This window comes from Sphingomonas sp. GC_Shp_5 (assembly GCF_026540855.1).
GTDB lineage: Bacteria > Pseudomonadota > Alphaproteobacteria > Sphingomonadales > Sphingomonadaceae > Sphingomonas.
In genome coordinates this window covers 1-108779 of sequence record NZ_JALNUP010000011.1, presented here as the reverse complement: position 1 = coordinate 108779, position 108779 = coordinate 1, and the positions used below count along the sequence as shown (strand labels likewise).

Here is a 108779-nt window from a genome sequence, read left to right as displayed (position 1 = left end):
CAAGCGATGGGTTCCCCCACCTTGGCGGGCTTGCCGGAGGGCATCTTCCACCAGCGACGCAGCGCCACGACGAACCAGATCAGCTCGACCGCACCGAACGGCCAGGCCCCCTGCAGGAAGCCGTAAGCCGACCCAAGCAGGCAGCCAAAGGCGAACAGCAGCGTCCAGAACCGCGCCCGCTCCTCGAGCACATAGCAGATCAGCATGAAGGTAACGGCGAACAGGCCGAACAGGGTAAGCGCGTCCATCGGATTTGGTCCGGTAAAGAGGGTGTTACGGCTCGATTAACCGAATCTTAGCCGGGCAACGGCAGATAATGGCCCATGCAGGAGATCGGACACCTCGCCGCCAAGGACCAGGCTTATAGCCGGATCGGCAAGAAAGTGCAGATGCCGATCATGGGCAGTGCGCCCTGGTCACCGCCATCGCTACCTGAACTGGTGGCGCGGATCGACGCGGCACTGGACGCCCGCCGCGCCGCCTGAGCTGCTGACGGCAGGGACCCGCTCGCTGAAATGCCAGGTCGACCGCTGCCTCGCGTTCGGCCCGAGCTTGTTGACGGGGATAAGTCTCACCGTGCTTCGACAGGCTCAGCACGAACGGATTTGCGGAGTTCCTCGCCGCCGGCTTGTCGAACGGCATGAGCTTCACCGTGCGCCGACAGACTCGGCACCAACGCTTAGTTCACCCTCATTCACGCAGGCAGCACGATGCGCGCGATCAGACCGGGATGGTTGTCGTCGAGCTCGAAGCGCCCGCCGTGCAGCCGGGCGACGGCTTCGATCAGCGCCATGCCGAGGCCCGCGCCGGGCGTGCTGCGCGCGGCATCGAGGCGGCCGAAGCGCTTGATCGCCTGGGCGCGATCCTCCTCGGCGATTCCCTGCCCGCGGTCCTCGACCTGGATGATGATCCCCTCGACAACATGCGCCAGCCGAAGCGTAACGCTGCCGCCGCTGGCGCCATGCTTCAACGCATTGTCGATGAGGTTGGTGATCGCCTGGCTCAACAGCTCGCGGTGCAGCGGCATCGCCGGGGGCCGATCGTCGATCGCGACAATGAAGGCGAGGCCGGCATCCTCGGCAACGGGCTCGTAAAGCTCGGCAATTTCCTCCACCAGGCGGGCCGGGCTGACCGCGCTGAAGCGATCGCGCGAGATTGCCTCAGAGCGGCTGATCTCGATCACCATGGTGAGCATGCGCATCACCAGATCGGTCTCCACCAGCAAACCGCCAAGCGCCGTCTCGCGCGCGGCAGGATCCGCGATCAGCACCGCCTGCTCGGTCTTGGTGCGCAACCGCGCAAGCGGCGAGCGCAGATCATGGGCGAGGCTGTCGGTGACCACGCGCAGCTCGACCATCAGCCGCTCGAGTTTTTCGAGCATGGCGTTGAGCCGCGCTGCCAGCCGGTCGAACGCGTCGCCCGCCGCCACCCCGAGCGGCACCCGGCGCGACAGATCGCCCTCCCCTGCGGCCTCCACCACCGCGGCGATGCGATCGAGCCGCAGCGCCACGTATCGCGCGAGCACCAGTCCGGCACCGATACCGAGGATCAGCGAGAACATCACGGCGAGCGCCAGCGCGCGTTCGATCGCCTGCTGCTCGGCGCTGACCAGATCGAGGCTGCGCCCGGCCAGCAGCCAATACCGACCGATCGGATGCAGCGCATAACCGACGTCGCTGGTCGCCGAGCTGTTGTCGAGATCGTCGACCCGGAAGGTGGTCGGGACCAGCCGCACGCCCAGGCGCATCGGGCCGTAGCCGAGGATACGGCGGCCGCTGCCGTCGACCACCGCGAGCAGCAGCGAGGTGTCGCCCGGCGCACGCGCCCCGCCGATCGCGTCCGCCACCGCGCGCAGGCCGCCGGTGCGGAACACCGCACGCATCGCATCGGAGGTCTCGATCGTCTCGCGGCGAACGGTGCCGAGCGCGGCGACATGGGTCTGCTGCCAGACAAAGCCGACGAGGACGAGGTTGGAGAGCAGCGCCAGCGCGATCGAGAGCAAGGCGATGCGGGCGGTGACGGACAAGCGCATGCGCCGCTGTAGCGCACCTGCCGCCCTTCCCGCCAACCCGACGTCGTGACCGGTCACGGTCTAGAGCGCGTCGGCAGCCAGGCGGTAACCGGCGCCGCGCACCGTGTGGAGGATGGGCGAGGCGAAGCCGTCCTCGAGCTTGCGCCGGAGCCGGCCGATATGGACGTCGACGACATTGGAGCCCGGATCGAAATGATAGTTCCAGATCTTCTCCAGCATCATCGTGCGGGTGACGACCTGGCCGGCGTGGCGGGCGAGGAATTCGAGCAGGTTGAACTCGCGCGCGCCGAGCGGGATGGTGCGGCCGGCCCGCGTCACCTGGCGCGCGAGCAGATCGATCTCGAGATCGCCGACCGCGAGCCTGGTCTTCTGCGGCTCGCTGGCGGCGCGATCCGAGCGGCGGACCAGCGCGTCGATCCGCGCGGAGAGTTCGGCAAAGGAGAAGGGCTTGCACAGATAATCGTCGGCGCCGGCGCGCAGGCCATCGACGCGATCGTCGACCGCGGCGAGCGCGGAGAGGATCAGCACCGGCGTGTCGATCCCCGCGGCGCGGATCGCGCTCACCATCGACAGGCCGTCGAGCCCCGGGAGCATGCGATCGGCGATGATCAGATCGAAGATGCCTTCGCTCGCCAGGAACAGGCCGTCGCGCCCGTCCTTGGCGGCCTCAACGGCATAGCCCGCCTCGCCCAGTCCCTTGGCCAGATAGGCGGAGGTGGAGGCATCATCCTCGACGATCAGGATCTTCCGGCTCACGCATCCCTCCTAACGGAAAGGCCGGCGAAAAGCACGCTTTCCGCCGGCCCCCAACGATACCCCCGGGAGTGTCGGGTACCGATCTCGTTGAACTGCTGGCCGATGTGATCGGCCGTGTCATCGAGATAGGGGAGAGCGGGGAACGAGACGGTGACCCAAAGATGACAGATTCGTCATGTTGGGCGCCAGCGCGGTGCAGGCTGCCGGCCTTGCACAGACACTTCCGTCATCCCGATCATGTTTCAGGATGACGGGTGGGGACGCAAGTGGATGGTCACTGCCGATCCACCTGACGATCCGCTCAGCCGCGCCCGTCCAGGATTGCCGCGATCGCCTCGGCGACATGCTCCATCGAGCGCATGCCGTCGACCCGGCTGACCAGGCCACGCACCTCGTAGATCGGCAGGATCGGTGCGGTCTTGGCGCGATATTCGGTCATGCGGGTGCGTACCGTCTCGGCATTGTCGTCGGGCCGGCGCTTGAACTCGGTCGAGCCGCAGACGTCGCAGACGCCCGGCACCTTGGGCAGCTTGAAGCGATCGTGATAGCCCTCGCCGCAGTGCGCGCAGGTGAAGCGCCCCTCGATGCGCTCGATCAGCGCAGCCTCGTCGACCTCGAGCTCGATGACGTGATCGAGCTGGTTGCCGCGGTCCGACAGCAAGGTGTCGAGCGCGTCGGCCTGTGCGGCGGTGCGGGGATAGCCATCGAAGATCACGCCCTTGCCGGTGTCGCCGGCATCGAGCCGCTCGCCGATCAGCGCCGAGACGATCGCGTCGGACACGAGCTCGCCCGCTTCCATCACCGCCTTCGCCTGAAGGCCGACCGGCGACCCCGACGCGACGGCGGCACGCAGCATGTCGCCGGTCGAGAGCTGGACGAGCCCGCGCTCGGCCGTCAGTCGCTGGGCCTGGGTGCCCTTGCCCGCACCCGGCGGCCCTAGAAGGATGATGTTCACAGCTACTCCCGAATTCCCTGCCGTCCCGATCCCCGCTTAGCGCAGGCGACCGCCCTTCAGCTTCGCCTTCTTGATCAGATCGCCATATTGATGCGCCAACAGGTGCGACTGGATCTGCGTCACCGTGTCCATGGTCACGTTGACGACGATCAGCAGGCTGGTGCCGCCCAGGTAGAAGGGGATCGACAGCGCCGAGACCAGATACTCGGGCAGCAGGCAGATGATCGTCAGATACGCCGCGCCGATCACGGTGATGCGGGTGAGGACGTAGTCGAAATAGGTCTCGGTGTTCTTGCCGGGGCGGATGCCGGGGATGAACCCGCCATAGCGCTTCAGATTGTCGGCGGTCTCTTCCGGATTGAACACCACGGCGGTGTAGAAGAACGAGAAGAAGATGATGCCGGCGGCATAGAGCGCCATGTACACCGGCGAGCCGTGCTGGAGATACTGGTTGAGGGTGATGATGAAATCACCCCAGCGCGATTCGCCCGCAACGCGCTGGCCGGCGAACTGCGAGATGGTCAGCGGCATCAGCAGCAGCGACGAGGCGAAGATCGGCGGGATCACGCCCGCGGTGTTGATCTTGAGCGGCAGGTGGCTGCGATCGGCCTGCATCCCGCGCTGGGTCTGGCGCTTGGGATATTGGATCAGGATGCGGCGCTGGGCGCGCTCCATGAAGCAGATGAACAGGATCAGCGCGACCACCGCGATGATGGTGCCGATCAGCCGGACCGCGTCGATCGAGCCGGTGCGGCCGCCTTCCATCAGGTTGACCAGCGTGGTCGGCAGGTTGGCGACGATGCCGGCCATGATGATCAGCGACACGCCGTTGCCGATCCCGCGCGCGGTGATCTGCTCGCCGATCCACATCAGGAACATGGTGCCGCCGATCAGCGAGATCACCGCGCCGACGATGAAGATCATCCCCGGCTCGACCACCACGCCCTGGCTCTGGAAGCCGATGGCGATGAAATAGCCCTGGATCGCGGTCAGCGCGACGGTGCCGTAGCGGGTGTATTGGTTGAGCTTCTTGCGGCCCGACTCGCCTTCCTTCTTGATCGACGCGAGCTGCGGCGACAGCGAGGTGGCGAGCTGTACGACGATCGAGGCGGTGATGTAGGGCATCACGCCCAAGGCGATCAGGCTGGCGCGCTTGAGCGAGCCGCCCGAGAAGGCGTTGAAGAAATCGAGCACGCCGCCGTTGGTGCGCTGCGCGAGATCGGTCAGCGCGGTGGGATCGATGCCGGGCAGCGGCACGTAGCTGAGCAGGCGGAAGACGATCAGCGCACCGATCGTGAACCACAGCCGCTTCTTGAGGTCGGTCGCCTGCGCGAATTTCGACAGGCTGATGCTTTGCGCCATCTGGTCGGCTGCGGATGCCATGCGTGTGCGTGTCCTGGAAACAAAAACGGCGGGATGCGTTTTTACCCGCCCCGCCGCTCATATAGTCATGCTCGAAGGCTTGTCTAACCTCCACGAGCTATTGTTCCCCGGCCAGGCCGGGGAACAGGCGTTACGCCTTGAACGAGGCCTTCTTTTCCTGGCGCGCCCGGTACTGCACGCCCTTCTTGGCGGCGGCCTTCTCGGCGGCCGGCACGAGGACCGGGATGTCGAGCGAGCCACCGGTCTTCTCGACCATCGCCTTGGCGCCGGCCGAGGCACCAGCGACGTGGAACGCCAGCTTGGTGGTCAGCTCGCCCTTGGCGAGGAGGCGGACGCCGTCCTTGCCGCCACGCACCAGGCCAGCGGCCTTGAGCACGGCCTGGTCGATCGTGCCCTCGGCCGAGAGCTTGCCCGAGTCGAGCGCCTTCTGGATCGCGCCGGTGTTCACCTCGGCATAATCCTTGGCGAAGATGTTGTTGAAGCCGCGCTTCGGCAGCCGCATGTGGAGCGGCATCTGGCCGCCCTCGAAGCCGGCGATGGACACGCCCTCGCGGCTCTTCTGGCCCTTCTGGCCGCGCCCGCCGGTCTTGCCCTTGCCGGAACCGATACCGCGGCCGACGCGGATCTTGGACTTGCGGGCACCCTGGTTGTCGCGGAGTTCGTTGAGCTTCATGATATGCACTCGCTTTCGCTTTTGTCGCGCTGATGGAAAAAGGAAGGGGGCCGCTTAGCCCCCTTCCCCATATTTGTCACTAGGTGGAGGTAAGGGCTCAGCCCTGGACCTCGACCATGTGCTGCACCTTGCGGATCATCCCGCGGACCTCGGGGCTGTCCTCCAGCTCCGAGACCTTGTGCATCTTGTTGAGGCCGAGCCCGATCAGCGTTGCGCGCTGATCCTTGGTGCGGCGGATCGGCGAACCGGTCTGCTTGATCTTGATCGTTGCCATGTCCGGTTACTCCGCGATCGCTTCGGCCTGCGCCTCGGCAACGTCCTTGTCGGCGCCACCGCGGCCGAGCAGGTCGGCGATCTTCTTGCCGCGACGCTGCGCGACGGCCTTGGGCGAGGTCTGCTCGCCAAGGGCCTCGAACGTGGCGCGGATCATGTTGTACGGGTTGGACGTGCCGACCGACTTGGTCACCACATCGGCAACGCCGAGCGATTCGAAGATGGCGCGCATCGGGCCACCCGCGATGATGCCGGTGCCCTGCGGCGCCGCGCGAAGCGTCACGCGGCCGGCACCGAAGTGGCCGTTACCGTCATGATGCAGCGTACGCCCCTCGCGGAGCGGGATGCGGATCATCGCCTTCTTGGCAGCTGCCGTCGCCTTGGAGATGGCTTCCGGCACTTCGCGTGCCTTGCCATGACCAAAGCCGACCCGGCCCTTGCCGTCGCCCACGACGACCAGCGCCGCGAAGCCAAAGCGCTTGCCGCCCTTCACCGTCTTCGAGACGCGGTTGATGTGAACCAGCTTCTCGATCAGCTCTTCGCCGCCATCGTCGCTGCCGGGACGGCCGCCACGATTGTCGCGACCGCGGTTACCGTCACGGCCACCGCCACGGTTGCCACCGGGACCGCCGCCCGGGCCGCCACGGCCACGACCACCGCGGGGACCGCGGTTGCCGCCACCAGGACCGCCACCGAAGCCGCCCTGCTGCTGACCCTGTGCCGGAGCGTCCGCCTGCGGCGCACCCTCGGCCTGGGCCGGCTGAATGTTGTTCTCGTCAGCCATTCTTAGAACTCCAATCCGGCTTCACGGGCGGCCTCGGCCAGCGCCTTGACACGGCCGTGGAACAGGAAGCCACCGCGGTCGAACACGACCTGGGTGACGCCGGCTGCCTTGGCAGCCTCGGCGACGCGCTTGCCGACATCGGTCGCTGCCGAGATGTTGGCGCCCGACTGGCCACGCACGTCCTTCTCCAGGGTGGAGGCCGACGCGACGGTGGTGCCCGCCACGTCGTCGATCACCTGGGCGTAGATGTGCTTGCCCGAGCGGTGCACCGACAACCGCGGACGGGTGCCGGCACGAGCCTTCAGCGCGGTACGATTGCGGCGGCGCCGCTTTGCGAAAAGAGAGAGACCCTTGGTCATTACTTCTTCTTCCCTTCCTTACGGAAGATGAACTCGCCGTCGTACTTGATGCCCTTACCCTTGTACGGCTCGGGCTTGCGCCACTGGCGAATCTCGGCAGCGAGCTGACCGACCTTCTGCTTGTCCGCGCCGCTGATCTCGACGGTGGTGTTGTCGGGCGTCTTCACCTCGAGGCCTTCCGGCACGTCGATGTTGACGTCGTGGCTGTAGCCGAGCTGCAGCTTCAGGGTCTTGCCCTGGGCCGCGGCGCGATAGCCGACGCCGGTGATGAGCAGCTTCTTGGAGAAGCCGTCAGTGACGCCGGTCACCAGGTTGGCGACCATCGTGCGCTGCATGCCCCAGAACGCGCGAGCCCGCTTGGTGTCATTGGCCGGCTGCACCGAGATGCCGCCGTCCTCGAGCGTGTAGCTGATCTCTTCGCGCAGCGGCATCGTCAGGGTGCCCTTGGGCCCCTTCACGCTGATCTGCTTGTCCTGGATCGTCGGGGTCACGCCGGCCGGAACCGGGATGACCTTCTTGCCAATGCGGCTCATCAGAACACCTCTGCGAGAACTTCGCCGCCAACATTCTGCTCACGCGCTTCCGCGTCGGACAGAACGCCACGTGGCGTCGAGACGATGGTGATGCCGAGGCCGTTGCGGACGCGGGGAAGTTCCTGCGAACCGGAATAGACGCGGCGGCCGGGCTTCGAGACGCGGGCGACGTGCTTGATCGCCGGCTGGCCCTCGAAATACTTCAGCTCGATGCGGACGCCGGCGGCCGGGCCCATCTGTTCGTCGCTGTAGCCACGGATATAGCCTTCGCGCTGCAGAACGTCGAGCACGCGGATGCGCAGCTTCGACGCCGGCGAGAGGACGGAGTCCTTCTTCGCGCGCTGGCCGTTGCGGATGCGGGTGAGCAAATCACCCAGGGGATCGGTCACTGCCATGATCTAATCCTTACCAGCTCGACTTGGTGACGCCGGGGATCAGGCCCTTGTTGGCCAGATCACGCAGCATGACGCGAGCAAGACGGAACTTGCGGTAGTAGGCGCGCGGGCGGCCCGTCAGCTCGCACCGGTTGCGGATGCGGGTGGGGTTCGCGTTGCGCGGCAGCTCTGCCATCTTGAGGCGCGCGATCAGGCGCTCGCCTTCGTCCAGGCTCTCGTCGTTAGCCTGGGCCTTGAGCTTCGCAAACTTGCCGGCGTATTGCTTCACCAGCTTCTTGCGCTTCTCGTTCTTGTTGATCGAACTCAGTTTCGCCATGGACTTAAGCTCTCTTCCTTATGTCCCGTCGCCCCGGCTTGCACCGGGACGACGATGAGGGGCACGCTGTTAAGCGGCCTGCTTCTGCTCTTCAGCCTCAGGCTGAGGGAACGGGAAACCGAACAGACGGAGCAGCTCGCGCGCCTCGTCGTCGGTCTTTGCGGTGGTGGTCACGATCACATCCATGCCGCGAACCTTGTCGATGCGGTCATAGTTGATTTCCGGGAACACGATCTGCTCCTTGATGCCGCAGGCATAGTTGCCGCGACCATCGAAGGACTTCGGGTTCAGACCACGAAAATCGCGCACGCGCGGGAGCGCGATGGTGATGAAGCGGTCGAGGAACTCGTACATGCGCTCGCGGCGCAGGGTGACCTTCACGCCGATCGGCATGCCCTCACGCAGCTTGAACTGCGCGATCGACTTCTTGGCCTTGGTGATCACCGGCTTCTGGCCTGCGATCAGCTCCATCTCGGAAGCGGCCTGGTCGACACGCTTCTTGTCCTGGGTGGCTTCGCCGACGCCCATGTTCAGCACGATCTTGTCGAGCCGGGGAATCTCGTTGACGTTCTTGTAGCCGAACTTCTCGGTCATCGCCTTGATGATCGAGTCCTCGTACATCGTCTTCATGCGGGGCTTGATATCAGCCATCGATCTTGTCCCCCGTCTTCACGGCCACGCGGACCTTCTTGCCGTCCTGCGTCTCGAAACGAACGCGGGTGGGCTTGCCGTCGGCGGTCACGTGAGCAACCTTCGAGATGTGCAGCGGGGCTTCGATCTTCTCGAGACCGCCCTGCGGGTTCGCCTGGGTCGGCTTCTTGTGACGAGTGGCGATGTTGACGCCCTCGACCACGACCTTGCCGTCCTTGGGCATGGCGAACGAGACCGTGCCGGTCTTGCCCTTGTCCTTGCCCGACAAGACGACGACGCGGTCGCCCTTCTTGATCCGTGCGGCAGCCATTACAGCACCTCAGGGGCGAGAGAGATGATCTTCATGTGCTTCTTGCCACGCAGCTCGCGCACGACCGGGCCGAAGATACGGGTGCCGATCGGCTCCTCGTTCTTGTTGACCAGGACGGCAGCGTTGCTGTCGAAGCGGATGGTCGAGCCATCGGCACGGTGAATGTCCTTGGCGGTGCGGACGATGACGGCGCGGTGAACGTCGCCCTTCTTCACGCGGCCGCGCGGCTGCGCTTCCTTGATGGAGACGACGATGATGTCGCCGACACCTGCAACACGACGCTTGGAACCGCCAAGCACCTTGATGCACTGAACCCGCTTCGCGCCGCTGTTGTCAGCGACGTCGAGATTGGACTGCATCTGGATCATGGATCCTGCTTCCTTCTCTACATGGGGTGGATACCGACCCAACCCCGCCTAAAAATAACGACCCCCGGCGCAGGCGAACCTGCACCAGGGGGAGCGGCCCCATAGCCACTCCACGGAAAGGACGCAAGGCCCCTTCCCTTTCATACCCGTCGTCCCGGCCTCAGCCAGGATGACGATTATGCGTCGACGTCGACCCGCTCGGGCGTCGCATGGGTGTTAACCCGGTCGAGCACCTTCCACGTCTTCAGCTTGGACATCGGTGCGATCTCTTCGATCCGCACGGTCTCGCCCTGCTTGAACTCGTTGCTCTCGTCATGAGCATGATACTTCTTCGAGCGACGGATGATCTTGCCGTAGAGCGGGTGCTTCACCTTACGCTCGACGTTGACCACTACCGTCTTGTCGCCCTTGTCGGAGACGATCAGCCCGGTCAGCACGCGCTTAGGCATGTGCTACTTCCTTACTTGGCAGCCGCAGCGCGGGTGCGCTGAGCCTGCAGGGTCTTGATGCGGGCGATGTCGCGACGGACTTCGCGGACGCGGCTCGGCTTCTCGAGCTGGTTCGTCGCCGCCTGGAAGCGGAGGTTGAACTGCTCACGCTTGAGCTGGCCGAGATTCTCGCTCAGCTGATCGTCGCTCTGGCCGGTGAAATCGGTGGTGGCCATGTTACTCGCCTCCGAGGTGCGAGGTGTCGCCCAGGCGGGCAACGACCTTGGTCTTGATCGGGAGCTTCATCGCAGCGCGCTCAAAGGCCTCGGCGGCAGTCTTGCCGTCGACACCGTCGAGTTCGAACAGGATGCGGCCCGGCTTGACGCGGGCTGCCCAGAACTCCGGCGAACCCTTGCCCGAGCCCATGCGGACTTCGGCGGGCTTGGACGAGACCGGCACGTCCGGGAAGATGCGGATCCACAAGCGGCCCTGACGGCGCATGTGGCGGGTGATCGCGCGGCGAGCCGCCTCGATCTGGCGCGCGGTGAGCCGATCCGGCTCCATGGCCTTGAGGCCATAGGAACCGAAGTTCAGCGTCGTGCCACCCTTGGCGTCGCCATGGATCCGGCCCTTGAACGCCTTGCGGAACTTGGTGCGTTTTGGTTGCAGCATGTTCTAGTCCTTATCGGCGATCGTCGCGCGCAGGGCGCACGCCGGAGGTCTGGGCCTCCATCATCAGCCGGTCCTGCGCCATCGGGTCGTGGCCAAGGATCTCGCCCTTGAACACCCAGACCTTGACGCCGCACACGCCATAGGACGTGTGCGCGGTGGCTTCGGCATAGTCGATGTTCGCCCGGAGCGTGTGCAGCGGCACCCGACCCTCACGATAGCTCTCGGCGCGCGCGATTTCGGCGCCGCCGAGGCGGCCGCCGCAGGCGACGCGGATGCCGTCGGCACCCAGACGCATCGCCGACTGCACCGCACGCTTCATGGCGCGGCGGAAGGCGATACGACGCTCGAGCTGATCGGCAATGCCCTGCGCGACGAGCTTGGCATCGATCTCGGGCTTGCGGATCTCGACGATGTTCAGCGACACGTCGGACTTGGTCATCGCGCCGATCGTCTTGCGCAGCTTCTCGATGTCCGAGCCCTTCTTGCCGATGATCACACCGGGACGGGCAGCGAAGATCGAGATGCGGCACAGCTTGGCCGGACGCTCGATGACGACCTTGGAGATCGCCGCCTGGGGCAGCGCCTTCATGATGAACTGGCGGATCTTGAGATCCTCCAGCAGCAGCTGGCCGTATTCGGCGCCTTCGGCGAACCAGCGGCTGTCCCAGGTCCGATTGATCTGGAGCCGCATGCCGATGGGGTTGCTCTTGTGACCCATTATGCTTCTTCCTGCTCGCGCACGACGATGCGCAGACGGCTGAACGGCTTCAGGATGCGGGTGGACTTGCCACGGCCGCGGGTCGCGAAGCGCTTCATGGTGATCGACTTGCCGACCGAGGCCTCGGCGACGACGAGCGCGTCGACGTCGAGGTTGTGGTTGTTCTCGGCATTGGCGATCGCCGAGGCGAGCACCTTGCGGGCGTCAACCGCCATCGCCTTCGTCGAGAAGGAGAGGATGTTGAGCGCGTCGCCGACCTTCTTGCCGCGGATCAGCGCGGCGACGAGGCCGAGCTTCTGCGCGGAGCCGCGGATCTGCGTGCCGACCGACAGCGCTTCCTTGTCACCGACCTTGCGGGGGGATGCTGGCTTGCTCATCAGCGCTTGCCCTTCTTATCGGCGGCGTGACCCGGGAAGTAGCGCGTCGGCGCAAACTCACCCAGCTTCATGCCGACCATGTCTTCGTTGACCGACACCGGCACGAACTTGCGACCGTTGTAGACGTTGAAGGTAAGGCCCACGAACGACGGCAGGATCGTCGAGCGCCGCGACCAGGTCTTGATCGGCGAGCGTGCGTTGGTGTCCTGAGCCGTCTCGGCCTTCTTCAGAAGGCTCAGTTCGACGAACGGGCCCTTCCAGACTGAACGAGCCATGTTAGCCCTTCCTCTTGGTCGAATGACGCGACCGGATGATCATCTTGTCGGTCGACTTATTGTGACGGGTGCGCGCACCCTTGGTCGGCTTGCCCCATGGCGTGACCGGATGACGGCCACCCGAGGTCCGGCCTTCACCACCGCCGTGCGGATGGTCGACCGGGTTCTTGGCGACGCCGCGGGTCAGCGGACGGATGCCCATCCAGCGCGAGCGGCCAGCCTTGCCGAGGTTCTGGTTCTGGTTGTCGGGGTTCGAGACCGCGCCCACCGTCGCCATGCACTCGCCGTGGATGTAGCGCTGCTCGCCCGAATTGAGGCGAACGATCACCATGCCGCGATCACGACCGACGACCTGCACATAGGTGCCGGCCGAACGGGCGATCTGGCCACCCTTCATCGGCTTCATCTCCACGTTGTGGACGATGGTGCCGACCGGCATCTGGCCGAGCTCCATGGCGTTGCCCGGCTTCACGTCGGTGCGCTTGGCCGCGATCACCTTGTCGCCGACGCCGAGGCGCTGGGGAGCGATGATATAGGCCTGCTCGCCGTCGGCGTAGCTGATCAGCGCGATGAACGCGGTACGATTGGGATCGTACTCGAGCCGCTCGACCGTGCCTTCGGCATCCCACTTGCGACGCTTGAAGTCGATGTAACGATACTTCTGCTTGTGGCCGCCCGCGATGCCGCGGCTGGTCACATGGCCCTTGTTGTTGCGGCCACCGGTCTTGTGCTTGCCCTCGGTGAGCGCCTTGACGGGCTTGCCCTTCCAGAGCGATGACTTGTCGACGAGGACCAGGCCGCGGCGGGCCGGGCTCGTCGGGTTATATTGCTTGAGTGCCATTAGCCCTGGACTCCCGTCGTCACGTCGATGGACTCGCCGTCCTTCAGGGTGACAATCGCCTTCTTCACGTCAGACTTGGTGTAGGGCACGCCCTTCCACTTCTTCGTCTTGCCCTTCTGGACGATCGTGTTGACGCCCGTCACGGAGACGTTGAACAAAGCCTCGACCGCCGCCTTGATCTGCGGCTTCGTGGCGTCGTTGGCGACGCGGAACACGACGGCGTTCTGCTCGGAGAGCAGGGTCGCCTTCTCGGTGATGTGCGGCGCGAGCACCACGTCATAATGACGGATGTCGATCGCCTTCTGCTGCTTAGCCATTGAAGCGAGCCTCCAGCTTTTCGACCGCCGCGCGGGTCAGCACCAGCGTGTCATGCTTCAGGATGTCGTAGACATTGGCACCGGCAGCCGGGAGGATGTTGACCTCGCGGAGGTTGCCGGCGGCCAGGGCGAACGAGTTCTCGACGGCGTCGCCATCGATCACCAGCGCGGTCTTGCCGAAGCCGAGCTTGGCGAGGTCGCCCTTGAGCGTCTGGGTCTTGCCACCCTCGACGGTCAGGCTGTCCATGATGATCAGCGAGCCGGCCTTGGCATGGCTCGACAGAGCCATCTTGAGACCGAGTGCGCGGATCTTCTTGTTCAGACCCGGATTGAAATCGCGGACGCGGGCGCCGTGAGCCTTACCACCGCCGATGAAGACGGGAGCGCGGCGATCGCCGTGACGGGCGGTACCGCCGCCCTTCTGGCGACCGAACTTCTTGCCGGTGCGGGCGACGTCGGCGCGCTCACGCGTGCCGCGAGCCGTCTCGCGACGCTTCTCGAGCTGCCAGGTCACCACACGGTGCAGGATGTCAGCGCGCGGATCGAGGCCGAAGACCTCGTCGTTGAGCTCGACTTCCGCGCCGGCGGTGCCGGAGAAGGACTTGGGAACGATCTTCATGTCTTAGCCCTCCTGGCCGGAAGCGGGGCCGTCGGCCGCGGGCGGAACGCTGCCCGGATCGACTTCACCAGCGCCAGCGGCGTTGGCGGCTTCGACGCCGGCCTGAACCTCTTCGGCGCTCGGCAGCGGCGGAATGTCGTGCACTGCGCCCTCTTCGACCGCAGCGATGTGGATTTCCTCGTCATGCGCGGCAGCGCGCAGACCGGCAGGGTAGGGCGCATCGGCGTGCGGACCGACCTTGACGGCGTCCTTGACGAACAGCCAACCGCCCTTCGAGCCGGGCACCGAGCCCTTGACGAAGATCAGGCCGCGAGCCGCGTCGGTGGAGACCACCTCGAGGTTCTGCTGCGTGCGATACTTGTCACCCATGTGACCGGCCATCTTCTTGTTCTTGAAGACGCGGCCCGGATCCTGACGCTGACCGGTCGAACCGAGCGAGCGGTGCGAGACGGAGACGCCGTGGGTGGCGCGCAGACCGCCGAAGTTCCAGCGCTTCATGCCGCCGGCAAAGCCCTTACCCTGGGTACGACCCTGGATATCGACCAGCTGGCCGGCAACATAGTGATCGGCCGAGAGCTCGGCGCCGACGTCGAGGAGATTGTCCTCGGTCACGCGGAACTCATGGACAACCGCCTTGGGCTCGACTTCGGCCTTGCCGAAGTGGCCGCGCTGCGGCTTGGCGACGTTCTTCGCCTTGGCAACGCCAGCACCGAGCTGAACGGCCGTGTAACCATCGATATTCTGTTCGCGGCGGGAAACGACCTGCAACGCCTCGAGCTGCAGAACGGTGACCGGCACGTGCCGACCGTCGTCCTGGAACAGGCGGGTCATCCCCATCTTCTTCGCGATCACGCCGGTACGCATGACCTACACTCCTCACAGAGGCACCGCAGGACCATTCCTACGGTGCGTGTCAGCCCGGAAATGCGAAGCGTGCCCCCGTCCCGGGCTGGTGTCCTTACTGGTATAAGAACAGACGGGAGACGCTGCCCTGGCCGCAAGCGACCAGCGGTATCTCTTGCCTTAGCGCGCCGCGGGATCGTGCGATCGACCGCGGCGAGCCGGCGCCTTAGGCGAGTTTGATCTCGACGTCAACGCCAGCAGCGAGGTCGAGCTTCATCAGCGCGTCCACCGTCTGCGGGGTCGGCTGAACGATGTCGAGCAGGCGCTTGTAGGTGCGGGTCTCGAACTGCTCGCGCGACTTCTTATCGATATGCGGACCGCGGTTGACGGTGAACTTGTCGATGTGGGTCGGGAGCGGGATCGGGCCACGGATGAGGGCACCGGTCCGACGGGCGGTATCGGCGATGTCGCCGGCAGCCTGATCGAGAACGCGATGATCGAACGCCTTCAGGCGAATACGGATGTTGTTGTCCATGGTCCCTACCGATGCGAAAGAGCGGGCCCCTTCCCCCTGCCGGCGCGAAGCTGGCATCCCCGTTGCCGGGGCACCCCAGGCGATCCGCCGGGGGCAAGGGCCGAAGCCGAGAAAACTCTGATTACTGTACGACGGCGCCGCGAACGACGCTGCCTTCATTAAAAGCGAATGGCCGACCCTGGTTTCCCAGGGCCGGCCACTCAGGACCCGAACCGAAGTAGACTCCGGTCAGGCCCTTTGCAGGCTCGCGCCTATATTACTTGTCGATGCCGCTGACAACCCCTGCGCCGACGGTCCGGCCACCTTCACGGATGGTGAAGCGCTGGCCAACGTCCATGGCGATCGGTGCGATCAGCTTGATGCCGAGGGCGATGTTGTCGCCCGGCATCACCATCTCGGTGCCCTCAGGCAGCTCGACGGTGCCGGTCACGTCCGTGGTGCGGAAGTAGAACTGCGGACGATAGTTGGCGAAGAACGGCGTGTGACGGCCACCTTCGTCCTTCGACAGCACGTACACTTCCGACTGAAAGTCGGTGTGCGGCTTGATCGAGCCCGGCTTGCAGAGCACCTGGCCACGCTCGACTTCGTCGCGAGCGACGCCGCGGATCAGCGCGCCGACGTTGTCGCCAGCCTGGCCCTGGTCGAGCAGCTTGCGGAACATCTCGACGCCGGTGACGGTGGTCTTGCGGACGGTCGGGTGGATGCCGACGATCTCGACTTCCTCACCAACCTTGACGATGCCGGTCTCGACGCGGCCGGTGACGACGGTGCCGCGACCCGAGATCGAGAACACGTCCTCGATCGGCATCATGAACGGCTTGTCGAGCGGACGCTCGGGCTGCGGGATGTACTCGTCGACCTGCTTCATCAGCTCGAGCACGGCTTCCTTGCCGAACGTGTCGTTCGAGCCCGAGAGCGCGCAGGTGGCCGAACCCTTGATGATCGGGATATCGTCGCCCGGGAACTCGTACGAGCTGAGCAGCTCGCGGATTTCCAGCTCGACGAGCTCGAGGATTTCCTCGTCGTCGACGAGATCGACCTTGTTCATGAACACCACCATGGCCGGCACGCCGACCTGGCGGGCGAGCAGGATGTGCTCGCGGGTCTGCGGCATCGGACCGTCGGTGGCCGACACGACCAGGATCGCGCCGTCCATCTGGGCTGCGCCGGTGATCATGTTCTTCACATAGTCGGCGTGGCCGGGGCAATCGACGTGCGCATAGTGGCGGTTGGTCGTCTCATACTCGACGTGCGCGGTCGAGATGGTGATGCCGCGCTCGCGCTCCTCAGGAGCCTTGTCGATGTTCGCGAAGTCAACGGCGGTGCCGCCGGTGGTCTCTGCGAGAACCTTGGTGATCGCGGCGGTCAGCGACGTCTTGCCGTGGTCGACGTGACCGATGGTGCCGATGTTGAGGTGCGGCTTGTTCCGCTCGAATTTTGCCTTAGCCATTTTCCTACCTTCTGATTCGATTTCGGTGCCGCCGGGGCCACGCGAACGCGGCCCAATAGCGACTGTTGAAAGGTAATGCCAGCCCCTCCCCGCGCGTCGCCCCGGACATGGTCCGGGGCGATCGGCGGGAAGACCGCCCTTACCGTCACCGGGCCAGGCGAACCTGGCCCCGTGCGCCTCAGGCGAGCTTTGCCTTCACCTCGTCGGCAACGTTTGCAGGCACTTCGTCGTAATGCGAGAACTGCATGCTGTACTGTGCACGGCCCTGGGTGAACGAGCGCAGCGCGTTCACATAGCCGAACATGTTGGCCAGCGGCACCATCGCATCGACCGTCTGGGCATTGCCACGGCTGTCGGTGCCCTGGATCTGGCCACGGCGGCTGTTCATGTCGCCGATGACGTCGCCGAGATAATCCTCGGGGGTGACGACCTCGACCTTCATGATCGGCTCGAGCAGCTTGATGCCCGACTTCTGGGCCGCTTCGCGCATTGCGCCACGGGCACAGATTTCGAACGCAAGCGCCGACGAGTCGACGTCATGGTAGGCACCGTCATACAGCAGGATCTCGAAGTCGATGATCGGGAAGCCGACCAGCGAGCCCGTGGCTGCCGTCTCGCGGAAGCCCTTCTCGATCGCGGGGATGAATTCCTTCGGAATGTTACCGCCCTTGATCTCGTCCTTGAAGATGATGCCCGAACCACGCTCGCCCGGGGTCAGCTTGACCTTCACGCGACCGAACTGACCGGTACCACCCGACTGCTTCTTGTGGGTGTAGTCGATGTCGACCGGCTTGCCGAGATATTCGCGATAGGCGACCTGCGGCGCGCCGACATTGGCCTCGACCTTGAACTCGCGCTTCATGCGATCGACCAGGATCTCGAGATGGAGTTCGCCCATGCCCTTGATGATGGTCTGGCCGCTCTCCGGATCCGAGTTCACGCGGAACGACGGGTCCTCGCGCGCCAGGCGATTGAGCGCGACGCCCATCTTCTCCTGGTCGGCCTTGGTCTTCGGCTCCACCGACAGCTCGATCACCGGCTCGGGGAATTCCATCCGCTCGAGGATGATCGGTGCGTTCATCGCGCACAGCGTGTCGCCGGTGGTGGTGTCCTTGAGGCCGGCGAGAGCAACGATGTCGCCCGCGTACGCCACCTGGATGTCCTCGCGCTCGTTCGCATGCATCAGCAGCATGCGGCCGACCTTTTCCTTCTTGTCCTTGACCGAGTTCGTGACCTGCGACGCGGTCTCGAGCTTGCCCGAATAGATGCGGGCGAAGGTCAGGGTGCCGACGAACGGATCGTTCATGATCTTGAACGCCAGCGCCGAGAAGGGAACCTCGTCCGACGACGGACGCTCGTCCGGCGTCACGCCGTCGAGCTTGAGGCCCTGGATGGCGGGAACGTCGAGCGGGCTCGGCAGATAGTCGACCACGGCGTCGAGCAGGGGCTGGACGCCCTTGTTCTTGAACGCCGAGCCGCACACCACCGGCACAAACGCCATGGCGAGCGTGCCCTTGCGGATCAGCTTCTTGAGGTCGGCGGTCGAAGGCTCGTTGCCTTCGAGATACGCCTCCATCAGGTCGTCGTCCTGCTCGACGGCCATCTCGATCAGCTCGCTGCGATACTTGGCGGCCTTCTCGGCCATGTCGGCCGGAATTTCCTGATATTCGAACTTCGCGCCCAGGCTCTCTTCGAGCCAGATGATCGCGCGATTCTCGACCAGGTCGACGAGGCCCTTGAAGCCACCCTCGATGCCGATCGGGAGATACAGCACCGCCGGACGGGCGCCGAGGCGCTCGATGATCGAATCGACGCAGAAGTAGAAGTCGGCGCCGGTGCGATCGAGCTTGTTGACGAAGCACATCCGCGGCACGCCATACTTGTCGGCCTGGCGCCACACGGTCTCGGACTGCGGCTCAACGCCGGCAACGCCATCGAAGCAGGCGACCGCGCCATCGAGCACGCGCAGCGACCGCTCGACTTCGATGGTGAAGTCGACGTGCCCGGGGGTGTCGATGATGTTGATCAGATGCTCGGGGCCCTTGCCCTCTTCGGCGCGCCACTTGCAGGTCGTCGCGGCCGACGTGATCGTGATGCCGCGCTCCTGCTCCTGCTCCATCCAGTCCATGGTCGCGGTGCCTTCATGGACCTCGCCGATCTTGTAGGACTTGCCGGTGTAATAAAGAATGCGCTCGGTGGTGGTCGTCTTGCCGGCATCGATGTGCGCCATGATGCCGATGTTGCGATACTTCTCGAGCGGATGGCTGCGGGCCATGATCGATCTTCCTCAAGCAATGTGGGGAGCCGGTTTGGCCCGGCTCCCCATCATATAGGTCGTAAAGGTTTCCAGCGGAAGACCGCCGGCGCCGCTGTTACCAGCGGTAGTGCGAGAAGGCGCGGTTGGCTTCCGCCATGCGATGCGTGTCTTCGCGCTTCTTGACCGCGTTGCCGCGGTTGTTCGAAGCGTCCAGCAGCTCGCCCGACAGGCGCGCTGCCATGGTGTTCTCGCTGCGGGCGCGGGCTGCGGTGATCAGCCAGCGGATCGCGAGGGCCTGGGCGCGCTCGGGACGCACCTCGACGGGGACCTGGTAGGTCGCACCGCCGACGCGGCGCGAACGGACCTCGATGCCCGGCTTGATGTTGTTCAGCGCGTCATGGAACACGCCGATCGGCTCGCGCTTAGCGCGGGTCTCGACGGTCTCGAGCGCACCATAGACGATGAGCTCCGCGACGGACTTCTTGCCGTCGAGCATCACCGAATTCATGAACTTCGACAGAACCTCATCACCGTACTTCGGGTCGGGGAGGATGATACGCTTTTCTGGGCGGCGACGACGTGCCATTTCAAATTCCTTCTAAACTTCAGCCATGCGAGGGTCGGCCATGATGGCCGACCGGCTTACTTCGGACGCTTGGCGCCGTACTTGGAACGCGACTGACGCCGGTCCTTCACACCCTGCGTATCGAGCACGCCGCGCAGGACGTGGTAGCGAACGCCGGGAAGATCGCGCACACGACCGCCACGGATCAGGACCACCGAGTGCTCCTGGAGGTTGTGGCCTTCGCCCGGGATGTAGCTGATGACTTCGCGCTGGTTGGTCAGGCGGACCTTGGCCACCTTGCGCAGCGCCGAGTTCGGCTTCTTCGGGGTCGTGGTGTAGACGCGGGTGCAGACGCCGCGCTTCTGCGGGTTCTGTTCCATCGCAGGGACCTTGGACTTGGCCTTCTGCGGATCGCGGCCCTTGCGGACCAGCTGGTTAATCGTGGGCATGAAGCCTTCACCTCTCAAAGGGTTACTTTGCTGGAGCCATCACAGCACTATGGAATACAAAAAGGGACGTGGAGGCGATCCCGCCACCCCGGCCCGTCAATGCATCCAGCAATGTTCAAGCGTGTCCGCCGCACCAATTAGTCCGACGAACGGGCGGGCCTATACGGCGGGAGTCGTCTCGGGTCAACGGCCCCGCGCCACGCTCGCGACCGCGGCAGACTGACATTCGCCCCGCGCTACCCGCTTGCCCTTCCGGAATCATGGCGGTAGAGGGCGCGGCACTGCAGGGGCGTAGCTCAGTTGGTTAGAGCGTCGGTCTCCAAAACCGAAGGCCCTCGGTTCGAATCCGAGCGCCCCTGCCAGCATCCTCATCGTCGACGCACCTATCAGCAGGCTGCAGCTCTGGCGGCGCGGCAGGCCGATTGTTTCTGTGCGCGGGGCTTGCGACATGGTTACTGTAACATTTGCCAATCTTCGTAAAAATTTGGGTGACGGCGCAACCTGCGTTGTTTTAGAGCAATGGGCATGGACGAGTTCACGCGATATTCCATCGTTTATGCCATTGTCGGCATTGTCGTGGTGGTAGGCCTGCCGATGTCATTGATCTTCCTTCGCAAGCGCAAGCGCGAGAAGCTCCGTCGGCGCGGCATCAAAACTTACGGGCACTGATTGCACGGCGCTGCCGCCAGTTGCGGCTACGTGGCGGCTGCTGCGCTGCTTCATCACCCAGCCATGGCGTAATTTCTTCCCTGTGGCCTGGGCGACGGCGCCGTGACGCCCCGCCCACTCGCCCCGCCCTTGCCTTTCCCCTCGGCCAAGGCTATTTGCGCGGACCATCCGATAGCGAGGATTGGCGCACCGGTTTCCTCCAACGGGAAAGCGGTGGGCGGATCATGCCTCGCTGACGGGCATTTCAGTCATTATAGCGGGTTTAAACGACACGTGGCGAAGACGACCCCCATCGAGTTCATCCGGCAGGTTCAGACCGAGACCAAGAAGGTCATCTGGCCCACCCGCCGCGAGACGATCATGACGGGCGTCATGGTGGTGATCATGACCACCATCCTCGCGTTGTTCTTCCTGGGCGTCGATTCGTTCTTCCACGCGATCGTCCAGCAACTCCTCAAGCTCGCAGTATAAGAAGGGCCATCATGGCGCGCTGGTACATCATTCACGCCTATTCGGGCTTCGAGGGCAAGGTTCGCGACCAGATCATGGCCGACGCCACCCGGCTCGGCCTTGACCAGCTGGTCGAGCAGATCGAGGTTCCGACCGAGACCGTCACCGAGGCCCGACGCGGCAAGAAGATCGCGGTCGAGCGCAAGTTCATGCCGGGCTATGTGCTCGCCAAGCTCAACATGAACGACGACGTCTACCACCTCGTCAAGAACACCCCCAAGGTGACCGGCTTCCTCGGCTCGATGGGCAAGCCCCAAGCGATCAGCGAGGCCGAGGCCGCGCGGATGCTCAATTCGAAGGAAGAGGCCGCCGCGGCGCCCAAGCAGAAGATCAAGGTCGATTACGAGATCGGCGATGCGGTCAAGGTGCTCGAGGGGCCGTTCGCGAGCTTCAACGGCATCGTCGAGGAGCTCGATTTCGACAAGTCCAAGGTCAAGGTGTCGGTGTCGATCTTCGGTCGTGCCACGCCGGTCGAGCTGGAGTTCGAGCAGGTCGAGCGCAGCAAGTAAGCGCGCTTCTGCTGTCGCCACGAAAAAGGCCGGGACTGAAAGGTCCCGGCCTTTTCATTTTACCCGCTGATCGCGCTGGTCAGGCGGCGATCGCCTTCAAAGGCTTGTCCGAGCCGTGGCGCGCTGGCGATGCACCATCCTCGATACTCCTATTGAGCGCGCCGATGGCAGCCGCCAGGTGAAGCGCGACCAGAGGGTCCGACGCATCCGCTTCGATCATCGCCTCCGTTAAGGTAAGTCGCAGGTCAGTCATTCGCGTCGCCGTGTTTTTCTGCATCGAATCATCAACATGCCGTTGATGCACAGGTTCCGCCGATGCTTAACGTTAACCTTCTTTGCTCGATAGGCGGTTGGCAGAACGCGACAAGCGCCGTGGCCTTGCGCACGGGCCGACAAGTCGGCCAGCCGCCATCACGATACATCGTCAACATGAGCTGCCGGTGCGATGGCCGGCGACGATCGGCGTCAGTGGCGCTTGCGATCATGGAGCGGGTGAAGGGAATCGAACCCTCGTCGTAAGCTTGGGAAGCTTCTGCTCTACCATTGAGCTACACCCGCATGGCCCCGGTTGCCCGGGGCTATCGCACCAACCGTTGTGTCGTTCTGGCCGCTTCGTTGGCTGTCCAACGTTCTCAGCGCAGCTGGTGCGCCGTCGCCTCTAGCGTGGCGCTGGAGGCTGCGCAAGAGACCGCCCGGCCTTCACGGACGCACGATAATCGTCGCCTGCCGCGCGGTGAGTTTCCATCGTCCATCCGCAAGGGCCCACAGGTCGGTAAAGCGCCGATGCACCACCTGGGCGGAAGTCGCGGTCGGCTCCTTAGGCAGCACGATCTCCTCGCCCATCAGCAGCACCATGTCACCGCGTAGCGCAGCATAGTCGATCACCCGATCGTAGCGGGTGTAGCTGATCCGACCGGCGGCATTGCGTTGACCGGTCGCGCCCTTGACGGACACGCCATTCTGCGGGTTGTTGACTGCTAGGTCGTCGGCCAACAGCGCGGCGAACGCGGCATGATCGTCGTTGACGGCAGCCCGGTCGATCGCATCAACTGCTGCCAGCGCGCCGGCGATGCGATCGTCCCGGATGGCCGCGGCGACGTCCGGGTTGCCCGGCTTCCACGCGGCACGGGCTGGGGCTGGCAACATCAGCCCTGCAAGGAGCAGGCATCCAATCGGCGGCCGAATATCCATGGCGGCAACTCCCAAGGTCCCGTTCCCAAGCTGCCACGGACCAGCACTGGCGTATAGGCATGGCCGTTGACGAGGCCGCCGGACGGCCGGCCCCCGCCATTGCTATTCGCGATAGCGCAGTGCCTCGAGCAGCAGGCTGAACACCGGCGATGGCTGGCGGCGGCTGGGGTAATAGAGATGGTGACCGTCGAACGGCTCGCACCAATCGTCCAGCACCCGCACGAGCGTGCCCGCTGCGATCTGGGGCATGGCGTGATCCTCGATCATGAAGGCGATGCCATGGCCGGCGATCGCCGCCTCGACCGTGAGGTCGACATCGTTGAGTACCAATTGCCCTTCCACCTTCACGTTCAGCGCGCGGCCGCCCTTCTCGAACTCCCACACGTAGAGCGAGCCCGTACTGACGAAGCGCAGGTTGATGCAGCGATGGCGGGCGAGATCCCCCGGCGTCGACGGCACGCCGTGCGCGGCGAAATAGGCCGGCGACCCGACCGCCGCCATCCGCAGCTTCGGGCCGATCCGCATCGCGATCATGTCCTTCTCCAGCCGTTCGCCGAGCCGCACGCCGGCGTCGAACCGCTCGGCGACGATATCGGTGAGACCGCTGTCGATGTTCAGCTCGACCTCGATGTCCGGATTGGCGGCGGTGAGCCGATCGATCACCGGCCACAGGATCGTCCGTGCAGCGTGCTTGGACGTGGTGATGCGGATGGTGCCGGCGGGCCGCTCGCGTAGCTCGGTAAGCGAGGAGAGCTTGTCGTCGATCTCTTCGAGCGCCGGGCGCAGCGTCTCCAGCAACCGCTCGCCTGCCAATGTGGGGGCGACGCTGCGGGTGGTGCGGGTCAGCAGGCGCAGACCGAGCCTCGCTTCGAGGCGGCGCATCGCATGGCTAAGCGCCGACTGCGACACGCCGAGCCGCGCCGCCGCGCGCGTGAAATTGCGCTCGTCCGCCACTGCGAGGAACATGGCGAGGCTGCCGAGATCCTCACGCCGCATGTTGCGTTCCTGTCTGCCCTGGTTTCATGACGCGGGATCATAGGCTCGATCCATGTGGCCCGTCTAATCGGATCAATGCTGCGCGCCTATATAGGCCGTGACACGCGATGCCGACCGTGCGTCGCGCCACCGCATGGAGGAACAGGCTTATGGAACAGCGCACATTGGGGCAGGACGGCCTCGAGGTATCGGCCCTCGGACTCGGCTGCATGGGGCTGAGCTTCGGCTATGGGCCCGCCACTGATCGCGGCGAGGCGGTCGCCCTGATCCGCGCGGCGCATGAGCGGGGTGTTACCTTCTTCGATACGGCGGAGGCCTATGGCCCCGGGATCAACGAGGAGGTCGTCGGCGAGGCGCTGGCGCCAATCCGCGACCAGGTGGTGATCGCGACCAAGTTCGGCTTCAGGAACGGCGTTCCGACAGAGGGGGTCGACAGCCGCCCGGAGCGGATCCGCCAGGTCGCCGATGAGGCGCTCATGCGCCTCGGCACCGATCGCATCGACCTGTTCTACCAGCATCGCGTCGACCCCGCGGTACCGATGGAGGATGTCGCCGGCACCGTGAAGGAGCTGATTCAGGCCGGCAAGGTGAAGCATTTCGGCCTGTCCGAGGCAGGCCCGGCATCGATCCGCAGCGCCCACGCCGTACAGCCCGTGGCGGCGTTGCAGAGCGAATATTCGATGTTCTGGCGCGAGCCCGAGGCCGAGATCCTGCCACTGCTTCAAGAACTGGGCATCGGCTTCGTGCCGTTTTCGCCGCTCGGCAAGGGATTCCTGACCGGGCGGTTCGACCAGAACACCGTCTTTGCCGCCGACGACTTCCGCAGTACCGTGCCGCGCTTCCAGGCCGACGCGCTGAAGGCGAACCAGGCGCTGGTCACGCTCGTCGGCTCGATCGCTGCCGAGAAGGGCGCGACCCCAGCCCAGGTCGCCCTGGCGTGGCTGCTGGCGCAGCAACCGTGGATCGTGCCCATCCCCGGCACGACCAAGCTGCACCGGCTGGAGGAAAACCTTGGCGGCGCCGATGTGGTGCTGACGGCCGAGGACCTCACCCGCATCGCCGGGGCGCTCGACGGCATCGAGCTGCAGGGCGAGCGCTATGGCGCCTCTCACCAGCGGCTGATCAACCGCTGAACCGGGGATCGGCCGGCGGCGTCAGATGCCGCCGGCGATCACCTCGCGGCCGCTATCCTCGAGCGATCGAGTAAGATCGGCCAAGCAGGCGTCTACCTGCTCCTCGCTGGGGCTGCGGACCACGAAATTGGCGCCGACGCGCCCGTCGCGGAAGAAGGGATAGCTGCCGATCGAGACGCCCAGGTGGCTGCGTTCCGCGTCGCGGAGCAAATCGGCGACTTCGCTCTCGGCGATCCAGCCGCCGATCGACTTCGACACCACTGGTCGGCCGCCCTCCAGCGTACCGGTCAGCGAATCGAGCATGCCGGCGGTGATGTGCGGCACCCCGGCCATGATGAAGACATTGGCGAGGCGGATGCCCGGCGCGCCCGATACCCTGTTCTCGATCAGCCCGGCGCCCTCGGGCACCCGCGCCATGCGCGCGCGCGCCTCCGTGAGGCCGCCGCGGGTGGCATAATACTGCTCCAGCCCTGCCAAGGCATCCGGATGATGGACAACGGCGACGTCGAACGCCGCGGCGATCGCATCCACGGTAATGTCGTCATGGGTGGGGCCGATGCCGCCGGTAGTGAACAGATAGTCGTTGCGCGCGCGCAGCGTGTTGACCGCCTCGACGATCGCTGCGGTACGATCCGCCACTACCCGGACCTCGGTGAGGCGAATGCCCTGGACGTTAAGCCAACTCGCGAGCTGCGCGACATTCTTGTCCTGGGTGCGACCGGACAGGATCTCGTCGCCGATCACCACCAGCGCCGCCGTCCAGATCCGCTCCTCGCTGATGCCTGTCTCCATGGCCATCCGCATAGCCTCGCAAAATCCGATCCGTCACGCTATATCGCGTGGATCATGACCGAATATGTGACCGTCACCTCCGATGCGCTCGATGGCCGCACTGGCGCCATCAAGCTCCATGGCCCCGCCGCCTTTGGCGGCATGCACAAGGCCGGCAAGCTTGCCGCCGAGACGCTCGACATGCTGGTGCCGCACATGGTGCCGGGCGTCAGCACCGCCGAGATCGACCGGCTGATCTACGAGTTCATCGTCGCCGGCGGCGGCGTGCCCGCGACGCTCGGCTATCGCGGCTATAGCCATTCCACCTGTATATCGATCAATCACGTCGTCTGCCACGGCATTCCCAGCGAAAAGACCCTGAAATCGGGCGACATCGTCAATGTCGACGTCACCCCGATCGTCGATGGCTGGCACGGCGACACCAGCCGCATGTATCTGATCGGTGACGTGCCGCTAAAGGCGAGGCGGCTGGTCGAGGTGACCTATGAATGCCTGATGATCGGCATCAAGCATGCCATCCCCGGCAACCACATGGGCGATGTCGCCAACGCCATCCAGCGCCATGCCGAAAAGCACCGCTATGGCGTGGTCCGCGATTTCTGCGGCCATGGTGTCGGCCGCCTGTTCCATGACGCGCCCGAGGTGGTGCATGTCGGCCGGCCCGGCACCGGCCCCGAATTGAAGCCCGGGATGATCTTCACCATCGAGCCGATGATCAACATCGGCCGCCCCGACGTGAAGCTGCTCGACGATGGCTGGACGGCGGTGACGCGCGATCGCTCGCTCTCCGCGCAGTTTGAGCATTCAATCGGCATCACCGACACCGGCTGCGAGATCTTCACCGCCAGCCCCAAGGGTTTCCACCAGCCGCCCTACGCCTAAAAGCTATCGCTTGGCGCGTGCCGCCAAGGATTGGCGAGGCGAGCCGAAGTGGAGAAAACCTCAATCGTGCCGATACAGTGACTTAGTACACTGGCACACCTCCTGCAAAGGATCGGCTGCAGGTCATGAACCTGCGGACGAATTCCCAGGAGACTGCCATGATCACCATCACCACCCTGCTCGCCGCCGCCGCCCTTGCCGCCGGTGCCCCCGCACCCGATGCCGCGCTGCCGGTCACCAAAGCGCAGGCGGAGCCTTCGCGCTATGCGGTCCGCTACGATGCCAAGCACGATCATTACTGCCTTCGCGACCGCCAGGCGCAGCCGGTGACGGGCACCCGCCTGGTGCCGCAGCAATGCAAGACCAGCAGCGAATGGGCGGCGCAGGGCCTGACCATCGCGCGCAAGGACTGACTGGCCGTCGCCGCGCCCCGGTTGTCCTGCCGAGGCGCGGCGGCGCGGCACTACTGGCCTCAACGGCAATGCGCCGCTAAAGGCGCGGGATGACCGAGATCACCCCCCAGATCGTTGCCGAGCACGGCCTCTCCCCCGAGGAATATGACCGCGTCCTCCACGCGCTGGGCCGCGAGCCCAATCTGGTCGAGCTCGGCATCTTTTCGGTGATGTGGTCCGAGCATTGCTCGTACAAATCGTCGCGCCGCCATCTCAAGAAGCTGCCCACCACCGGCCCCCAGGTGATCTGCGGCCCCGGCGAGAATGCCGGCGTGGTCGACATCGGGGACGGCCAGGCGGCAATCTTCAAGATGGAGAGCCACAACCACCCCTCGTATATCGAGCCGTACCAGGGCGCGGCGACGGGTGTCGGCGGCATCCTGCGCGACGTGTTCACCATGGGTGCGCGGCCGGTCGCCAACCTCAATGCGTTGCGCTTCGGCCGGCCCGATCATCCCAAGATGCGCCACCTGATCGCCGGCGTGGTCCACGGCATCGGCGGCTATGGCAATTGCGTTGGCGTGCCCACCGTCGGTGGTGAGGTCAATTTCCACGCCGCCTACGATGGCAACATCCTCGTCAACGCGATGACCGTCGGCATCGCCGATACCGACAAGATCTTCTATTCGGCCGCCAGCGGCATCGGCAATCCGATCGTCTATGTCGGTTCGAAGACCGGCCGCGACGGCATCCATGGCGCGACCATGGCGTCGGCCGATTTCGGCGAGGACTCGGACGAGAAGCGCCCCACCGTCCAGGTCGGCGATCCCTTCACCGAAAAGCTGCTGATCGAGGCCTGCCTCGAGCTGATGGCGACCGACGTGATCGTCGCGATCCAGGACATGGGTGCGGCCGGCCTCACCTCGTCGAGCGTCGAGATGGCGTCCAAAGGTGGTGTCGGCATCGAGCTGGTGATGGACGACGTGCCCCAGCGCGAAACCGGGATGACGCCCTATGAGATGATGCTCTCGGAAAGCCAGGAGCGAATGCTGATGGTGCTCAAGCCCGGCCGCGAGGCCGAGGCCGAGGCGATCTTCCGCAAGTGGGAGCTCGATTTCGCGGTGATCGGCCATGTCACCGATACGGGCCGCATGGTGCTCAAGTTCAAGGGCGAGACGGTGTGCGACATCCCGCTCGATCCGCTCGCCGACGAGGCGCCGAACTACGATCGCCCCTGGGTGCGCACCGAGGCCCCTGCCCCGCTCGAGAAGCTGCCCGAGAGCAGCGACATCGCGGCCGATCTCGTCACGCTGATGGGCTCGCCCGATCTCGCCAGCCGGCGGTGGATCTGGGAGCAATATGATTCGATGGTCGGCGGCGACACGGTGCAGCGCTCGGGCGGCGACGCCGCGGTGGTCCGCGTCCACGGCACCGACAAGGGCCTCGCGATCAGCACCGATTGCACCCCGCGCTATTGCTATGTCGATCCGTTCGAGGGCGGCAAGCAGGCGATCGCCGAATGCTGGCGCAACCTCACCGCAGTCGGCGCGACGCCGCTCGCCACCACCGACTGCATGAATTTCGGCAACCCGCAGCGGCCCGAAATCATGGGCCAGTTCGTCGGCTGCATCGAGGGCATGGCCGAGGCGTGCACCGCGCTCGACTTCCCGATCGTGTCGGGCAACGTCAGCCTCTACAATGAAAGCCGCGCCGATGATGGCACCGGCACCGCGATCCTGCCCACCCCGGCGATTGGCGGCATCGGCCTGCTCGCCGACTGGAGCCGCAGCGCTACCATCGCCTTCAAGGGCACCGGCGACATCATCCTCGCGGTCGGCGCGCGTGGCGGCCATCTCGGCCAGTCGCTGTGGCTGCGCGAGGTCCACGGGCTCGACGGCCGCGATGCCGGCCCGCCGCCGCCGGTCGACCTTGCCGCCGAGAAGACGACGGGTGAGCTGATCCGCAACGGCATCGTCACCGGCCAGCTGACCGCGGTCCACGACGTCTCCGACGGTGGCCTGGCGATCGCGATCGCCGAGATGGCGCTGGCAGGCAACATCGGCGCGATGATCGATCGCAAGCAGCCCTATGGCTGTGCCCGTTCGTTCTTCGCCGAGGACCAGGGCGTCTATGTCGTCACGATCAACGATCATGCCATGCTCGATTTCCTCGGCAAGGCGCATGCCGCCGGCGTTGAGGTCGAGCCGCTGGGGCGCACCGGCGGCAAGCGGCTGATCTTCGAGCGCCCCGATCGCGACGACGTGGTCGCGCTGGACACACTGCGCACCGCGCACGAGGGCTTCTTTCCGGCGTTGATGGGCGAAGACGCCGCGCTGGCCTGAGGGGGCCTGACGCGGCCCTTGGAGGGCGCCTCCGCTCCACCGTCACCCCAGCGCACGCAGGTGTTTCCCCTCGACTCTGTCCCGCGCCGTCGCCAGAGATCCCAGCATTGGCTGGGATGACCGGGGGAGCGGCAATGCCACGCACCCGCCTGGTTCACCTCGCGGGGCAAACCTGCCACACGGCTGCCGGGCAAGGCGGGGTACGGGGCGACACCATGACGACAACGACACCCGCGCGGATCGCGGCGCTGGACGTGATCCGCGGCATGGCGGTGATGGGCATCCTCGTCGCCAATCTGCCGGCGTTCGCGCTGCCCGAAGCCGCCTATTTCTCGCCGGCAGCCTGGGGTGGATCCACCGGCGCCAACCAGTTGGTGTGGCTCGCCACCTTCGTGCTGGTCGAGGGCAAGATGCGCGGGCTGTTCACCTTGCTGTTCGGCGCCTCGATGCTGCTGGTGATCGACCGCGCCGAGGCCAAGGGCGAGAACGCGGCAGCCGTCCACTACCGGCGCATGGCGGTGCTGCTGCTGATCGGCTGCCTGCATCTCTATCTGTTCTGGTGGGGTGACATCCTCAGCCATTATGCGCTGGTCGGCGGCATCGCCTTCCTGTTCCATCGCCTGCCGGCGCGCTCGTTGGTCATCGCCGGGCTGCTGCTGCTCGCGCTCGACTGGATCACCGGGATCATGGGCACGCTGGCGATCTTCGCCAGCGGCGCGCGCAACACACCGACGGCGATCGCTACCTGGAACGCGTTCGCCACCAGCTTCGGCGTACCGCCCGCCGCCGATCTCGCCAGCCAGATCGCAGCGATCCGCGGTGGGTTCGCCGAGGGCGTCGCCTGGCGGTGGAGCAACGCCGCCGGCCCGTTCTCGACGCTGTCGCTGGTCGGACCCGAAACGCTGAGCGCGATGCTGATCGGCATGGCCACCTTCCGCTCTGGCTTCATCACCGGCGCATGGCCGCGCGCGCGGTATCGGCGCTGGGCGATCGTCTGCCTCGGCCTGTCGCTCACGGGCTATGCGCTGCTCGGGCTCGCTACCATCACCCACGGCTTCGACCAGCGCTGGGTATTCCTCGGCTCGGTCGGCGCCTCTGCGCCGATCCGGCTGCTCGGTGCGATCGGCTATGCGGCGCTGGCGATGCTGCTGATCCGACCCGGCGGCCGGCTGACGGCGCGGCTCGCCGCCACCGGACGGGCTGCCTTCACCAACTATCTCGGCACGACCTTGCTGATGACGTTCATCTTCTCGGGCTGGGGGCTTGGCCAGTTTGCACGGTGGGATCGCGCGACGCTTTACTGGATGGTGCCGATCGCCTGGGCGATCATGCTCGGCTGGTCCCGGCCGTGGATCGCCCGCTACCGGTTCGGCCCGATGGAATGGGTGTGGCGCAGCCTCGCGCGATTCGCGCCGCAGCCGATGCGTGGTGGCGCGGCTGCGGCGGACTGAGCCGTTTACTGCGAATAATGCGCAAAAGCGCTTGCGACTGGTTCTCATTATCGCTAGTTCCGACGCTATTGCGAAGGAGCCTCCATGGTCGTCTGCGTGTGCAATGCCATTCGGGAAAACCAGGTGCGCGAAATGGCGCGGGGCGGCTGCATGACCGCCTGCCAGGCCTACCGGGCGCTCGGCTGCGAGCCGAAATGCGGCCAATGCACGGTGGTAGCGCGAGCCATTATCGACGCAGAGCGTGCTGCTGCCTGACGGTCGCAGCCGAGAAATCCGCAGAAATCCGCCGTTTTAGGGACTTGCCGTAGCCTGAGCCCGCGCCGTACAAGCGCGTCTGGAGGTATACGGAGCATGGCAATGAAGGGCGACCCGCGGGTCATCGAGTTCTTGAACGAGGCGCTCAGGAACGAGCTCACCGCGATCAACCAATATTGGCTGCACTATCGGATGCTCGATCACTGGGGCGTCTACAAGCTCGCCCAATATGAGCGGATGGAATCGATCGACGAGATGAAGCACGCCGACTGGCTGTCGGAGCGCATCCTGTTTCTCGACGGCCTGCCGAATTTCCAGCTGCTCGGCCGGCTGCGCATCGGCGAGACGGTGGAGGAAGTGCTCCGCTCCGATCTCGCGATGGAAGTGGAAGCGGTCGGCCAGCTCAAGGGCGCGATCGCTTATTGTGAAGAGGTCCGGGATTATATCAGCCGCGACCTGTTCGCGCGGATCCTCGCTTCGGAAGAAGAGCATGTCGACACGCTCGAGCGCCAGTTCGAGATGATCGAGCGGATGGGCATCCACAATTACATCCAGCTGAACTCGGTCAGCGAGCATGATTCGCCCAAGACCGGCGCGGCGCCCTACCTGAAGGAGTAGGACGGCATCGGCCGTGGCGGGGATGCGTGCAATCACGCGCGTCCCCACCTACGTCCACACGCCGTCACTGCCAGCGCAAGCTGGCGTTTCAGGAATAGGAACGGGACGGCGCCGCGCGGGACTCAGCTGGCGCTAGGATGACGGACGGGCGGCGCTTGTCTGCTGAAATCTGGCGATCCGCCAGGCAGGCTGTCTTAGACAGTCTTGCGCCCGAACCCGCCGACCTGCGGCCGGCGCGACACCAGCGGGTTGGCCTCGCGCTCGAGCAGCGTTAGCGTTTCGAAAAACAGCGGGCGCAGCTTGACGACATGCTCCAGCGCTTCCTCGCAGCTATCCTGCCGCTCGACGCAGTCGCGCGCGATTTCCTCGATGGTTTCGGCAAGCGCGCCAAGCGGCTCCGCGCCGAACTGGCGCGATTCACCCTTCAGCGTATGCGCCGGGATAACCATGGCGGCGGCATTGTTGCCGCGCATCGCCTGCTCGATCGCCGAGACCGACTTCACCCCATCCTCGCGGAAATAGCCGAGAATGCGCACGAACCCGGCGCCCAGCTCGCTGCGCGCCTGCGCAAAAGCCGTCCAATCCACCAACGTGCTGCCTTCGAACGACACTGCCTTCTCCCTTGGCCGCAAGGAAATTCCCCGCGAAGGTCTGGCGGCCTTGCTAGACACAATCGGTAAACATGACGTTGCCGATAGGGCCGATGCGTCAGGGATCGAACGAAAAATTTACCGGTCCGTATCGAACGGATTCTTCGGTGCGCGGAAGGTGATCCGCACCGGCACTGCGCCGAAGCCCAATTGCGCGCGCATCGAATTGACCAGATAGCGCTCATAACTTGCCGGCAACTGATCGACGCGGGTGCCGAAGATCACGAAGCTTGGTGGCCGCGTCTTGACCTGGGTCACGTAGCGCATCTTGATCCGCTTGCCGCCGGGTGCGGGGGGCGGATTGGCCTCGATCGCCTTTTCAAACCAGCGGTTGAGCTCGCCGGTGCCGACCCGCTTGGACCAGGCATCGCGCACCTCAAAGGCAGCGCCCATCAACTGGTCGATGCCCTTGCCGGTGGCGGCGGAGACGGTGAGCACCGACACGCCCTTGACCTGGCTGAGCCCGTCCTCGAGCGCGCGCTTGACGCCGTTGAACAGCGACGAGGCGTTTTCGGCGACGTCCCACTTGTTGAGCGCGATCACCAGCGCGCGGCCTTCCTCGAGCACACGGTCGGCAATGCGCAGGTCCTGCGCCTCCAGGCCCAGCGTCGCATCGAGCAGCAGCACCACCACTTCGGCGAAATCGACCGCGTGGAGCGCGTCGGCGACCGACATCTTCTCCAGCTTGTCCTGCACCTTGGCGCGTTTGCGCATGCCCGCGGTGTCGATCAGGCGAACCGGATAGACCCCGCCCCCCGGGGCATGCCACTCCCAGTCGATCGCGATTGAATCGCGGGTAATCCCGGCTTCCGGCCCGGTGATCATCCGATCCTCACCGAGGATGCGGTTGATCAGCGTCGACTTGCCCGCGTTCGGACGGCCGACGATGGCGAGCTTGAGCGGCGCGTCGGGGCGGTCGTCGTCCTCCTCCACCTCGTCCTCGTCCGCCTTGTCGATATGCGGCAACAGGCCCTCGAACAGATCGGCGAGGCCTTCGCCATGCTCGGCCGACACCTGCACCGGATCGCCGAAGCCGAGGCTGAGCGATTCGAGCACGCCCTGCTCGCCGGCGCGGCCCTCGGCCTTGTTGGCGACCAGCACGACGGGGGTGGTGGAGGCACGCAGCCAGCGTGCGATCTCTTCGTCGAGCGGGACGATCCCGGCGCGCGAATCGAACAGGAACAAGGCGACGTCGGCCTGGGCGACCGCCGCCTCGGTCTGCTGGCGCATCCGGCCGGGCAGCGATTCGGCGTCCTGGTCTTCATAGCCGGCGGTATCGATCACGCGGAAATCGAGGCCGAGCATGTTGGCATCGCCCTCGCGGCGATCACGGGTCACGCCGGGCCGATCGTCGACCAACGCGAGCTTCTTGCCGACGAGGCGGTTGAACAGCGTCGACTTGCCGACATTAGGACGGCCGACGATAGCGACGGTGGGGAGACGAGGCATAGCGGCCGCCCCTAGCCGGTTAGGCCGGGCCAGTCACCTTATTGTGGTCAGGGGCGATTGGGCCCGGCGCTCTCAGGAGGAGAAAGACGCCCCGCCCTCAACCGTCACCCCAGCGAAAGCTGGCGTCTCCTCGTGGAAAAGTTGCCGATCCGCCAAGCGCAGGCGCTGACCCGCGCCACCGCGAGACCCCAGCTTCCGCTGGGGTGACGGGATCGGGCGGGCATTCGCGTCCGCGGGTCAGCCTCACCGATAGGCCGTCACCCGCCCCTTGTAGTTGAGCGTGTAGATCGTCGAGTTCGCCACCACCGGCGGCAGGGTGAAGGAGTCCTTGGTCTCCACCTTGCTCACGATGCTGCCGTCGCTCGGCGAGGCGAACACGAGCTGCCCGAGCGAGTTGGTCAGCACCAGGCGGTTGCCGGCGAGGATCGGGCCAAACCAGGTGACCTGCGGCCCCTTGCTCTTCTTGTCGTTCTTGAAGCGCTGCAGCTGGGCGATCCAGCGCGCCTTGCCGTTGGAGCGGGCAAGGCAGACCAGGCGGGCGTCGTCGGTGACCACGAACAGCCATTCGCCCGCGATCCACGGGGTCGAGATGCCGGCGAAATTCTGCTCCCACAGCCGCTGGCCGGTGGCGAGATCGAGGCTGACCATGCGGCCGCCCTGGCCAACCGCAAACACCCGGCCGTTGTCGATCACCGGCGCGGCGTCGATATCCGACAGGCTCGACACCGAGGTGGTGACCGAGGTGCGCGACAGCGCGTCGCCCCACAGCACGCGGCCATTCTCATAACGATAGGCGTTGAGCTCGCCGCTCGAGAAGCCGGCGACCACCGTGCCCTGGCTTACTGCCGGGGCGGCGACGCCAAACACGCCCTGCGATTCGAGCGTGCCTGCCTGGACCCACTGGACCTTGCCGTCGGCCTGATCGAGCGCGAACAGCTGGTTGTCCTGGGTGAGGACGTAGAGCGAGCCGTTGGCGATGGTCGGCGAGCCGCGCAGCGGGCCACCGGGCTTGACCCGCCATTGCTCCTTGCCGGTCGCGGCATCGAGCGCGACCACGTCGCCAAGGCCATCGGTGGCATAGACCTTGCCGCCCTCATAGCTGACGCCGCCGCCGAACCGCGCTTCGCGGGTCTTCTTGACGTCGGTAAGCGAGGTCGACCACAGCGCCGCGCCGGTGTCCGCGGCAAAGGCGTGGACGGTGGCGTCGACATCGGTGACGAACAACTTGTTGTCGGCGATCACCGGCGAGCCGCCAAGCCGCTGGCGATCCGAACCACCCGCAATGGTCGACTGCCAGGCGCGTGCGGGTGTCGCAGCAATCGCCAGCTGGCCCATCGACTTGGCAGGGTTGCCGCCGGGCTGGGCCCATGAGTCATTGGGCTCGGGTGCCGGCAGCGTCACCTGGATGTCGGCGATCGTCTTGTCCGCTTCCACCGCATTCTCGGAGGCGAGGATCGGCACACGCTCGCCCACCGTCGGGGTCTTCTTGGGGCCGCCGCCCTTGAAGATGCCGCAGGCGCTCAGCGCCATCAACGCGGCCACGGCCACCGAGGCCCGATATCTGGTCGTCATTTCGCGGATGCTTTCTCGTGGGGGGCGCTGGGTGTGGTGGCGGGCACGTCGGCCGCCATCGTCCCGGCCATCTGAACCGCGCGTTGACGAATCGAATCGGGAACGTCGTTGTCGCGGGCGACTTGGCTGAACATCGTCGCCGCAAGATCGCGGCGGCCGCTACGAAGATAGGCGATCGCCACCATCTCGCCGGCGCTGCCGAACCAGGGATTGCCGGTGACGGCGAGCGGCCGCAGCCGCTCGATCACAACCTGGGGCCTGAGCGTGTCGAACTCGGCCGCGGTCTGGCGGATCAGCGCGAGGTTGCGGAACGGATCGGCGAGCGAAGTGTCCGCGGCGACGGCGGCGAACTTGGCGGCGGCACCCTTGAAGTCGTTCTTCTGAAGCAGGATGTCGGCCTGGGTGAACTCGGCCGCGGCGCGATAGCCGGGGCGCCCCGAGCCGGCGAGCTCAGCGAGCGGCTTGGCCGCCTGCGCCGGCTGATTGGCGCCGAGCGAATCATAGACTGCCTGCAGCTTCTCGCCATCGGCGCCCGCGGCCTGGTTCTGGTGATGCTGCCAATACAGGTAGCCGCCGAACAGCGCGAGCGCGGCGACAATGCCGACGATCAGCCACACCCCCCAGCGTTCCCAGAAGGTGGTGAGCTGGTCGCGGCGGAGCTCATCGTCCACCTCGCGCAGAAAAGCTTCATTGGTGTTCGGGGTAAGCGCCAAGGGTGGCTCCGGAGGAAGGGGAAATGCCGGCCCTCTTAGCCGCGCCGGGAGCGAAACGGAAGGCGCGTCACTGAGGCCCCGACTCCGGTGCCGCATAGACCTGTTCGTCCCCCGGGAATGCCCGCGATCGCACCTCGGCAGCATAGTGTTGCGCCGCCGCCGCGATCCGCGTGGCGAGATCGTCATAGCGCTTCACGAACTTGGCGGTGCGCTCGAACATGCCGAGCATGTCGTCCACCACCAGCACCTGGCCGTCGCAGCGCGCCGAGGCGCCGATACCGATGGTGGGGCAATCAACGGCATCGGTGATGCGGATCGCGATCGGCTCCATGACGCCTTCGATCACGATCGCGAAGGCGCCGGCATCTGCGACTGCCTGGGCGTCGGCGAGGATCTTGTCCGCCTCCACCGCCGTGCGCCCACGCGCGCCATAGCCGCCGAGCACGTTGACCGCCTGGGGGGTGAGGCCGACATGGCCCATCACCGGTATCCCGCGCTCGGCAAGGAAGCGCACCGTCTCGGCCATCGCCTGCCCGCCCTCGAGCTTGACCGCGGCGGCGCCGGTTTCCTTGAGCAGATAGGCGGCGCTCGCAAAGGCCTGTTGCGGCGAGGCCTCGTAGCTGCCGAACGGCATGTCGATCACCACCACGGCGTGATAGCTGCCGCGGACCACCGCCGCGCCATGCGCGGCCATCATCTCGAGCGTCACCGGCACCGTCGACGGCAGGCCGTAGATCACCTGCGCGAGGCTGTCGCCGACCAGCAGCAGGTCGCAATGCGGATCGAGCAGCTGCGCGGTGCGTGCGGTATAGGCCGTGAGCATCACCAGCGGCTCGCCGCTGCCCTCGCGGCTCGATTTGCGCCGCCGCACCGCCGGCACGGTGAGCCGCTTCAGCGGCACCGGGGTGGGCGTGGCACGGCTGGTCGCGGTATCGAGCGTGTAGGTCGTGGACATGCCGCCGCTGTATCGCCGCTGCGGCGCACTATCCAGCACCAAAGATCGCCGCTGCTCGTCGTATTGGTGCAACATGTCGTCGAGCAACAACAATCTTGCCGGCGAGGGAACGGCGCCCGACGGCAATTGTTGAGCCGGCAGACAAGAACAGGGTAAGATCAATGAAAACGACAAGCATTATTGCATTGGCGCTGTTAGGCACGTCGGGTGCCGCGCTTGCTCAATCGAACAACTCGGTCAATGCCCCGCCGCCGCCGCCTCCCATGGCCATTGCGACCCGGCCTCCAGCGGCTGCGCCGGATATGCAGGCAGTGCTCGACCAGTTGCCGAAGCTCGGCGCCAAGCCGATCGAGACGCTGACGCCGGTCAAGGCGCGGATCCAGCCCTCGGCCGCCGACGCCGCCCGCGCGGTGATCCGCCTGCAGGGCAAGTCCACCGCGCCCGACCAGTCGGTGACGACGCAAGACCTGCCCTATGGCAGCGATCCGATGCAATTCGCGCGCATCTACAAGCCCGCCGCCGCCACCGGCGCGCCGATGCCGGTAATCGTCTATTATCATGGCGGCGGCTGGGTGATCGCCGACGTCAACACCTATGACGCGGCGCCGCGCCTGCTCGCCAAGCAGCTCGTCGCGATCGTGGTGTCGGTGGAATATCGCCACGCCCCCGAGTTCAAGTTCCCTGCGCAGCATGACGACGCTTTCGCCGCGTATCGCTGGGTGCTGCAGAATGCCGCAGCCTGGGGTGGCGACACCGCCAAACTGGCGCTGGCCGGTGAGAGCGCCGGCGGCAACCTCGCCGTCGCCACCGCGATCTATGCCCGTGACAACAACCTGGCCGCGCCGGTGCACATCCTGTCTGTCTATCCGATCGCCAACAGCAGCATGACCCTGCCGTCGCGGATGGACTCGGCCAATGCCAAGCCGCTCAACACGGCGATGCTCAAGTGGTTCGGCAACTATTACACCAGCAGCCCGGCCGACATGCAGGATCCGCGGCTCAACCTGGTTGGCGCCAATCTGCGTGGGCTGCCGCCGACCACCATCGTCAACGCCCAGATCGATCCGCTGCGCTCGGACGGCGAGACGCTGGCGGCGGCGATGAAATCGGCCGGCGACGACGTCGAGCAGCGCACCTTCCCCGGCGTGACCCACGAGATGTTCGGCATGGGTGCTGTCGTCCGTGGCGCTTATGACGCCAACATGTATGCGATCGGCCGGCTCAAGGTCGCCTTCGGCATTCGCAACTGATCCGATCTACGAAGGAACGATCCCATGAAGACCTTGCTCTCGACGGCCGCCTTCGCTGCGGCGATGCTGGCCACCCCGGCGCTCGCGCAGGTGATGACGCCGACCGACTATGTCGCCACCGCCGGCGCCAGCGATCTCTACGAGATCACCTCCAGCCGCGTCGTGCTGGAGACCACCCAGAATCCTAAGCTGCGCGATTTCGCGCAGATGATGATTGATCATCACACCAAGAGCACGGCGATGGTCAAGGCTGCGGCCGCCCGTTCGAAGGTGCGCGCGGCGCCGCCCATGCTCAACCCGCTCCAGCAGGAGCTGGTCACCGAACTGCGCGGCGAATCGGGCATGGCGCGTGATGCGGCCTATGTCGCGCAGCAGAAGGCCGCTCATGGCCAGGCACTCGACGTGCAGAAGGCCTATGCCATGGAAGGCACCGCGCCGGCGCTGAAGAGCGCCGCAGCGCAAATCGTCCCGGTGGTCGAGCAGCATATCGCGATGCTCAAGACGATGTGAAGGTAAGGCCGCCGGCGTGACGCCGTCTGCCTTGTCCCTTCGGCGAGAAGCCCCGTCGGTGATCCGGTGGGCTTTTTGTCTGCGTACGACGAACCTGCCCACACCTTCGTCTCTGCGAAACAAGTCCGTGGTGACGTGGACTGGGCCCGTGGAAATTCACCCCAGCCGGTAAAGCCCTGCCCCGTGTGACGGGATTCGCTGCTCGAACCGCCCCGAAGCCGATCCCAGCGACTTGCCCGACCACAGATCGCGCACCTGTTGCGTCCCCTCAAGGCCGAGGTCCCGCAGGGGCAACCCGACCGTCAGCGCCGCCGACGTGGTATTGAACAGTGCCACATAGCGCCCCCCTGCCCCTTCTGGCCGCGCCGACCAGATTCGCGTGCCGTCAGCGACAAAATGCGGGCGATTGTCCGCGCTGCGCTGGTTGACCGCGATCACCTCGCGGTTGGTGAGCAGCGCCAGTGTCGGCGCGTCGAGGTGGCGCAGGTCGCCGCCCATGATCAGCGGCGAACGCGCGATCGACCAGAGGGTCATCAGCGTGCGCTGCTCGTCGGGGGTGAATTTGGTGTCGCGCTGGCCGAGCGCGAGGCGGCCGAGCGGCAGCATGTCGGCATCGGGCCAGGCGCCGACGCTGCGCCACGCGATCCAATTCTCGAGCCGGGTGAATTGCGCCTCGAGCAGCGGCCATTCGTCCCAGAAATCGTCGCTGATACGCCACATCTGCGCGAAGCGGCGGACATGATCGCCGCGGATCACCGGTGTCTCGCCGGGCGAGAGGCTGAGGATGATCGGCCGGCCAGTCGCGCCGATCGCCTTGTGCGCCGCCTCGATCTCGGGCGCATGGGCATCATAGGGGCGGCTCATGTCGTCCATCTTGACGAAATCGACGCCCCAATCGGCATAGAGCCGGAACACGCTGTCGTAATAAGCCTGGGCGCCGGGGCGGCTCATAGCGACGCCGTACATGTCCGGGTTCCACGGGCAGATGCTGGCGGTGTCGGCGATGTCGGCGGCGCGATAGCGGGTGCCGAGCACCGGCAGGTTGCGCTCCACCGCCAGCCGCGGGATGCCGCGCATCAGGTGGATGCCGAACTTCAGTCCCATGCCATGGACGGCGGCAGCAAGCGGGGCAAAGCCCTTGCCGCCGGCACTCGAGGGAAAGCGGTTGGGCGCGGGAATCAGCCGACCATAGCCATCCATCGCCGGCGTTGGATGGGCATTGTAGGTATAGCTCGACGCCGCGGGTTCGTACCATTGGATGTCGACGGTGAAGACGTCATATCCAGCAGGCAGCAGCGTGGCGGCCATGATCCGCGCCGTCTCGCGGGCTTGCGCCTCGTTGATCGTGGTCGCGAAGCTGTTCCAGCTGTTCCAGCCCATCGGCGGAGTCGGCGCCAGGGGCGCGGCGCTGGCGGGCACCGCCGGCAGCAGCGCGGCGGCAGTGCCGGCTGCGCTTCCGGCGAGCATGCCGCGTCGTGTGATGGTCGTCATCTGCCTCGCCCCTGCCTGTTATGGGCTCGTCATGACGAGAGCCGGCGGGCGAGACAATCGGCAGCTTCAAGATTGTCGGCAACAGTTATCCAACACCTGCCGTGAAGCGCCGCCCTTGGCAGGCACCCTTACGGCTCGGCGGCGTATCGTCCGGCCAGCTACCGTCAGGCGCGGCAGGATCGGCATCATCACCGGTCACGCCCGCCGCGGCGCCGCTACCACCACCGCGCACAGCCGCGGAGCGCGTGCCGGAAGTCTGCTCAGCGGACGGATCGGGATCGGGACGCTCGGTCGACTCGGGCATGATCGGCTCCTTCAGTGCTTGATCCCCGGGGGGCCGAGATCGTGCGGCGCGGATGTCCCGCCGCCCTCGCCGCCGGTAATTGGATAGCCGTCGCCTGCGGCGGCATCGCGATCGAAATCCTCGCCCGGGTTGCCGCCGCCGGCGCCGGCGCCGCTGCCACGGACTTCGCCGGTCTTGGGATCGAACGAGGCGCGACGTCCGGCGTCGGGCTGGTCGTCATTGTCGGCGATTTGCCGCGAACGCGCCGTCGCCTGCTGGTTGACCGAGCCGCTGGGCAGCTTCTCGCCCTCTTCGCGCTCGCTCTCCTGGCTGTAGCCGGTACCCGAGATGCCGACTTCGTTGTCGAAGGCATTAGCGGGCTTGGTCCGCTCGGGATCAACCCAAGCAAAGTTCTCGCCGCCCGGACGCTTGTCATCGGTCATCGCCATCTCCTCACCGCGTCAACCGCCACGCGGCGATCGCGTTCCCGTTGGCGGGCCCGGGCACGCGGGCCGGACCCGCAGCGGTTCACATGCCGCCTGCCATGCCGGCACCCTTGTTCAGCTTCGCCAGCATCGCGATATGCTGCTTGACGATCGGCACCGCCGCACGCGCGCTGGCGCGCAGCGGAGCCTTGTCGCCACCCGAGGCATAGCTCTGGTGAAGATCGAGCGCGGCCTGGTGTGCAGGGCCCTGCTGGCCGATGTACAGCCGGTCGAAATCGGCGGCCGACGCGGTTTGCAGTTCGTTGATCGAGGCGGTCGCGCCGGCGTCGAGCGTCGGCGGCATCGGCGTCAGCCCCGCCGCCTTCGCGGCCTTCATGGTCGCCGCGGTGGTCTTCTGGTGATGATCGATCATCATCTGCGCAAACTTGCGCACCCCGGCATTTTGCGACTTCTGCAGCGCGATCTGGCTGGAGTTGATCTCGTACAGATCGCTCATCCCCGCGGCCATGACATAGGGCATCGCCTGCATCTTGGCTTCGGCGGGCGGCGGCGGCGGTGGTGTCTGGGCGATGGCGGGGACGGCGGTCAGCGCCAGGGCAAGGGTGAGCCCGGTCAGTTTCAGCATGGTCTTCTCTCCTGTTTTAATCCTCGCGCAACCGGCAGGCAGAGCCGAAGTTCCTGCCGCATCGCGACAGATTGACGCAGATCAACCAACCTCCTGGCGGGTGCTGCCGGCGGCCCGGCGCCTGATCCGCTTGACCCCCCTCGTGCTTTCCCCGACATCGCCCGCGTGATCGACCTCCCCCCGCCACCGCCCGACCTGCTGCGCAACGCCGCTCTGTTCCTCGATTTCGACGGGACGCTCGTCGAGCTCGCCGCCAGCCCGGATGCCGTGGTGGTCGACACCCGGCTACGCGCGCTGATCGCACGGCTCGGCGAGGCGCTCGACGGCCATCTGGCGATCATCAGCGGGCGACCGGTAGCATCGATCGAGGCGCTGATCGGCGCCGAGCGGCTGGCGGTCTCGGGCAGCCACGGCCTCGAGGTGCGCTGGCCCGGCGGGCGCCATCATCAAGCGGAACGTCCTGCCGCCCTCGACCGTATAGTCGCCAGCATGAACGCCTTCGCAACTGCACAACCAGGGGTGCTGGTCGAGGAAAAGCCACTCGGTGCGGCGCTGCATTATCGCAGTGCGCCGCACGCCGAGGCCGCCGCCCACGACCTTGCCCGCCGCCTCGCCGATGATGCGGGTCTCCACCTGCAGACCGGCAAGATGATGATCGAAATCCGTGCCGCGGGGGCCGACAAGGGTACCGCGCTGGCGACGCTGATGGAGGCTCCGACGATGGCCAGCCGCACTCCGATTTTCCTGGGCGACGACGATACCGACGAGCCCGCGATGATCGCTGCGGCGGCGCGGGGCGGTGCCGGCATCCTGATCGGCGCCGCCCGACCGAGCGCCGCCGCCTATCGCCTGCCGGGCGTCACTGCGACGCTCGACTGGCTGGAAACTGCTGCGGAGCAGGCGGCATGAGCTCGGTGGATCTGTGGCCGATCGGCAATTGCCAGGTGTCCGCGTTGGTCGACCGTGCCGGTCGCTTCGTCTGGGGCTGCGTGCCACGCGTCGATGGCGACCCGATCTTCTCCTCGCTCGTCGGCGGTGAGGAGCCGCAGGCCGGCTATTGGGCCATCGAACTCGACGATGTCGTCAGCGTCGAGCAGCATTACGTTCGCAACACCCCGATCCTGGTCAGCGTCCATACCGACAGCGCCGGCAACGCGATCGAGGTCACCGATTTCTGCCCGCGCATCCGCCGCCAGGGTCGCACCTATCGGCCGGTCGCCTTTGCACGCATCGTTCGCCCTGTCGCCGGCTCGCCGCGGATTCGCGTCAAGCTGCGCCCGACCTGCGACTGGGGCGGAATCTGCAGCGAGCAGGTCGGCGGCTCCAACCACATTCGGCTGCTGCTCGACGCGATGGCGATGCGCCTGACCACCACGGCGCCGATCGGCATGGTCCAGGGCGAGCAGCCGTTCCGCGTCGAGGCGCCGCTGCACTTCTTCCTCGGGCCGGACGAAAGCTTCGCGGGCGATCTCGCCGACACGCTCAACTCAATGCTCGCGCAGACCACCGCCGAGTGGCAGGAATGGGTGCGCAGCCTCGCCATCCCGCTGGAATGGCAGGAGGTGGTGATCCGCTCGGCGATCACGCTCAAGCTCTGCCAGCATGAGGAAACCGGCGCGATCGTGGCCGCGCTGACCACCTCGCTGCCCGAGCACGCCGGTTCCGAGCGCAATTGGGATTATCGCTACTGCTGGGTGCGTGACGCTTATTATACTGTCCAGGCGCTCAACCGGCTCGGCGCGCTCGACGTGCTGGAGGGCTATCTCGGCTATCTGCGCAACATCGTCGACGGCGCCCGCGGCGGCCATATCCAGCCGCTGTACGGCGTGCTCGGTGAGGCGACGCTCGAGGAGCGGTTCGCACCCAAGCTCGCCGGCTATCGCGGCATGGGCCCGGTGCGGGTCGGCAACCAGGCCTATGAGCAGATCCAGCACGACGCCTATGGCCAGATCGTGCTGTGCAGCGTCCATGCGTTCTTCGACCAGCGACTGTTCCGCCTGTCCGGCACCGAAGATTTCGAAAGCCTCGAGCATGTCGGCGAGCGCGCCTGGCAATTCCACGACCAACCCGATGCGGGGCTGTGGGAGCTGCGCACCCGGCAGAGCGTCCACACCTATTCCTCGGCGATGTGCTGGGCAGCGTGCGATCGTCTCGCCAATGCCGCGCACGTCCTCGGCCTCGAGGACCGCCGCGCCTTCTGGCAGGATCGCGCCGACAAGGTGCGCGCCGAGATCGAGGAAAAGGCTTGGCGCCCGGACACCAACCGGATGTCGGCGACCTTCTCGGGCGACGATCTCGACGCCAGCCTGATCCAGCTGCTCGACCTGCGCTTCTTCGAGCCCGACGATCCCCGCTTCGTCGGCACGCTCGACGCGGTCGAGAAAGGCCTGCGCCGCGGCAGCCACATGCTGCGCTACGACACCGAGGACGACTTCGGCCTGCCCGAGACCGCGTTCAACGTCTGCACCTTCTGGCTGATCGAGGCGCTCAAGGTCACCGGGCGCAGCGACGATGCCCGCGAGCTGTTCGAGGAAATGCTCACCCGTCGTACCGCGGCCGGGCTGCTCTCCGAGGACATCGACCCAACCACCGGTGAACTATGGGGCAATTATCCCCAGACCTATTCGTTGGTCGGCATGATCAACTGCGCCGCCCTTTTGTCGAAACCATGGAGTTCGATCCGCTGAGCCGCCTTATCATCATCTCGAATCGCGTTTCCGCGCCGACGGGCTCCACCTCGGGTGCGCAGGGCGGCCTCGCCGTCGCCCTCGCCTCGGCGTTGCAGGAGAATCGCGGCATCTGGTTCGGCTGGTCGGGCGAGCAGACCGACGAGTTCACCGGCCAGATCACCTTCACCCGCGCCGAGGGGGTCACCACCGCGACGGTGGACCTCGAAGAGCAGGACATCGACGAATATTACAACGGCTATGCCAATCGCACGCTGTGGCCGCTGTTCCATTACCGCGTCGACCTGGCCGAATATGAGCGCGAGTTCGCCGGCGGCTATCAGCGCGTCAACGAACGCTTCGCCGATACCGTCCAGCCGCTGATCGAGGATGACGACGCGGTCTGGATCCAGGATTACCATCTGTTCCCGCTCGGCGAGGAGCTGCGCAAGCGCGGCTGCCCGAATCGGATCGGGTTCTTCCTCCACATCCCCTGGCCACCGCGGCGGCTGCTGTCGATCCTGCCCGAGGCTGCGGCACTGGTGCGGACGATGTTCGCCTATGACGTGGTCGGCTTTCACACCGACGAATGGCTGCAGTCGTTCGTCGATTATGCCACGCATGAGCTCGGCGCGACGCTGGACGGCGATCACCTGTTGCTCGACGACCGCCGGGTCCGGGTGCTGGCGGTGCCGATCGGGATCGATGCGGACGAGTTCGCGGCATTGGCCAACAGCACCCGCGGCCGCCTCGCCTTCCGCCAAATGCGCGACGCCGCGGTCGGCCGCGACATGATCGTCGGTGTCGACCGGCTCGATTATTCCAAGGGATTGGAGGAGCGGTTCTTAGGCTATGAGCGCTTCCTCAACGAGCATCCCGAGGAGCGCAAGGAAGTCACCCTGCTGCAGATTGCGCCGCCGAGCCGCGGCGCCGTCGGCAGCTATCAGAAGATCCGCAGCAACCTCGAAGGGCTCGCGGGCCGGATCAACGGTGCCTATGCCGATATCGACTGGGTGCCGATCCGCTACGTCAACCAGGGTTACCCGCGCGACGTGCTCGCCGGCATCTATCGCGCCGCCAAGATCGGGCTGGTGACCCCGTTGCGCGACGGCATGAACCTGGTCGCCAAGGAATATGTCGCGGCACAGAATCCTGAGGATCCGGGCGTGCTGATCCTGTCACGCTTCGCCGGTGCCGCCTGCCAGCTCACCGACGCGTTGCTGATCAATCCTTATTCGGCCGAGGAGATGTCCGACGCGATCCTGCGCGCGCTGCGGATGCCCAAGGACGAGCGGGTCGAGCGCTGGGCCAAGATGATGGACATCCTCAAGCGCGAGGACATCGACTGGTGGCGCAAGACCTTCACGGATGCGCTGACGGGAGAGCCGCTGGACGCTGATCGCCAGGCGGCGACGGAGCCCGTGTGAGCCGCTCCCGGGGCAGTGCCTCGGGCATCTCGTCGCGGATGAACGCGTAGATCGCCTCGCGGATGTCGCAGCGAAGATCGAAGGCGGTCGATGCGTCCTTGGCGGTCATCAGCCCGCGCAGCTCCATCGTCCCGTCGGGCTTCGAGTCGGTCACTTGGAGGTTGAAGAAGCGTCCATCCCAGCGCGGATTGGCGCGGATCACCTCTTCCAGGTGGGCCCGGATCCGTGGCACGTCGGCGGTGGGGTCGAGATACCAGAACACCGATCCCATCAATGCGCTGGTCTCGCGCGTCCAGTTCTGGAAGCTGTTCTCGAGGAACTTGGCGACCGGCACCACCAGCCGGCGGTCATCCCAGATCCGCACCACCACATAGGTCAGGCGGATATCCTCGATCCGCCCCCATTCGTTCTCGATGATGACGACGTCGTCGAGCCGGATCGGCTCGGTGAAGGCCATCTGGATGCCGGCGATGAGGTTCTTGAGCGCGGGCTGCGCCGCGGCGCCGAGCGCGAGACCGGCGAGCCCTGCCGAGGCAATAAGGGTAACGCCGATCGAGCGCACCGCCGGGATGCTCATCAGCATCAGGCAGAAGGTGAGCATCACCAGCACGAACACCGCGATCCGGTAGAGAATGCCGATCCGGGTGCGCCGCCGCCGCGCGCGCAGATTGTCGGCCACCGAGATGTCGAATCGCGCCTCGCTGGTGTCGCGATAGGCCGCGAGCAGCGCATGAATCACCCAGCCGACCACCGCCGGCGACAGCAACCCGAACACGCGCTGCCAAATATTGTCCCAGTAGCGCGGCAGATCGAGCCCGGGGCCGGCCGCCGCCAACGCGATGCCCATCACAAGCCAGAAGGTCGGCTTGCGCAGGCGTGCGACGACGATGTCGTCGGTCTTGGTAGCGGTGCGCGCGGCGAGCCGGTGGAGCACCGCAAAGGCGATGCGGTGGATGACCGCGACGGCGAGCAGCACCACCAGCACACCGCCGATCTTGGCGGCCCATTCGGGGAGATCGGGAAGGTCGAGGCTGAGCGAGCGAAGGTGCACGAACGCTAACACGCATCAGCCCGCGATTGGCTCCACTGCCATCGTCATTAGTGTGGTCCGCCGCTGAACTAGCCTGGCCGCCGCTCGTTCGATCCGCATGCCCTCAGAGCCAGTTCTCGATCGCGCCGACCGCAGCAGCTGGCGCCCCCGCCGGGTGATCGCCACCCGCTCGGCGCTGGCCTGGCCCCATGGCCGCGCCATTCTCGACCGCGCCGCGGCGCAGGGGATCGCCATCGTCGAGCTGGCGGGCGACCGGCTGTCGCTTGATCTCGGCGACGATCCTCGTCGGGCCTATGCCGAGGCCAAGGCGACGCTGGCGGTGGTGGTCGCCCCGCCCTCCAAGCGCCGGCTGCAGCCGATCGCGCCCAGTGCCGACTGGCGAGTCGATCTCGCCGAGGGCTGCCCGGCCCATTGCAGCTATTGCTATCTTGCCGGCTCGCTCAAGGGCCCGCCGATCACCCGCGTCTACGCCAATCTCGACGAGATACTCGGCGGCCTGCCAGCCTATCTAGGCCAGGGCACGATCACTTCGCGCAACGCTGCCCGCGCGCATGAGGGCACCACCTTCGAGGCGTCCTGCTACACCGATCCGCTCGCGCTTGAGCCGCTCACCCAGTCGCTGTCGGCGGCGGTTCGCTGGTTCGGCCGCTGGCAGGCCGATGCCCAGCTGCGCTTCACCAGCAAGTTCGCCAATGTCGAGCCGCTGCTGGCGCTCGACCATGGCGGCCGCACCCGGATGCGCGCCTCGATCAACCCGCGTGGCTATGCCCGCTTTGAGGGCGGCACCGCGCCGGTCGCCCAGCGGCTCGCGGCGCTGCGGCGGATGGCGCTTGCCGGTTATCCAGTGGGGCTGACGATCGCGCCGATCATCGCCGCCACCGGGTGGGAACAGGCTTATGCGACGCTGATCGCCGATGCCGCCGCCAGCCTCGGCGATGTCGCCGGGCTCGATCTTACGATCGAGCTGATCACCCACCGCTTCACCGCCGGCTCTCGCGCGACGCTCGACAGCTGGTATCCCGGCTCGTCGCTCGACATGAGCGACGCCCAGCGCGTCACCAAGCGCACCAAGTTCGGCACCGAGAAACAGGTCTATGACGCCGAGACAATGCGCGCGCTGCGCAGCTTCTTCGAACGCGAACTTGGCGCGGCGCTGCCCGTGGGCCGGATCCTCTACTGGACGTGATGAGCGACCGCGCGGAACGCAACGCGCGGCTCGTTCGTCCGAACACGCGAACCCCATTCCAAGGAGCTGAAGCAATGGCGATCTTCAACAAGGACATGATCGAACTCGCGGGCAAGAACGAGCTCTGGCAGAAGGAGGTCTACCGCGACGCCAAGGTGCAGATCGTGCTGATGAGCATCCCCGCCGGCGAGGAGATCGGGCTCGAGACCCACCCGGCCGACCAGACCACCTTCTTCGTCGAGGGCGAGGCGCAGGTGGTGATCGACGGCCACTCGACCAAGGCGACGCCGAATCATCTGATCGTCGTCCCCAAGGGTTCCGAGCACAACATCGTCAACAAGGGCACCAGCGCGCTCAAGCTGTTCTCGGTCTACGCCCCGCCGGCCGAGCCGGAAGGCGCCGCGTTCAAGACCAAGGCAGAGGCCGAGGAAGCCGAGAAGGGCCTGCTCGCCAAGGCCGCCGACAAGCTGAAGGACGCGATCGGGCGTTCCTGACCTGCGTCCACCCCGTCACCCCAGCGCAAGCTGGGGTCTTCGGCGGTTCTTTTCCGGCGATCGCACGAGATCCCAGCTTTCGCTGGGATGACAATTTCTGACGATTGATCAGGTAAGTGGCGGAGAGGGTGGGATTCGAACCCACGGTACCCGTGAGGGCACGCCGCATTTCGAGTGCGGTACATTCGACCACTCTGCCACCTCTCCGCGAGGTCATCCAAACCGCTGCAAAACAGCGCTTCCGATCGGTCGAGGGCGGGCCTCTAACGCAGGGATCTGCCATGCGCAAGCGCCTCGGCTTGTGCGATGCGCAAAGAACATTAGATTAACGTCATGCCCCGTCATGATCCTACCGGCACCATCCCCACCGTCGACATCGCCGCGCCGCCGGTCGCGCATGCCCGCTTCTCGATCGGCGAGGTGGTGCGCCACCGCATGTTCGATTTCCGCGGCGTGATCTTCGACGTCGACCCGGTGTTCGCCAATACGGACGAATGGTATGATTCGATTCCTGAAGGGATCCGCCCCGCCAAGGACCAGCCCTTCTACCATCTGCTCGCCGAGAACATGGAATCGAGCTACATCGCCTATGTCAGCCAGCAGAATCTGGTCACCGACGACAGCGACGAGCCGGTCGATCACCCCGCGATCGCCGGGCTGTTCACCGATTTTGCCGATGGCCGTTATGCCTTGAAGCGCGAGCATCGCCACTAGGCACGATTGGCGTGGGCAGGCGGTTGACTTTGCCCCGCCGCTCCCTTAGCTGCCGCGCTTCAACTCGCCAGGCCTGCCCTGTGCGGGCACATGTTTTTTGGGAAGTGACTAGAGCCATGTTCGCAGTCGTGCGCACGGGCGGCAAGCAGTATCGCGTCGCCGCCGGAGACAAGATCGTCGTTGAGAAGCTCGACGGCGAAGCCGGTTCGTCGGTGACGCTGGGCGACGTCCTGCTCGCCGGCGAAGGGTCGGAGCTGAAGTCGGTCGAAGGCCTGACGGTCGCCGCCGAGATCATCGCGCAGGCGAAGGGCGAGAAGGTCATCGTCTTCAAGAAGCGTCGCCGCCACAATTATCGCCGCAAGAACGGCCATCGCCAGAACCATACGATCCTCAAGATCGTTTCGGTCGGCTGAGCCACAAGCGCGTAAGGAGAATTCGACATGGCACATAAGAAAGCAGGCGGTTCGTCGCGCAACGGTCGTGACTCGGCCGGCCGTCGTCTCGGCGTGAAGAAGTTCGGTGGTCAGGAAGCGATCGCCGGCAACATCCTCGTGCGTCAGCGCGGCACGAAGTTCTATCCGGGTGCGAACGTGGGCATGGGCACTGACCATACCCTGTTTGCGCTCGTCGATGGCCGCGTGGCGTTCCACGAGGGCAAGCTCGGTCGTAAATTCTGCTCGGTGCAGATTATGGCTGAAGCGGCCGAATAACGGGTAACCGGACGGGTTGCCCACCAGGGTGACCCGGGTTCCGCGACGGAACCTACCAACAAGGGAGGCGGGTCACCCCGGCTCCCTTTTTTATTGCTCCCTCACCATTGTCGCTGCCGCGTCACAGGCGCGTGGCAACGGCGCCGCTTGAGGAGAGCGACCATGTTCGCGCGGACCAAGAGACTGACGTTGCGGCCGTTCTGGCCGGAGGATGCGGCGGCACTGGCGCCACGCATCGCCTATTCTGAGGTCATCGGCATGCTCGCGCAGGTGCCCTGGCCCTACACGCTAGCGGATGCCGAGGGTTTCACCGCCCGGGCGCGCGACGCCGCCGATCCGTGCTTCGCCATCCTCGCGCACGAAACGCTGCCGCAGCATGCCGCGCCGCCGACGCTGGTGGGCGGGATCGCCGTGATCGACCATGGCGAGGGCCATGAGCTCGGCTATTGGCTCACCCCCTCGGCCTGGGGCCGCGGCTATGCCACCGAAGCAGGTCACGCCGTGGTTGACATGGTCCGCCACGCGCTGCCGATCGAGCGGCTCACCGGCTGGCACTTCGCCGACAACCCCGCGTCGGGTCGCGTGTTGCGCAAGCTCGGCTTTCGCGACACCGGCCGGCGCGAGCCGCGGGCGTCGCGCGGGCGCGGCGGCAAGGCCGAGGCGGTGGTAATGGAGCTCGACCTAGGCGACCGAGCGCCGATGCCGATGGCGGCGTGAAGGCAGCATCCACTCCCCTCCTCCCAACTTCGTCAAGAACCCGGCGGCGGGCAATCGCGCTCGCCGCCGTAGCAGGGTGACCGCCACGCGGTAATTGGCTAAGGCGCGGCATGCATTTTCTCGATCAAGCCAAGATTTTCGTCCGTTCGGGCGCCGGTGGCCCCGGCGCGGTCAGCTTCCGCCGCGAAAAGTTCATCGAATATGGCGGGCCCGACGGCGGCAATGGCGGCAAGGGCGGCGACGTGATCTTCGAGGCGGTCGCCGGCCTCAACACGCTGATCGACTTTCGCTACACCCAGCATTTCCGCGCGCCGCGCGGTCATGGCGGCTCGGGCTCCAATCGCACCGGTGGCGGGGGCGACGATCTGCTGATCAAGGTGCCGCTTGGCACCCAGGTGCTGAGCGAGGACCGCGAAGAGGTGCTGCTCGACTTCACCGAGGTCGGCCAGCGCGAGGTCTTCCTGCGCGGCGGCGACGGCGGCCGCGGCAATGCGAGCTACAAGACCTCTACCAACCGCACCCCGCGTCAGCATGGCACCGGCTGGCCCTATCAGGAGGCCTGGGTGTGGCTGCGGCTCAAGCTGCTCGCCGACGCCGGCCTCGTCGGCCTGCCCAATGCGGGCAAGTCGACCTTCATCAACCAGGTTACCAACGCGCAGGCGAAGGTCGGCGAATATGCCTTCACCACCACTCGGCCGCAGCTCGGCGTGGTCCGCCACAAGGGCCAGGAATTCGTCGTCGCCGATATTCCCGGGCTGATCGAGGGGGCCGCCGAAGGCGCCGGCATCGGCGATCGCTTCCTCGGCCATATCGAACGCTGCCGCGTGCTGCTCCACCTGGTCGACGCCAATGACGACAATGTCGCCGAAAGCTACCGCATCGTCCGCGACGAGCTGGAGAATTACGGCGCCGGCTTGACCGACAAGAAGGTGATCGTCGCGCTCAACAAGATCGACACGCTCGACGACGAGCTGATCGAGGCGCTGGCGGCCGAGCTCGCCGATGCGAGCGGCGCCGATGTCATCCCGATCTCGGGCGCGAGCGGCGTCGGCGTTGATTGGGTGCTCGACCAGCTGATCGAGGCGATCGGGCCGACCACCACCACGGTGGCGGGCGACGATGAAGGCGAAGACCCGATCGAATGGTCGCCGCTATAGAATAGCCTGTCAGGCCGTCACCCTGGATGGGTGGCGGCAGGTCAGCGCTCGGGCATCAACCGGTTCAGCGTCACGATCGCGCCGATCGCCACCGCCAGCCCGAGCAGGATGTCCGCCAGATAATGCGTGCCCTCCACCGGGGTCGCGAGCAGCATCGCCCCGGCCACGCCGAGCACCGGCCAGCGCAATTCGCGCACTCGCCATGCCGCCTGGATGTAGATCGCCGCCGCCGCCGCATGGAAGCTCGGCGCCGAGACGATGCCGCGCAGGTGCGCCAGGTCCACGACGCGCACGCTGTGATCGCGCAGCGCCGGGATCAGCCCTGGCTGCCACAGCTCGCTCTCGGGCATATAGGGGATCGCCGCGTGCCACAGATAGGCGAACGGGCCGACCGCGGGCATGAAGCCGTAGAGCAGCAATGTCACCAGCGCGGTCAGCCAGAAGGTCGCGAGGAATCGATGCGCGGCGATCCGCTCACCCTTCCAGGCGAAATAGCCGAGCAGCACCGCCGGCGTCGCATAGATGCTGCGATAGGCGATCAGCCCGGCATGCTGAAGCAGCGGGTGATCGGCGACGGCGCGGTACCAGGCGAGCCAGTCGAAGCCGAGGCTTTCGTCGATTCGTTGCAGCGTCGCGTCATGAAAACCGCTGGTCAGCGCCGCGATCGGATAGCTCGCCACCGCACCGATCAGCGCGATCAGCGTGAACAGCGCATAATATTCCGCGCCATTCGCCAGCGCCACGCCATGCCGCCACGGCAGCCGACCGGCCCACAGGCGGAGCGCCAGCGCCAGCGTGCCACACACCACGTAAGGCAGGTTGCCGGCACTGAGCGGATCGATCGTCAGCCCCGCGTGGCGCATCAGTAGCGCCAAGGCAACGCCGCTGCCGATCATGCCGATGCCGATCGCCCGCCGCTGATCGCGCACCGCCGGCGCCGGCCGGCTCGTGGCGAGCCGCCCTGCGGGATAGACGGTCGACGGCGAGGCTAGAAGATATTGATGCGGCACGATGATCGCTCTGTCACAGAAATGTAGCGCCTCGCGCAAGCTGCCTTTCTCATGGCTGAATGAGATCGCCTGAGGCTAGTGCTTGCCCGTCAAAGCCCTTTTTCAAAGCGCCGACGCGTGCAGCCTCAGCGTTCGGCGATGTCCCAGGCTTCGCCGGCCTCGGTGGTGCGGAATCGCTCCGGTGCAATATGTTCGCCGGCGAGCGCAACAGCCAGCCGCTCGCGGGGCTCGTCGATCGTCTCCGACGTGAGCTCGAACGTGCCCCAATGCACGCCGAGCGCGTAGGCGGCGCCGAGTTGCTCGAACGCCGTCACCGCGTCCTCGGGGCCGATGTGGTTGCCGGTCGGCTCGCCATCGAACTGGTAGGCGCCGATCGGCAGGATCGCCAGTCGCACCGGCCCGAGCGCCGCCGCCTCCAGGGTCCAGCGCATGTCGCCGCGCCCGGTATCGCCGGCATAATAAAGGTTGCCGCCGGGCAGCGTCACCGTGAAGCCGGTCCACAGCGAGCGGTTGTGGTCACCCAGGCCATGCGCACTCCAGTGATGCGCGCGGTTGAGGATCACGTCGATCCCCGGCCGCAGCGTCAGCCGGCCGCCCCAGTCGAGCGCGCGCGCCTTGACTCCGTAGCGCGCGAGCAGGCGATCGTTCTCGAGGCCCGTGACGATCGTCGGTCGATCGCGCTGCCACAGTCTCCTCATGGTCGCAGTATCGAGATGATCGTAATGATCATGGCTGAGCAGGATGACGTCGATCGGCGGCAGGTCGGCGAGCCGCACGCCCGGCGCCCGCACCCGGCGCACGCCGGCGAAGCCCACCGGCGACGGTCGCTCGGCCCAAACTGGATCGAGCAGGATGTTGAGGCCCTGGGTCTGGATCAGCACGGTGGAATGACCGATCCACGTCACCTTCATGGCATCGCCCTCCACCCTTCGGGGCGGCGTCGACGGGGTCACCGGCACTGATCGTGGCCAGCTGCGATGCGGCGGATGCACCTCCTGCTTGATCAGCGCGAACGGCCCCTTGTGTGCCTCGCCGCCGGTGCCCTGCTCGCCATCCGGATTGAAGAAGTGCCGACCGTCGAAATGGTCGCTGACCGGCAGCGCGCCCGGTGCGATTTTCGGCACCGCACAGCCGGCGATACCCCATGCTGCCATCCCGACGATCGCCATCGCCGCGCGATACGGCAGCTTTTCCTGCTTGCTGATCATCGCGCTGTTCATGCCAGCGGCGTTCGCACTCCGCCACAAGGATCGTTCGCCTCCGACCGGCGCGCCTGCAACAGGAAAGCAATCGGTCAACGCCCGCCTCCCACGCGCGGTCTTTGACGCAGGCCCCCTCCGCCCGATAAGGCGCACGCATGTCGCTGTTCCCCCCGCTCGCCTGCCCGCGCCTGGTGATCAAGGTCGGCTCGGCGTTGCTCGTCGACCCCGACGGCGCCGTGCGCAGGGCATTTCTGGCCGGACTGGTCGCTGACATCGCCGCGCGGGTGCGTGGCGGGCAGCAGATCGTGGTGGTATCGTCCGGCGCGATCGCACTCGGCGCGCGGCGGCTCAAGCTCGCGCGCGGCGGACGTGCCAGCCTGGAGGATGCGCAGGCGGCCGCCGCCACCGGCCAGATCGCGCTCGCGCAGACCTGGGCCGGGCTGCTCGAAGATCAGGGCATCACCGCCGCGCAGATGCTGGTGACGCTCGACGATCTCGAAGATCGGCGTCGCTACCTCAACGCCGCGGCGACGCTCGGCCGCCTGCTCGGGCTCGGCGTCGTGCCGATCGTCAACGAGAATGACAGCGTCGCCACCGAGGAGATCCGCTTCGGCGACAACGACCGGCTCGCCGCGCGCGTCGCCCAAGCGGCCGGTGCGAGCGGCGTGGTGCTGCTGTCCGACGTCGATGGCCTGTACGACCGCGACCCTGCGGCGCCGGACGCGACCCACCTCCCCCATGTCGCCCGGATCGATGCTGCGATCGAGGCAATGGCCGGCGGCGGCTCCGCGTCGGGCATTGGCTCCGGCGGCATGGCGTCCAAGATCGCCGCGGCGCGGATCGCGGCGCGCGCCGGCATCCCGCTGGCGATTGCCTCGGGAACGGTCGACCGGCCGCTCGCCGGTGGCGCCCGCCACACGCTGTTCGCCGCTGACCGCGTCGCCCCGGCGCGCAAGGCGTGGCTGTCGGGCGGCCTGACCGCGCGCGGCAGCATCCATGTCGATGCCGGCGCGGTGCGCGCACTAGCCGATGGCCGCAGCCTGCTCGCGGCCGGCGCGACCCGCGTCGAAGGCGGGTTCGGGCGCGGCGATCTGGTCACGATCCAGGGCCCGTCAGGGCCGGTCGCACGCGGGCTCGTCGAATATGACGCCGCCGAGGCGGAGCGGCTGCTCGGCCGCCAGAGCGACGACCATGCCGCCATTCTCGGCTATGCGCCGCGCGCCGCGTTGGTTCATCGCAACCATCTGGCGCTGCTGTGATCCTCGCGATCACCGGCGGCACCGGTTTCGTCGGCCGGTGCCTGATCGATCGTGCGCTCGGCGCCGGCCATAAGGTCCGCGCGCTCACCCGCCGCGCCCAGCCGCCGCGCGATGGTGTCACCTGGATCGAGGGCGCATTGGGCAGCACCGATGCATTGGCGACCCTCGCGAGCGGCGCCGCGGCGATGATCCATGTCGCCGGCGTAGTAAACGCCCCGACCCGCGACGGCTTCGTCGCCGGCAACATCGACGGCACCGCCGCGGTGATCGCCGCTACGCTAACGGCTGGCGTCACCCGCTTCGTCCATGTCTCGTCACTCTCCGCCCGCGAACCCGCGCTCTCCACCTACGGCTGGTCCAAGGCGGAGGCGGAGCGGCTGGTCGAGGCGAGCCCGCTCGACTGGACGATCGTCCGCCCGAGCGGTGTCTATGGCCCGGGCGACACCGAATTGCGCGACGTGTTCAAGGCCGCCACGCTCGGGGTGGCGCTGCTGCCGCCGCACGGTACCGTGTCGCTGATCGAGGTGGACGATCTCGCCACCTTGCTGCTCGCGCTGGCAACCCGCCAGGGGCCGCGCGCCGTCTATGAAGTGGACGATGGCACCGCCTGGACCCATGCCGCCCTCGCCCAGGCAATCGGTCGCGCGGTCGGCCGGCGCCGAGTGCTGGCGATCCATCTGCCGCGCGCGCTGATGATGATCGGCGCCTGGATCGACCGGCGCCTGCGTGGCGCCGGCGCCAAGCTTACCGCCGATCGGGTCGGCTATCTCACCCATCCGGACTGGACGGCGCGTGCCGATCATCGCCCACCCGCCGACCTGTGGGCCCCTGCCACCGCCACCGAGGCGGGCCTTGCCGCCACCGCGGCATGGTATCGCGCCAACGGGCTGCTATAGCCGCCGAAAAGCCGCCGCATTGTTCTGCCAGTGTCGCGGGCCTTCCCAGGAGTTAGCATGAGCGACCGCACCCAGATCCTCGACACCATCAAGGCGCAAATCGAGCCCTTCAACAAGAAGGGCGTGGCGATCACCGATGCCACCACCTTCCAGGGCGATCTGGAGTGGGACAGCCTGACGGTAATGGATTTCGTCGCCGCGATCGAGGACGAGTTCGACATCATCATCACGATGAACATGCAGGCCGAGATCGAGAATGTCGGCCAGCTCGCCGACGCCGTCGCCAAGCTGCAGGGCTGACATGACCGAGACTGGATTCCAGGCAGAAGCGCTTCCCGTCGATCCGCCGGTCGTTGCCCCGAGCAACGCTGTCGGGCACGACCTGATGAGCAAGTTCGACCCCCTGATCGCCGAGCGCCAGGCGCTGCTCGACAGCGGCGTCACCGATCCGTTCGCGATCGTGATGGAGCAGGTGAAATCGCCCACCGAGGCGGTGATCAAGGGTCGCGACACCATCCTGCTCGGCACCTACAACTACATGGGCATGACCTTCGATGCCGATGTGATTGCGGCGGGCAAGGCGGCGCTCGACGAGTTCGGCTCGGGCACCAACGGCAGCCGCATGCTCAACGGCACCTTCCAGGATCACATGGAGGTCGAACAGGCGCTGCGTGATTTCTACGGCACCAGCGGCGCGATCGTCTTCTCGACCGGCTACATGGCCAACCTCGGCATGATCTCCACCCTGGTCGGCAAGGGCGAATATGTCATCCTCGACGCCGACAGCCACGCCTCGATCTACGACGGCTGCAAGCAGGGCAATGCCGAGATCGTCCGCTTCCGCCACAACAGCGTCGAAGACCTCGACAAGCGGCTCGGCCGCCTACCCAAGGACGCCGGCAAGCTGGTGGTGCTGGAAGGCGTCTATTCGATGCTCGGCGACATCGCGCCGCTGAAGGAGATGGTCGCGGTCGCCAAGAAGCATGGCGCGATGGTGCTCAGCGACGAGGCGCATTCGATGGGCTTCTTCGGCCCCAACGGCCGCGGCGTCTATGAAGACCAGGGGCTTGGCGGCGAGGTCGATTTCGTGGTCGGCACCTTCTCCAAATCGGTCGGCACGGTCGGCGGCTTCTGCGTCTCCGATCACCCGAAGTTCGAGGCGATCCGCCTCGCCTGCCGGCCCTATATCTTCACCGCCTCGTTGCCGCCGTCGGTGGTCGCCACCGCGGCAGCGTCGATCCGCAAGCTGATGACAGCGCACGACAAGCGCGCGGCGCTGTGGCGCAACGCGCGGATGCTGCACGGTGGGCTGAAGGCGATGGGCTTCCGGCTCGGCACCGAGCAGCCCGACAGCGCGATCATTGCGGTGATCCTCGATGATCAGGAGCAGGCCGTGATGATGTGGCAAGCGCTGCTTGAGGCGGGCCTGTACGTCAACATGGCGCGGCCGCCGGCGACGCCGGCTGGCACTTTCCTGCTGCGCTGCTCGCTGTGCGCCGAGCATAGCCCCGAGCAGCTCGAGCGGGTGCTGGCGATGTTCCGTGCCGCCGGCGAGGCGACGGGCGCAATCGGCTGAGGCCAAAGGGCGCCGCTTTCCACGCTGCGCCCCTTGAGTTAGAATGACGCCGTGATGCGGAACGAGGCCGAGCGGACGGCCCCTGGGGGCGACTTGCCCTGGCGCACCATCATGCTGGTCGTGATGGGCGTGCTGGGGGCCGTGGTGCTGGTCGCGCTGATCGCGACGCTCACCAGCGCCAACCGCCAGCGCGACCGCGCGCTGCAGCTGCAGGCGCACAGCTATGACGTGATGATCCTCGCGCGCACGCTGTCGGGCACCATCGCGCGTTCGGAAGCCTCGCTCGGCCGTTATGTGATCAGCGCCGACAAGTCGCTCGGCCGGCTCTATTTCGATCAATGGCGCCTCGCCAGCAGCCAGCTCGACCGGCTCGGCCAGCTGACCTATGACACGCCCGAGCAGAGCCACCGCGTCGCCCGCCTGCGCGAGGCCTATGCCGAGCGTGGCGCCGAGCTGTCGATCACCGCGCTCAGCACCACCTACGGCCAGAACAACCAGGCACTGTCGCGCTTCTACCAGGCGCGCCAGTCGCCGGCGCTGGCGGCGATCGACTCGACGCTCAACCAGATCATCAGCCGCGAGCGGCAGTTGCTCGATCGCCGCACTACGAACGCGATGGACACCGTCAACCGCGCCAGCCGCCTCGCTGGCGTGCTCGCGGTGTTTGGCGTGCTGATCGTGCTCGCCGCGCTGGTGCTGGGCTGGATCACGATCCGCACCGTCGGCGAGCGCGCCACCGCGCGCGCCGAGGCCGACGCCGAGCGCGAGCGCGCCGAGGAGCTGTCCGGCGCCGTCACCCGCGCGACCGACGAATTGCGCGTCCAGGAAGCCAAGCTGCGCCAGATCCAGAAGATGGAGGCAGTTGGCCAGCTCACCGGTGGCATCGCCCATGATTTCAATAACATGCTTGCGGTGGTTCTCGGCGGGCTGGAACTCGCCCGACGCAGCGTCGTCACCGATCCGCGCGCTGTAGCGCGCCATCTCGACAATGCCACCGAGGGCGCCAACCGTGCCGCCGCGCTCACCCGCCGGCTGCTCGCCTTCAGCCGCGAGGATTCGCTGAAACCCGAGTCGATCGGCGCTGCCGCGCTGGTCGCAGGCATGTCGGAGATGCTCGATCGTACCCTTGGCGAGGCCATCACTGTCACTACCCGCGATGCCGCGGGCGGCTGGCAGGTCCGTGCCGATCGCGTTCAGCTCGAGAACGCCGTGCTCAACCTGGCGGTCAACGCCCGCGACGCGATGAACGGGCGTGGGTTGCTGATCATCGACACCGGCGCCGTCACGCTCGCGGAGCATGAGGTGGATCATTGCCCCGCCGGGGATTATGTCCGGATCGCGGTGACCGACAATGGCTCGGGCATGCCGCCCGAGGTGGTCGAGCGCGTCTACGAGCCCTTTTTCACCACCAAGGAGGTCGGCAAGGGCACCGGGCTAGGGCTCAGCCAGATTTTCGCACTGGTCCGCCAGCTCGCGGGCGAGATTGCCATCGACACCGAGGTCGGTCGCGGCACCACCGTGACGCTCTATCTGCCCCGCGATCGATCCCAGGACGTCGGCAGGCCGGTCGAGGTCGCCGCCCCGGCACCGCTGCCCCCGGTGCCGGACAGCTTGGCGGTGCTGGTGGTGGAAGACGATCCCCGCGTGCTGGCGGCGACCGTCGGCGCGCTGGAAGAGCTCGGCCACACCGCGATCGCCTGCCCGGCACCATTGGAGGCGGCGGGGATGCTCGCCCGTGACGGTAGCATCGACCTGATCATCTCCGACGTGCTGATGCCCGAGCAGACCGGCCCGGAGATGATCGCCGAGCTCGGCCCGCGCTATCCCCATATCGCGGTATTGTTCGTCACCGGTTTTGCCGGTGACGCCAACACCAGCGAGTTCGGCGGCCATCAGGTGCTGCGCAAGCCCTTCACGCTCGCGGGTCTGGAGCGGGCGATCGGCGAGGCGATGAGCCGCGACCGTCCGGCGGCGACGACGCAGATCGCCGCCGAATAGCATCACCCTGCGGCAAGGCTCCCGCGCGATCCGCCCGAGCGACCGACCGGAATTTAAAAGCTGACGCTGCTGGCGGAGCAGCCTATATCCCGCCCTTCCCAGCCCCGGCCGAGCACATTCATGACATCCATCGATCGCTACATGGCCCGGCTGATCGCATTGCCCTTGTTCTCGACGTTGATCATCGCGGCGATGCTGCTGATCCTCGATCGCATCCGCCGCCTGTTCGATTTCGTCGCCGCGCAAGGCGGGCCGATCAGCGTGGTGTGGCGGATGCTCGCCAATCTCTTGCCCGAGTACCTCGGCCTCGGCATTCCGATCGGCCTGCTGCTCGGCATCCTGCTCGCCTTCCGCCGGCTCGCCGCCAATTCGGAGCTTGATGTGCTCCGCGGCGTCGGTGTCAGCTACACGCGCCTGCTGCGCGTGCCTTATATGTTCGCGCTGGTGCTCGCGATCGCCAACATCCTGATCGTCGGCTTCGTCCAGCCGCAGGCTCGCTATTACTACGAGCAATTGCGCTTCGAGCTGCGCACCGGTGCGCTCGGCGCCTCGATCAAGGTCGGCGAGTTCACCCATTTCGGCAGCCAGATGACGCTGCGCATCGAGCAGAGCCACGACAAGGGCCGCAAGCTGGAGGGCATCTTCGTCCATTATGCCAACAAGGGCACCGAATATTCGGTGACAGCCCAGTCGGGCCGGTTCCTCGCCACCGACGATCCCAACACGATCATCTTCCGCCTGACCAACGGCACGTTGGTTCACAAGGCTCCGAATTTCGCCGTGCCGCGCGTGCTCACCTTTACCTCACACGATCTGCCGATCCCGCTGCCGAAATATGAGAACTTCCGCCAGCGCGGCGGCCGCAACCTCGAATTCACCCTGCCCGAGCTCGCGCGCATCGGTCATTCGTCGCACAGCGAGGCGCAGCGCGATTCCAGTCGCTCCGAATTCCACTTCCGCGTGGTCGAGGTGGCGACGATGTTCCTGCTGCCGTTGCTCGCCATCGCGCTCGGCGTGCCGCCCAAGCGTTCCAGCTCGGGCGTCGGCGTGTTCCTCGCGATCGTGATGATCGTCGCCTATCACAAGGTGAACGAATATGCCGCCGCGGTAGGTGAGCTCGGCCGGGTCGATCCGCTGATCGCGCTGTGGACGCCGTTCCTGATCTTCGCCGGGATCATCATCTGGATGTATTACACCATCGCCTATGTCCCCGGTGGCCAGCCGATTGGCGCGCTCGAGCGCAGCTTCTCTAAGCTCGCCAAGCTGATCACCCGCTTCCTGCCCTTCCGCCGCAAGGAGGCCAAGGCGTGAGCGCGCTGTTCCCGTCCCGCACTATCGCCATCTACATGGGCCGGATGTTCCTGCTGCGCACCTTCGGGTTGCTCGCGGCGCTGCTGCTGATCCTGCAGACGCTCGATCTGCTGAGCGAATCGGGCAACATCCTTGCCCATGCCGGCAACACCCAGGCCCAGGTATGGCAATATGTCGGCCTCCGCGCGCCGCAGATCGTCTCCTTCCTGCTGCCCTTCTCGGTGCTGCTCGGCACCATCCTGACGCTGATCACGATGAACCAGAACAGCGAGGTTATTGCGCTCAAGGCCGGCGGCCTGTCCGCGCACCAAGTGCTGGCGCCGTTGCTGGTCGCGAGCATGGGCGTGGCGGTGGTGAGCTTCGCCTTCAACGAGCGGATCGTCACCCGCGCGACGGCGACGCTCAATCAGTGGAAGAACGTCGATTACGGCCCGCTGCCGATCGACCGCGGCGATCGCACCAACGTCTGGGTGCGCGATGGCGACGATCTGATCGCGGTCGATCAGGTGCAGGGGCGCGGCAATGCGGTGCAGCTCGGCGGCATCACCGTTTACGATCGCACCGGGGGCAACCTCGTCTCGGTCATCCGCGCGCCGCGCGGCAAGCGCAGCGGCAACGGCTGGCTGATCGCCCCGGCGCGGCGGTTCGACATCGCCAGCGGCAAGCTCGCCCAGGTCGGTGCGATCGTCGTCGCGCCGGGCGTCCGCCCGGACCAGTTTACCCTCGGCACCGTCGACGACGAAAGCCTGTCGTTCACCGAGCTCAGCGCCGCAATCGGCGACCTGCGCGATGCCGGTCGGCCGACCAAGGCGCTGGAGGGTACCTTGTGGCACAAATTGTCGGGGCCGCTGTCCGCGGTGCTGATGCCGCTGCTCGGCGCGGTCGCGGCGTTCGGCACGGCGCGATCGGGTCAATTGTTCATCCGCGCGGTGATCGGCATGGCGCTGGGCTTCGCCTATTTCGTCGCCGACAATTTCGCGCTGGCAATGGGCAATCTCGGCGCTTACCCGCCATTCCTGGCTGCCTGGGCGCCGTTCCTCTTGTTCCTACTGATCGGCGAAGCGGTGCTGATCCGCACCGAGGAATAACCCTCTTCCCATAACAAGCCGCCGCCACACCCGCCGTCACCCCAAACGCCGTCACCCCAGCGAAAGCTGGGGTCTCCTTGAAGAGAGCGAGCAGCGCGCCTCAAGCAGATCCCAGCTTGCGCTGGGATGACGGTTTGAGGAAAGGGCGCCCTCACCTTTAGGTAAAGACGCCCTCTGTTCGTCAGACCTTTAACCGGCTCAGCGCGGCATCATGGTGCTCTTGCCGATCCGATGCATCAGCCCCAGCGCGCTCTTGTAGCTCGCCTTGTGATAGACCGAGCCCTCCTCGAGCACCTCTGCAATTCTACGGTGCGCCTCGCCAAGCGCGTGATAGGGCAGCCCAGGCAGCAGATGGTGTAGCGCATGGTAGCGCAGGCCCACCGGCGCCCATAGCGCCGGCAGCAAACCGGGCGGCGGCACGTTGACCGAGTCGAGATACTGCGCGGTGACGCTCATCTGCTCGCCCTCATTCTCCCACAGATGCGCGACCAGCGTGCGCACTTGGTTGAGTAGCGCCACCGCCGAGCCGATCGCGACCACGATCCCAAAGCCGCGCAGCGGGATCAGCCCGGTCGCGACCAGCGCGACCACGGCAACTGCCCACACCGCCGCGCCGCCATCCAGCCGGTCAAACAGCCGGCGCTGCTCGCCTTCGGGAATCTTGCGGCGGAACGACGGATTGATCGACAGCGCCGAATAACGCTCGATCACCGTCCTGCGCAGCGGCGGGATCAGCCACGATAGCGGTGACAGGATCGCGAAGCGGATCAGCAGCCCGACCGGCGCAAGCAGCGAGACGAGGATGAACACCGGCAGCGTCCACGGCTTCATCAGCGCCAGCGGCAGATATTCGGGGTCCTCCGCGGTGCCATAGCGGGTCTTGGCATGGTGAAGGTTGTGGACGCCTTCATACATGAACGACGGGGTCAGCATGGGGATGCCGACCAGCAGGTTCCAGCCGAGGCGGAAGCCGGGAAGCGCCGCATGCTTGATGTGGCTGATTTCGTGGATGAACAGCAGCGCGCGATATAGCGCGAGCACCGCGACGACGCCCGCCGCGATCATCAGCGCGGTCGACGACGCCAATACCGCAACCGCAGCCGCGCCATAGCCCACCGCCGTTGAGGCGATGAGGTCACCCCAATAGACCAGCGGCTTGGGCGCATTGAGATCGCGGGTGAGATCGGCCGCCGCGCGCAGCATCGCCTTGTCGTCGGCGATACGCTGGGCCGGTGCTCGGTCCGCCGGCGCAGCGGCCGCGCCTCGCGCGAAGGAAAGCGTGGTATCCATGGCGTGTTCCATTGGCCCTAGATAGTGGCGACAGCGTGGCATTTACAGGCGGTGGGCCGTGCGGCGGTGATGACTTGCCTCGATCACAGCGATGCGCGCTGCCCATCACGGCGCGTTGGTTACGGGCGAAACCGAAACCACACTCGCCATCGGCGTGGCGACTGGCTACACGCGCACAGCTGTTTTCCGGAGGCATGAATGGCGAGCACCTTGTTGATCAGACCCGTCGAGACCAAGGCGGACCGCAAGATCTTCGTCGATCTGGCGTTCCGGCTGTACAAGGACGATCCCCATTGGGTGCCGCCACTGAAGGGCGAGGCACTCGGGCTGATCACCCCGGAGAAGAACGGCTGGTTCAGCCACGCCAAGGCACAGCTGTTCCTTGCCTATGAGGGCGACAAGGTGGTCGGCCGCATCTCGGCGCATATCGACACGCTGGCGCTGACCATGCCGGCGGCGCAGGGCTTCGGCCCCGGGGTCGGGCAATGGGGGCTGATGGAGGCGGAGCGCGAGGACATCTTCGTGGCGCTGCTCGCCAAGGCCGAAGGCTGGCTGCGCGAGCAGGGCATGCACCGCGCGCTCGGGCCGATCTCCATGTCGATCTGGGAAGAGCCCGGCCTGCTGATCGAGGGCTATGATCATGCCCCGACGATCATGATGGGCCATGCCAAGCCCGAATATCGCGGCTGGATCGAGGCGGCGGGCTATGTCGGCGTCAAGCAGCTCATGACCTATGAGCTCGATATCACCCAGGAATTCCCGCCGATCGTCAAGCGCATCATCCGCTCGGGCGAGAACAACCCACGGATCGTCATCCGCCAGGTCGACAAATCGAAGTTCGACGAGGAAGCCGCGATCATCCTCGCCATCCTCAACGACGCCTGGAGCGACAATTGGGGGTTCGTCCCCCTCACCCCGCCCGAGATCAAGGATGTCGGCGTCAAGCTCAAGCCGATCGTGTTCAACGACCTGATCCGCATCGCCGAGCTCGACGGCAAGCCGGTCGCGTTCATGATCACGCTTCCCGATCTCAACGAGGCAATTAAGCCGCTCAACGGCAGCCTGCTGCCGTTCGGCTGGGCCAAATTGCTGCTGTGGCTGCGCAAGCCCAGGGTGCGCACGATGCGCGTGCCGCTGATGGGCGTGGTAAAGGAACTGCAATCGTCGCGGATGGCGAGCCAGCTCGCCTTCATGATGATCGAGTATATTCGCAAGGCCTCGGTCGACCATTATGGCGCGAGCCGCGGCGAGATCGGCTGGATCCTCGACGACAATCAGGGCATGCGCTCGATCGCCGAGACGGTGCACGGCACCGTCAACAAGGTCTATCAGGTGTATTCGCGCGATCTGTAAGCGCGCCGTCGTCGGCCGGCGCATGTCCGCCGGCCGATCGTCAGCTTACACCGTGAAGCTCTCGCCGCAGCCGCACGCGCCCTTGGCGTTGGGGTTGTTGAACACGAAACCCGCGGTGAAATCGTCCTCCACCCAGTCCATCGTCGACCCGACCAAGTACAGGATCGAGCCGCCGTCGACGAACAACGTGCCGCCGGCGGTGTCGATCTTCTCGTCGAACGGCTTGGCCTCGGTGACGTAATCCACCGAATAGGCGAGCCCCGAGCAGCCGCGCCGCGGCGTCGACAGCTTGACGCCGAGCGCACCGGCGGGCGCCTTGCCCATCAGATCGGCGATCCGCGCCTCGGCGGATGAAGTCAGGATCAGCGGCGCCGGGCGCACGCGAGCGGCAGTGGCCATCACAGCATTCCCAATTCGAGCTTGGCTTCGTCCGACATCTTCTGCGGGTCCCAGGGCGGATCCCAGACCAGATTGACGTCGGCGATCGCGATCCCCGGCACCGAGCCGACGCGCAGTTCGACCTCGCCGGGCATCGATTCCGCGACCGGGCAATTGGGCGTGGTCAGCGTCATCGTCACCGCGCAATGCCCCTCGGTGGAGACATCGACGCCGTAGATCAGCCCGAGATCGTAGATGTTGACCGGAATTTCCGGGTCATAGATCTCCTTCAGCGCGTCGATCACCGCCTCGTACAGCGCGCCACCCGGCTCGCCCGGGGCATCGCCCTGCGGCTGCTGCGCCAGGAAGCCGTCGAGATAGTCACGGCGACGTTCGCCCTGAGCCTCGACCTGCGGCTCCGGCGCCTCGTCCACCCGTGCGCGTGGTGGCGGGATCACCGCCTCCACTTCCTCGATGCGAAAACCGTCGCTCATCCGAATTCCTTACCCGAAAATCCGCGTGACGCGCTCGATGCCGCGCACCAGCGCCTCGATGTCCTGCGGGCCGTTATACACCGCGAAGCTCGCCCGCGCCGTGGCATCCACGCCCAACGCCGCCATCAGCGGCTGCGCGCAATGATGCCCCGCGCGGATCGCGACCTGCGCCTCGTCCAAGATGGTGCCGATGTCGTGCGGATGCACCCCCTCGATCACGAAGCTGACGATGCCCGCCGAGTCATCCGGTCCGAACAGCCGCACCGAGTTGATCTGCGACAGCGCCTCGCGGGTCTGGCGGACCAGCGCGGTCTCATGCGCATGGATCGCCGCGAGGCCGATATCCTCGACATAGTCGATCGCCGCGGCGAGGCCGAGCGCGCCGACGATGTGCGGGGTTCCCGCCTCGAACCGGCCCGGCGGCGGCGCATAGGTGGTGCGCGCGAAGCTCACCCGATCGATCATCGACCCGCCACCCTGATAGGGCGGCATCGCCTCGAGCAGTTCGGGCCGCGCCCACAGCACGCCGATTCCGGTCGGGCCGTACAGCTTGTGGCCGGAGAAGACGTAGAAGTCGCAGCCGAGCGAGGCCACGTCGACCGGCAGCCGCGGCACTGCCTGGCAGCCGTCGATCAGGATCTTGGCGCCGACGCCGTGGGCAAGTTCGGTCACCCGGGCCACGTCGAGCACCGAACCGAGCACGTTGGAGACGTGCGCGAGCGCGACCAATTTGTGCTGCGGCGTGATCATCGCCGCCATCGCGTCGAGATCGATCCGCCCGTCCGCAGTCAGCGGCACCACGTCGATCGCAGCCCCCACCCGCTCGGCGACCATCTGCCAGGGCACGATGTTGCTGTGATGCTCGAGCATCGACAGCAGGATCCGGTCGCCCGCCTTGAGCTGCGTCCCCGCCCAGCTGTGCGCGACGAGGTTGATCCCCTCGGTCGCGCCACGCACGAACACGATCTCGTCGGCCGAGCCGGCGCCGATGAACCGCGCCACGGTGCGCCGCGCGGCTTCATAGGCCAGCGTCATGTCCGCCGAGCGCTGGTAGACGCCGCGATGGACGGTGGCATAGGTCTCGCCATAGGCGCTGGCGATTGCGTCGATCACCGGCTGCGGCTTTTGCGCGGTCGCGGCGGTGTCGAGATAGGCCCAGCCCGCGGGAATCGCAGGGAAGTCAGCGAGGCGATCGAGCGGCGCGGCTTTGTCGCCAACGGGCGGCAGCACTTGCTCGAGCACGGTCATGACACCCGCCCTCCCTCGGGCGGCAGGGCAGCACCCAGCGCCTGGCCCAACCACGCATCCGCGTTGGCGGCGAAGGCATCACGCACGGTCTCGTTGCCGATCCGGTCGAGCGCGTCGGCGACGAACGCGCGGGTCAGCAGCGCCTGCGCCTTGGGCTTGGGGATGCCGCGGCTCTGCATGTAGAACAACGCCCGGTTGTCGAGCTCGCCCACCGTCGCGCCGTGCGCGCATTTGACGTCGTCGGCGAAGATCTCGAGCTCGGGCTTGAGGTTCACCGTCGCGGTGCGCTGCAGCAGCAGCCCGCGCAGGCTTTGCTCGCCGTCGGTCTTCTGCGCGTGCCGCGCGACCTCGACTGCCGCGGCAAGGCTCGCGGTGGAGCGATCCGCCGCCACCGCGCGCCACAATTGATGCGACTGGCCGTTGGGCTCGGCATGGCGGACCCGCACCGCGCACTCTTGGCGCTGCTCGCCCGCGGTGAGCAACGCGCCGCCGAACTCGGCATAGCCGCCGTCGCCCGCCAGCGTCACCGCGGCATCGATCCGGGTGCCGGCATGGCCGGCGCCGAGGAAGGTCGTGATCAGGCTCGCGCCCACGCCCAGCGTCGCTTCCTCGCGGACGCTGGTGAAACCGGCCTCTTGAGTCAGCCGCACCGCGCGCATTAACCGCGCCGCGCGCCCGAGCGAGACCGAGGTGAAGCGGTTGCTCCAGCCCGCGCCGACATAGGTCTCATAGACCTGCGCCACCGCATCGTCACCGAGCACGATCGCCGCCGGCAGGTGGTTTTCCGCGCCGGTGGCGACATGGACCACCTGGACCGGATCGAGCGCCGCGTCCGCCTCGACGCGCAGCATCCAGCCGGTGCCGGCGGCATGACGGCCAAGCAGGTGATCGCCGCCACCGAGTTCGGTCAGCACCACGCTGCCGAGCACGCTGCGCGCGTCATCGAGCACGCCGTCGACGAACAGCAGCCGCGCGCCGGGCAGATCGAGGAACGCGCCATCGGTATCGGGGGCCGCTACCGGTGCCAGCGCCGCCGCGGTGGCGAGCGCGCCCATGTCGGCCCAGCGCCACGCCTCGGCGCGGCTGGACGGCAGATCGAGCACCGCGCTCATGCCGCCGCCTGCGCGTAACCCTCGCGCTCGAGCTGGTGCGCCAGCTCGGCGCCGCCGGTGCGGGTGATCCGCCCGGCTTCCAGCACGTGGACGAAATCCGGCTGCACATAATCTAGCAGGCGCTGGTAATGGGTGATCAGCAGCACCGCCTTGTCGGGCCGGCGCATGATCCGGTTGATGCCATCGCCGACGATCCGCAGCGCATCGATGTCGAGGCCGCTGTCGGTCTCGTCCAGGATCGCAAATTTGGGATCAACGATGCCCATCTGCACCATCTCGTTGCGCTTCTTCTCGCCGCCCGAGAAGCCGACGTTGACCGGCCGCTTGAGCATGTCGTGGTCCATGCTGAGCAGATCCGCCTGGCCGCGCGCGAGCTTGAGGAATTCGCCCCCGGACAGCGGCTTCTCGTCACGGCTCGCACGCTGGGCGTTGAGCGCCTCGCGCAGGAACTGGACGTTGGAAACGCCGGGGATCTCGACCGGATATTGGAAACCCAGGAACACGCCGGCGGCGGCGCGCTCGTGCGGCTCGAGCTCGAGCAGATCCTGGCCGGCGAAGGTGATCGAGCCGGCGGTCACCTCATAGCCGGGCCGACCGCCGAGCACATAGCCGAGCGTCGACTTGCCGGCGCCGTTCGGCCCCATGATCGCGTGCACCTCGCCCGCGTTCACCTCAAGGCTCAGCCCCTTGAGGATTTCCTTGCCGTCGATCTCGGCGTGGAGGTTGTCAATCTTGAGCATTCTTCTCTCATTCATTCCCTGGCGACGCCGACGCTCACGGCCCCGTGCGCATCGCCTGTAGCTGGACCCCGGCGCCCGCCGGGGATCAATGACTTAGCCGACCGAGCCTTCGAGGCTGATCCCGAGCAGCTTCTGCGCCTCGACCGCGAATTCCATCGGCAGCTGCTGCAGCACCTCGCGCGCGAAGCCGTTGACGATCAGCGCCACCGCCGCCTCGGCATCGAGCCCGCGGCTCATCGCGTAGAACAGCTGGTCCTCGGAGATCTTTGAGGTGGTCGCCTCATGCTCGATCTGCGCCGACGGGTTGCGCACCTCGATATAAGGCACGGTGTGCGCGCCGCACTGGTCGCCGAGCAGCAGCGAATCGCACTGGGTGAAGTTGCGCACGCCTTCCGCGGTCGGACCGACGCGGACGAGGCCGCGATAGGTGTTGTCCGAGCGACCGGCGCTGATGCCCTTCGACACGATCGTAGATCGGGTGTTCTTGCCGAGATGGATCATCTTGGTGCCGGTATCGGCCTGCTGGCGGTTGTTGGTCACCGCCACCGAATAGAATTCGCCGACCGAGCCATCGCCGGCGAGCACGCAGGAAGGGTATTTCCAAGTGATCGCCGAGCCGGTCTCGACCTGGGTCCAGCTTACCTTGCTGTTCTTGCCCTGGCAGAGCGCGCGCTTGGTGACGAAATTGTAGATCCCGCCGACGCCATTCTCGTCGCCCGGATACCAATTCTGCACGGTGCTGTACTTGATCTCGGCATCATCGAGCGCGACCAGCTCGACTACCGCGGCGTGGAGCTGGTTCTCGTCGCGCATCGGCGCGGTGCAGCCCTCGAGATAGCTGACATAGCTACCCTTGTCGGCGACGATCAGCGTGCGCTCAAACTGGCCGGTGTTCTCGGCATTGATGCGGAAATAGGTCGACAGCTCCATCGGGCAGCGCACGCCCTCGGGAATGTAGACGAAGGTGCCGTCCGAGAAGACCGCGCTGTTGAGCGTCGCGAAGTAATTGTCGCGCTGCGGCACCACCTTGCCGAGCCACTTCTTCACCAGCTCGGGATATTCCTTGATCGCCTCGGAGATCGAGCGGAAGATCACGCCCGCGGCTTCCAGCTCCTTGCGGAAGGTAGTCGCGACCGAGACGCTGTCGAACACCGCGTCAACCGCCACGCGGCGCTTGGGGTTGCCCTCCGCGTCGAGATCCTCGACGCCGGCGAGCATCTTCTGCTCGGAGATCGGAATACCGAGCTTCTCGTAGACGCGCAGGATCTCGGGATCGACCTCGTCGAGGCTGCCGAGCTTGGGCTTCGCCTTGGGCTCGGCGTAATAATAGGCGTCCTGGTAATCGATCGGCGGCACGTTGAGCTTCGACCAGTCGGGCGCCTCCATCGTCAGCCACAGCCGGAACGCCTTCAGGCGCCAGTCGAGCATCCAGGCGGGCTCGCCCTTCTTGGCGGAAATGTAGCGCACCGTGTCTTCGCTCAAGCCCTTGGGGGCGAAGTCCTGCTCGATGTCCGAGGAGAAGCCCCACTCATAGGTCTTGGAAACGGCCGCATAGGCCTCGGCGTTCTTCGTAGCCATTATGCAATTACCTCGGCGCGCAGCGGCGCGCTGTTCTGGGTCATCTGGGTTGGCGGCGTGCCGGCAAGGGTGGCGAGACTGACCCCGGCAAGGGCACCGCGAACGGCGTTGTTCACCACGCCCCAATGCGGCTTCACCGCGCATTGGTGATCGAGCGAGCAATCCTGGCGACCGGCTCCCTCGACGCAGGCGGTCATCGCGATCGGCCCCTCGACCGCCTCGATGATCTCGGCGAGGCTGATCGACGCCGGCGGGCGCGACAGGCGAAAGCCGCCGCCGGTGCCGCGGGTGCTCTCGAGCAGCCCGGCGGCCGACAGGCGGCTGACGAGCTTCTGCGCGGTCGGCAGCGGCACGCCGGTCTGTTCGGCAAGCAGGGTCGCGTTGAGCCGCGCGAGCCCGCCGCAATGGCGCGCCGCGGCAGTCATCATCACCACTGCATAATCGGCCAGGCTGGACAGGCGCACGTTGCGAACGGTTCTCAAATCGGACAAAATTGATCCGATTGGCAGATGGTCCCGTGCGGCCGGTTCGTCAACCGGGGTCGACGCCTCAATTTGAGATCGCGTCTGCGTCTGTCGTCATTGCCGAGGACCTGTTGCGGAGCGACCGCCCCGGTGCGATTGGCGGGGGCATGCCCTATCTCGCTCGCCCGCTGCTGTTCACGCTCGATCCCGAGCGCGCCCACACGCTGACCATCGACGCGCTGGCGCTGCGCCAGCGGCTGCCGGTCCGCGCGCCGGTCACGTCGCCGCGGCTGGCGACCACCGTCGCCGGCATTGCCTTCGCCAACCCGCTCGGGGTAGCCGCAGGGCTCGACAAGGACGGCAAGGCGATCGACGGCCTGCTCGGGCTCGGCGCCGGTGCGGTCGAGATCGGCACGCTGACCCCGCTGCCGCAGACAGGCAATCCCAAGCCGCGGCTGTTCCGTCTCGCTGCCGATGGCGCGGTGATCAACCGGATGGGGTTCAACAATGGCGGGCTTGCCGCCGGGATCGCCCGCGCCCGCGCCAGCCGCCGCGCCCACGGCGGCAGGCTCGGCATCAACGTCGGCGCCAACAAGGACGCGGCCGACCGCGTCGCGGATTATGTCGCGGGGGTGAGCGCGGCGGCGCCGGTCGCCGATTACGTCACGATCAACATCAGTTCGCCCAACACGCCAGGTCTGCGCGATCTCCAGCACGGCGCCGCGCTGGCCGAGCTGCTCGCCGCCTGCACCGCGGCGCGCGGCGCCACGCCGCTGTTCCTCAAGGTCGCGCCCGATCTCGATCCCGCGCCGATCGACGACATCGCCCGCGCCGCGATCGAGTCCGGGGTCGATGCGGTGATCATCGGCAACACCACGATCAGCCGCCCGGCGCTGCACAGCGCCGACGCCGGCGAGACGGGCGGCCTGTCCGGCGCGCCGCTCAAGCTGCTCGCCCGCCAGCGGCTGGTGGATTTTCGCGCCGCGACCGGCGGCGCGCTGCCGCTGGTCGCCGCGGGCGGGATCGACAGCGGCGCCGAGGCCTATGCCCGGATCCGCGCCGGCGCGAGCCTGGTGCAGCTCTACACCGCGCTGGTCTACGGCGGCCCCGCTTTGCCCCGCCGCATCGTCACCGAACTTGACGCGCTGCTCGCGCGCGACGGCATCGCCCGGGTCGCGGAGGCCGTAGGGGCGGGCTGATGCAAGCGTCTTGCCCTCCGGTCCCCAGCCGTTACGGTCCCCGCCCGATGAAGACGCTTCTGCTCGCGCTCACCGCGCTGTCGATGCCGCTCGCGGCCACCGCCCGGTCCGCGCCCGCCACTCCCGCCAGCAAGCCCCAGGGCATGGTCAGCGCCGCCGATCCCCGTGCGGCGGCGGCCGGTGCCGAAATGCTGAGGGCCGGCGGCACCGCGACCGATGCGGCGATCGCGACCATGCTCGTGCTCAACGTTGTCGAGCCACAGAACTCCGGTATCGGCGGCGGCTCCTTCTGGGTCACCCACACCGCCGCCAGCCGCAAGGTGTCGACCATCGACGCGCGCGAGGCGGCGCCGATGGCGGCCGATCCCAAATGGTTCTACGCCGATGACGGCACCCCGATGAGCCATGCCGAGGCGGTGCCCGGCGGCCGCAGCGTCGGCGTCCCCGGTGCGCTGCGCGCGATGGCGCTCGCCCACCGCCAGGCCGGCAAGCTGCCCTGGGCGACGCTGTTTGCGCCCGCCATCCGCTATGCCCGCGACGGCTTCACCGTCTCGACACGCCTCCACAACGGCCTCAACAACTTCGGCAGCCACATCGATAGCTGGTCGCGCGGCCATTACCTCGGCGCCGACGGCACCGCGCTGCCGGTCGGCACCCTGCTCAAGAACCCCGAGCAGGCGACCCTGCTCGGCCAGATCGCGAGCCGCGGCGCCGACAGTTTCTATGTCGGGCCGACCGCGCAGGCGATCGTCGCCACCGTCAACGGCGCCAACCGCAACCCGTCGAAGATGACCGCAGGCGATCTGGCCAGCTATGATGCCAAGCCACGCGGCGCGGTGTGCGGTACCTACCGGCGCTACAAGATTTGCGGCATGGGGCCGCCCTCGGCCGGCGGCGTCGCGGTGCTCCAGATCCTCAAGCAGCTCGAGCGGTTCGACATGACCGCACTCGGCAAGGATTCACCCGTCGCCTGGCACCTGCTCGCCGAGTCCGAGCGCCTCGCTTATGCCGATCGCGACATGTATCTCGGCGATCCCGACTATGTGTCGGTGCCGGTCAAGGGCCTGATCGACCCGCGCTATCTCGCCGCCCGCTCGGCGCTGATCTCGCCCGAGCGGACGATGGCGACCATCGCTCCCGGCCTCCCCGCCGGCGCCCCGCCGCGGATCCGTGCCAAGGTCAGCGAGGTGCCCGGCACCAGCGACCTCGTCGCGGTCGATCGCGCCGGCAATGTCGTCGAGATCACCACCACGATCGAGGGCTATTTCGGCTCGGGCCTGACCGTCAGCGGCACCGCGCTCAACAACGAGCTGACCGACTTCGATACCGTGCCCGACAAGGATGGCGCGCTCGTCGCCAATCGCGTCGAAGGCGGCAAGCGGCCGCGCAGCTCGATGTCGCCGACGATCGTCTACAACCCCGATGGCACGGTGCGGATCGCGATCGGCGCCGCCGGCGGCGCGACCATCATCGCCCAGGTCGCCAAGGCGCTGGTCGGCGTGCTCGACTGGCATCTGTCGGCGCAGGAGGCGATTGCCCTTGGCCTGGTCTTTGCCCCCGGCCCGGTCGCGACGCTGGAGCAGGGCACCCAGCTCGACGCGATGAAGCCGGCGCTTGATGCGCTCGGCGAGCGGGTGCAGATCGCACCGCTGGGGCTCAAGGCCAACGCCATCGAGCGCGTCGGCGGTCGCTGGGTCGGTGCCGCCGATCCGCGCAGCGAAGGCGTTGCGGTCGGCGAGGATGGCAGCGTCACCCAGATCGTCCGCGTCGGCGCCGCGCCGAACCGCCCGCCCGAATGAAGATGACGGCCGGCCAACGAGCCGGCCGCGGCAGGAGAGAAGCCATGCGCACCCTCGAACACTTTCCCAACCTCGTCACCATGTTCTTCACGCGGGCGCGCGAGAAGGGCGACGCACCGTTCCTGTGGACCAAGCAGAACGGCGCCTGGCAGTCGATCAGCTGGGCCGAGGCGGCGCATCAGGTGGCGAGCCTCGCGGCCGGGCTGAAGGCGATCGGCCTCAAGCGCGGCGACCGGGTGATGCTGGTCAGCGAGAACCGCCCCGAATGGTGCATCAGCGATCTCGCAATCATGGCCGCCGGCTGCATCACCGTGCCCGCCTACATCACCAACACCGAGCGCGATCACGCCCATGTGATCTCCGATTCCGGCGCCTGCGCGATCATCGTCTCCACCGACAAGCTCGCACGGACGGTGCTCCAGGCGGTGCTGCGGACCAATCAGGGCCAGACGGTAATCGGCATCGATTCGATGCGCGCGCCCTCCGCCGGCGTCGACTTCCACAGCTGGCGACAGCTGATCGCCGATCACCCGACCACGCTCGAGGCCGCCGCCGCGGACGCGAGCTTCGCGCGCGGGGATCTTGCCTGCATCATTTACACGTCGGGCACCGGCGGCGCGCCGCGCGGGGTGATGCAGCATCATGGCGCGATCCTTCACAATGTGCGTGGCTGTTCGGCGGTGATCTCGGAGGACTTCGGCTGGGACGACGAGGTGTTCCTGTCGTTCCTGCCCCTGAGCCATGCCTATGAGCATACCGGCGGCCAGCATTTTGCGATCGGGCTCGGCGGCCAGATCTATTATGCCGAGGGGCTCGACAAGCTCGCCGCCAATATCGAGGAAGTGCGCCCGACGATCATGTTCGTCGTACCCCGCCTGTTCGAGGTGCTGCGCACCCGCATTGCCAAGGCGATCGAGAAGCAGGGCGGCGCCTCGGCCTATCTGCTCGCCCGCGCGCTCGATATCGGCGCCAAGGAATATGAGGGCCGGATCAGGCTCGCCGACCGGCCGATGCAGCTGGTGGTCCGCACCCTGTTCAAGCCCAAGATCGCCAAGAAGTTCGGTGGGCGGATGAAGGCGATGGTTTCGGGCGGCGCACCGCTCAACGCCGAGGTCGGGCTGTTCTTCCAGAGCCTCGGCCTCACCTTCCTGCAAGGCTATGGCCAGACCGAGGCTGCCCCGGTGATCTCGTGCAACCGCCCGTCGGCCGGCCTGCGGATGGACTCGGTCGGCCCGCCACTGGTGGATACCGAGGTGCGGATCGCCGATGATGGCGAGATCCTCGTGCGCGGCGAGCTCGTCATGCACGGCTATTGGCGCAACGAGGCCGAGACCGCGCGGGTGCTAAAGGACGGCTGGCTGCACACCGGCGATATCGGCGAGATCGACGCCAAGGGCCGGATCACGATCACGGATCGCAAGAAAGACCTGATCATCAACGACAAGGGCGACAATGTCGCGCCGCAGAAGGTGGAGGGCATGCTCACCCTCCAGCCCGAGATCGGCCAGGCGATGATCGCCGGCGACCGCCGCCCGTATATGGTCGCGCTGGTGGTGCCCGATCCCGAATGGACCCAGGAATGGTGCGCTGCCAACGGCACCAGCTGCAAGTTCGCCAATCTCGCCGAGAACAGCGAATATCGCACCGCGATCGGCCAGGCGATCGAGCGCGTGAACAAGGACCTGTCGGTGACAGAGCGCGTCCGCCGCTTCGTGCTCGCCGACGCCCCCTTCACCATCGAGAACGAGCAGCTGACACCGAGTCTCAAGATCCGCCGCCACATGATCCGGGCGATGTACGGCGAGCGGCTCGACGCGCTGTACAAGGGATAGCACGGCGGAGCAGCACCCGCTCCTGTTCGTCATCCCGAGCTTGTTTCAGGATGACGGCGGGGTATCCGTGGCGCTTCCGATCAGCCCTGCCGCGGCCTAGGCGTCGAGCCGCTTCATCGCCGCATTCCAGCTGGCGATGTTGCACCGCGCCTCCTGGACGAACGGCGAGCGGCGGACGATGCCGAGAAACAGCTCCGCGATCCATTTGCCGGGGTTCCTGAGCGGGCGCTCGACCTGGATCAGCAGCACCACGCGGGTTCCACGGGTGTCGTTCCACACCTCGTGATCATAGGTGTCGTCGAACACCAGCGTCTCGCCCTCCGCCCAGCGGACGATCCGGTCGCCCACCCGTATCCGCACGTCGCCGTCGCGCGGCACCATCAGCCCGAGGTGGCAGGTGATCAGCCCTTTGGTGACGCCGCGATGCGCCGGGATGTGGGTGCCGGGTGCGAGGATAGAGAAAAAGGCGCTGTTGAGCCCTGGGATCTGCTCGACGATCCGCCGGGTATGCGGGCAGCGCGCCAGATTGTCGTCGATCCGATAGCCATAGCCCCACAGGAAGAACGAGCGCCACTTGTCGATCTCGGCGATCGAGCGATGATCGGGCGAGATGGTCGCGAGGCTCGGCGAGGCCCGGCCGCACAGCGCCACCGCCCGCGCCTCGTCGCGGATCGCCTGCCACTCGGCGCGTAGCAGTCCGGTCCAGGCGAAATCGCGGACGTCGAGCACCGGCTCGTTGCCGACCAGCGACGAGGCGGCGATCAGCCGGTCGAACAGCCCGCGCAGATGCTTGCCGACGCGGATGATCAGCGGCCGCCCCGCCGCGGCGACCATGGCGGGCGGATTGCGGTCGCGATCGCTGCCCGCGCCAGAATTCCGCCACATTGCAGGCCCCGCCCCGCCGTCCATCAAGGCCGTCACTGTCCACCATCTCACTGTGCCACCGTCCTCGCGCTCGCATCCATCGATGCGATCAGCCGGCCGCCGTTTGTTTCACCGTGGGGCTAGCCGTGTTTCTGGTCGAAATCATGGCGCTAGCCGGGCGAGGACATGGTCCGGCAGGTCGCGCTGGCAGGCCCCTGCCCATGTCGCTAGAAGGCAGGCCATGGCGTTTTCCCCCCGCGCATTCGCGCCCGTATTCCTGCTCGCCCTGGCGATCCCGGCCTTTGGCCAGTCTACCCCCAAGCCCACGGCCACGGCACAGCCCGCGGCCAAGGTCGACACCACGGCCTGGCTGTACAAGGGCAGCGACCTGCCGCCCGACCCCGCCTGGTCGTTCGGCACGTTGCCCAACGGGTTGCGCTACGCGGTGCGCAAGAATGGCGTGCCGCCGGGGCAGGTTTCGATCCGCGTCCGCATCGATGCCGGCTCGCTCTACGAGCAGGACAGCGAGCGCGGCTATGCGCATTTCATTGAGCATCTGTCGTTCCGCGGCTCGGAATATGTCCCCGATGGCGAGGCCAAGCGGGTGTGGCAGCGGTTCGGCGCCACCTTCGGCTCCGATTCCAACGCGTCGACCACGCCGACCCAGACGCTGTACAAGCTCGACCTGCCCTCGGCGACGCCACAGACGCTCGACGAGAGCATCAAGATCCTGTCGGGCATGATGGAGCAGCCGGCGCTGACGGACGCCGCGGTCGCCGCCGAGCGGCCGATCGTGCTCGCCGAGCGCCGCGAGCAGCCCGGGCCGCAGGTGCGCCTTGGCGACACCGTCAACGCCACCTTCTTCGCCGGCCAGCCGCTCGCCGATCGCTCGCCGATCGGCACCATCAAGACGCTGGAGGCCGCGACCGGCGCCAGCATCAAGGCATTCCACGATCGCTGGTATCGCCCGAGTCGCGCGGTGGTGATCATCTCGGGCGACATGGATCCGGCCCTGCTCGGCCAGCTCGTCGTCAAGCATTTCGCCGACTGGCAGGGCGCCGGCCCCGCGCCTGCCGATCCTGATTTCGGCAAGCCCGACCCCAGCCAGCCAACCGCGGCGACGCTGGTCGAGCCCGGCCTGCCGCCGCTGGTCATGCTCGGCACCATGCGCCCCTGGCATTTCAACAACGACACCGCGATCTTCAACCAGAAGCGGATGATCGATACGCTCGCGGCGCGGATCATCAACCGCCGCCTCGAGCGGCGCGCGCGCGCCGGCGCCAGCTTCGTCCAGGCGAGCGTCGATCTCGACGACACCTCGCGATCGGCGAACATGACCTCGGTGACGATCCTCCCCGTGGGCGACCAATGGGAGCAGGCGCTGAAAGACGTCCGTGCCGAGATCGCCGATGCGCAAAAGACCGCGCCGAGCCAAGCCGAGATCGACCGCGAATATGCCGACTATGAGGTGGCGATGCGCAACAGCGTCGAGACTGCGCGGGTCGAGGCAAGCGCCAAGCAGGCCGACGACATGGCCGGCGCGCTCGACATCCGCGAGACGGTGACGGCGCCGCAGAACCAGTATGACATCCTCGCCGATGCCAAGAAGGCGGGGATGTTCACCCCCGACAACGTGCTCACCTCCACCCGCAAGATCTTTACCGGCGATGCGACGCGGGCGCTGGTCAACACCCGCACCGGCGACAAGGGCGTCGCCGAAAAGCTCGCCGCCGCGCTCAAGGCCGACGTCTCGGGGCTGACGATCAAGCGCAGCGCCCAGGCCGCGGTCGATTTCTCCAAGCTGCCCAAGCTCGGCGCGCCCGGCACGGTGGCGACGCGCGAGCAGCTCGCCGGGCTGCCAGTCGAGAAGGTGGTGTTCGCCAATGGCGTGCGGATGCTGCTCTTCTCCAACACGGCCGACAGCGGCCGGGTGTTCGTCCGCGTTCGCTTCGGCGGCGGCTATAATGCGCTGCCCGCCACCCGGCCGAGCCCGGCCTGGGCAGGCGATCTCGCGCTGATGGAAAGCGGGATCGGCAATCTCGGCCAGGACGATCTCGACCAGCTCACCGCCGGGCGCCAGATGGGCCTCGACTTCGGCATCGACGACGATGCCTTCTCGGTCGCGGCGCTGAGCAGCCCCAAGGACTATGCCGACGAGCTCACCCTCATCGCCGCCAAGCTCGCCCAGCCGCGCTGGGATGCAGCACCGGTGGCGCGCGCCAAATCGGCGGCGCTCACCGCCATCCCCGGCTATACCTCCTCGTCGGACGGCATTCTGTCGCGCGATCTGGAAGGCCTGCTTCGCGCCGGCGACCCGCGCTGGGTGACGCCCGACGCCAAGGCGGTCGATGCGCTCACCCCCAAGTCGTTCCAGGCGCTGTGGGCGCCGCTGCTCGCCAGCGGCCCGATCGAGGTCGACGTATTCGGCGATGTCCAGCCCGACGCGGCGATCGCCGCCGTCGCCAAGAGCCTTGCCGCGCTGCCACCCCGCACCACCCCGGCCATGGCGGCACCAGCCGTGCGCTTCCCCGCGCATGTCGCCACTCCCGTGCTGCGCAGCCATGATGGGCCGGACAACCAGGCTTCGGCGGTGATCGCCTGGCCGACCGGCGCCGGTCTCGACGACATCGCCGAAAGCCGTCGGCTTGATGTGCTCGCCCAGGTGTTCAGCGATCGGCTGTTCGAGCGGATGCGTCAGGCCGCAGGTGCAAGCTACAGCCCCGGCGTGGTGAGCCAATGGCCCAAGGGCCTGCCCGGCGGCGGCCGGCTGATGGCGGTGAGCCAGGTGGCGCCGGAAAACGTCACGCTGTTCTTCAAGCTGTCGCGCGAGATCGCCGCTGATCTGGTCGCCAACCCGATCTCGGCCGACGAGCTCGCCCGCGTGAAGGGGCCGCTCAGCCAATATTATGCGCGCGCCTCCACCAGCAGCTTGTTCTGGCTGCGCGAGCTGTCGGGCGGCGCCTACGACCCGCGGCGCCTGGAAGCGACCCGGCGGATCGGCCGCGACTTCGGCGAGGTCACCCCGGCGGTGCTGCAGGCGACCGCGGCGAAATATCTGCTGCCGGCCAAGGACTGGACGATGGCGGTGCTGCCGAAGAAGCTGGCGGCGAAGTAGCGCGCACCGCGCTCCTGCGGCCGCAGGAGCGCGGTGCCGCTAGCGGCAAACCCACCGCGGCGGAAACAATCCCTTTCCCTGCCCCGGCTTGATCGCGGGGCCCGGCCGCGCCACATGCAGCGCATGTTGATCGAGACCGAAGCCACGCCCAACCCGGCGACGCTCAAATTCCTCCCCGGCCGCGTCGTGATGGACGCCGGCACGCGGGACTTTGCCACCCCCGAGGAAGCGGACGCCAGCCCGCTCGCCGAGGCCCTGTTCGCGCTCGGCGACGTCACCGGTGTGTTCTTCGGCCGCGACTTCGTCTCGGTGACGGCAGCGCCCGGCGTCTCGTGGCCCGGACTCAAGCCTGATGTGCTCGCGATCCTGCTCGATCATTTCTCCGCCGCGATGCCGCTGTTCAAGCCGGCCAGCGCCGGGTTCAGCGTGCCGAGCGCCGAGGATGACTTCCAGGACGATCCCGCCGATGCCGAGATCGTCGAGCAGATCCGCGACCTGATCGACACCCGCGTGCGCCCGGCGGTGGCGAACGACGGTGGCGACATCGTTTATCGCGGTTTCGACAAGGGCAAGGTGTTCCTGCGCATGCACGGCGCCTGCGCCGGCTGCCCCTCCTCCACCGCGACCCTGAAAAATGGCATCGAGCAGTTGCTCAAATATTACGTGCCCGAAGTCACCGAAGTGAGGGCCGTCTGAACATGGCCGCCCCGCTCGACGACGCCGCGCTCGACACCATCTTCCGCACCGCGCGCAGCTTCAACCATTACACCGACCAGCCGGTCGGCGAGGACCAGCTGCACGCGATTTGGGAGCTGATGAAATGGGGGCCGACCTCGGTCAACCAGCTGCCGGCGCGGCTGGTGTGGTGCACCAGCGACGAGGCCAAGCAGACACTCGCCGCTGCGGCCAGCGGCAGCAACGGCCCCAAGATCCTCGCCGCACCGGTGAGCGTGGTGATTGGCATGGACGTCAACTTCCATGAATATCTCCCCGAGCTGTTCCCGCACGTCGACGCCAAGGCGTGGTTCGACGGCAACAGCGAGCTGCGCGAGGCGAGCGCCTTCCGCAATTCGACGCTGCAGGGCGCCTATTTCATCATCGCCGCCCGCGCGCTGGGGCTCGATGTCGGGCCGATGTCCGGCTTCGACGCCGGCCTCGTCGACAAGGCGTTCTTCGCCGACGCGCCGGGGGTGCGCACCAACTTCATCGCGACGCTGGGCTATGGCGATCCCGCCTCGGTCCACGAGCGTTCGCCGCGTCCCGCGTTCGACAAGTTCAATCGTATCGCGTGATGCCGTCGGCCCGCCCCGAATCGGGGTAGCGGCCGCCGGCATGACCGTCCACAGGCGGGCATGATCGACTCCCCTTTCCCTCGTACCTTGGTGATCGACACCGCCACCACCGCCTGTTCGGTGGCACTGATCGAGCAGGACAGGGTGATCGCCCGCGATCATCTGGTGGTCGGCCGCGGCCATGCCGAACAGTTGGTGCCGATGATCGCCCGGCTGCCCGATGGCGGCTGCGCCCCACGCATTCTGGTTGACGTTGGCCCGGGGAGCTTCACCGGCGTGCGCGTCGGCATCGCTGCTGCGCGCGGGCTCGCGCTTGGCTGGGGGGCCGTGGCACACGGCTACTCCAGCCTGGCCCTGCTCGCCGCCGCCGGCTTCGCCACGCGATCGCTGACCGATCTTGCGGTGGTGCTCGAGGGAGGGCATGGCGAGGTCTTCATGCAAGCGTTTGCCGCCGATCTGACGCCCCTCGCGCCGCTCGTCTCGCTCAAGCCCGAGGCCGCCGTTGCCGCACTCGGCACGCGCCTCGCCATCGGCAATGGCGTCGGCCGCCTCCTCGCGGTCGATCCCGCCATCGAAGCGCTGGAAGCGTTGCCCGACGCGGCAGATGCGATCCTGCTGCCGCTCGCCCTCGCCAGCCTGCCGCCGCGCCCGATCTATGGCCGCGCGCCCGACGCCAAGCTGCCCGGCGGGATCACCCCGGCCTGATGGCGACGCGCTCGATCCTGCTCCGCCCCGGCGACGCGCGCGATATTGGCATCGTTGAAGCGCTGATGCTCGCCGCTTTCGACCCGCGCTTCGGCGAGGCCTGGACGCGCAACCAGTGCCTGGGGGTGATGGCCATGCCCGGCGTCCGCGTGACGCTGGCGCAGATCGACGACGAGCCCGCCGGATTCGCGATGGTCCGCAGCGTCGCCGACGAAGCGGAACTGCTGCTCCTCGCGGTCGATCCCCGCCATCGCCGCCGCGGTATCGGCACCGCCCTGCTGCGCGGCGTGATCGCCGAGGCAAAGGCGACTGGCATCGCCGATCTCCACCTCGAGGTCCGCTCGAGCAACGAAGCCGTTGCGCTCTACAAGGCACAGGGATTCGAGAAGGTCGGCGAGCGCCGCGGCTATTATCGCGGCCGGTCGGGTGACGTCCACGATGCTCACACCTACCGCCGGCCGGTCTAGCCCTCGGCCTTACCCGCCCCGATCCGTCATCCCCGCCCGAGCTGGAATATCTTGGGGACAAAGAGCGCCATTAGGGACAATTCCGGCTTCCGCCGGGATGACAGCGGATCGGCTAATCGACGGCTCATCCTTATTGCGAGTCAGTTTCGCTTCTCGCAACAAGCGGATGGGGTTAAGGAAGCATGATGCCTCGCAAGATCGATCTCGAAGCCCTCTGCAACCAGAAGGGCCTGCGCATCACCGAGCAGCGCCGGGTGATTGCCCGTGTGCTCTCCGAGGCGGAGGATCATCCCGACGTGGAGAAGGTCTACGAGCGCGCCTCGGCGATCGATCCCGGCATCTCGATCGCCACCGTGTACCGCACCGTGCGGCTGTTCGAGGAAGCTGGCATCCTTGATCGCCATGATTTCGGCGATGGCCGCGCCCGTTACGAGCCCTCGCCCGAAGCGCATCACGATCATCTGATCGACGTCGAAAGCGGCAAGGTGATCGAATTCGTCGATCCCGAGCTCGAGCTGCTCCAGAAGGCGATCGCGGAGCGGCTCGGCTTCCGTCTGGTCGACCATCGCATGGAACTCTACGGCGTCTCGCTCGACCGCAAGGTGTGAGCGACGTTTGGTGACGCGTGGGTAGCATCCGCCTCGCGCTCCGGCTGACCGCGATGCTGCTGGCGCTGCTGATCGCGCTGGTGCTGCACGGATTGTGGCGGCTGCTCCGCCTCCCCTCGCCCTGGCCGCGCCTGCTGCTCGGGTTGATCGCGCGCATCGTCGGCGCCCGCCGCCGCATCGTTGGCCAGCCTCGCCGCCGCGACGTGGTGTTCGTCGCCAACCATCTCAGCTGGATCGACATCCTGCTGATCGCCGGCGCGACCGGCAGCACCTTTGTCGCCAAGTCTGAACTCGCCAAGGCGCCGCTGGTCGGCTGGCTGTGCACGCTCAACAACACGCTGTTCGTGTCGCGCGAGGATCGGCTTCAGGTCGCCAGCCAGATCGGCCGGCTGCGGGATGCGCTTGCCGACGGCTGGGCGATAACGATCTTCCCCGAAGGGACCACCGGCGACGGCAAGACGCTGCTGCCGTTCAAGTCGGCGCTGCTCGCCGTGCTCGAGCCGCCGCCGCCCGGCGTGCTGATCCAGCCGCTTCGCATCGATTACGGCGCCGCCACCGATGACCTCGCCTGGGTCGGCGACGAACCCGGCCAGCACCATGCCGCCCGCGTGCTGCGCCGCCGTGGCAGCTTCGTCGCCACGCTTGCATTCCTCGAGCCGTTCGACCCGCTCGCCTTCGCCGGGCGCAAGGCGGTAGCTGCCGAGGCGCGCCGCCGGATCGAAGCCGCGCCGGCGCGCGGGTAGCGAAACGCGCGCGCTTGGGCTATGCGCGCGGCGCATGAAGCCCAGTCCCAAGACCTTCCACGTCAAGTCGTTCGGTTGCCAGATGAACGTCTATGACGGCGAGCGCATGGCCGAGTTGATGGCAGCGCAGGGCCTCGCCGCGACCGACGATGCCGGTGCCGCCGACCTGGTGGTGCTCAACACCTGCCACATCCGCGAACGCGCCACCGAAAAGGTCTATTCGGACATCGGCCGACTGCGCAAGGACGCGGCCAGCAAGGGCGTCGCGGCGCCGATGATCGCGGTCGCCGGCTGCGTCGCGCAGGCCGAGGGCGAGGAGATCGTCCGCCGCGCCAAGGTGGACGTGGTGGTCGGTCCGCAGGCCTATCACAATCTGCCCGCGCTGGTCGCCCAGGCCGCGGCGGGCGCCGCCGCGCTCGACACCGACATGCCGGTACTGTCCAAGTTCGGCTCGCTTCCGGCGCGACGCAAGGTCGGACCGTCAGCCTTCCTCACCGTGCAGGAAGGCTGCGACAAGTTCTGCACCTATTGCGTCGTGCCCTACACCCGCGGCGCCGAGGTCAGCCGGCCGTTCGCCGCGATCGTCGACGAAGCAAAGGCGCTGGTCGACGCCGGCGCGCGCGAGATCACGCTGCTTGGCCAGAACGTCAACGCCTGGGAAGGCGAGGACGCCGTCGGTCGTGTGCATGGTCTCGACGGGCTGATCCGCGCGCTCGATACAATCCCCGGCCTCGCCCGGATCCGCTATACCACCAGCCATCCCAACGACATGCGCGACGGCCTGATCCGCGCGCATGCCGAGGTCGAGTCGCTGATGCCCTTCCTCCACCTGCCGGTGCAGGCCGGGAGCGATCGGGTGCTCAAGGCGATGAACCGCAGCCATGATCGCTATTCGTACCTGCGGCTGCTCGATCGGGTCCGCGCAGTGCGGCCGGACATCGCGCTGTCGGGCGACTTCATCGTCGGCTTTCCCGGCGAGACTGATGCCGAGTTCGCCGAGACGCTCAGCCTGATCGATGCGGTCGGCTATGCCCAGGCCTATTCGTTCAAATACAGCCCCCGCCCCGGCACCCCCGCGGCGACGATGACCGCGCAGGTCGCACCCGAGGTAATGGACGAGCGGCTCCAGCGGCTGCAGGCAGCGCTCAATCGCGACCAGCACGCCTTCAACGCGGCGACGGTGGGCCGGCAGTGTTCGGTGCTGATCGAGCGCCGTGGCAAGCTACCAGGGCAGATGCTCGGCAAGTCGCCGTGGCTTCAGTCGGTCCACCTGCTTACCGAGGCGCCGATCGGTGCGATGGTCGAGGTGGACATCGTCCGCGCCGATCCCAATTCGTTGAGCGGCCTCGCGCGGTTGAAGGTCGCGGCCTGATCCCGCGACGGCGCTACGCGTCGCCCTTCGGCGTCAGCACCGCCACCGCACGGGCGACGAGTTCGTCCTGTTCTACCGGCACCGGCTTGGCTGAATCCGGCAGGGTGCCGGCTATTTCAGCGGCCGCGGCAAGATTGTTGTGCCGCTCGGCCAGCGCCTGATGCGCCGCGGCGACGGCGGGATCCGTGGTGCGCTCGGCGAGCAGCGCTTCCTGCTCGGCACGGCGCCGATGGTAATCGGCCTGGTCCGCCCAGGACCGTTCCGCGCGTATCGGATCATCGTCGGGGCGGGCCGTTCCACTGTTCATCGTACATCCTTTTACGAACGATACGCCATTGTGATGCCGAAACACCTCAAGAGACTAACCCAGATCAGGCCGGATAACGCATCATTCTGGTTTTATCTCCATGGAGAAGCAGACATTTCCAAAGGGTTCCGTGCCTTGCCACGATTACGGCATCTCGCAATTGTACCGGGCGAATAATCAGGGCTGTCGCCCGAGGCAGCGGCCTGCCACACTCGCCGGCGATGCAGCTGCGCCGTTTCGCGACTCGCCCCTTGAACGCGGGCCGTGCCACCCTCACCTCCGCCTTGGCGCCCGGCATCTCCGATGCACCCCGCGCAATGACCCCCGAAAGGACCGCATGAGCCGCAAGCCTGTCCCCGCCCATTCCGGTGAACGCAGCCGTGTAGAAGTGTTGTTCGACAAGCCCCAGCTCCTTGCCGCCCTGTTTGGCCATTATGACCAGAACCTCGTCGCGCTGGAAAACCGCCTGGGGGTCTATATCACCGCGCGCGGCAACCGTGTCGGGCTCGAGGGGACGGCCGAGCAGGTGGCGATCGCGCGCGACGTGCTCCAGGATCTCTATGCGCGCATCCAGCGCGGCGAGGATGTCGATACCGGACTGGTCGACGCCGCGATCGCGATGAGCCACGAGCCGGTGCTCGACGGCATCATCAGCACCGAACGCTCGGCCGCACCATCGATCATGATCCGTACGCGCAAGAAGACGATCGTACCGCGCACGCCGGCGCAGGCGCATTACATGCGCGAACTCACCACCAACGACATGATCTTTGCGCTCGGGCCGGCAGGCACCGGCAAGACCTATATTGCCGTTGCTCAAGCGGTCGCGCAGCTGATCACGGGCAGCGTCCAGCGGCTGATCCTGTCGCGCCCTGCGGTGGAAGCGGGCGAGAAGCTTGGCTTCCTGCCCGGCGACATGAAGGAGAAGGTCGATCCCTATCTGCGCCCACTTTACGACGCGCTCCACGATTGCCTGCCCGCCGAGCAGGTCGAGCGGCGGATCGCCAGCGGCGAGATCGAGATTGCGCCGATCGCCTTCATGCGCGGGCGTACGTTGGCGGACGCCTTCGTGATCCTCGACGAGGCGCAGAACACCACGCCCGGGCAGATGAAGATGTTCCTCACCCGCTTCGGCCAGAACAGCCGGATGGTGATCTGCGGCGATCCCAACCAGACCGATCTGCCCGGTGGCGTCGCCGCATCGGGCCTTGCCGATGCGACGATGCGGTTGGAGGGGGTCGAGGGCATCTCGATGACCCGCTTCACTACCGCCGATGTCGTCCGCCACCCGATCGTCGGCCGGATCGTCGAAGCCTATGAGGGCACCAATGCTTGAGATCGCCCTGACCCGCGAAGACCCCTGGGCCGACATCGATTGGGACGACCTTGCCGCGCGCGCCGCGCGTGCCGCGATCGAGCGCACGCCGCACGGCGAATTGCTGACCAGCGCGGCAGCGGTCGAGGTGTCAGTTCGGCTGACCAGCGATGACGAGGTCCACACCCTCAACCGGCAATATCGGCAGAAGGACAAGCCTACCAACGTCCTCTCCTTCCCGATGGTTCAGCCCGATCTGATCGACACCGTCAGCCAGAATTCGGACGATGGCGAACTGCTGCTCGGCGATATCGTGCTGGCCCACGGCGTGTGCGTCGCCGAGGCGGCCGAGCGGGGTATCCCGGTGGAAGCGCATGCCACCCATTTGCTGGTGCACGGCACGCTGCATCTGCTAGGCTATGACCATCTGGGGGATGATGAGGCCGAGGCCATGGAGGAGATCGAGCGCCAGGCGCTCGCCTCGCTCGGTATCGCGGACCCTTATCTGATTCGCGAGGACTGAACTTACTGCCATGGCAGAGGACCGAAGTAGCGCCGGCAACGGCGACTCCAACGACAGCATCTGGCGCGGGCTGAAGACCCTGATCTTCGGCGATCAGGGGGAAGACACCCTTCGCGACCAGCTCGAAGAGGCGATCGATCGCCACGAGGACGATCCCGCTCCCGATGCCAAGGGCGATCTCACCCCGCTCGAGCGGCAGATGGTGCGCAACCTGCTCCATTTCGGCGAACGCGACGCCGGCGACGTCGGCGTGCCCCGCGCCGACATCATCGCGGTGGAGGAAGCCACCAGCTTCGACCATCTCGTCCAGATCTTCGCCGAGGCCGGCCACAGCCGCCTGCCCGTCTACCGCGGCGAGCTCGATACGATCATCGGCATGGTCCACATCAAGGACGTGTTCAACATTCTCGCCACCGGCGCCGCGCATCCCGAGAGCATCGCTGCGCTGATCCGCGAGCCGCTCTACGTGCCGATGTCGCGTGGTGCGCTCGATCTGCTTGCCGACATGCGCGCGAGCCACGTCCATCTTGCCGTGGTGCTCGACGAATATTCGGGCACCGAGGGCCTGGTGACGATCGAGGATCTGATCGAGGAGATCGTCGGCGAGATCGAGGACGAGCATGACGAGGCGCCCGAGGCGCTGCTGGTACCGCGCGACGGCGGCATCTGGGATGCCGATGCCCGCGCCGAGCTCGAAGACGCCGCCGAGATGATCGACCCGCGCCTCGGCGAGGCGGACAGCGACGTCGACACGCTGGGCGGCCTTGCCGCGGTGCTCGCCGGCCGCGTGCCCGCCACCGGCGATTGCGTCGATCACCCCAGCGGCTGGCGTCTTGAGGTGCTCGATGCCGACGAGCGTCGCATCCACCGCCTGCGGCTACATCCGCCGGTGCCGGTGGAAGAGGACGCGTAATCGCCCGTCATCCCGGGCTCGACCCGGGATGACGAGAAACATGGCGCCGCGCACCATCTGCGGCGGCCCCGCTTGCTCCCTCCCCACTCCCCGCCTACCTTCCTTCTCATGCTCAAGCACGTTCTGCGCGTCATCGCGCTCCTCGTCGTCGTCGCCATCGCCGGGATCATCTATGTCGCCTGGCCGGACAAGGCGCAGGTGCCGTTCGACCAGGTCGTCGGCCGCCGCCCGTCAATCACCGATTCGCGCATCCAGACCATCCCCACCGTCAAGGTCGCCGACGTGATCGGCTGGCAAGGCAATGCCGCGCCATTCCCGGCGGCCGGTCTTAAGATCCAGCCGTTCGCCGCGAACCTCGATCATCCACGCTGGCTGTATCGCCTGCCCAACGGCGACGTGCTGGTCGCCGAGACCAACTCGCCGCCACGCAAGGGCGGCGGCATTACCGGCTGGGTGATGGGCAAGCTGCTCGGCAAGGCCGGCGCCGGCGGCGCGTCCGCCAACCGTATCACCCTGCTTCGCGACGCCGACGGCGACGGCGTGGCCGAGCAGCGCCACATATTCATGACCGGCCTCAACTCGCCCTCGGGGATGACGCTGTTCGAGGGTCAGCTCTACATCGCCAACACCGATTCGCTGGTTCGCGTCCCCTATGCCGATGGTGCCACCAGCATCACCGCCAAGCCGGAGCTGGTGGTGAAGCTAAACGGCGGCGGCAACCATTGGGCGCGCAACGTCATCCCCAATACCGATGGCCGCACCCTGCTGGTCAGCGTCGGCTCGTCGTCCAACATCGCCGAGAACGGCATGGATGCCGAGAAATTCCGCGCCAACATCCTTCAGGTCTGGCCCAAGGAAAAGACCTACCGCATCTACGCCTCGGGCCTGCGCAACCCCAACGGCATGGCGATCAACCCCGACACCAAGGGGCTGTGGACGGTGGTCAACGAGCGCGACATGCTCGGCTCCGATCTCGCACCCGATTATTTGACGCAGGTGGAGTTCGGCGACCAGTTCGGCTGGCCCTGGTATTATTGGGGCGGCTATCCCGATACGCGGGTCGACCCGCCGAACCCGCAGCTCCAGCAATATTCCAAGCGCCCCGACTATGCGCTCGGGCCACACGTGGCTGCGCTCGGGCTCGCCTTCGCCAATGACGCCAAGCTCGGCGGCCAGTTCGCGCGCGGCGCCTTCATCGGCGAGCATGGCTCGTGGAACCGCAAGCCGGTGTCGGGCTATAAGGTGGTGTTCGTGCCGTTCGCGCCGACCGGCTTTCCGCTGCCCAACGCAAAGCCGATCGATGTGCTTACCGGCTTCCTCGATGCCGATGGCAAGGCGCACGGCCGCCCGGTCGGCGTGATCACCGACAAGACCGGCGGGCTGCTGGTGGCGGACGACGTTGGCAACAAGGTGTGGCGGGTCAGCGCCAAGTAGCGGCAGGCAAATTCGTCATCCCAGCGAAAGCTGGGATCTTCCGCGATGACGCCGTGTCGCCCGACCACGCCTACACTCCAGCTTCGCTGGGGTGTCGGAAGGGGGGAGCGAATTGCCGCCTTTTACTTCAACAGCTTGGGCGCCTCGGCCTGGATTGCATCGCGGATCTTGCCCGCGAACAGCCCCAGGAAGCCGGGCAGGTCCACCACCGCATGGACGTTGGTATCGGACACCGTCGCGCGCGACGCGATCGACTGGCCCATCGCCGCGACGGTGAAATGCACCGTGTCGCCCTCCCAGCGATGCTCGACGGTACCGCCGCCCGGGATCATCCGCGTGATCTTGCCGATCCCGCCGTCGAGCCGCGCCCGCACTGCTTCCTTCCCGAGCTGGTGGGGGATGTTCACTTCGATCGGCGCGCTCATGCGGCTTCCTTCTTGTCTACCGCGAACAGCATCGCGTCATCGGCAAACGCCTTGAACTCGAGGGCGTTGCCGGACGGGTCGTAGAAGAACATCGTCGCCTGCTCGCCCGCCTGGCCCTTGAAGCGGACATGTGGCGCAATCCCGAAGCGAACCCCGGCCGCGGCCACCCGCTCGCTCAACGCCGTCCAGTCCGGCATCGTCAGCACCACGCCGAAGTGCGGCACCGGCACGTCATGACCGTCGACCGCATTGGCGACCGCGACCGGCTTGGCCGTGGGATCGAGGTGCGCGACGATCTGGTGGCCGAACAGATCGAAGTCGATCCAGCTGTCGCTCGAACGCCCCTCCGCGCAGCCCAACGTGCCGCCGTAAAAGGCGCGCGCGGCGGCGAGATCGTGGACGGGAAAGGCGAGATGGAAGGGGCGCAGTGTCATCGCCGGAGGATAGCCGCCGCCCCGCGCGTCGTCACCAGCGGAGTTGGGGAGCCGACCTGAGGGTAAACACGTTCTTGCCCCAACCCTCCGTCACTTCAAAATTTGTTCCTACGTCTACTGCGCCAACACGGAATTGCTCGAGCCTCTTGCCCTTCCACCAGAACACTGGTGGACCCTGGAACAAGCCTGGGTGAGTTCGCCTAGAGGCACCCCCCGCAACCACTTGTCCCGCCCGGCCGGATCGGCGACAGCGGCACCCGCTCGCCACGAGCCCCCGCCGACCAGGATGTTCCCGTGATCCGCGCCTTCCTTGCCCAGCGACCCGCCCTCGCCTCGATCCTGCTCGGCGCCATCGCCGCCACCGGCTTCGCGCCCTGGCAGCTGTGGCCGCTGACGCTCGCCGGCTTCGCGGTGTGGATCGCGCTGATCCACCGTGCGCCCAGCCTGCGCCGGGCGCTATGGCTCGGCTGGTGCTTCGGCCTCGGCCATTTCACCATCAACAACAACTGGTTCCAGCACGCGTTCGACTTTCAGGACAAGATGCCCCCGGTGCTCGGCTATTTCGCCGCGGTGGCGCTGGCGCTGTACCTCGCGATATTCCCCGCACTTGCCGCGGGCCTCGCCTGGCGGTTCGGCCGATCGAGCCGCTATGCCGTTGACGCGCCATACGTGCTGATGTTCGCCGCCGCGTGGATCGCCAGCGAATATCTGCGGAGCGTGCTATTCACCGGCTATGCCTGGGACCCGATCGGCGTGGTCTGGCTGCCGGTGATCGGCGTCGCCCGCCTCTCGGCCTGGATCGGCACCTATGCGCTGTCCGGTATCACCGTGCTCGCCGCGGGCTCGCTGCTGCTGCTCGCCACCCGCCACCGGGCATTGCCGCTCGGCCTTGCCGCCGCGCTCGTGCTCGCCGCGCTGTCGGCGCTGTGGACCAATGCGCCCGCCGCCGTACCCGACGCCCCGCTGCTCCGCGTCGTCCAGCCCAACATCGGCCAGGACGAGCGCAGCGACGACGATGGCGATCGCGTCCTCACCGCGCTGGCCAAGCTGTCCGGCCGCCCCGGCCCCCGCCCGCGGCTGATCATGTGGCCCGAGGGCGTGGTGCGCGACTATATCGAGGGCGGATACCCGCTCTATGCCTATGCCGGCGCGAGCCCGCTGTTCACCCGCTGGCGGATGGCGCAGCTACTGGGCCCGCGCGATATGCTGCTCACCGGCGGCACCGCGCTGCGCTTCAACGCCGCCGAGGACATCACCGGCGCCAGCAACTCGGTTTATGCACTCGACTCACGCGCGCGCATCCGTGACCGCTACGACAAGGCGCACCTCGTGCCCTATGGCGAATATCTGCCGATGCCCTGGCTGCTCAAGCCGCTGGGCCTCGCCCGCCTCGTCCCCGGCGATATCGATTTCGACGACGGCCCCGGCCCGCGCAGCTTCACCGTCCCCGGGTTCGGGCGGATCGGCTTCCAGATCTGCTACGAGATTATCTTCTCCGGCCGCGTGATCGACGAGGCGCATCGCCCGCGTCTGCTGTTCAATCCCTCCAACGATGCCTGGTTTGGCAGCTGGGGGCCGCCGCAGCACCTTGCCCAGGCGCAAATGCGCGCGATTGAGGAAGGGCTGCCGATCGTCCGCTCCACCCCCACCGGCATTTCCACGGTGATTGCCGCCGATGGCCGCCTGCTCGCCACCGTCCCGCACGAAACCGCCGGCGCGATCGAGGTGCCGATGCCCCCGGCGCTGGTGCCGACGCTGTTCAGCCGGCTCGGCAATTGGCTGGCGCTGATCGTCGCGCTGGCGATGATCGCGGGGGCCGTTGCCGTCCGCCGCCGGGCACGCTAGGGCAACATATAAGGAAAGCTTTATATGGCATGGCAACGGCCCGGGCTTTCCCCTCACCAGAAGGGATTCCAATGCGTTCCAGCTACATGTTCACATCCGAGTCGGTCTCCGAAGGCCATCCGGACAAGGTCGCTGACCAGATCAGCGACTCCATCGTCGATCTGTTCTTGTCCAAGGACCCCGAGGCGCGCATCGCCTGCGAGACGCTGACCACCACCCAGCTCGTGGTGCTGGCCGGCGAAATCCGCGGCAAGGGCATCATGGATGCCGCCGGCAACTGGGCCGAGGGCGTGCAGGACGAGATCGAGCAGACCGTCCGTGCCACCGTCAAGCGGATCGGCTATGAGCAGTCGGGCTTCCACTGGCAGACCTTCCGCTTCGAGAACAACCTCCACACCCAGTCCGCGGACATCGCGATGGGCGTCGACGAGAGCGGCAACAAGGACGAGGGCGCCGGCGACCAGGGCATCATGTTCGGTTACGCGACCGACGAGACCCCCGGCCTGATGCCCGCCACCCTCTACTACAGCCACAAGATCCTCGAGAAGATGGCCGCTGATCGCCATTCCGGCGCGGCGCCGTTCCTCGAGCCCGACGCCAAGAGCCAGGTCACCCTGTCCTACGAAAACGAACTGCCGGTCGCCGCGACCGCGCTGGTCGTCTCCACCCAGCATGCGCCCGGTTTTTGCGAGAAGGGCGACAACGCCGATCCCGCCAAATATGCCGTGCTGCGCGACTATGTAATGGGCGTGTTCAACGAGGTGCTGCCCGACGGCTTCATCACCGATGACACCAAGATCTACATCAACCCGACCGGCCAATTCGAGATCGGTGGCCCCGACGGCGACGCCGGCGTCACCGGCCGCAAGATCATCGTCGACACCTACGGCGGCGCAGCCCCACATGGCGGCGGTGCGTTCAGCGGCAAGGATCCGACCAAGGTCGATCGCTCGGCCGCCTATGTCGCACGCTATCTCGCCAAGAACGTCGTCGCCGCCGGCCTCGCGCGTCGCTGCACCATCCAGCTCAGCTATGCGATCGGCATCGCCGAGCCACTGTCGGTCTATGTCGACCTGCACGGCACCGGCACCGTCGAGGAAGCCAAGCTCGAAGCGGCGCTGCCGCAGCTGGTCCGGCTGACCCCCAAGGGCATCCGCGAGCACCTCAAGCTCAACGCGCCGATCTACTCGAAGACCGCCGCCTACGGCCACTTCGGCCGCGAGCCCGAGGGCGACCTGTTCACCTGGGAAAAGACCGACCTGGTCGACGCGATCAAGGCCGCCGTCGCCTGACCCAGGCCGGCTAAGCAAAATCGATCGATGATCAAAGAGCCTCTCCCGGCAATCTCGGGAGAGGCTCTTTTTGTTTTCCGACGGATTGCTCCCTGCCACTCGTCTAACGCAGCGTGCGAGGTTCAAGCTCGTCATCCGCTCCGGATCGAACCGACGACGTAAATCGTTTTCAATAGACGAGCCTTTGGATTGGGCGTATTTTCAAGGTCAGTGAATGCAGGAGATCAAAGATGAGGGCTGAACGCGTTGCTTTGAGCCTTGCCTTGACCGCGCTTACGATCCCGTTGGCGGCTCAGGCACAAAGCTCGATTGTTCCTGGTATCGTGGATATCGGCTGCTCGGCGGCCGCACAATGTGCTTACCAGGTCATGACGGCTCATCGAAACACGTTGCTAACGCTCCGCAAAGACGCATTGAAGCAAAAGCAGGAAGACGGCGGCACGCTTACCCCGGCTCACCTCGCCCGGTTTCAAGATCGCCTTGATGCCGCCAACAGGATTTACCGGCATACGCTCGAATTGCAGGCGAGCCCTGGTTACCGAGGCCCGTCCACGCCACGTTGACGTGGCTGAGAATGCTTTAAAAATTCCGCAGCGTTCTCGACGTCGGGCATAGCACGTGTTCCAATAGTCTGCGCTAGCGCCGACGCGGAAGTACCAAGGGTTGGTCGCTCAAACGGCCGTGATCGACCGACCTGCCGCCAGCGCCTGCAGCGCAGCGACATGACCTTTGAAGGCGGCCCGCCCTTCCGGCGTGGCAACGATCCAGGTTCGTTGCCGCGTATTCACCGTCGCCTTGCGCAACCGGATGTAGCCGCCTTCAGCGAGTTGCGCGAGATGCTTGGATAGGACGGAATCGCTCACGCTCAGCAGTTCGCGCGCAATACCGAACTCCATCTCGGTGACATCGGCAAGCAGCGCCATCAGCTGCAGGCGGGCCGGCGGATGGATCAGCGTGTCCAGCCGCTCAATCGTCATGGGAGGTGCCTTGCAGTTCCTGCCGGTACACCCGCTCCCAGGCGACGCTGCCAAGGGTGACGAGCAAGGCCATGGCGAGCCCGATAACAACGGGTGCCCAGACCAGCCCGAACCGCGCCTTCAGGACGATGGCAGCAAACAGCGCGATCCAGGCGGCAATCACCATCGCGAGCGCCAGCCACCGCGTGCGTCCCGGTCGATAGCCGCTGACGAAGAAACCATCGCGGCGACGGTCGCGCATCACGATCACCGCGGTGGCCGCCATGCAGCCGGCCGCGACGATGATGGGCCAGGGCGCAGGCAGGGCGTAGCCCATGATCATGGCCCCCATGACCAGGCCCACCGCCGCGTGGCGCCTCAGCGACCATGTTGCCCGTTGCGCCAAGGCGTCCCGCGCCCTGCCTATCGCCTCCAAGGCGCGCGCCGCTTCCACCTCATCCACTACTGCGTCCCCCTAACCAACAACCTCGATGACTTTCCATATCATAAAATTACGACTTGACGATGTGGAAAGCTGTGGCCACTTTCCAAAGCGGAAAGTAAGAGGCATCGATACATGATTCTCATCCTCATCTGGCTCATCGCGATGCTGGCAGGCGGCACCTGGTGGGTGCGCCACGACGTCACCGCCTATCGACTGTTCAAGGCGCTGCCGGATACTGCTGGTCGGCAACGCTGCTACGCGCTTTGGCTAGTGCAGAGCTTCGTCATTCTGGTGGGCGGCAGCGCGATCAGCCTTTGGCTGGCGGACGGATTGTGGCCGTTCCACGGCTTCCCAGAGGCTTTTGCACCTGCTCACCGGCTGCTCCAGTCACAAGGCCACGACACCGATGAGCATTGGTGGCCGATGGCACTCGGCCTGTCGGCCGGGATCATGCTGTCGGTCGCCATCCAGTGGCGTCGCCTAAAGAAAATGCTCGCGCCGCAGCAGGGACCGGACGCGGCGCTGATCCCGCGCAACCGGCGCGAGGGTGCGCTGGCCATGCTCTTGAGCATCAACGCCGGGTTCAGCGAGGAGCTGTTCTTCCGGCTGGCGCTGCCGCTGCTGCTGCTCCGGGTCACGCAGTCGCTAGAGGTAGCGGTGGCGATCTCGGTAATCTGCTTCGGTCTGGCCCATGCCCATTATGGTTGGAAGGGCGTGCTGGCCACCATGATCCCGGGTGGCTTCCTGACGCTATACTATCTCAGCCACGGGTCGCTGATGCGGGTCATGATAGCGCACGCGCTGATCGACGTGCTCGCCTTCTTCGTGCGTCCGGCGCTGGCCGACTGGCTGGCGCTGCGCAAGGCGCCGCAATGGGCAATGTCGGCTAGCTGAGGCGATCGAGATGGACCCATGTCCCAGGCAGGCCAGCACTGCCCGGGACATGCCAGTGAAGGTCAAGAGCTACTTCCCCGTCAGCCGCTGCTCAATCGCCGGCTCGAGCCGGTCAAACACCGCGCTGACCACCGCCTCGGACACCCAGCCGACCGCGGCGCCGACCACCACGTCGGACAGATAATGATGCCCCGCCGGCGCCTGCACCGCCGCCACCGCCGCCGCGCCGATCGCGCCGGGCACCGCGGCACCCTCGATATCGCGTGAGGCGGCACGCGCCACCGCGACCGCGCCAGCGGTGTGGCCCGACGGAAAGGAATTGAGTTCGTGATCGTGGCTGTCGCCGCGGGCGAAATGGGTCTGGCCGTCGGCCAGCGCCTTCTCCGGCCGGCTGCGATCGAACGACTGCTTGATCACGCTCTTCGCCGCGGTGGCGACGAGATGCGCCGCCAGCATCCGTGCGCCACCGCGCACCAGATCCCGCCGGCCGCCGAGCAGCCCCGCGGCGATCGTTCCCACCGAGGCGAGGATCAGCTGCGGCTGGTCCCCCACCTCGCCGAGCAGCCCGGCGAGCCGGACGACCGGCAGGTGCCGCACCGAGGCCGCCTTGTGCGTCACCTCGCGATCGGCCTGCGCGACCTTGCCTGCGGTCTTCTTGGCCTTCTTGGCGGACTTGCCATCGGCCTTCTTGCCGCTCAGCTTGCCGGTTGCCTTCTTGCCGGTCACCTTCTTGTCGCCCTTACCGTTCTTGCTCATGTCGCCTCCCCGTCCATTTCTGCTTTGACCTGCCCATGGGCGAGCAGCGCGAAGATCCCCGCGCCGCCCACCAGATTGCCGAGCACCGCCGGCGCGATCAACTCGATGAGGGTCTGCCACAATCCCGTCTTCCCGGCGAACATCAGCAGGAACGCCTCGTCCGACCCGACCACCGAATGGCTGAACCCCGCCGCCGTCAGCACATAGGTGAAGGCGACGATGATCCAGAAGCTCTGCTCGCGCGCATTGGGCAGCGCCCAGGCGAGGATCGCGATCATGAATCCGGCGGGGATGGCGTTGATGAACGTCGCGAGCGGCGACAGCTCGGTGATCTTGGCCGAGATCGCCAGCGCCGCGCCGCGGACCTCGTCGCTGCCGAGCAGTCCGTGCGCGATCAGCGCGCCGCTGATCGCGGTGCCGAGCAGGTTAGCGAACAACACGATGCCCCACAGCCTCAGTGTTCGCAGCAGCGCCCAGCGCGTCGGCGTCGTCACCAGCGGCAGCATCGCGGTGATCGTGCTCTCGGTGAACAATTGCATCCGCCCGAGGATCACGATCAGGAAGCCGAGCGGATAGCCGAGCGCGACCACCAAATCGCGCCACGGCGTCGCCGGCAGCTTGGCGTATAAGGCAGCCTCGGCGATCAGCGAGGCACTGATCGCCATGCCGGCGGCAAGCCCTGGCCAGAACAGCGACCCCACCGGGCGGCGCAGCTCGTCTTCGCCCTCCTCGCGCACCGCGCGGTGGAGTTCCTTGGCGTCCGCCGCCTTGAGGTCGTCATTGTCGCTGTCTGCCATTACGCCGGTGTAACGGCCCGCGTGCCGCTTTGCTCCGCGGCGCGATACGGCTAGAGGCGCCGGCGACCATGAACGATCCTGCCACCATCCGCCGCCTCTACGGCCGCCGCCAGGGCCATAAATTGCGCCTCGGCCAGGCCGCGCTCGTCGAAGACACGCTGCCCGCGCTCAGCGTGCCCGAGGCTGGCCCGCTCGATTCGACGACCTTGTTCGGCGACAAGCGCCCGCTCCAGCTCGAAATCGGCTTCGGCGCCGGCGAGCATCTCGCCGGCCAGGCTGCCGCCACGCCGGGCAGCGGCTTTATCGGCTGCGAGCCGTTCCTCAACGGCGTGGTCGGCGCGCTCGGCCATATCCGCGACGGCGACCTCACCAACGTCCGTCTGCACATGGGCGATGCGCTGGAGGTGGTCGAGCGGCTTCCCGACGCCTCACTCGAGCGGGTCTATCTGCTCCATCCCGATCCGTGGCCCAAGGCGCGTCACGCCAAGCGGCGGATGATCAATCACGGCCCGCTCGATGCGATCGCGGCCAAGCTAAAGGTCGGTGGCGAGTTCCGCCTCGGCACCGACGATCCCACTTATTGTCGCTGGGCGATGATGGTGATGAACCAGCGCACCGATTTCGCCTGGACCGCGCAAAGCCCGGCCGATTTCCTCACCCGCCCCGCCGACTGGCCCGAGACCCGCTACGAGCGCAAGGCGCGCCGCCACGGCCACGAGGTGTGGTACTTCCGCTACCTGCGGGTCTGAGCCGGCCTTTCAGCCGAGGTCGGATGGCTCCCGCCGCGCGCCGTCGACGATCCGCGCCGTCCGCGCCTGTTCCTGCGCCTCGGCAAGCTTCTCCGCCTTGGTGCGGCCGAACCGCTGGCGATTGGCGGCGGCTTGAACCTCGGCCGTGGTCCGGTCCCGAGCCTTACGGGCACGGCGCAGGTTGATGATCTCTGCCATGGCGGCACGATAGCAGCCACTTGGGCGGCCGCCTACTTCGTCAGACCAATTTCAATTCAGCACCGACCAGTCCGTCATCCCAGCGCAAGCTGGGATCTCACCGGGGTGTTGCGGCACGTGCCGCGACTAGAGCTCGACGTCCGCTGGGGCGACAATATGACTGTTACCGCGCCACCTGCTCCTTGAACCGCGCCGCGAGGCTGCGAAACGTCACCGACCAGCGCGTTTCTTCCATCTCGGCGATGCTGTGCTCCCAGCCGTGCCGCGCCTCGCCGGCGAGATGGTAGATCGATCGCGGCGGGAGCGGCACCGTCCGCCGGGCAAAGCCCCCCTCGTCCAGCCGCCGCCGGAACCGCATCGGCGCCGCCACCCCGAGCGAGATGCCGACGACATGCTCGAACACCGGCCGGTCGCGATGCCAGCCGATCCCCGCGCCCGGATCGTAGCGGATCAGCAATGCCTGGACGAGCTCGTCCGTCGCAAGCCCGGCGAACGCCGCCGCGCGATCGCGCACCGGCAGCAGCCAAGCGGGGATCGGCTCGGCCTCGGCGACACGGGCGGAGTCGAAATCATAATGCCAGCCGAACGACGCCGTCATCCGTTTGCCGAGCCACCCCTGAAAGCGGAACGGCGCTAGCGCCACCCCCTCGATCCCGGCGATCAACGCCGCCTCCTCGGCGACGGAGACGAAATCCTCAGCAAAGCGCAGCCCCGGCAGCGGCGCCATCTCAGGCGCGGGATCGAGAGCGAACAGATCGGGCTGGATGGCCATCGTGCCCATATAGGCGGCGAACGGCGGAACGCAGCGCCCCCAGGCTCATTGAACGCTGGAATGAGGATAGCGACCTACAACGTCAACGGCGTCAACGGCAGGCTTGCGGTGTTGCTGCGCTGGCTCGAGCAAACCCGGCCGGACGTGGTCGCGCTCCAGGAACTCAAGGCACCTGACGAAAAGTTTCCCCATGCCGCGATCGAGGCGGCGGGCTATCAGGTTATCTGGCATGGCCAGAAGAGCTGGAACGGCGTCGCGCTGCTGAGCCGCGTCGGCCTGCCGGTGGAGACCCGCCGCGGGCTGCCCGGCGATCCCGACCCCGCCCAGAGCCGCTACCTTGAGGCCGCGATCAACGGCGTGCTGATTGGCGGACTGTACCTGCCCAACGGCAATCCCCGCCCCGGGCCGAAGTTCGATTACAAGCTCGCCTGGTTCGACGCGCTGATCGGCCATGCTGCCGACCTGCTCGCCACCGGCATGCCGGTGCTGCTGCTCGGCGACTTCAACGTCATGCCGACCGAGCGCGACGTCTACAAACCCGAACGCTGGCAGGACGACGCGCTGTTCGCCCCCGAGGTCCGCGCCGCTTTCGCGCGGCTGGTCGGCCAGGGCTGGACCGAGGCGCTGCGCCACCTCCACCCAGACGAGACCATCTACACCTTCTGGGACTATTTCCGGAACGCCTATGGGCGCAACGCGGGGCTGAGGATCGACCATCTCCTGCTCAGCCCGTCGCTCGCCCTGCGCCTTGCCGCCGCCGGCGTCGACCGTGACGTCCGCGGCTGGGAAAAGACCAGTGACCACGCTCCGGTGTGGATCGACCTCCACGATTGATCGGCTCGAGGACTGCGCCACCGGCCATGATTACGTCGCAATGCCGGCTCATGATCGGGCCATGCTGCGGTCGCTGAGCAACAGATATCTCGACCTGCTCGGGTCGATCTACATCTACAACGAGCATCGCGGCTATACCGCGATCGATCGCGTGCTCGAGGCCGTACGCGCGGTCGCGCCCGATGATCACCGGTTCATCGCCGCGGTGGAGAAGCATCGGGCCGACGAGCGCAAACATTATCTGATGTTCCGCCGCTGGTTCGAGATGCGCGGCACCATGCCGCTGCTGGTGGATCGTACCTGCGGCCATATCGATCGGTTCGTCGAGATCATGTTCGGCCAGCGCATTGACGAGCTCGATACGCAGGCGATCATCGCCAGCGACGCGCAGTTCGAGAAGCTGTGCCGGGTGATCTCGCTCACCGAGCAGCGCGGCCACCAGCAAGTAAAGATCCTGCTCGATCATCCGTTCGTGAAGAGCGATCGCACGCTGATGAAGATTTTCCGGATCATCGAGCAGGACGAGCCGAGCCACTGGCAGCCGTATGACGCGTGGCTGCGCGCCCATGATCGCGCCGCGCCGCGCTGGTGGGAACGCGCCGTCGATCACTTCATCCATTCGGAACTGCTGTTCCTCAAGCTGCCAGCGCTGTTCCTGACGCCGCGGCTGCGCCGCCGCACCGACTGGGCGGACAGCGCCGATCCGGCCGAGCGCCTCGCCACGCCGTTCACTCTGGCGACGCCGGGCTGAGCGCCCCGCCCCTTCTATTTCCGCCAGGCCCGCGCCGCGCGCGTGACCGCCAGCCAGCGCTGGCGCTCCTCCTCGGCATCGGCCTGGGCACGATGCGCCGGCGTGCCGCGGTCGCGCACCGCGGCGAGGGTCAGCACCTCCTCGACGACGCTGGCGAGTTGCGCCGCCGGCACTGTCGGTGCGAGGATCGCGCGTGCCGCCTCAACCTGCGCCTCCTCCGTATCGCGCAGCCGCAGGCTGTGCCGCGGCAGCCCGGCGGCGCGGAGTAGATAGCTCAGCCACTTGCCGTCCCACGACGGCGCGCTCGCGAGCAGATCGTGCCCGGTGAGCACGTCCACCATCCGCTGCGCGACCTCATCGTGCGGACGACCGTCGCGCAGCAGCGTCGCGCGCGGAATGTGATGGATCGCCTCCGCCTTGGGATCCCAATCGGTCCAGCCATCCGCCGGCCGAATCAGGTGCGATTCCGCGGCGCCATCCTCGAACACCCAGGCGACTTCGATCGGATAGCTGGTCTTGGCGAGCGAGGAGGCTTCGAAGTCGAGGAAGGCGAGCATGGGCAAGGAACGCCGCAGCCGCCCGCCCGGGTGCACGCCGATCAGCCCGGCCGGTGGCCCGAGGCCCGCCAGCGACCGCGCAACAGCCGGCCGACCCATGCCGGCCAGCCGGGCCGCAGCAGCAGCCAGTCACGGATCGCGGGGCCGCGATCGGCGCCGATCACCTGCTTGTAGCCGCTATCGCCCGCGCCCCAGTCGACGATGGCGACACCGCGGCCGCGCGCCTCGACGAGGTTGCGATAATAGAGCAGCTTGCCGGGCGAATGCTTGGCAAAGGCCGGATCATAGCTGTTGGCGATGGCGTATTTGAGCGTGCCGGCATCGAGGTCGAACGAGAAGGCTGCAGGCTCGCCGTCGATCGTCAGCAGCGCGGCGTGGAGCATCGCGGCGATCGCCGGGTCCGCCGCCGCGGCCTGCCAGAAGGCGCCGTGCCCGATCGCGGTGAACTTGGCGTCGCTGCCGTCGGTGCGCGATGCGATCCAGCTCTTCTGCTCGATCCGGCCCAGCGCCGCAAAGCCCGCCGGCCAGTCGGCGCCGGACAGGAAGTGCCACTCGGGGGTGCCATGGCTGGCAAGGTGCTTCTCGTGGAAGCGGTTCTTGCGCAACGTCGAGCCACGCGGCCACGCGCCGTCGCGCTCCTGCGCCGCCATGTCGAGCCGCCAGCTGTCGGCGACGAAGCGGTCGATCGCCGTCCAGCCGCTCGCCCGCGCCGCTGCGATCAGCGCCGCCGCCGCGGGATCGTCGTCATAGACCGGCCCGATCCGCAGCCCGTTGACGCTCGCCGCCAGCGTCGCCAGCCCGACGCGCAGGCTCGCCTCGGTGGCATCGGTGGCGAGCGGGAAGCTGCGGAACGGCCAATAGCTTCCCGGGATCGCCGCCAGCCCGAGCCAGCGCGGCCCGGCAGCGACGAACGGCAGCGCCAGCACCGGCTCGCCATCCTCCTCCACCAGCAGTGTCCGCGCGGCGCCGCCATAGGCGCTGAGCGCGGCGGCATACCAGCCGTAGCGCAGGAAGGCGTGGCTCGGGGGCGCCCGCTCGGCCACGATATCGATCGCCGCCGCCAGGCCATCGGCGATGCTCGCGCGCGCCACCGGGGGCAGCCGCACGAAATCGGCAAGGAGCATCGGCTTGGTCACGCCGCGCGGCCTAGCGCCAAGGCGTTACCAAGCGGTGGAGCCGTCTCCGCCCGTGCCGCATCGAGCCTTTCGCTCCCCCGCTTTCCACCTATGATGCGCGTCATGCCCACCCTGCCTGCCGTCACCAATATCGCCCAGACCATCCAGCTGTCGCTCGCTCCGGTGTTCATGCTCGCCGCTATCGGCCAGTTGCTCAACGTCCTCGCCGGCCGGCTTGCCCGCGTCATCGATCGGGCCCGCGCGCTCGAGCTGCTGCTCGCCCGCGTCGAGGCAGACGAGCGCGCCCGCTACAAATGGGAGCTGCGGCTGCTCGACGAGCGGATGACGATCATCAATGCCGCGCTGTTCCTCGCCGTGTCCAGCGCCGTCATGGCATGCGTCGTGATCGCGCTGCTGTTCATCGCGAACATCGGCAAGTTCGCGATCGGCACGGTGATCGCGGTGGTGTTCATCGTCGGGGTGACGCTGCTGATCGCCTGCCTCACCGCCTTCATCTTCGAAGTCCGGGTCTCCCTGCGGTCGAACCATGTTCGCAAGGAGCTGCTGCTGTGAGCGCCGCGCTTGAACGCCGCCTGCTCCAGCTCGTCGTCGCGCTCGCCTGCCTGGTGCCACTGACGATCGGCGGCCAGAGCATCCTCACCGGCCCCGGCTTCCTCGGCCACCCGCCGGTGATCCCGCGCGATCTCGACAGCCACTTCCGCTACATCTCGGGCATCTTCTTCGCGGTCGGCATCGCCTTTGCGACCTGCATCCCCCACATCGAGCGTCAGGGCCCGCGCTTCCGCCTCCTCGCCGCACTGGTGATCTGCGGCGGCTGCGCGCGGTTGGTGTCGCTGGCGAGCGTCGGGGTCCCATCGCGAGGCCATCTGTTCGGCCTGGCGATGGAACTCGGCGTCGTGCCGCTGGTGATGCTGTGGCAGGCGCGCCTCGCAGCCCGCTACCGGTAGTCCCGGCTAGCGCGTGCCCTCCAGCCCTGCGCCGACATCCGCCTGCGCCAGATAACGCGGCGCCACCCGCGCCTTCGCCCGCTGCTCATACGCATAGCCCGCGCCGAGCACCGTCGCATCGCCGTTCCTGGTGGCGATGAACGACAGCCCCACCGGCAGGCCCTTCACCAGCCCCATCGGCACCGTGAGGTTGGGGTAGCCCGCGATCGCCGGCAGCTCGCTCGAGCTCGGCCCGTCATATTGATCGCCATAGACCGGGTCGCTTAGCCACGCCCCCGCATAGGTCGGCTCCACCAGCAGTTGCGCGCCCGCCGCCTTGAGCATCGCATCGATGCCCTCGCGCCCCGCCAGCCGCAGCGAGGTGGCCCGCGCCGCCTGATACGCCGGATCGTCGAGCCCCTGGGTCTTGGCCGCCGCCTCGAACGTCTCCTGTGCGAAGAACGGCATCTCCTCGGCGGCATGCGCCTTGTTGAAGGCGATCACCTGATCGAGCGTTCGCGCCGTCACCGCCGCCGGCGTCGCCGCCAGATAGGCGTTCATGTCCGCCTTCAATTCGGTCTTGAGCACGGTGAATTCGGCGTCGCCGATCCCCTCGAGCTTGGGCTGCTTGACCTCCACCAGCACCGCCCCCGCGGCGCGCAGCACCGCCAGCGCTGCATCGTAGCGCGCCGCCACCGCCGCCGACATCTCGGGCCGGATCACCCCCACCCGCATGCCGGACAAGGCGGAGGTCGACAGCCCCGCGGCGTAATCGTGCGTCATTGCGCCCGCGGTCGCCGGATCGGCCGGATCGGCCGCGACCATGGCCGAGAACAGCACCGCCACGTCGCGCACGCTGCGTGCCATCGGTCCCGGCGTGTCCTGGCTGTGGCTGATCGGCACCACTCTGGTACGGCTGACCATCCCGATCGACGGCTTGAGCCCGACCAGCCCGTTGATCGACGAGGGGCAGACCACCGAACCGTCGGTCTCGGTGCCGACCGCCGCCGCCGCGAAGCTCGCTGCCACCGCCGCGCCCGAGCCGGACGACGACCCGCAGGCGGTACGATCGAGCGCATAGGGGTTCTTCACCAGCCCGCCGACCGCGCTCCACCCGCTCATCGCATGGCTGGAGCGGATGTTGGCCCATTCGGACAGGTTGGTCTTGCCGAGGATCACCGCGCCCGCCGCGCGCAGCGCTGCCACCACCGGGGCATCGCGGCCGGTGACATTGTCCTTGAGCGCAAGGCTGCCGGCGGTGGTTGCCATCCGATCGGCAGTCTCGATATTGTCCTTGATCAGCACCGGCACGCCGTGCAGCGGCCCGCGCACCCGCCCGGCCTTGCGCTCGGCATCCAGCACCTTGGCCTGGGCGAGCGCATCGGGATTGACGGCGATCACCGCGCGCAGCCCCGGGCCCCGGCGATTCATCGCCGCGATCCGCGCGAGATAGGCGCGAGTGATGTCGACGCTCGACGCCTGCCCCTCCGCCATCATCGCGCCAAGCTGGTCGATCGACACCTCCTCGACCGCCACCGTCTTCGCCGCCGCCGGCACGGCTGCCGACGCCATCATCAACCCGATCACAAATGCCCGCATGTCAGCCCCTTAAGTTCAAGGGTACGATGCTATCGTTGCGCCGCCGCGACGCAAGCGGGCGTTCACCCCCTACTCGTCACCCCAGCGCATGCTGGGGTCTTTGGCGATGCCGCGGTGAAGGAGCGGCTTGACACCCCAGCTTGCGCTGGGGTGACGCATTGTTCAGTCGACGAACGCGCGCTCGATCACGAACTGGCCCGGATTTGCGTTGGAGCCCTCGGTAAAGCCGATCCCCTCGAGCATCGCCGCCGTCTCGCGGATCATCGCCATGCTGCCGCACAGCATGATCCGATCGGTCTCAGGATCGAGCTTCTTGGCGCCTTGCACCGGGTCGCCGAACAGCGCCGCGCTCTCGATCAGGTCGCCGATCCGGCCGGTGGTGCGGAACGGCTCGCGGGTCACGGTCGGGATGTAATGGAATTGCGCCTGTGCCTCGTCGGAGACCAGCGGATCCTCGGCCAGCCGCGACTGCAGCTCGTCGTGATAGGCAAGATCGCTCACCACCCGCACCGAATGGACAAGGATGATCTGGTCGAACATCGAATAGACGTCCGGGTCGCGCGCCAGGCTGAGGAACGGCGCAAGCCCCGTGCCGGTCGAGAAGAAGAACAGCCGCTTGCCGCCGATCAACGCGTCGGTGACGAGCGTGCCGGTCGATTTCTTGCCGAGATACACCTCGTCGCCCGGCTCGATCAGCTGCAGCTTCGAGGTCAGCGGGCCATCCTCCACCTTGATCGAGAGGAACTCGAGCTCCTCGGCATAATGCGGGCTGGCGATCGAATAGGCGCGCATGATCGGCTTGGCGCCCTCGCCGTCGCCCGGCAGCCCGATCATCACGAACTCGCCCGAGCGGAAGCGGAAGCTCGCCGGGCGCTCGACCGCGAACGAGAACAGCCGGTCGTTCCAATGGCGCACCCACAGCACCTTGGCATTGAGAAACGCCTTGGTCTCCGGGATCAGGGCGGGGGCGCGGACGTCGGTCATGCGTATCTTCCTTGAGCCGCGCCGGCGGGGCGCGGGATCGCCTGGGTCGAGGCTGATTGCGAGCGATGCGCAATATGGGGGCGCGGCCGATGGGTCAACCGAAGCAACGCTTGGGCGCTTCCTGCTCCTCCTTTCCCCGTCGGCACCTTTTCCACCGTCGCCACCCCAGCGAAAGCTGGGGTCTCACGCGGCTCCTTCCCCGCGCCATCGCCGAAGATCCCAGCCTTCGCTGGGATGACGGCAGAAGCATGGGCAAGAGGCTTGGATCCGGACGGTCGGGAGTTGTTGTTAGCCCGCTACCGCCACCCCATATCTTACTCATATGGCCATCCAGATCCGCACCAGCCTCGCCGAACCGGAAACCGGCGATACCTTCGTCCCCCATCGCCCGGCGCGCCCCGCCAAGATCGAGGAGGCGCGGCCGTTCAAGCTGGTCAGCGAATATACCGCGAGCGGCGACCAGCCGACCGCGATCAAGGAGCTGACCGAGACCGCCCGCGCTGGCGAGAAGGACCAGGTGCTGCTCGGTGTCACCGGCTCGGGCAAGACCTTCACCATGGCCAAGGTGATCGAGGAGCTGCAGCGCCCGGCGCTGATCCTCGCCCCCAACAAGATCCTTGCGGCGCAGCTCTACGGCGAGTTCAAGAGCTTCTTCCCCGACAATGCCGTCGAATATTTCGTCAGTTACTACGACTACTACCAGCCCGAGGCCTATGTCGCGCGGTCGGACACCTACATCGAGAAGGAATCGTCGACCAACGAGTCGATCGACCGGATGCGCCATTCGGCGACCCGCTCGCTGCTCGAGCGCGACGACGTCATCATCGTCGCCTCGGTGTCGTGCCTGTACGGCATCGGCTCGGTCGAAACCTATTCGGCGATGATCTTCGATCTCAAGAAGAACACCACCGTCGATCAGCGCGAGATTGTGCGCAAGCTCGTCGCGCTCCAGTATAAGCGCAACGATGCCGCCTTCCAGCGCGGCAACTTCCGCGTGAAGGGCGACACGCTCGAGATCTTCCCGTCGCATTATGAGGACAGCGCCTGGCGCATCTCCTTCTTCGGCGACGACATCGAGGACATCACCGAATTCGATTCGCTCACCGGCAAGAAGGTCGCGAGCCTCAACTCGGTGCGCATCTACGCCAACAGCCATTATGTCACGCCGGGGCCTACCCTCAAGCAGGCGGGCGATGCGATCAAGCACGAGCTCGCCGAGCGGCTCAAGGAGCTGGTAACGGAGGGCAAATTGCTCGAGGCCCAGCGGCTCGAACAACGCACCAACTTCGATCTTGAAATGATCGCGGCAACGGGCAGTTGCGCGGGAATCGAGAATTACAGCCGCTTCCTCACCGGCCGCCTGCCCGGCGAGCCGCCCCCCACGCTGTTCGAATATCTCCCCGAGAACGCGCTATTGTTCGTCGACGAGAGCCACCAGACGGTGCCGCAGATCGGCGCGATGGCGCGCGGCGATCACCGCCGCAAGATCACGCTCGCCGAATATGGCTTCCGCCTGCCGAGCTGCATCGACAACCGGCCGCTGCGCTTCAACGAATGGGATGCGATGCGCCCGCAGACCGTCAGCGTCTCGGCGACGCCGGGCAGCTGGGAAATGGAGCAGGCCGGCGGCGTGTTCGCCGAACAGGTCATCCGCCCCACCGGCCTGATCGATCCGCCGGTCGAGATCAAGCCGGTCGAGGAGCAGGTCCAGGATCTGATCCAGGAATGCCACAAGACCACCGCGGCGGGCTATCGCACGCTGGTGACCACGCTCACCAAGCGGATGAGCGAGGATCTCACCGAATATATGCACGAGGCCGGGATCAAGGTCCGCTACATGCACTCGGACGTCGAGACGCTCGAGCGCATCGAGCTGATCCGCGACCTGCGGCTCGGCGTCTATGACGTGCTGATCGGCATCAACCTGCTGCGCGAGGGCCTCGACATCCCGGAATGCGGGCTGGTCGCGATCCTCGATGCCGACAAGGAGGGCTTCCTGCGCTCGGAAACGTCGCTGATCCAGACCATCGGCCGCGCCGCGCGCAACGTCGACGGCCGAGTGATCCTCTACGCCGACCGCATCACCGGCTCGATGGAGCGGGCGATGAACGAGACCGCGCGGCGCCGCGAGAAGCAGGAGGAATATAACCGCGAGCACGGCATCACGCCGACCACGATCCGCCGCAACATCGGCGACATCATCGCGCATGTCAGCCAGGGCGATCAGGTCACCATCCCGATCGACGATGAGCGCCCGCACATGGTCGGCCACAACCTCCGCGCGTACATCGAGGATCTCGAAAAGCAGATGCGCAAGGCCGCCAGCGACCTTGAGTTCGAGACCGCTGGCCGCCTGCGCGACGAGATCCGCCAGCTCGAGAACGAGGAGCTCGGCCTGCCGGTGGAAGAGCATAAGGCGCCGATCATGGGCCGCAGCAACGAAGGCAAGCCCGGCACCCGCAAGACCCGCTACGGCAAGGAACAGAAGATGCGGATGGGCGGGCGCCGGTCGCGGTAGCGGGCGCTTAGCCGAGCGCCAGATCCTCCGTGCCCACGCCGTAATAGCTCGCCACGCGATCGGCATAGGCCTGGTCGAAGGTTGGCGAGTTGTTGGCCCAGCTCGGGCCGCCCTCGAGCACGCGGCGGTCGATCGTCACCACATAGAGGTCGCGGACTGGATCGAACTGGAGCAGCGCGAACGGCAGCGGGTAGAAGCTCTTGCCCATGCCGAGGAAGCCGCCGAGGCTGAGGACCGCATGGGTCACCCGGCCGGTGCCCTTGTGGACCATGAAGGCAAAGACGCTGCCGACTGCGTCGCCGTCACGGCTCTCCACCTTGGTGGTGTGGGCGACATTCGCCTGGATCAGCAGCTGGGTGGGGATGGCGGCGGTGGTCATAGGTGTCTCCTGGTTGTGCCGGTGAACCGCCCGGCGCCCGCGCCGGTTCCGCCCGCGGCGGGTTGAAGAGGCATCGATCCATCCCCCATAAGCGACGCCATGCGCGC

At 66.8% G+C, this 108779-nt stretch carries 125 protein-coding genes and 3 tRNA genes (1 of these 128 running past the window's edge); 57 read left to right on the top strand and 71 right to left on the bottom strand.

Going from position 1 to position 108779, the window contains the following annotated elements; translation table 11 throughout:
• Positions 1-248, bottom strand: the 5' portion of a protein-coding gene (locus OXR60_RS10890) for a hypothetical protein (RefSeq protein ID WP_267395916.1). It extends 1 nt beyond the left edge of the window; the window shows 248 of its 249 coding nt (coding positions 1-248); the start codon lies at positions 246-248; only part of the stop codon is in view: it crosses the left edge, with 2 bases visible at positions 1-2.
• Between the two features lie 75 nt (positions 249-323).
• Here OXR60_RS10890 and OXR60_RS10885 point away from each other — a divergent pair, with 75 nt between their 5' ends.
• Positions 324-485 carry a hypothetical protein gene (locus tag OXR60_RS10885; protein WP_267395915.1) on the top strand — a complete coding sequence of 54 codons (162 nt, stop codon included), beginning with the start codon at positions 324-326 and terminating at the stop codon, positions 483-485.
• A 209-nt stretch (positions 486-694) separates the two neighbouring features.
• Here OXR60_RS10885 and OXR60_RS10880 read toward each other — a convergent pair whose 3' ends face one another.
• The 29 genes from OXR60_RS10880 to rpsL form a co-directional block, all read right to left on the bottom strand.
• Positions 695-2032 (bottom strand): HAMP domain-containing sensor histidine kinase, encoded by a 1338-nt coding sequence (locus OXR60_RS10880; protein ID WP_267395914.1) that lies wholly within the window; start codon positions 2030-2032, stop codon positions 695-697.
• Positions 2033-2092: 60 nt separating this feature from the next.
• On the bottom strand, positions 2093-2788 hold the full coding sequence (locus tag OXR60_RS10875) for a response regulator transcription factor (protein ID WP_267395913.1): 696 nt from the start codon (positions 2786-2788) through the stop codon (positions 2093-2095).
• Positions 2789-3089: 301 nt separating this feature from the next.
• Positions 3090-3743: an adenylate kinase gene (locus OXR60_RS10870; protein WP_267395912.1), complete on the bottom strand. Its 654-nt coding sequence runs from the start codon at positions 3741-3743 to the stop codon at positions 3090-3092.
• 36 nt (positions 3744-3779) lie between these two features.
• A complete protein-coding gene (gene secY, locus OXR60_RS10865) occupies positions 3780-5126 on the bottom strand; it encodes a preprotein translocase subunit SecY (RefSeq protein WP_267395911.1) in 1347 nt (448 codons plus the stop codon).
• A 130-nt stretch (positions 5127-5256) separates the two neighbouring features.
• Positions 5257-5799: a 50S ribosomal protein L15 gene (gene rplO, locus OXR60_RS10860; protein WP_267395910.1), complete on the bottom strand. Its 543-nt coding sequence runs from the start codon at positions 5797-5799 to the stop codon at positions 5257-5259.
• Between the two features lie 97 nt (positions 5800-5896).
• The gene (rpmD, locus tag OXR60_RS10855) at positions 5897-6073 is read right to left on the bottom strand and encodes a 50S ribosomal protein L30 (RefSeq protein ID WP_017979476.1); all 177 of its coding nucleotides are present in this window, start codon (positions 6071-6073) and stop codon (positions 5897-5899) included.
• 6 nt (positions 6074-6079) lie between these two features.
• Positions 6080-6856 (bottom strand): 30S ribosomal protein S5, encoded by a 777-nt coding sequence (gene rpsE / locus OXR60_RS10850; protein WP_267395909.1) that lies wholly within the window; start codon positions 6854-6856, stop codon positions 6080-6082.
• A 2-nt stretch (positions 6857-6858) separates the two neighbouring features.
• Complete coding sequence (gene rplR / locus OXR60_RS10845; protein ID WP_267395908.1) at positions 6859-7215, bottom strand: 50S ribosomal protein L18; 357 nt, start codon at positions 7213-7215, stop codon at positions 6859-6861.
• Positions 7215-7748 carry a 50S ribosomal protein L6 gene (gene rplF, locus OXR60_RS10840; RefSeq protein ID WP_267395907.1) on the bottom strand — a complete coding sequence of 178 codons (534 nt, stop codon included), beginning with the start codon at positions 7746-7748 and terminating at the stop codon, positions 7215-7217. The genes rplR and rplF overlap by 1 nt, the downstream gene beginning before the upstream one ends.
• The gene (gene rpsH / locus OXR60_RS10835) at positions 7748-8143 is read right to left on the bottom strand and encodes a 30S ribosomal protein S8 (protein WP_037534152.1); all 396 of its coding nucleotides are present in this window, start codon (positions 8141-8143) and stop codon (positions 7748-7750) included. Before rpsH ends, rplF begins: the two co-directional genes overlap by 1 nt.
• Positions 8144-8153: 10 nt before the next feature.
• Positions 8154-8459: a 30S ribosomal protein S14 gene (gene rpsN / locus OXR60_RS10830; RefSeq protein ID WP_267395906.1), complete on the bottom strand. Its 306-nt coding sequence runs from the start codon at positions 8457-8459 to the stop codon at positions 8154-8156.
• A gap of 69 nt (positions 8460-8528) precedes the next feature.
• Positions 8529-9110 (bottom strand): 50S ribosomal protein L5, encoded by a 582-nt coding sequence (gene rplE, locus OXR60_RS10825; RefSeq protein WP_267395905.1) that lies wholly within the window; start codon positions 9108-9110, stop codon positions 8529-8531.
• The gene (gene rplX, locus OXR60_RS10820; protein ID WP_267395904.1) at positions 9103-9420 is read right to left on the bottom strand and encodes a 50S ribosomal protein L24; all 318 of its coding nucleotides are present in this window, start codon (positions 9418-9420) and stop codon (positions 9103-9105) included. The genes rplE and rplX overlap by 8 nt, the downstream gene beginning before the upstream one ends.
• Entirely contained in the window at positions 9420-9788 is a 369-nt protein-coding gene (gene rplN / locus OXR60_RS10815) for a 50S ribosomal protein L14 (RefSeq protein WP_174291909.1), read from the bottom strand. Before rplN ends, rplX begins: the two co-directional genes overlap by 1 nt.
• A gap of 176 nt (positions 9789-9964) precedes the next feature.
• On the bottom strand, positions 9965-10237 hold the full coding sequence (rpsQ, locus tag OXR60_RS10810; RefSeq protein ID WP_267395903.1) for a 30S ribosomal protein S17: 273 nt from the start codon (positions 10235-10237) through the stop codon (positions 9965-9967).
• A gap of 11 nt (positions 10238-10248) precedes the next feature.
• Positions 10249-10452 carry a 50S ribosomal protein L29 gene (gene rpmC, locus OXR60_RS10805; protein WP_267395902.1) on the bottom strand — a complete coding sequence of 68 codons (204 nt, stop codon included), beginning with the start codon at positions 10450-10452 and terminating at the stop codon, positions 10249-10251.
• Position 10453: 1 nt separating this feature from the next.
• A complete protein-coding gene (gene rplP, locus OXR60_RS10800) occupies positions 10454-10888 on the bottom strand; it encodes a 50S ribosomal protein L16 (protein ID WP_267395901.1) in 435 nt (144 codons plus the stop codon).
• A gap of 10 nt (positions 10889-10898) precedes the next feature.
• Positions 10899-11606, bottom strand: a complete 708-nt coding sequence (gene rpsC / locus OXR60_RS10795) for a 30S ribosomal protein S3 (protein ID WP_267395900.1) — start codon at positions 11604-11606, stop codon at positions 10899-10901.
• A complete protein-coding gene (gene rplV, locus OXR60_RS10790) occupies positions 11606-11983 on the bottom strand; it encodes a 50S ribosomal protein L22 (RefSeq protein WP_267395899.1) in 378 nt (125 codons plus the stop codon). The genes rpsC and rplV overlap by 1 nt, the downstream gene beginning before the upstream one ends.
• Positions 11983-12258, bottom strand: a complete 276-nt coding sequence (rpsS, locus tag OXR60_RS10785; RefSeq protein ID WP_230629374.1) for a 30S ribosomal protein S19 — start codon at positions 12256-12258, stop codon at positions 11983-11985. The genes rplV and rpsS overlap by 1 nt, the downstream gene beginning before the upstream one ends.
• Before the next feature lies 1 nt (position 12259).
• Entirely contained in the window at positions 12260-13099 is an 840-nt protein-coding gene (gene rplB, locus OXR60_RS10780; protein ID WP_267395898.1) for a 50S ribosomal protein L2, read from the bottom strand.
• Positions 13099-13416 carry a 50S ribosomal protein L23 gene (locus tag OXR60_RS10775; RefSeq protein WP_267395897.1) on the bottom strand — a complete coding sequence of 106 codons (318 nt, stop codon included), beginning with the start codon at positions 13414-13416 and terminating at the stop codon, positions 13099-13101. The genes rplB and OXR60_RS10775 overlap by 1 nt, the downstream gene beginning before the upstream one ends.
• The gene (gene rplD / locus OXR60_RS10770; protein ID WP_267395896.1) at positions 13409-14035 is read right to left on the bottom strand and encodes a 50S ribosomal protein L4; all 627 of its coding nucleotides are present in this window, start codon (positions 14033-14035) and stop codon (positions 13409-13411) included. The genes OXR60_RS10775 and rplD overlap by 8 nt, the downstream gene beginning before the upstream one ends.
• A 3-nt stretch (positions 14036-14038) precedes the next feature.
• Positions 14039-14899 (bottom strand): 50S ribosomal protein L3, encoded by an 861-nt coding sequence (gene rplC / locus OXR60_RS10765; protein WP_267395895.1) that lies wholly within the window; start codon positions 14897-14899, stop codon positions 14039-14041.
• 205 nt (positions 14900-15104) lie between these two features.
• Complete coding sequence (gene rpsJ, locus OXR60_RS10760; RefSeq protein ID WP_033921125.1) at positions 15105-15413, bottom strand: 30S ribosomal protein S10; 309 nt, start codon at positions 15411-15413, stop codon at positions 15105-15107.
• Positions 15414-15669: 256 nt separating this feature from the next.
• Positions 15670-16863 (bottom strand): elongation factor Tu, encoded by a 1194-nt coding sequence (tuf, locus tag OXR60_RS10755; RefSeq protein ID WP_267395894.1) that lies wholly within the window; start codon positions 16861-16863, stop codon positions 15670-15672.
• A 178-nt stretch (positions 16864-17041) separates the two neighbouring features.
• Entirely contained in the window at positions 17042-19138 is a 2097-nt protein-coding gene (gene fusA, locus OXR60_RS10750; protein WP_267395893.1) for an elongation factor G, read from the bottom strand.
• Between the two features lie 97 nt (positions 19139-19235).
• Positions 19236-19706: a 30S ribosomal protein S7 gene (gene rpsG, locus OXR60_RS10745; RefSeq protein ID WP_267395892.1), complete on the bottom strand. Its 471-nt coding sequence runs from the start codon at positions 19704-19706 to the stop codon at positions 19236-19238.
• 56 nt (positions 19707-19762) lie between these two features.
• A complete protein-coding gene (rpsL, locus tag OXR60_RS10740; protein ID WP_019516007.1) occupies positions 19763-20134 on the bottom strand; it encodes a 30S ribosomal protein S12 in 372 nt (123 codons plus the stop codon).
• 285 nt (positions 20135-20419) lie between these two features.
• On the opposite strand from rpsL, the gene OXR60_RS10735 reads away from it, so the two are divergent.
• The 4 genes from OXR60_RS10735 to nusG all read left to right on the top strand — a co-directional run bounded on the left by OXR60_RS10735 (position 20420) and on the right by nusG (position 21822).
• Positions 20420-20496 (top strand) — tRNA-Trp (locus tag OXR60_RS10735).
• Between the two features lie 163 nt (positions 20497-20659).
• On the top strand, positions 20660-20803 hold the full coding sequence (locus tag OXR60_RS10730; protein ID WP_267395891.1) for a hypothetical protein: 144 nt from the start codon (positions 20660-20662) through the stop codon (positions 20801-20803).
• Between the two features lie 273 nt (positions 20804-21076).
• The gene (gene secE / locus OXR60_RS10725; protein ID WP_267395890.1) at positions 21077-21274 is read left to right on the top strand and encodes a preprotein translocase subunit SecE; all 198 of its coding nucleotides are present in this window, start codon (positions 21077-21079) and stop codon (positions 21272-21274) included.
• 11 nt (positions 21275-21285) lie between these two features.
• Positions 21286-21822, top strand: a complete 537-nt coding sequence (nusG, locus tag OXR60_RS10720; RefSeq protein WP_267395889.1) for a transcription termination/antitermination protein NusG — start codon at positions 21286-21288, stop codon at positions 21820-21822.
• A gap of 79 nt (positions 21823-21901) precedes the next feature.
• On the opposite strand, the gene OXR60_RS10715 is transcribed toward nusG, so the two are convergent.
• The 4 genes from OXR60_RS10715 to OXR60_RS10700 all read right to left on the bottom strand — a co-directional run bounded on the left by OXR60_RS10715 (position 21902) and on the right by OXR60_RS10700 (position 24009).
• On the bottom strand, positions 21902-22075 hold the full coding sequence (locus OXR60_RS10715) for a hypothetical protein (protein ID WP_267395888.1): 174 nt from the start codon (positions 22073-22075) through the stop codon (positions 21902-21904).
• Positions 22076-22306: 231 nt separating this feature from the next.
• Positions 22307-22380 (bottom strand) — tRNA-Gly (locus OXR60_RS10710).
• 141 nt (positions 22381-22521) lie between these two features.
• On the bottom strand, positions 22522-22968 hold the full coding sequence (locus OXR60_RS10705) for a DUF4440 domain-containing protein (RefSeq protein ID WP_267395887.1): 447 nt from the start codon (positions 22966-22968) through the stop codon (positions 22522-22524).
• A gap of 147 nt (positions 22969-23115) precedes the next feature.
• Entirely contained in the window at positions 23116-24009 is an 894-nt protein-coding gene (locus OXR60_RS10700) for a LysR family transcriptional regulator (protein ID WP_267395886.1), read from the bottom strand.
• A 149-nt stretch (positions 24010-24158) separates the two neighbouring features.
• Here OXR60_RS10700 and OXR60_RS10695 point away from each other — a divergent pair, with 149 nt between their 5' ends.
• Positions 24159-25142, top strand: coding sequence for an aldo/keto reductase (locus OXR60_RS10695; RefSeq protein WP_267395885.1), 984 nt, complete (start codon positions 24159-24161; stop codon positions 25140-25142).
• A 21-nt stretch (positions 25143-25163) separates the two neighbouring features.
• On the opposite strand, the gene OXR60_RS10690 is transcribed toward OXR60_RS10695, so the two are convergent.
• Entirely contained in the window at positions 25164-25934 is a 771-nt protein-coding gene (locus OXR60_RS10690) for a molybdopterin-binding protein (RefSeq protein WP_267395884.1), read from the bottom strand.
• A gap of 54 nt (positions 25935-25988) precedes the next feature.
• Between OXR60_RS10690 and map the strand changes: the two genes are divergently transcribed.
• From map to bfr, 6 genes are all read left to right on the top strand, one after another.
• Positions 25989-26816: a type I methionyl aminopeptidase gene (map, locus tag OXR60_RS10685; RefSeq protein WP_267395883.1), complete on the top strand. Its 828-nt coding sequence runs from the start codon at positions 25989-25991 to the stop codon at positions 26814-26816.
• A 158-nt stretch (positions 26817-26974) separates the two neighbouring features.
• Positions 26975-27229, top strand: coding sequence for a hypothetical protein (locus OXR60_RS10680; protein WP_267395882.1), 255 nt, complete (start codon positions 26975-26977; stop codon positions 27227-27229).
• An 89-nt stretch (positions 27230-27318) separates the two neighbouring features.
• On the top strand, positions 27319-29550 hold the full coding sequence (gene purL, locus OXR60_RS10675) for a phosphoribosylformylglycinamidine synthase subunit PurL (RefSeq protein WP_267395881.1): 2232 nt from the start codon (positions 27319-27321) through the stop codon (positions 29548-29550).
• A 134-nt stretch (positions 29551-29684) separates the two neighbouring features.
• Positions 29685-31001, top strand: a complete 1317-nt coding sequence (locus tag OXR60_RS10670; protein ID WP_267395880.1) for a DUF418 domain-containing protein — start codon at positions 29685-29687, stop codon at positions 30999-31001.
• A gap of 84 nt (positions 31002-31085) precedes the next feature.
• Positions 31086-31256 carry a (2Fe-2S)-binding protein gene (locus OXR60_RS10665; RefSeq protein ID WP_267395879.1) on the top strand — a complete coding sequence of 57 codons (171 nt, stop codon included), beginning with the start codon at positions 31086-31088 and terminating at the stop codon, positions 31254-31256.
• Between the two features lie 102 nt (positions 31257-31358).
• Positions 31359-31874 carry a bacterioferritin gene (bfr, locus tag OXR60_RS10660; protein WP_267395878.1) on the top strand — a complete coding sequence of 172 codons (516 nt, stop codon included), beginning with the start codon at positions 31359-31361 and terminating at the stop codon, positions 31872-31874.
• Positions 31875-32068: 194 nt separating this feature from the next.
• Here bfr and OXR60_RS10655 read toward each other — a convergent pair whose 3' ends face one another.
• From OXR60_RS10655 to panB, 5 genes are all read right to left on the bottom strand, one after another.
• A complete protein-coding gene (locus tag OXR60_RS10655) occupies positions 32069-32485 on the bottom strand; it encodes an Hpt domain-containing protein (protein ID WP_267395877.1) in 417 nt (138 codons plus the stop codon).
• Between the two features lie 117 nt (positions 32486-32602).
• Positions 32603-33973, bottom strand: a complete 1371-nt coding sequence (gene der / locus OXR60_RS10650; RefSeq protein WP_267395876.1) for a ribosome biogenesis GTPase Der — start codon at positions 33971-33973, stop codon at positions 32603-32605.
• A gap of 243 nt (positions 33974-34216) precedes the next feature.
• Positions 34217-35545 carry a PQQ-binding-like beta-propeller repeat protein gene (locus OXR60_RS10645; RefSeq protein ID WP_267395875.1) on the bottom strand — a complete coding sequence of 443 codons (1329 nt, stop codon included), beginning with the start codon at positions 35543-35545 and terminating at the stop codon, positions 34217-34219.
• The gene (locus OXR60_RS10640; RefSeq protein ID WP_267395874.1) at positions 35542-36258 is read right to left on the bottom strand and encodes a tetratricopeptide repeat protein; all 717 of its coding nucleotides are present in this window, start codon (positions 36256-36258) and stop codon (positions 35542-35544) included. The genes OXR60_RS10645 and OXR60_RS10640 overlap by 4 nt, the downstream gene beginning before the upstream one ends.
• Positions 36259-36325: 67 nt before the next feature.
• The gene (gene panB / locus OXR60_RS10635; protein WP_267395873.1) at positions 36326-37213 is read right to left on the bottom strand and encodes a 3-methyl-2-oxobutanoate hydroxymethyltransferase; all 888 of its coding nucleotides are present in this window, start codon (positions 37211-37213) and stop codon (positions 36326-36328) included.
• 302 nt (positions 37214-37515) lie between these two features.
• Here panB and OXR60_RS10630 point away from each other — a divergent pair, with 302 nt between their 5' ends.
• Both OXR60_RS10630 and OXR60_RS10625 read left to right on the top strand, forming a co-directional pair.
• The gene (locus OXR60_RS10630) at positions 37516-38463 is read left to right on the top strand and encodes an alpha/beta hydrolase (RefSeq protein ID WP_267395872.1); all 948 of its coding nucleotides are present in this window, start codon (positions 37516-37518) and stop codon (positions 38461-38463) included.
• Between the two features lie 24 nt (positions 38464-38487).
• Positions 38488-38973, top strand: coding sequence for a DUF4142 domain-containing protein (locus OXR60_RS10625; protein ID WP_267395871.1), 486 nt, complete (start codon positions 38488-38490; stop codon positions 38971-38973).
• A gap of 156 nt (positions 38974-39129) precedes the next feature.
• Here OXR60_RS10625 and OXR60_RS10620 read toward each other — a convergent pair whose 3' ends face one another.
• The 4 genes from OXR60_RS10620 to OXR60_RS10605 form a co-directional block, all read right to left on the bottom strand.
• The gene (locus tag OXR60_RS10620; protein ID WP_267395870.1) at positions 39130-40464 is read right to left on the bottom strand and encodes a glycoside hydrolase family 27 protein; all 1335 of its coding nucleotides are present in this window, start codon (positions 40462-40464) and stop codon (positions 39130-39132) included.
• Between the two features lie 85 nt (positions 40465-40549).
• Entirely contained in the window at positions 40550-40768 is a 219-nt protein-coding gene (locus OXR60_RS10615) for a hypothetical protein (protein ID WP_267395869.1), read from the bottom strand.
• Between the two features lie 11 nt (positions 40769-40779).
• On the bottom strand, positions 40780-41190 hold the full coding sequence (locus tag OXR60_RS10610) for a hypothetical protein (protein ID WP_267395868.1): 411 nt from the start codon (positions 41188-41190) through the stop codon (positions 40780-40782).
• Positions 41191-41275: 85 nt separating this feature from the next.
• Positions 41276-41818, bottom strand: a complete 543-nt coding sequence (locus OXR60_RS10605; protein WP_267395867.1) for a DUF4142 domain-containing protein — start codon at positions 41816-41818, stop codon at positions 41276-41278.
• A 165-nt stretch (positions 41819-41983) separates the two neighbouring features.
• Here OXR60_RS10605 and otsB point away from each other — a divergent pair, with 165 nt between their 5' ends.
• From otsB to otsA, 3 genes are read left to right on the top strand one after another with little or no spacing between them, the layout of a single operon-like run.
• Positions 41984-42727, top strand: a complete 744-nt coding sequence (gene otsB, locus OXR60_RS10600) for a trehalose-phosphatase (RefSeq protein ID WP_267395866.1) — start codon at positions 41984-41986, stop codon at positions 42725-42727.
• Positions 42724-44505, top strand: coding sequence for a glycoside hydrolase family 15 protein (locus tag OXR60_RS10595; RefSeq protein WP_267395865.1), 1782 nt, complete (start codon positions 42724-42726; stop codon positions 44503-44505). The genes otsB and OXR60_RS10595 overlap by 4 nt, the downstream gene beginning before the upstream one ends.
• Positions 44487-45911 carry an alpha,alpha-trehalose-phosphate synthase (UDP-forming) gene (otsA, locus tag OXR60_RS10590; protein WP_267395864.1) on the top strand — a complete coding sequence of 475 codons (1425 nt, stop codon included), beginning with the start codon at positions 44487-44489 and terminating at the stop codon, positions 45909-45911. Before OXR60_RS10595 ends, otsA begins: the two co-directional genes overlap by 19 nt.
• On the opposite strand, the gene OXR60_RS10585 is transcribed toward otsA, so the two are convergent.
• Complete coding sequence (locus OXR60_RS10585) at positions 45847-46962, bottom strand: mechanosensitive ion channel domain-containing protein (RefSeq protein ID WP_267395863.1); 1116 nt, start codon at positions 46960-46962, stop codon at positions 45847-45849. The two genes, otsA and OXR60_RS10585, sit on opposite strands and share 65 nt — an antisense overlap.
• 97 nt (positions 46963-47059) lie before the next feature.
• On the opposite strand from OXR60_RS10585, the gene OXR60_RS10580 reads away from it, so the two are divergent.
• On the top strand, positions 47060-48148 hold the full coding sequence (locus tag OXR60_RS10580) for a spore photoproduct lyase family protein (RefSeq protein ID WP_267395862.1): 1089 nt from the start codon (positions 47060-47062) through the stop codon (positions 48146-48148).
• A gap of 74 nt (positions 48149-48222) precedes the next feature.
• Entirely contained in the window at positions 48223-48642 is a 420-nt protein-coding gene (locus tag OXR60_RS10575; protein ID WP_267395861.1) for a cupin domain-containing protein, read from the top strand.
• Positions 48643-48759: 117 nt separating this feature from the next.
• On the opposite strand, the gene OXR60_RS10570 is transcribed toward OXR60_RS10575, so the two are convergent.
• Positions 48760-48849: transfer RNA gene (locus tag OXR60_RS10570), tRNA-Ser, on the bottom strand.
• Between the two features lie 126 nt (positions 48850-48975).
• On the opposite strand from OXR60_RS10570, the gene hspQ reads away from it, so the two are divergent.
• The 5 genes from hspQ to obgE all read left to right on the top strand — a co-directional run bounded on the left by hspQ (position 48976) and on the right by obgE (position 51940).
• Complete coding sequence (hspQ, locus tag OXR60_RS10565; protein ID WP_267395860.1) at positions 48976-49356, top strand: heat shock protein HspQ; 381 nt, start codon at positions 48976-48978, stop codon at positions 49354-49356.
• 116 nt (positions 49357-49472) lie between these two features.
• Positions 49473-49769: a 50S ribosomal protein L21 gene (gene rplU / locus OXR60_RS10560; protein ID WP_267395859.1), complete on the top strand. Its 297-nt coding sequence runs from the start codon at positions 49473-49475 to the stop codon at positions 49767-49769.
• 27 nt (positions 49770-49796) lie between these two features.
• The gene (gene rpmA / locus OXR60_RS10555) at positions 49797-50066 is read left to right on the top strand and encodes a 50S ribosomal protein L27 (protein WP_267395858.1); all 270 of its coding nucleotides are present in this window, start codon (positions 49797-49799) and stop codon (positions 50064-50066) included.
• 162 nt (positions 50067-50228) lie between these two features.
• Positions 50229-50783, top strand: a complete 555-nt coding sequence (locus OXR60_RS10550; protein ID WP_267395857.1) for a GNAT family N-acetyltransferase — start codon at positions 50229-50231, stop codon at positions 50781-50783.
• 110 nt (positions 50784-50893) lie between these two features.
• Positions 50894-51940: a GTPase ObgE gene (gene obgE / locus OXR60_RS10545; RefSeq protein ID WP_267395856.1), complete on the top strand. Its 1047-nt coding sequence runs from the start codon at positions 50894-50896 to the stop codon at positions 51938-51940.
• A 41-nt stretch (positions 51941-51981) separates the two neighbouring features.
• Here obgE and OXR60_RS10540 read toward each other — a convergent pair whose 3' ends face one another.
• Both OXR60_RS10540 and OXR60_RS10535 read right to left on the bottom strand, forming a co-directional pair.
• Entirely contained in the window at positions 51982-52950 is a 969-nt protein-coding gene (locus OXR60_RS10540; RefSeq protein ID WP_267395855.1) for a phosphatase PAP2 family protein, read from the bottom strand.
• A gap of 125 nt (positions 52951-53075) precedes the next feature.
• A complete protein-coding gene (locus OXR60_RS10535) occupies positions 53076-54170 on the bottom strand; it encodes an MBL fold metallo-hydrolase (protein ID WP_267395854.1) in 1095 nt (364 codons plus the stop codon).
• Positions 54171-54307: 137 nt separating this feature from the next.
• Between OXR60_RS10535 and proB the strand changes: the two genes are divergently transcribed.
• The 7 genes from proB to lptG all read left to right on the top strand — a co-directional run bounded on the left by proB (position 54308) and on the right by lptG (position 62280).
• A complete protein-coding gene (gene proB, locus OXR60_RS10530) occupies positions 54308-55411 on the top strand; it encodes a glutamate 5-kinase (RefSeq protein ID WP_267395853.1) in 1104 nt (367 codons plus the stop codon).
• Positions 55408-56307, top strand: coding sequence for an NAD(P)H-binding protein (locus tag OXR60_RS10525; RefSeq protein ID WP_267395852.1), 900 nt, complete (start codon positions 55408-55410; stop codon positions 56305-56307). The genes proB and OXR60_RS10525 overlap by 4 nt, the downstream gene beginning before the upstream one ends.
• A gap of 57 nt (positions 56308-56364) precedes the next feature.
• Positions 56365-56607, top strand: coding sequence for an acyl carrier protein (locus tag OXR60_RS10520; RefSeq protein ID WP_267395851.1), 243 nt, complete (start codon positions 56365-56367; stop codon positions 56605-56607).
• 1 nt (position 56608) lies between these two features.
• Positions 56609-57883: an aminotransferase class I/II-fold pyridoxal phosphate-dependent enzyme gene (locus OXR60_RS10515; RefSeq protein WP_267395850.1), complete on the top strand. Its 1275-nt coding sequence runs from the start codon at positions 56609-56611 to the stop codon at positions 57881-57883.
• 54 nt (positions 57884-57937) lie between these two features.
• Positions 57938-59881 carry an ATP-binding protein gene (locus OXR60_RS10510; RefSeq protein WP_267395849.1) on the top strand — a complete coding sequence of 648 codons (1944 nt, stop codon included), beginning with the start codon at positions 57938-57940 and terminating at the stop codon, positions 59879-59881.
• 120 nt (positions 59882-60001) lie between these two features.
• Positions 60002-61192, top strand: coding sequence for an LPS export ABC transporter permease LptF (lptF, locus tag OXR60_RS10505; RefSeq protein ID WP_267395848.1), 1191 nt, complete (start codon positions 60002-60004; stop codon positions 61190-61192).
• Positions 61189-62280, top strand: a complete 1092-nt coding sequence (gene lptG / locus OXR60_RS10500; RefSeq protein WP_267395847.1) for an LPS export ABC transporter permease LptG — start codon at positions 61189-61191, stop codon at positions 62278-62280. Before lptF ends, lptG begins: the two co-directional genes overlap by 4 nt.
• Before the next feature lie 198 nt (positions 62281-62478).
• Here lptG and OXR60_RS10495 read toward each other — a convergent pair whose 3' ends face one another.
• A complete protein-coding gene (locus tag OXR60_RS10495; protein WP_267395846.1) occupies positions 62479-63570 on the bottom strand; it encodes a fatty acid desaturase in 1092 nt (363 codons plus the stop codon).
• A 198-nt stretch (positions 63571-63768) separates the two neighbouring features.
• On the opposite strand from OXR60_RS10495, the gene OXR60_RS10490 reads away from it, so the two are divergent.
• The gene (locus tag OXR60_RS10490) at positions 63769-64923 is read left to right on the top strand and encodes an N-acetyltransferase (protein ID WP_267395845.1); all 1155 of its coding nucleotides are present in this window, start codon (positions 63769-63771) and stop codon (positions 64921-64923) included.
• Between the two features lie 45 nt (positions 64924-64968).
• On the opposite strand, the gene OXR60_RS10485 is transcribed toward OXR60_RS10490, so the two are convergent.
• The 7 genes from OXR60_RS10485 to OXR60_RS10455 all read right to left on the bottom strand — a co-directional run bounded on the left by OXR60_RS10485 (position 64969) and on the right by OXR60_RS10455 (position 70937).
• Positions 64969-65322, bottom strand: a complete 354-nt coding sequence (locus OXR60_RS10485) for an iron-sulfur cluster assembly accessory protein (RefSeq protein WP_267395844.1) — start codon at positions 65320-65322, stop codon at positions 64969-64971.
• Positions 65322-65795, bottom strand: coding sequence for an SUF system Fe-S cluster assembly protein (locus tag OXR60_RS10480; protein ID WP_267395843.1), 474 nt, complete (start codon positions 65793-65795; stop codon positions 65322-65324). The genes OXR60_RS10485 and OXR60_RS10480 overlap by 1 nt, the downstream gene beginning before the upstream one ends.
• Positions 65796-65804: 9 nt before the next feature.
• Entirely contained in the window at positions 65805-67043 is a 1239-nt protein-coding gene (locus OXR60_RS10475; RefSeq protein WP_267395842.1) for a cysteine desulfurase, read from the bottom strand.
• Positions 67040-68155: a SufD family Fe-S cluster assembly protein gene (locus tag OXR60_RS10470; RefSeq protein WP_267395841.1), complete on the bottom strand. Its 1116-nt coding sequence runs from the start codon at positions 68153-68155 to the stop codon at positions 67040-67042. Before OXR60_RS10470 ends, OXR60_RS10475 begins: the two co-directional genes overlap by 4 nt.
• Positions 68152-68895 (bottom strand): Fe-S cluster assembly ATPase SufC, encoded by a 744-nt coding sequence (gene sufC, locus OXR60_RS10465; RefSeq protein WP_267395840.1) that lies wholly within the window; start codon positions 68893-68895, stop codon positions 68152-68154. The genes OXR60_RS10470 and sufC overlap by 4 nt, the downstream gene beginning before the upstream one ends.
• Before the next feature lie 93 nt (positions 68896-68988).
• Positions 68989-70473, bottom strand: coding sequence for a Fe-S cluster assembly protein SufB (sufB, locus tag OXR60_RS10460; RefSeq protein ID WP_267395839.1), 1485 nt, complete (start codon positions 70471-70473; stop codon positions 68989-68991).
• Complete coding sequence (locus OXR60_RS10455; protein ID WP_267395930.1) at positions 70473-70937, bottom strand: SUF system Fe-S cluster assembly regulator; 465 nt, start codon at positions 70935-70937, stop codon at positions 70473-70475. The genes sufB and OXR60_RS10455 overlap by 1 nt, the downstream gene beginning before the upstream one ends.
• Positions 70938-71104: 167 nt before the next feature.
• On the opposite strand from OXR60_RS10455, the gene OXR60_RS10450 reads away from it, so the two are divergent.
• From OXR60_RS10450 to OXR60_RS10440, 3 genes are read left to right on the top strand one after another with little or no spacing between them, the layout of a single operon-like run.
• The gene (locus OXR60_RS10450) at positions 71105-72136 is read left to right on the top strand and encodes a quinone-dependent dihydroorotate dehydrogenase (RefSeq protein WP_267395838.1); all 1032 of its coding nucleotides are present in this window, start codon (positions 71105-71107) and stop codon (positions 72134-72136) included.
• Between the two features lie 47 nt (positions 72137-72183).
• On the top strand, positions 72184-73935 hold the full coding sequence (gene ggt, locus OXR60_RS10445; protein WP_267395837.1) for a gamma-glutamyltransferase: 1752 nt from the start codon (positions 72184-72186) through the stop codon (positions 73933-73935).
• Between the two features lie 44 nt (positions 73936-73979).
• Entirely contained in the window at positions 73980-75767 is a 1788-nt protein-coding gene (locus tag OXR60_RS10440; RefSeq protein WP_267395836.1) for an AMP-dependent synthetase/ligase, read from the top strand.
• A 96-nt stretch (positions 75768-75863) separates the two neighbouring features.
• Here the strand turns inward: OXR60_RS10440 and OXR60_RS10435 are convergent, their stop codons facing one another.
• On the bottom strand, positions 75864-76652 hold the full coding sequence (locus OXR60_RS10435) for an aspartyl/asparaginyl beta-hydroxylase domain-containing protein (RefSeq protein ID WP_267395835.1): 789 nt from the start codon (positions 76650-76652) through the stop codon (positions 75864-75866).
• A 220-nt stretch (positions 76653-76872) separates the two neighbouring features.
• Between OXR60_RS10435 and OXR60_RS10430 the strand changes: the two genes are divergently transcribed.
• The 8 genes from OXR60_RS10430 (at position 76873) to miaB (ending at position 84933) form a co-directional block, all read left to right on the top strand.
• Positions 76873-79746 carry a M16 family metallopeptidase gene (locus OXR60_RS10430; RefSeq protein ID WP_267395834.1) on the top strand — a complete coding sequence of 958 codons (2874 nt, stop codon included), beginning with the start codon at positions 76873-76875 and terminating at the stop codon, positions 79744-79746.
• Positions 79747-79869: 123 nt separating this feature from the next.
• Entirely contained in the window at positions 79870-80442 is a 573-nt protein-coding gene (locus OXR60_RS10425) for a NifU family protein (RefSeq protein WP_267395833.1), read from the top strand.
• 2 nt (positions 80443-80444) lie between these two features.
• Entirely contained in the window at positions 80445-81038 is a 594-nt protein-coding gene (locus tag OXR60_RS10420) for a malonic semialdehyde reductase (protein ID WP_267395832.1), read from the top strand.
• A gap of 60 nt (positions 81039-81098) precedes the next feature.
• Complete coding sequence (tsaB, locus tag OXR60_RS10415; RefSeq protein ID WP_267395831.1) at positions 81099-81743, top strand: tRNA (adenosine(37)-N6)-threonylcarbamoyltransferase complex dimerization subunit type 1 TsaB; 645 nt, start codon at positions 81099-81101, stop codon at positions 81741-81743.
• Positions 81743-82210 (top strand): ribosomal protein S18-alanine N-acetyltransferase, encoded by a 468-nt coding sequence (gene rimI / locus OXR60_RS10410; RefSeq protein ID WP_267395830.1) that lies wholly within the window; start codon positions 81743-81745, stop codon positions 82208-82210. Before tsaB ends, rimI begins: the two co-directional genes overlap by 1 nt.
• A gap of 185 nt (positions 82211-82395) precedes the next feature.
• On the top strand, positions 82396-82818 hold the full coding sequence (locus OXR60_RS10405; protein ID WP_267395829.1) for a Fur family transcriptional regulator: 423 nt from the start codon (positions 82396-82398) through the stop codon (positions 82816-82818).
• A 17-nt stretch (positions 82819-82835) separates the two neighbouring features.
• Positions 82836-83561, top strand: coding sequence for a lysophospholipid acyltransferase family protein (locus OXR60_RS10400; protein WP_267395828.1), 726 nt, complete (start codon positions 82836-82838; stop codon positions 83559-83561).
• 34 nt (positions 83562-83595) lie between these two features.
• On the top strand, positions 83596-84933 hold the full coding sequence (gene miaB / locus OXR60_RS10395; protein WP_267395827.1) for a tRNA (N6-isopentenyl adenosine(37)-C2)-methylthiotransferase MiaB: 1338 nt from the start codon (positions 83596-83598) through the stop codon (positions 84931-84933).
• Between the two features lie 13 nt (positions 84934-84946).
• On the opposite strand, the gene OXR60_RS10390 is transcribed toward miaB, so the two are convergent.
• Positions 84947-85240, bottom strand: coding sequence for a hypothetical protein (locus OXR60_RS10390; RefSeq protein WP_267395826.1), 294 nt, complete (start codon positions 85238-85240; stop codon positions 84947-84949).
• Positions 85241-85577: 337 nt separating this feature from the next.
• On the opposite strand from OXR60_RS10390, the gene OXR60_RS10385 reads away from it, so the two are divergent.
• The 4 genes from OXR60_RS10385 (at position 85578) to OXR60_RS10370 (ending at position 89425) form a co-directional block, all read left to right on the top strand.
• The gene (locus tag OXR60_RS10385) at positions 85578-86576 is read left to right on the top strand and encodes a PhoH family protein (RefSeq protein ID WP_267395825.1); all 999 of its coding nucleotides are present in this window, start codon (positions 85578-85580) and stop codon (positions 86574-86576) included.
• A complete protein-coding gene (gene ybeY / locus OXR60_RS10380; RefSeq protein WP_267395824.1) occupies positions 86569-87078 on the top strand; it encodes an rRNA maturation RNase YbeY in 510 nt (169 codons plus the stop codon). The genes OXR60_RS10385 and ybeY overlap by 8 nt, the downstream gene beginning before the upstream one ends.
• A gap of 10 nt (positions 87079-87088) precedes the next feature.
• Positions 87089-87991 (top strand): hemolysin family protein, encoded by a 903-nt coding sequence (locus OXR60_RS10375; RefSeq protein WP_267395823.1) that lies wholly within the window; start codon positions 87089-87091, stop codon positions 87989-87991.
• A gap of 108 nt (positions 87992-88099) precedes the next feature.
• Entirely contained in the window at positions 88100-89425 is a 1326-nt protein-coding gene (locus tag OXR60_RS10370) for a sorbosone dehydrogenase family protein (RefSeq protein ID WP_267395822.1), read from the top strand.
• A 122-nt stretch (positions 89426-89547) separates the two neighbouring features.
• Here the strand turns inward: OXR60_RS10370 and OXR60_RS10365 are convergent, their stop codons facing one another.
• Both OXR60_RS10365 and OXR60_RS10360 read right to left on the bottom strand, forming a co-directional pair.
• Complete coding sequence (locus OXR60_RS10365; RefSeq protein ID WP_267395821.1) at positions 89548-89850, bottom strand: polyhydroxyalkanoic acid system family protein; 303 nt, start codon at positions 89848-89850, stop codon at positions 89548-89550.
• Positions 89847-90284, bottom strand: coding sequence for a VOC family protein (locus OXR60_RS10360; protein ID WP_267395820.1), 438 nt, complete (start codon positions 90282-90284; stop codon positions 89847-89849). Before OXR60_RS10360 ends, OXR60_RS10365 begins: the two co-directional genes overlap by 4 nt.
• 297 nt (positions 90285-90581) lie before the next feature.
• Here OXR60_RS10360 and lnt point away from each other — a divergent pair, with 297 nt between their 5' ends.
• The 3 genes from lnt (at position 90582) to OXR60_RS10345 (ending at position 93984) form a co-directional block, all read left to right on the top strand.
• Positions 90582-92129, top strand: coding sequence for an apolipoprotein N-acyltransferase (gene lnt, locus OXR60_RS10355; protein ID WP_267395929.1), 1548 nt, complete (start codon positions 90582-90584; stop codon positions 92127-92129).
• A gap of 71 nt (positions 92130-92200) precedes the next feature.
• Complete coding sequence (gene metK, locus OXR60_RS10350; RefSeq protein ID WP_267395819.1) at positions 92201-93421, top strand: methionine adenosyltransferase; 1221 nt, start codon at positions 92201-92203, stop codon at positions 93419-93421.
• 230 nt (positions 93422-93651) lie between these two features.
• Entirely contained in the window at positions 93652-93984 is a 333-nt protein-coding gene (locus OXR60_RS10345; protein WP_267395818.1) for a hypothetical protein, read from the top strand.
• Positions 93985-94092: 108 nt separating this feature from the next.
• Here the strand turns inward: OXR60_RS10345 and OXR60_RS10340 are convergent, their stop codons facing one another.
• Positions 94093-94398 (bottom strand): transcriptional regulator, encoded by a 306-nt coding sequence (locus OXR60_RS10340; RefSeq protein WP_267395817.1) that lies wholly within the window; start codon positions 94396-94398, stop codon positions 94093-94095.
• Complete coding sequence (locus tag OXR60_RS10335; protein WP_267395816.1) at positions 94388-94840, bottom strand: hypothetical protein; 453 nt, start codon at positions 94838-94840, stop codon at positions 94388-94390. The genes OXR60_RS10340 and OXR60_RS10335 overlap by 11 nt, the downstream gene beginning before the upstream one ends.
• Before the next feature lie 114 nt (positions 94841-94954).
• Between OXR60_RS10335 and OXR60_RS10330 the strand changes: the two genes are divergently transcribed.
• Entirely contained in the window at positions 94955-95716 is a 762-nt protein-coding gene (locus tag OXR60_RS10330; protein WP_267395815.1) for a CPBP family intramembrane glutamic endopeptidase, read from the top strand.
• A 69-nt stretch (positions 95717-95785) separates the two neighbouring features.
• Here OXR60_RS10330 and OXR60_RS10325 read toward each other — a convergent pair whose 3' ends face one another.
• Together OXR60_RS10325 and OXR60_RS10320 are read right to left on the bottom strand one after the other, a co-directional pair.
• On the bottom strand, positions 95786-96472 hold the full coding sequence (locus tag OXR60_RS10325) for a phosphatase PAP2 family protein (protein ID WP_267395814.1): 687 nt from the start codon (positions 96470-96472) through the stop codon (positions 95786-95788).
• Positions 96469-97269 (bottom strand): formate/nitrite transporter family protein, encoded by an 801-nt coding sequence (locus OXR60_RS10320; RefSeq protein WP_267395813.1) that lies wholly within the window; start codon positions 97267-97269, stop codon positions 96469-96471. The genes OXR60_RS10325 and OXR60_RS10320 overlap by 4 nt, the downstream gene beginning before the upstream one ends.
• A gap of 68 nt (positions 97270-97337) precedes the next feature.
• Here OXR60_RS10320 and trmB point away from each other — a divergent pair, with 68 nt between their 5' ends.
• Entirely contained in the window at positions 97338-98018 is a 681-nt protein-coding gene (gene trmB, locus OXR60_RS10315; protein ID WP_267395812.1) for a tRNA (guanosine(46)-N7)-methyltransferase TrmB, read from the top strand.
• Positions 98019-98027: 9 nt separating this feature from the next.
• Here the strand turns inward: trmB and OXR60_RS10310 are convergent, their stop codons facing one another.
• Both OXR60_RS10310 and OXR60_RS10305 read right to left on the bottom strand, forming a co-directional pair.
• Positions 98028-98216, bottom strand: coding sequence for a DUF4169 family protein (locus tag OXR60_RS10310; RefSeq protein WP_267395811.1), 189 nt, complete (start codon positions 98214-98216; stop codon positions 98028-98030).
• A 163-nt stretch (positions 98217-98379) separates the two neighbouring features.
• Positions 98380-98988 carry an alpha-ketoglutarate-dependent dioxygenase AlkB gene (locus tag OXR60_RS10305; RefSeq protein WP_267395810.1) on the bottom strand — a complete coding sequence of 203 codons (609 nt, stop codon included), beginning with the start codon at positions 98986-98988 and terminating at the stop codon, positions 98380-98382.
• A gap of 60 nt (positions 98989-99048) precedes the next feature.
• Here OXR60_RS10305 and xth point away from each other — a divergent pair, with 60 nt between their 5' ends.
• Together xth and OXR60_RS10295 are read left to right on the top strand one after the other, a co-directional pair.
• Complete coding sequence (xth, locus tag OXR60_RS10300) at positions 99049-99822, top strand: exodeoxyribonuclease III (RefSeq protein WP_267395809.1); 774 nt, start codon at positions 99049-99051, stop codon at positions 99820-99822.
• 61 nt (positions 99823-99883) lie between these two features.
• Positions 99884-100573 carry a ferritin-like domain-containing protein gene (locus OXR60_RS10295; protein ID WP_267395808.1) on the top strand — a complete coding sequence of 230 codons (690 nt, stop codon included), beginning with the start codon at positions 99884-99886 and terminating at the stop codon, positions 100571-100573.
• A 14-nt stretch (positions 100574-100587) separates the two neighbouring features.
• Here the strand turns inward: OXR60_RS10295 and OXR60_RS10290 are convergent, their stop codons facing one another.
• Complete coding sequence (locus OXR60_RS10290; protein ID WP_267395807.1) at positions 100588-101130, bottom strand: transcriptional regulator; 543 nt, start codon at positions 101128-101130, stop codon at positions 100588-100590.
• A 41-nt stretch (positions 101131-101171) separates the two neighbouring features.
• On the bottom strand, positions 101172-102266 hold the full coding sequence (locus tag OXR60_RS10285; RefSeq protein ID WP_267395806.1) for a GNAT family N-acetyltransferase: 1095 nt from the start codon (positions 102264-102266) through the stop codon (positions 101172-101174).
• A 102-nt stretch (positions 102267-102368) separates the two neighbouring features.
• Here OXR60_RS10285 and OXR60_RS10280 point away from each other — a divergent pair, with 102 nt between their 5' ends.
• Both OXR60_RS10280 and OXR60_RS10275 read left to right on the top strand, forming a co-directional pair.
• Positions 102369-102818, top strand: a complete 450-nt coding sequence (locus tag OXR60_RS10280) for a DUF2721 domain-containing protein (RefSeq protein ID WP_267395805.1) — start codon at positions 102369-102371, stop codon at positions 102816-102818.
• Positions 102815-103213, top strand: coding sequence for a DUF4345 domain-containing protein (locus OXR60_RS10275; RefSeq protein WP_267395804.1), 399 nt, complete (start codon positions 102815-102817; stop codon positions 103211-103213). The genes OXR60_RS10280 and OXR60_RS10275 overlap by 4 nt, the downstream gene beginning before the upstream one ends.
• Positions 103214-103219: 6 nt before the next feature.
• On the opposite strand, the gene OXR60_RS10270 is transcribed toward OXR60_RS10275, so the two are convergent.
• Entirely contained in the window at positions 103220-104791 is a 1572-nt protein-coding gene (locus OXR60_RS10270) for an amidase (protein WP_267395803.1), read from the bottom strand.
• A gap of 162 nt (positions 104792-104953) precedes the next feature.
• Positions 104954-105775 (bottom strand): ferredoxin--NADP reductase, encoded by an 822-nt coding sequence (locus tag OXR60_RS10265; RefSeq protein WP_267395802.1) that lies wholly within the window; start codon positions 105773-105775, stop codon positions 104954-104956.
• A gap of 322 nt (positions 105776-106097) precedes the next feature.
• Between OXR60_RS10265 and uvrB the strand changes: the two genes are divergently transcribed.
• Positions 106098-108293, top strand: coding sequence for an excinuclease ABC subunit UvrB (gene uvrB / locus OXR60_RS10260; protein ID WP_267395801.1), 2196 nt, complete (start codon positions 106098-106100; stop codon positions 108291-108293).
• A gap of 7 nt (positions 108294-108300) precedes the next feature.
• On the opposite strand, the gene OXR60_RS10255 is transcribed toward uvrB, so the two are convergent.
• Positions 108301-108672, bottom strand: coding sequence for a PRC-barrel domain-containing protein (locus OXR60_RS10255; RefSeq protein WP_267395800.1), 372 nt, complete (start codon positions 108670-108672; stop codon positions 108301-108303).
• Positions 108673-108779 lie beyond the last annotated feature (107 nt).

Coding starts and splice junctions, on each gene's coding strand:
- OXR60_RS10885 (WP_267395915.1), top strand. CDS start 324: ATGCAGGAGATCGGACACCTCGCCGCCAAGGACCAGGCTTATAGCCGG.
- OXR60_RS10880 (WP_267395914.1), bottom strand. CDS start 2,032: ATGCGCTTGTCCGTCACCGCCCGCATCGCCTTGCTCTCGATCGCGCTG.
- secY (WP_267395911.1), bottom strand. CDS start 5,126: ATGGCATCCGCAGCCGACCAGATGGCGCAAAGCATCAGCCTGTCGAAA.
- rplO (WP_267395910.1), bottom strand. CDS start 5,799: ATGAAGCTCAACGAACTCCGCGACAACCAGGGTGCCCGCAAGTCCAAG.
- rpmD (WP_017979476.1), bottom strand. CDS start 6,073: ATGGCAACGATCAAGATCAAGCAGACCGGTTCGCCGATCCGCCGCACC.
- rpsE (WP_267395909.1), bottom strand. CDS start 6,856: ATGGCTGACGAGAACAACATTCAGCCGGCCCAGGCCGAGGGTGCGCCG.
- rplR (WP_267395908.1), bottom strand. CDS start 7,215: ATGACCAAGGGTCTCTCTCTTTTCGCAAAGCGGCGCCGCCGCAATCGT.
- rplF (WP_267395907.1), bottom strand. CDS start 7,748: ATGAGCCGCATTGGCAAGAAGGTCATCCCGGTTCCGGCCGGCGTGACC.
- rpsH (WP_037534152.1), bottom strand. CDS start 8,143: ATGGCAGTGACCGATCCCCTGGGTGATTTGCTCACCCGCATCCGCAAC.
- rpsN (WP_267395906.1), bottom strand. CDS start 8,459: ATGGCGAAACTGAGTTCGATCAACAAGAACGAGAAGCGCAAGAAGCTG.
- rplE (WP_267395905.1), bottom strand. CDS start 9,110: ATGGCTGATATCAAGCCCCGCATGAAGACGATGTACGAGGACTCGATC.
- rplX (WP_267395904.1), bottom strand. CDS start 9,420: ATGGCTGCCGCACGGATCAAGAAGGGCGACCGCGTCGTCGTCTTGTCG.
- rplN (WP_174291909.1), bottom strand. CDS start 9,788: ATGATCCAGATGCAGTCCAATCTCGACGTCGCTGACAACAGCGGCGCG.
- rpsQ (WP_267395903.1), bottom strand. CDS start 10,237: ATGCCTAAGCGCGTGCTGACCGGGCTGATCGTCTCCGACAAGGGCGAC.
- rpmC (WP_267395902.1), bottom strand. CDS start 10,452: ATGGCCACCACCGATTTCACCGGCCAGAGCGACGATCAGCTGAGCGAG.
- rplP (WP_267395901.1), bottom strand. CDS start 10,888: ATGCTGCAACCAAAACGCACCAAGTTCCGCAAGGCGTTCAAGGGCCGG.
- rpsC (WP_267395900.1), bottom strand. CDS start 11,606: ATGGGTCACAAGAGCAACCCCATCGGCATGCGGCTCCAGATCAATCGG.
- rplV (WP_267395899.1), bottom strand. CDS start 11,983: ATGAGCAAGCCAGCATCCCCCCGCAAGGTCGGTGACAAGGAAGCGCTG.
- rpsS (WP_230629374.1), bottom strand. CDS start 12,258: ATGGCTCGTTCAGTCTGGAAGGGCCCGTTCGTCGAACTGAGCCTTCTG.
- rplB (WP_267395898.1), bottom strand. CDS start 13,099: ATGGCACTCAAGCAATATAACCCGACGAGCCCGGCCCGCCGCGGCCTG.
- OXR60_RS10775 (WP_267395897.1), bottom strand. CDS start 13,416: ATGGCTAAGCAGCAGAAGGCGATCGACATCCGTCATTATGACGTGGTG.
- rplD (WP_267395896.1), bottom strand. CDS start 14,035: ATGAAGATCGTTCCCAAGTCCTTCTCCGGCACCGCCGGCGCGGAAGTC.
- rplC (WP_267395895.1), bottom strand. CDS start 14,899: ATGCGTACCGGCGTGATCGCGAAGAAGATGGGGATGACCCGCCTGTTC.
- rpsJ (WP_033921125.1), bottom strand. CDS start 15,413: ATGGACAACAACATCCGTATTCGCCTGAAGGCGTTCGATCATCGCGTT.
- tuf (WP_267395894.1), bottom strand. CDS start 16,863: ATGGCTAAGGCAAAATTCGAGCGGAACAAGCCGCACCTCAACATCGGC.
- fusA (WP_267395893.1), bottom strand. CDS start 19,138: ATGGCCCGCAGCCATCCGCTCGAGAAGTATCGCAACATCGGCATCATG.
- rpsG (WP_267395892.1), bottom strand. CDS start 19,706: ATGGCACGTCGTCGCCGCCCAGAAAAGCGTATCATCCTCCCCGACCCG.
- rpsL (WP_019516007.1), bottom strand. CDS start 20,134: ATGCCCACGATTAACCAGCTGGTCCGCAAGGGCCGCGATCCGCAGAAG.
- OXR60_RS10730 (WP_267395891.1), top strand. CDS start 20,660: ATGGACGAGTTCACGCGATATTCCATCGTTTATGCCATTGTCGGCATT.
- nusG (WP_267395889.1), top strand. CDS start 21,286: ATGGCGCGCTGGTACATCATTCACGCCTATTCGGGCTTCGAGGGCAAG.
- OXR60_RS10715 (WP_267395888.1), bottom strand. CDS start 22,075: ATGACTGACCTGCGACTTACCTTAACGGAGGCGATGATCGAAGCGGAT.
- OXR60_RS10705 (WP_267395887.1), bottom strand. CDS start 22,968: ATGTTGCCAGCCCCAGCCCGTGCCGCGTGGAAGCCGGGCAACCCGGAC.
- OXR60_RS10700 (WP_267395886.1), bottom strand. CDS start 24,009: ATGCGGCGTGAGGATCTCGGCAGCCTCGCCATGTTCCTCGCAGTGGCG.
- OXR60_RS10695 (WP_267395885.1), top strand. CDS start 24,159: ATGGAACAGCGCACATTGGGGCAGGACGGCCTCGAGGTATCGGCCCTC.
- OXR60_RS10690 (WP_267395884.1), bottom strand. CDS start 25,934: ATGGAGACAGGCATCAGCGAGGAGCGGATCTGGACGGCGGCGCTGGTG.
- map (WP_267395883.1), top strand. CDS start 25,989: ATGACCGAATATGTGACCGTCACCTCCGATGCGCTCGATGGCCGCACT.
- OXR60_RS10680 (WP_267395882.1), top strand. CDS start 26,975: ATGATCACCATCACCACCCTGCTCGCCGCCGCCGCCCTTGCCGCCGGT.
- purL (WP_267395881.1), top strand. CDS start 27,319: ATGACCGAGATCACCCCCCAGATCGTTGCCGAGCACGGCCTCTCCCCC.
- OXR60_RS10670 (WP_267395880.1), top strand. CDS start 29,685: ATGCCACGCACCCGCCTGGTTCACCTCGCGGGGCAAACCTGCCACACG.
- OXR60_RS10665 (WP_267395879.1), top strand. CDS start 31,086: ATGGTCGTCTGCGTGTGCAATGCCATTCGGGAAAACCAGGTGCGCGAA.
- bfr (WP_267395878.1), top strand. CDS start 31,359: ATGAAGGGCGACCCGCGGGTCATCGAGTTCTTGAACGAGGCGCTCAGG.
- der (WP_267395876.1), bottom strand. CDS start 33,973: ATGCCTCGTCTCCCCACCGTCGCTATCGTCGGCCGTCCTAATGTCGGC.
- OXR60_RS10645 (WP_267395875.1), bottom strand. CDS start 35,545: ATGACGACCAGATATCGGGCCTCGGTGGCCGTGGCCGCGTTGATGGCG.
- panB (WP_267395873.1), bottom strand. CDS start 37,213: ATGTCCACGACCTACACGCTCGATACCGCGACCAGCCGTGCCACGCCC.
- OXR60_RS10630 (WP_267395872.1), top strand. CDS start 37,516: ATGCAGGCAGTGCTCGACCAGTTGCCGAAGCTCGGCGCCAAGCCGATC.
- OXR60_RS10625 (WP_267395871.1), top strand. CDS start 38,488: ATGAAGACCTTGCTCTCGACGGCCGCCTTCGCTGCGGCGATGCTGGCC.
- OXR60_RS10620 (WP_267395870.1), bottom strand. CDS start 40,464: ATGACGACCATCACACGACGCGGCATGCTCGCCGGAAGCGCAGCCGGC.
- OXR60_RS10615 (WP_267395869.1), bottom strand. CDS start 40,768: ATGCCCGAGTCGACCGAGCGTCCCGATCCCGATCCGTCCGCTGAGCAG.
- OXR60_RS10610 (WP_267395868.1), bottom strand. CDS start 41,190: ATGACCGATGACAAGCGTCCGGGCGGCGAGAACTTTGCTTGGGTTGAT.
- OXR60_RS10605 (WP_267395867.1), bottom strand. CDS start 41,818: ATGCTGAAACTGACCGGGCTCACCCTTGCCCTGGCGCTGACCGCCGTC.
- OXR60_RS10595 (WP_267395865.1), top strand. CDS start 42,724: ATGAGCTCGGTGGATCTGTGGCCGATCGGCAATTGCCAGGTGTCCGCG.
- otsA (WP_267395864.1), top strand. CDS start 44,487: ATGGAGTTCGATCCGCTGAGCCGCCTTATCATCATCTCGAATCGCGTT.
- OXR60_RS10580 (WP_267395862.1), top strand. CDS start 47,060: ATGCCCTCAGAGCCAGTTCTCGATCGCGCCGACCGCAGCAGCTGGCGC.
- OXR60_RS10575 (WP_267395861.1), top strand. CDS start 48,223: ATGGCGATCTTCAACAAGGACATGATCGAACTCGCGGGCAAGAACGAG.
- hspQ (WP_267395860.1), top strand. CDS start 48,976: ATGCCCCGTCATGATCCTACCGGCACCATCCCCACCGTCGACATCGCC.
- rplU (WP_267395859.1), top strand. CDS start 49,473: ATGTTCGCAGTCGTGCGCACGGGCGGCAAGCAGTATCGCGTCGCCGCC.
- rpmA (WP_267395858.1), top strand. CDS start 49,797: ATGGCACATAAGAAAGCAGGCGGTTCGTCGCGCAACGGTCGTGACTCG.
- OXR60_RS10550 (WP_267395857.1), top strand. CDS start 50,229: ATGTTCGCGCGGACCAAGAGACTGACGTTGCGGCCGTTCTGGCCGGAG.
- obgE (WP_267395856.1), top strand. CDS start 50,894: ATGCATTTTCTCGATCAAGCCAAGATTTTCGTCCGTTCGGGCGCCGGT.
- OXR60_RS10535 (WP_267395854.1), bottom strand. CDS start 54,170: ATGAACAGCGCGATGATCAGCAAGCAGGAAAAGCTGCCGTATCGCGCG.
- proB (WP_267395853.1), top strand. CDS start 54,308: ATGTCGCTGTTCCCCCCGCTCGCCTGCCCGCGCCTGGTGATCAAGGTC.
- OXR60_RS10520 (WP_267395851.1), top strand. CDS start 56,365: ATGAGCGACCGCACCCAGATCCTCGACACCATCAAGGCGCAAATCGAG.
- OXR60_RS10515 (WP_267395850.1), top strand. CDS start 56,609: ATGACCGAGACTGGATTCCAGGCAGAAGCGCTTCCCGTCGATCCGCCG.
- OXR60_RS10510 (WP_267395849.1), top strand. CDS start 57,938: ATGCGGAACGAGGCCGAGCGGACGGCCCCTGGGGGCGACTTGCCCTGG.
- lptF (WP_267395848.1), top strand. CDS start 60,002: ATGACATCCATCGATCGCTACATGGCCCGGCTGATCGCATTGCCCTTG.
- OXR60_RS10495 (WP_267395846.1), bottom strand. CDS start 63,570: ATGGATACCACGCTTTCCTTCGCGCGAGGCGCGGCCGCTGCGCCGGCG.
- OXR60_RS10490 (WP_267395845.1), top strand. CDS start 63,769: ATGGCGAGCACCTTGTTGATCAGACCCGTCGAGACCAAGGCGGACCGC.
- OXR60_RS10485 (WP_267395844.1), bottom strand. CDS start 65,322: ATGGCCACTGCCGCTCGCGTGCGCCCGGCGCCGCTGATCCTGACTTCA.
- OXR60_RS10480 (WP_267395843.1), bottom strand. CDS start 65,795: ATGAGCGACGGTTTTCGCATCGAGGAAGTGGAGGCGGTGATCCCGCCA.
- OXR60_RS10475 (WP_267395842.1), bottom strand. CDS start 67,043: ATGACCGTGCTCGAGCAAGTGCTGCCGCCCGTTGGCGACAAAGCCGCG.
- OXR60_RS10470 (WP_267395841.1), bottom strand. CDS start 68,155: ATGAGCGCGGTGCTCGATCTGCCGTCCAGCCGCGCCGAGGCGTGGCGC.
- sufC (WP_267395840.1), bottom strand. CDS start 68,895: ATGCTCAAGATTGACAACCTCCACGCCGAGATCGACGGCAAGGAAATC.
- sufB (WP_267395839.1), bottom strand. CDS start 70,473: ATGGCTACGAAGAACGCCGAGGCCTATGCGGCCGTTTCCAAGACCTAT.
- OXR60_RS10450 (WP_267395838.1), top strand. CDS start 71,105: ATGCCCTATCTCGCTCGCCCGCTGCTGTTCACGCTCGATCCCGAGCGC.
- ggt (WP_267395837.1), top strand. CDS start 72,184: ATGAAGACGCTTCTGCTCGCGCTCACCGCGCTGTCGATGCCGCTCGCG.
- OXR60_RS10440 (WP_267395836.1), top strand. CDS start 73,980: ATGCGCACCCTCGAACACTTTCCCAACCTCGTCACCATGTTCTTCACG.
- OXR60_RS10435 (WP_267395835.1), bottom strand. CDS start 76,652: ATGTGGCGGAATTCTGGCGCGGGCAGCGATCGCGACCGCAATCCGCCC.
- OXR60_RS10430 (WP_267395834.1), top strand. CDS start 76,873: ATGGCGTTTTCCCCCCGCGCATTCGCGCCCGTATTCCTGCTCGCCCTG.
- OXR60_RS10425 (WP_267395833.1), top strand. CDS start 79,870: ATGTTGATCGAGACCGAAGCCACGCCCAACCCGGCGACGCTCAAATTC.
- OXR60_RS10420 (WP_267395832.1), top strand. CDS start 80,445: ATGGCCGCCCCGCTCGACGACGCCGCGCTCGACACCATCTTCCGCACC.
- tsaB (WP_267395831.1), top strand. CDS start 81,099: ATGATCGACTCCCCTTTCCCTCGTACCTTGGTGATCGACACCGCCACC.
- rimI (WP_267395830.1), top strand. CDS start 81,743: ATGGCGACGCGCTCGATCCTGCTCCGCCCCGGCGACGCGCGCGATATT.
- OXR60_RS10405 (WP_267395829.1), top strand. CDS start 82,396: ATGCCTCGCAAGATCGATCTCGAAGCCCTCTGCAACCAGAAGGGCCTG.
- miaB (WP_267395827.1), top strand. CDS start 83,596: ATGAAGCCCAGTCCCAAGACCTTCCACGTCAAGTCGTTCGGTTGCCAG.
- OXR60_RS10390 (WP_267395826.1), bottom strand. CDS start 85,240: ATGAACAGTGGAACGGCCCGCCCCGACGATGATCCGATACGCGCGGAA.
- OXR60_RS10385 (WP_267395825.1), top strand. CDS start 85,578: ATGAGCCGCAAGCCTGTCCCCGCCCATTCCGGTGAACGCAGCCGTGTA.
- ybeY (WP_267395824.1), top strand. CDS start 86,569: ATGCTTGAGATCGCCCTGACCCGCGAAGACCCCTGGGCCGACATCGAT.
- OXR60_RS10375 (WP_267395823.1), top strand. CDS start 87,089: ATGGCAGAGGACCGAAGTAGCGCCGGCAACGGCGACTCCAACGACAGC.
- OXR60_RS10370 (WP_267395822.1), top strand. CDS start 88,100: ATGCTCAAGCACGTTCTGCGCGTCATCGCGCTCCTCGTCGTCGTCGCC.
- OXR60_RS10365 (WP_267395821.1), bottom strand. CDS start 89,850: ATGAGCGCGCCGATCGAAGTGAACATCCCCCACCAGCTCGGGAAGGAA.
- OXR60_RS10360 (WP_267395820.1), bottom strand. CDS start 90,284: ATGACACTGCGCCCCTTCCATCTCGCCTTTCCCGTCCACGATCTCGCC.
- metK (WP_267395819.1), top strand. CDS start 92,201: ATGCGTTCCAGCTACATGTTCACATCCGAGTCGGTCTCCGAAGGCCAT.
- OXR60_RS10345 (WP_267395818.1), top strand. CDS start 93,652: ATGAGGGCTGAACGCGTTGCTTTGAGCCTTGCCTTGACCGCGCTTACG.
- OXR60_RS10340 (WP_267395817.1), bottom strand. CDS start 94,398: ATGACGATTGAGCGGCTGGACACGCTGATCCATCCGCCGGCCCGCCTG.
- OXR60_RS10330 (WP_267395815.1), top strand. CDS start 94,955: ATGATTCTCATCCTCATCTGGCTCATCGCGATGCTGGCAGGCGGCACC.
- OXR60_RS10325 (WP_267395814.1), bottom strand. CDS start 96,472: ATGAGCAAGAACGGTAAGGGCGACAAGAAGGTGACCGGCAAGAAGGCA.
- OXR60_RS10320 (WP_267395813.1), bottom strand. CDS start 97,269: ATGGCAGACAGCGACAATGACGACCTCAAGGCGGCGGACGCCAAGGAA.
- trmB (WP_267395812.1), top strand. CDS start 97,338: ATGAACGATCCTGCCACCATCCGCCGCCTCTACGGCCGCCGCCAGGGC.
- OXR60_RS10310 (WP_267395811.1), bottom strand. CDS start 98,216: ATGGCAGAGATCATCAACCTGCGCCGTGCCCGTAAGGCTCGGGACCGG.
- OXR60_RS10305 (WP_267395810.1), bottom strand. CDS start 98,988: ATGGCCATCCAGCCCGATCTGTTCGCTCTCGATCCCGCGCCTGAGATG.
- xth (WP_267395809.1), top strand. CDS start 99,049: ATGAGGATAGCGACCTACAACGTCAACGGCGTCAACGGCAGGCTTGCG.
- OXR60_RS10295 (WP_267395808.1), top strand. CDS start 99,884: ATGCTGCGGTCGCTGAGCAACAGATATCTCGACCTGCTCGGGTCGATC.
- OXR60_RS10290 (WP_267395807.1), bottom strand. CDS start 101,130: ATGCTCGCCTTCCTCGACTTCGAAGCCTCCTCGCTCGCCAAGACCAGC.
- OXR60_RS10280 (WP_267395805.1), top strand. CDS start 102,369: ATGCCCACCCTGCCTGCCGTCACCAATATCGCCCAGACCATCCAGCTG.
- OXR60_RS10270 (WP_267395803.1), bottom strand. CDS start 104,791: ATGCGGGCATTTGTGATCGGGTTGATGATGGCGTCGGCAGCCGTGCCG.
- OXR60_RS10265 (WP_267395802.1), bottom strand. CDS start 105,775: ATGACCGACGTCCGCGCCCCCGCCCTGATCCCGGAGACCAAGGCGTTT.
- uvrB (WP_267395801.1), top strand. CDS start 106,098: ATGGCCATCCAGATCCGCACCAGCCTCGCCGAACCGGAAACCGGCGAT.
- OXR60_RS10255 (WP_267395800.1), bottom strand. CDS start 108,672: ATGACCACCGCCGCCATCCCCACCCAGCTGCTGATCCAGGCGAATGTC.